This window comes from Pseudomonas palmensis (genome assembly GCF_049942755.1).
GTDB lineage: Bacteria > Pseudomonadota > Gammaproteobacteria > Pseudomonadales > Pseudomonadaceae > Aquipseudomonas > Aquipseudomonas palmensis.
Window position 1 is genome coordinate 400,036 of sequence record NZ_CP187958.1, and the last position, 112,661, is coordinate 512,696.

A 112,661-nucleotide genomic window follows, 5' to 3' on the forward strand; every position below is an offset into this window, starting at 1 on the left:
TGATCACTGGCGTGGCCTGGATCGGCGCGTCGTTCTATTTCGTATGGCTGGAGAACAACCTCAACCGGGCCAACCCGCGCGACGGTCTGTCGGGCGACCTCTGGGCGATTCACGGTGGCGGTATCTACCACCTGGAAAAGTACAAGCTGGCCCCGCCGAAAATGCCGGAGAACCTGCACTGGTTCAAATGGGAAGCCTACTTCACCTGGATGTCGGGTATTGCCCTGCTGTGCCTGGTGTTCTACTGGAACCCCAGCGTCTACCTGCTGGCCCCCGGCAGCACCCTGAGCGGTGGTGAAGGCATCGCCATCGGCGTCGGTTCGCTGATCGCCGGCTGGTTCATCTACGACGTGCTGTGCGACTCGCCCCTGGGCAAGCGCCCCGGCCTGCTCGGCCTGGTGCTGTTCGTGCTGATCATTGCGGCCTGCTACGGCTTCAGCCAGGTGTTCAGCGGCCGTGGTGCGTACCTGCACACCGGCGCGATCATCGGCACCATCATGGTCGGCAACGTGTTCCGCATCATCATGCCGGCCCAGCGTGCACTGGTCGCCGCCATCGAGAAGAACGAAACCCCCGACCCGACCCTGCCGGCCAAGGGCCTGCTGCGTTCGCGCCACAACAACTACTTCACCCTGCCGGTGCTGTTCATCATGATCAGCAACCACTTCCCGAGCACCTACGGCAGCCAGTACAACTGGCTGATCCTGGCCGGGATCGCGATTGCAGCGGTGCTGGTGCGTCACTACTTCAACACCCGCCACGACAGCGCCAAGTACGCCTGGACCCTGCCCGTCGGCGCCCTGGCGATGATCTGCCTGGCCTACGTCACCGGCCCCAAGCCGATGCCGACCGCCCCTGAGCAGGCCGCTGCCAAGGTCCAGTACCAGCCGCTGCCGGAAACCGCACTGGGTGGCAAGACCGCTGCCGAGAAAGCCGCCGAACAGGCTGCCAACCCGGCACCTGCCGCCAACCCGGCCGAAGCACCCGCCACTGCCACCGCTGCGGCGGACAGCGGCAACTTCGACAAGATCCACAGCGTCATCCAGGAACGCTGCACCGTGTGCCATTCGGCCAAGCCGACCAGCCCGCTGTTCAGTGCCGCCCCGGCCGGCGTGATGCTCGATACCCCGCAACAGATCCAGCAACTGGCCCCACGCATCCAGGCACAGGCCGTCGCCAGCCAGATCATGCCCCTGGGCAACATCACCCAGATGACCCAGCAGGAACGTGAACTGATTGGTGCATGGATCGCCAAGGGTGCGCCAACCAACTGATACAAGCTTCAAGCGGCAAGCTACAAGCTGCAAGCCAGGCGCGGCCTCCTGCTTCTTCGCAAGCAGGGCGCCTGAGCCTGCAGCTACCCAGAATAAAAACAAAACCTGAGGTGCTGCATGTCCGAGTCACGCAAGGCGTACATCCCCGTTGCGCCGCCACGACAGCCACTGCCCCTGCTGCAACTGATCCTGGTGGGTTTGCAACATGTTCTGCTGATGTACGGAGGTGCCATTGCGGTGCCGCTGATCATCGGGCAGGCCGCCGGGCTCTCTCGTGAAGAAATCGCATTCCTGATCAATGCCGATCTGCTGGTCGCCGGTGTCGCCACCGTGGTCCAGTCGCTCGGCATTGGCGCACTGGGCATCCGCATGCCGGTGATGATGGGCGCCAGCTTCGCCGCCGTCGGCAGCATGGTGGCCATGGCCGGCATGCCCGGCGTGGGCCTGCAGGGGATTTTCGGCGCGACCATCGCCGCCGGCTTCTTCGGCATGCTGATCGCCCCGTTCATGTCCAAGGTGGTGAGGTTTTTCCCGCCACTGGTCACCGGCACGGTGATTACCTCCATCGGCCTGTCGCTGTTCCCGGTCGCCGTCAACTGGGCCGGCGGCGGCGCGGCGGCCGCGCCGTTCGGCTCGCCGATCTACCTGGCCGTGGCCGGCCTGGTGCTGACCACCATCCTGCTGATCAATCGCTTCATGCGTGGCTTCTGGGTGAACGTGTCGGTACTGATCGGCATGGGCCTGGGCTACATCATTGCCGGCGCCATCGGCATGGTCGACCTCAGCGGCCTGGCCCAGGCCCCCTGGGTACAGGTGGTCACCCCGCTGCACTTCGGCATGCCCACCTTCAGCCTGGCGCCGATCCTGTCGATGTGCCTGGTGGTGGTGATCATCTTTGTCGAGTCCACCGGCATGTTCCTGGCGCTGGGCAAGGTCACCGAGCGTGAAGTGACCCCGGGCATGCTGCGTCGCGGCCTGTTCTGGGACGCCGGCGCCTCGTTCGTGGCAGGCTTTTTCAACACCTTCACCCACTCCTCGTTCGCACAGAACATCGGCCTGGTCCAGATGACCGGCGTGCGCTGCCGCTACGTGACCGTGGTGGCCGGGCTGTTCCTGATCGTGCTCAGCCTGCTGCCCAAGGCGGCATTCCTGATTGCCTCGATCCCGCCAGCGGTACTGGGCGGCGCCTCCATCGCCATGTTCGGCATGGTCGCGGCCACCGGCATCAAGATCCTGCAGGAGGCCGACATCGGCGACCGGCGCAACCAGTTGCTGGTGGCCGTCAGCGTCGGCATGGGCCTGATCCCGGTGGTACGTCCGGAGTTCTTCGCGCAGATGCCGCAGTGGATGGAGCCGATCACCCACAGCGGCATCGCCATGGCCACCGTCAGTGCCCTGGTACTGAACCTGCTGTTCAACGTATTGGGCGGCGCCGAACGCGCCGCGCACAACGACGCCGTGCACCAGCACTGATACACGGGGCGGCGCCTGCCGCCCCGGTCAACCCGAGCACCACGCAGTACCGTCGGCCCCTGGGAGTGGGCCGCTCGGGGCGCGTTTGCGCCGAAAAAACCGCAATCCAACAATAACAATAGCCGGGAATAACCACATGAAACGCATCACCTCTTCCCTCTTGCTGGGCAGCAGCTTGCTGGCCACGCTTCCTGCGGTAGCGGAGGACCTGCTGCTCTGGCACACCAACAGCCTGACGTATCTGTACGGCAAGGACTTTCAGGTCAACCCGCGGATCCAGCAGACGGTGACTTTCGAGCACGCCAACAAATGGAAGTACGGCGACAACTTCCTGTTCGTCGACAAGATCTTCTACAACGGCGGCCAAGACCGTAACAAGGGCAAGAACACCTACTACAGCGAGATCAGCCCGCGCCTGTCGTTCGGCAAGATCTTCGACCAGAAGCTGGAGTTCGGCCCGATCAAGGACGTGCTGCTGGCCATGACCTACGAAACCGGTGAAGGCGACAACGAGGCCTACCTGATCGGCCCGGGCTTCGACCTGGCCATCCCCGGCTTCAACTACTTCACCCTCAACTTCTACCAGCGCAACACCGAAGGCAGCCGCCCGGGTGATCGCGTGTGGCAGATCACCCCGGCGTTCTCCTACACCATCCCCATGGGCCGGTCCGACCTGCTGATCGATGGCTACATGGACTGGGTGGTGGACAACGACGAAAGCCGTCGCGGCACCTACCACGCCAACCTGCACTTCAACCCGCAGGTCAAGTACGACCTGGGCAAGGCGCTGAACATCGGCGCCAAGCAGCTGTACGTGGGTATCGAATACAGCTACTGGAAGGACAAATACGGCATCGAGGACAGCGATCGCCTCAAGACCAACCAGAGCGTGACCAGTGCGCTGATCAAGGTTCACTTCTAAAACCTGATCGAACGCACAGTTTTTGTCGCACACGCTCCATAACGGAGCACTTGAGGGACGGCGCGCAAGCCAGTAATCTGCGCGCCCCCTCGCTCAGGGTAGGACCCCTCCTACCTGCGTTTACTGACCGCTCAGTCAATGAATTCGGGCGGTTGGTAAGCGTATTGCCAGCCTCACGCCCCTTGTTCAACTGTTCAGAAAGACGTCGAGCAGGCCCGTTGCGCCAACCCGCCAAGGTTGGCTCAGCTCTTGCGAACGCGCTGTGGCCGATCGAAAAAAGCTGACCAAAAAGACAACACGTTGAACCAGAACGGCGCCGACACAGAGTGCCGAATCAATCAAGGGAGCACGCAATGCGCATTACCAACAGCCTGATGCTTGCAGGCGGCCTGCTGGCGGCAAGTACCGCCACCGCCGGTGACCTGCTGCAGTGGCAGAACAACAGCCTGACTTACCTCTACGGCAAAGACTTTACGGTCAACCCGCAGATCCAGCAGACCTTCACTTTCGAGCACGCCGATGCCTGGAAGTACGGCGACAACTTCCTGTTCATCGACAAGATCTTCTACAACGGCAAGAAGGACGGCAACGTCGGCCCGAACACCTACTACGGCGAGTTCACCCCGCGCCTGTCGTTCGGCAAGATCTTCGACCAGAAACTGGAGTTCGGCCCGGTCAAGGATGTGCTGCTGGCCATGACCTACGAGTTTGGCGAGGGAGACAACGAGTCGTACCTGATCGGCCCAGGCTTCGACCTGGCCATCCCCGGCTTCGACTACTTCCAGCTCAACTTCTACCAGCGCCACACCGAGGGCAGCCGCGCCGGTGACAACGTTTGGCAGATCACCCCGGTGTGGTCGTACACCATTCCCGTGGGCAAGTCGGACATCCTGATCGACGGCTACATGGACTGGGTGGTGGACAACGACGAAACCCGGCGTCGCGGCACCTATCATTCCAACCTGCACTTCAACCCGCAGATCAAGTATGACCTGGGCAAGGCCCTGAACCTGGGCGAAAAACAGCTGTACGTCGGTTTCGAATACGACTACTGGAAAGACAAGTACGGCATCAAGGACAGCGACGCCTTCGATACCGACCAGAACACCGCGAGCCTGCTGGTGAAAGTGCACTTCTGAGTCAGCGGCGCGGCCATCGCGGGTCAAGCCCGCTCCCACAGGGTACTTCACAGCCCTTGTGGGAGCGGGCTTGACCCGCGATGCTCTTGATCAGCCTTTGATGGCCTTCCAGAGCTTGCCCACCACCGCAACCACCGCCAGCACCGCAGCCCCCGCCACTACGCCCACGCCGGCATTGAGCAAGGCCGTCGTCAGCGCCCCGCCACGCCCTTCGCCGAAGGCCTCGATGGCATGATGCAGCGGCGCGATGCCATGCACCAGAATCCCGCCACCTACCAGGAACATCGCCGCGGTGCCGATCACCGACAGGCTTTTCATCATGTAGGGCGCCGCACTCAAAATGCCGTTGCCGATGGCCTTGGCTGCACGCGAGGCCTTTTGCGTCAGCCACAGGCCCAGGTCATCCAGCTTGACGATCCCCGCCACCAGCCCGTACACGCCAATCGTCATCACGATCGCGATGCCCGACAGCACGATGATCTGCTGGGGCAGTGGCGCATCGGCCACGGTGCCCAGCGTGATGGCGATGATCTCGGCCGAGAGAATGAAGTCGGTACGCACCGCGCCCTTGATCTTGTCTTTCTCGAACGTCACCAGGTCGACCGCCGGGTTGGCCACTGCTTCGGTCAATGCCGCATGCCCGGCCTTGGCCTCCTCGGCGCTGTGCAGAAACCTGTGCGCGAGCTTTTCGAACCCCTCGAAGCACAGGTAGGCGCCGCCGAGCATCAGCAGCGGGGTTACCGCCCACGGGATGAATGCGCTGATCAGCAACGCAGCCGGCACCAGGATCAGCTTGTTCAGGAACGAGCCCTTGGCCACCGCCCACACCACCGGCAGTTCCCGCTCGGCGCGCACACCCGTGACCTGCTGGGCATTGAGTGCCAGATCATCACCCAGTACGCCGGCGGTCTTCTTGGCCGCGACCTTGGTCATGACCGAGACATCGTCGAGTACCGTGGCGATATCGTCGATCAGTACCAGCAAACTGCTTGCAGCCATGATTCATGTTCCATTGAGGTGAGATGGCGCCAAGCTTAGCCTGTCGATGGGCAAAAGGGGCGACCTTGAGCGCTTCGCGAACGCGGTGCTACCATGCGCAACCGCCTGCCCAGGCCTGTTGCCGCACGCGGCCAGATACAAGGAACAGCGCCACCATGAGCACCATTCGCGAGCGCAACAAAGAACTGATCCTGCGGGCCGCCAGCGAGGAGTTCGCCGACAAGGGCTTCGCAGCCACCAAGACCAGCGACATCGCGGCCAAGGCCGGCCTGCCCAAGCCCAACGTCTACTACTACTTCAAATCCAAGGAAAACCTCTACCGCGAGGTGCTCGAAAGCATCATCGAGCCGATCATGCAGGCCTCCACCCCGTTCAATGCCGACGGTGAGCCGCAAGAGGTGCTCAGTGCCTACATCCGCTCCAAGGTGCGCATCTCCCGCGACCTGCCCTTCGCGTCCAAGGTGTTCGCCAGCGAGATCATGCACGGCGCGCCGCACCTGAGCGCCAGCCAGGTCGAGCAGCTCAACGTGCAGGCACGGCACAACATCGAATGCATCCAGGGCTGGATCGAACGCGGCCTGATCGCCCCGGTCGACCCGCACCACCTGATGTTCAGCATCTGGGCTGCAACCCAGACCTATGCCGATTTCGACTGGCAGATCTCGGTGGTCACCGGCAAGGCCAAGCTCGAGGACAGCGACTACGAGGCGGCGGCGCAGACCATCATCCGGCTGGTGCTCAAGGGCTGTGCGCCGGACGCCTGACAGATAGCGGCGACTGCATCGCGGGTCAAGCCCGCTCCCACAAGAACACCAGTGATCTTTGTGGGAGCGGGCTTGACCCGCGATAGGGCCTTAAGCCGCTACCCCCGCATCCGCCGTCAGCCCCGCCTCTTCGATCGCACTGATCGCGCACTGCTCGTCGATATCCGACGTATCACCGCTGATGCCGATCGCGCCCAGCACTGCCCCGCTCTGATCCCGAATCAGCACCCCACCCGGCGCCGGCACCACCGGACTCTGGCCCAACCCGTTGAGCGCGGCGAAGAACGCCGGGCGCTGCTGCGCGTCCAGCGCCAGCAGGCGCGAGCCCTTGCCCAGCGCAATCGCGCCCCACGCCTTGCCCATCGCCACCTGCGGACGCAGCAGGCTGGCGCCGTCCTCGCGCTGCAGGGTCAGCAGGTGCCCACCGGCATCGAGCACCACCACGGTCAGCGGCGCCGCCGAAATCCTGCGGCCGGCCGCCAGCGCGCCATTCACCAGGCTCACCGCTACTTTCAAGCTCAGAACGTTCATCCAAAGGTCCTCTTGTTGTTAGAAGCCCACGTGGGCAAGTGAAAAACCAATACAACAAATAGAACACAATGAAGAATATTTTTGTATACAATAATTCACTCCATCCGACCAAAACCCGTCACAACCCCTTTTTTACGGGGTAACGACGAAAGCACCCGGTGGCGGATGAAAATGGATTGACCAGAGTCGCCTGCCGTGAATACACTCTGTCGAAAAGCAATTTGTATACAATTACAAAATCTAAGAGGCACAAAACCATGAGCAAAATGAGAGCAATCGATGCAGCCGTGCTGGTCATGCGCCGTGAAGGCGTCGACACCGCATTCGGCATCCCGGGCGCCGCGATCAACCCGCTGTATTCGGCCCTGAAGAAAGTCGGCGGCATCGATCACGTCCTTGCTCGTCACGTGGAAGGTGCCTCGCACATGGCCGAGGGCTACACCCGTACCAAGGCCGGCAACATCGGCGTGTGCATCGGCACCTCCGGCCCTGCCGGCACCGACATGGTCACCGGCCTGTACAGCGCCTCGGCCGACTCCATCCCGATTCTGTGCATCACCGGCCAGGCGCCCCGCTCGCGCCTGCACAAGGAAGACTTCCAGGCCGTCGACATCACCAGCATCGTCAAGCCGGTCACCAAGTGGGCCACCACCGTGCTCGAACCTGGCCAGGTGCCGTATGCGTTCCAGAAAGCCTTCTATGAAATGCGCACCGGCCGTCCTGGCCCTGTACTGATCGACCTGCCGTTCGACGTGCAGATGGCCGAGATCGAATTCGACATCGACGCCTACCAGCCGCTGCCGGTGAGCAAGCCGTCGGCCAACCGCGTGCAGGTCGAGAAGGCCCTGGCCATGCTCGACTCCGCCGAGCGTCCGCTGCTGGTGGCCGGTGGCGGCATCATCAACGCCGATGCCAGCGACAAGCTGGTGGAATTCGCCGAACTCACCGGTATCCCGGTCATCCCGACCCTGATGGGCTGGGGCACCATCCCCGACGACCACCCGCTGATGGTGGGCATGGTCGGCCTGCAGACCTCGCACCGCTACGGCAACGCGACCATGCTCAAGTCGGACGTGGTGCTGGGCATCGGCAACCGCTGGGCCAACCGCCATACCGGCTCGGTGGATGTGTACACCGAAGGCCGTCGCTTCATTCACGTCGACATCGAACCGACCCAGATCGGCCGTGTGTTCACCCCGGACCTGGGTATCGTGTCCGACGCCGGCGCCGCACTGGACGTGTTCCTGGAAGTGGCCCGCGAGTGGAAAGCCGCCGGCAAGCTCAAGGACCGTGGCGAGTGGCTCAAGGACTGCCAGCAGCGCAAGGCCAGCCTGCACCGCAAGACCCACTTCGACAACGTGCCGGTCAAGCCGCAGCGCGTGTACCAGGAAATGAACCAGGTGTTCGGCAAGGACACCTGCTACGTCAGCACCATCGGCCTGTCGCAGATCGCCGGTGCGCAGTTCCTGCACGTGTACAAGCCGCGTCACTGGATCAACTGCGGCCAGGCCGGCCCGCTGGGCTGGACCATTCCTGCGGCACTGGGCGTGGTCAAGGCCGACCCGTCGCGCAAGGTCGTGGCACTGTCGGGCGACTATGACTTCCAGTTCATGATCGAAGAGCTGGCGGTGGGCGCGCAGTTCAACCTGCCGTACATCCACGTGGTGGTGAACAACTCCTACCTGGGGCTGATCCGCCAGGCCCAACGCGGCTTCGAGATGGATTACTGTGTACAGCTGGCGTTCGAGAACCTCAACGCCCCGGAACTGAACGGCTACGGCGTGGACCACGTCGCGGTTGTAGAAGGTCTGGGTTGCAAGGCACTGCGCGTGTTCAAGCCGGAAGAAATCCAGCCGGCCCTGCGCAAGGCCCAGCAGATGGCCGAAGAGTTCAAGGTGCCGGTCGTGGTCGAGGTGATCCTCGAGCGCGTGACCAATATTTCCATGGGTACCGAAATCAACGCGGTCAACGAATTCGAAGACCTGGCGCTGGTCGGCAACGACGCGCCAACCGCGATCTCGCTGCTCGACTGACTGTTGTAGCGGCCCTGCTGCCCCGCGCACAGGGCCCACTTTTGCAAGGAGACAACCATGCCTCGTTTCGCCGCCAACCTGTCCATGCTGTTCACCGAGCAGGACTTTCTCGCCCGTTTCAAGGCTGCTGCCGACGCTGGCTTCAGCGGGGTCGAGTACCTCTTCCCGTACGATTTCAGCTCGGCTGAAATCAAGCAGCACCTGGACAGCAACGGCCTGACCCAGGTGCTGTTCAACCTGCCGGCCGGCGACTGGGCCAAGGGTGATCGCGGCATCGCCTGCGACCCGTCCCGTGTCGAGGAATTCCGTGCCGGCGTGGACCTGGCCATTGCCTACGCCCAGGTACTGGGCAACACCCAGGTCAACTGCCTGGCCGGTATCCGCCCACAAGGCCCGGACTGCGCCACGGTGCGCAAGACCTTCGTCGACAACCTGAAGTTCGCCGCCGACAAGCTGCAGGCAGCAGGCATCAAGCTGGTGATGGAGATGATCAACACCCGCGACATCCCGGGCTTCTACCTGAACACCACCAAGCAGGCGCTGGAGATCCAGGCCGAAGTGGGCAGCACCAACCTGTTCCTGCAGTACGACATCTACCACATGCAGATCATGGAAGGTGACCTGGCCCGCACGATGGAAGGCAACCTGGCCAAGATCAACCACATCCAGCTGGCCGACAACCCGGGCCGCAACGAGCCGGGCACCGGCGAGATCAACTACCGCTTCCTGTTCGAGCACCTGGACCGCATCGGCTACCAGGGCTGGGTAGGCTGCGAATACAAGCCGCTGACCACCACCGAAGCGGGCCTTGGCTGGCTCAAGACCCACAACGCGATCTAATCATCTTTCTGCCGGGACGCATTTCCTGTGGGAGCGGGCCTGACCCGCGATGCGATAGCGCGTTCACCGCCGCTATCGCGGGTCAAGCCCGCTCCCACAGGGTCCCCACAACAAATACAAGAGGCAACTCTCATGGCTAAAATCGGATTCATCGGCACCGGCATCATGGGTCTTCCAATGGCTCAGAACCTGCAGAAGGCAGGTCACAGCCTGTTCCTTTCCTCGCACCACGGCGCCGCGCCGAGCGACCTGATCGCCGCCGGCGGCGTGGCCCTGGCCAACCCCAAGGAAGTGGCCCAGGAAGCCGAATTCATCATCGTCATGGTGCCGGACACCCCGCAGGTCGAAGCCGTGCTGTTCGGTGAAAACGGCGTGGCCCAGGGCGTTGGCCCGAACAAGGTGGTGATCGACATGAGCTCGATCTCCCCTACCGCCACCAAAGCCTTCGCCGAGAAGATCAAGGCCACCGGCGCCACCTACCTCGACGCCCCGGTGTCCGGTGGTGAAGTCGGTGCCAAGGCCGCGACCCTGAGCATCATGGTCGGCGGTTGCCCCAAAGCCTTCGAACGTGCCCAGCCGCTGTTCCAGGCCATGGGCAAGAACATCACCCACGTGGGTGGCAGTGGTGACGGCCAGACCGCCAAGGTCGCCAACCAGATCATCGTGGCCCTGAACATCCAGGCCGTTGCCGAGGCCCTGCTGTTCGCCGCCAAGAACGGCGCCGACCCGGCCAAGGTGCGCGAAGCACTGATGGGCGGCTTTGCCTCCTCGAAAATCCTCGAAGTGCACGGCGAGCGCATGATCAAGGGCACCTTCGACCCGGGCTTTCGCATCAGCCTGCACCAGAAGGACCTGAACCTGGCCCTGCAGGGTGCCAAGGAGCTGAACATCAACCTGCCCAACACCGCCAATGCCCAACAGGTGTTCAGCACCTGCGCGGCCATCGGTGGCGCCAACTGGGACCACTCGGCGCTGGTCAAGGGCCTTGAGCACATGGCCAACTTCTCGATCCGCGGCGACAAGTAAGCGTCAAGCGGCAGGTTTCACGCGGCAAGACCGGCAGACCGCGCATCGGTCCGCTGTCTCTTGCAGCTTGTAGCCTGAAGCTTGCCGCGCTAAAGAGCACCACCCGCCCTTGGGCCCGTCTGCACGGAGGCAGGCCCAGGGGCGTTTTCGATTCTGCAAAACAATAAGATTTGGGAGCCTGCCATGTCGGTCGATCCGCAACACTTTCTGCGCGAGCTGTTCGCCACGGCCATCGATGCCGCGCATCCACGCCAGGTGCTCGAAGCCCACCTGCCCAGCGACCGCAGCGGCCGCGTCATCGTCATCGGCGCCGGCAAGGCCGCCGCCGCCATGGCCGAAGTGGTCGAGCGCAGCTGGCAGGGCGAAGTCTCGGGCCTGGTCGTGACCCGCTACGGCCACGGCGCCAGCTGCAGCAAGATCGAAGTGGTCGAAGCCGCCCACCCGGTACCGGACGCCGCCGGCCTGGCCGTGGCCAAGCGTGTGCTGGCGATGGTCAGCAACCTCAGCGCCGACGACAGGGTGATCTTCCTGCTCTCCGGCGGAGGTTCCGCTCTGCTGGCCCTGCCCGCCGAAGGCCTGACCCTGGCCGACAAGCAGCAGGTCAACAAGGCCCTGCTCAAATCCGGCGCTACCATCGGCGAGATGAACTGCGTGCGCAAGCACCTCTCGGCGATCAAGGGCGGCCGCCTGGCCAAGGCCTGCTGGCCGGCCACGGTGTACACCTACGCGATTTCCGACGTACCCGGCGACCTCGCCACCGTGATCGCCTCCGGCCCCACCGTGGCCGACCCGAGCACCTCGGCCGAAGCGCTGGCGATCCTCAAGCGCTACAACATCCAGGCCCCGGCCGCCGTCACCGCGTGGCTGAACAACCCGGCCTCCGAAACCGTCAAGGCCGATGACCCGGCCCTGGCCCGCAGCCACTTCCAGCTGATCGCCCGCCCCCAGCAGTCGCTGGAGGCCGCTGCGGTAAAGGCGCGCCAGGCCGGCTTCAGCCCGCTGATCCTGGGTGACCTGGAAGGTGAGTCGCGTGAAGTGGCCAAGGTGCATGCCGGCATCGCGCGCCAGATCGTGCAGCACGGCCAGCCACTGGCGGCGCCCTGCGTGATCCTGTCGGGCGGCGAAACCACCGTCACCGTGCGCGGCAATGGCCGCGGCGGGCGCAACGCCGAGTTCCTGCTCAGCCTCACCGAAAGCCTCAAGGGGTTGCCCGGCGTGTACGCACTGGCCGGTGACACCGACGGCATCGACGGCTCCGAAGACAACGCCGGGGCCTTCATGACCCCCGACAGCTATGCGCGTGCCCAGGCCCTGGGCCTGTCGGCGGCAGACGAGCTGGACAACAACAATGGCTACGGTTATTTCGCCGCGCTCGACGCCTTGATCGTTACCGAGCCCACGCGCACCAACGTCAACGATTTTCGCGCCATCCTGATTCTCGAGACCGCACAACATGACGCCTGACAAGAAAGTCAAAATCCTCGCCACCCTCGGCCCCGCGACCAAAGGCATCGACGACATCCGTCAGCTGGTCGAAGCCGGGGTGAACATCTTTCGCCTGAACTTCAGCCACGGCGAGCACGCCGACCACGCCATGCGTTTCGAATGGATCCGCGAAGTGGAGCGCCAGCTCAACTACCCGCTGGGCATCCTCATGGACCTGCAGGGCCCCAAGCTGCGCGTCGGGCGTTTTGCCGAAGGCAAGGTGCAGCTGCAACGCGGCCAGGCCCTGCGCCTGGACCTGGATGCCACACCGGGCGATGCACAGCGGGTCAACCTGCCCCACCCGGAGATCATCGCCGCGCTGGAGCCGGGCATGGACCTGCTGCTCGATGACGGCAAACTGCGCCTGCGCGTGACCGCCAAGCACGCCGACGCCATCGACACCGAGGTGCTCAACGGCGGCGAACTGTCCGACCGCAAGGGCGTGAACGTGCCCCAGGCGCTGCTCGAGCTCAGCCCGCTGACCGAAAAGGACCGTCGCGACCTGACCTTCGGCCTGGAGCTGGGCGTGGACTGGGTGGCCCTGTCGTTCGTGCAGCGCCCTGAAGACATCATCGAGGCGCGCCAGCTGATCGGCGACCGGGCCTACCTGATGGCCAAGATCGAGAAGCCCTCGGCGGTCACGCAACTGCGCGAGATTGCCCAGTTGAGCGACGCGATCATGGTCGCCCGTGGCGACCTGGGCGTGGAAGTGCCGGCCGAAAGCGTGCCGCAGATCCAGCAGCGCATCATCACCACCTGCCGCCAGCTGGGCCGCCCGGTGGTGGTGGCCACGCAGATGCTCGAGTCGATGCGCTTCAGCCCGGCCCCGACCCGCGCCGAGGTCACCGACGTGGCCAACGCCGTGGCCGAGGGCGCCGATGCGGTGATGCTGTCGGCCGAGACCGCCTCGGGCGACTACCCGCTCGAAGCGGTGCAGATGATGAGCAAGATCATCCGCCAGGTCGAAAGCGGCCCGGACTACCAGGCCCAGCTGGACGTGGGCCGGCCACAGGCCGAGGCCACGGTGTCGGATGCGATCAGCTGCGCGATCCGTCGCATCAGCGGCATACTGCCGGTGGCGGTGCTGGTGAACTACAGCGAGTCGGGCAACTCGACCCTGCGCGCAGCGCGTGAACGGCCGCGTGCACCGATCCTCAACCTGACCCCCAACCTCAACACCGCACGGCGCCTGAGTGTGGCCTGGGGCGTGCATTCGGTGGTCAACGATCGGTTGCGCCAGGTGGACGAAGTGGTGTCCACGGCACTGGAGATTGCCCAGGCCCAGGGCATGGCCAGCCGTGGCGACATCCTGTTGATCACTGCCGGTGTGCCTTTTGGCAAGCCGGGGTCGACCAATACGCTGCGGATCGAAACCCTGCTCTGATTTGATTGGGGCGGCTGCGCCGCCCATCGCGGGTCAAGCCCGCTCCCACAAGGATCACATCGGCCCTTGTGGGAGCGGGCTTGACCCGCGATGGGCGCATTGACACACCACACCGTGGGACAACAAAGCCCGAAGAGGCGCCCCACTCCACCCACCCTGACCCACTGCCATGTACACCAAGAACTTCGTCAACCCGTGCCCCGACTGGGCCACCGCCTTGCTCAACGGTTTCAGTCAGGTGCTGCTGCAGCGCAACCCGCTGTGCGGCCTGCTGTGCCTGCTGGCCATCCTGATCACCGCCCCCGAACTCATCGGCGGTGCGCTGCTGGGCGCCCTTGCCGGGCTGCTCACCGCGCAGCGCCGCGGCTACAACCGCGCCGACCGCCAGGCCGGCCTGTACAGCTACAACGGCGTGCTGCTGGGCCTGCTGCTCAGCCACGCACTGCCCTGGTCGGCCCTGCTGCCCCCGCTGATCATCGCCGCCGCGGGCCTGAGCAGCATGCTGGTGCACCAGTGGCTCAAGCGCAAAAGCTCTCGCCTGCTGCCCGCCTACACCGCGCCCTTCGTGCTGATCGGCTGGGCGGTACTGGCGCTGGCCGAGCCTTCCAGCGCCGGCTACGGCCCGGTCGCGGCCAACCCGCTGTTCGCCCTGGGCCGCGGCCTGGGCCAGATCTTCCTGCTCGACCAGCCGCTGGCTGGCCTGCTGATTGCCCTGGGCCTGCTGATCGCCAACCGCTACGCCGCCGCCTGGGCGCTACTGGGCGCCGCCCTGGGCGGCAGCGTGGCGCTGCTCGGTGGCGAGGCCGGTGCCGGCTACTACGGCCTGTACGGCTTCAATGCGGCGCTGGCCGCGCTGGCCTTCAGCCAGACCCGCGCACAACCCTGGCGGCCGTTGCTGGCCATCGTTCTGGCCATCGTGCTGCAACCGCTGCTGGGCCTGTTGCCGGTGCCGGGCCTGACCGCGCCGTTCATCCTCGCCTGCTGGCTGCTGCAACTGGGTACCGCTGCCCGACGTCGCCCGCTTGCACAGCTGCGGGCCAGCCCCTAGGCTCTGCTCCATCTTGTAATGGAAAGCGCCCATGAGCACCCCTTCGAGCTGGCGCGAGCGGCTCTACGTCATCGTCTTTCAAGCCGACACCGTGGCCGGCCGGCGCTTCGACAGCATTCTGCTGCTGATCATCCTGGCCAGCCTGATCACCGTCATCCTCGACAGCATCGACGAGGTCCACCAGGGCTACGCCGGGCTGCTGGCCTGGATCGAGTGGGGCTTTACCGCCATCTTCCTGGCCGAATACCTCACCCGCCTGTACTGCTCGCCCAAGCCGCTGCGCTACGCCTTCAGCTTCTACGGGCTGGTGGACCTGCTGGCGATCGTGCCGGGGATCATCGCCATCTACTACAGTGACGCGCAGTACCTGCTGATCATCCGCGTGATCCGCATGCTGCGCATCTTCCGCGTGCTCAAGCTCGGCCCGTACCTCAAGCAGGCCAATTACCTGATGTCGGCGCTGCGCGGCAGCAAGCAGAAGATCATCGTGTTCCTGGTCAGCGTGTCGACCCTGGTCACGGTGTTCGGCACCCTGATGTACGTGGTCGAAGGCCCGGAACACGGCTTCACCAGCATCCCCAAGGGCATCTACTGGGCCATCGTGACCCTGACCACCGTGGGCTTTGGCGACATCGTGCCCAAGACCCCGCTGGGCCAGGTGATTTCCTCGCTGGTGATGATCACCGGCTATTCGATCATCGCCGTGCCCACCGGCATCTTTACTGCCGAGCTGGCCAACGCCATGCGCGGCGAACAGCTGCAGCACGCCTGCCCCACCTGCCACAAGGGCAGCCACGAGCAGAGCGCCGCGTTCTGTTCACGCTGCGGCAATGCGCTGTTCAAGAAAATGGAATAACCACAGCACTTTTTAATCTTTAAGCGACTAAGGCCGAGCCGCTATAGTCGCTGGCATAATGCCTTTCTCCCAACTCGAACAAGGAATGCGCAGTGAAAAAACTCTTTGGTGCCTCGCTTCTGGCCGCAGGCCTGGCCCTGGGCAACCTCGCCCAGGCCGCCCCGACCACCCTGCTCAACGTCTCCTACGACGTGATGCGCGACTTCTACAAGGACTACAACGCCGCGTTCCAGAAGCACTGGGAAGCCGAGCACAAAGAGAAGATCAACGTGCAGATGTCCTTCGGCGGTTCGAGCAAGCAGGCGCGCTCGGTGATCGACGGCCTACCGGCCGACGTCATCACCATGAACATGGCCACCGACATCAATGCCCTGGCCGACAACGGCAAACTGGTGCCGGACAACTGGGTCACCCGCCTGCCCAACAACAGCGCGCCCTTCACCTCCGCCACCGTGTTCATCGTGCGCAAGGGCAACCCCAAGGCCCTGAAGGACTGGCCCGACCTGCTCAAGGACGGCGTACAGGTGATCGTGCCCAACCCCAAGACCTCGGGCAACGGCCGCTACACCTACCTGTCGGCATGGGGCTATGTGCTCAAGAACGGCGGTGACGAGAACAAGGCCAAGGACTTCGTCGGCAAGCTGTTCAAGCAGGCACCGGTGCTCGATACCGGTGGCCGTGCCGCGACCACCACCTTCATGACCAACCAGATCGGCGACGTGCTGGTGACCTTCGAGAACGAAGCCGAGATGATCGCGCGCGAATTCGGTCGCGACCAGTTCGAGGTGATCTACCCGAGCGTGTCGGCCGAAGCCGAGCCGCCGGTGAGCGTGGTCGACAAGGTGGTGGACAAGAAGAAAAGCCGTGCCACCGCCGAGGAGTACCTGAAGTACCTGTGGTCGCCTGAAGCCCAGGAAATTGCCGCCAACAACTACCTGCGCCCACGCGACGCGACCGTGCTGGCCAAGTACACCGACCGCTTCCCCAAAGTCGACTTCCTGTCGGTGGAAAAGACCTTCGGTGACTGGCGCACCGTGCAGAAGACCCACTTCAACGACGGCGGGATCTTCGACCAGATCTACACCGGGCAGTAAGGCCGGGTGACGAATCCGGGGCCTGTGACGGGCCCCGGATTTTTTGTGGCCGGCGTTCGGGCCTGTCGCGGTTCAAGCCCGCTGCCACAAGGTGATGTGCCGATTTCAAGGGCGATGTCGCACCTGTGGGAGCGGGCTTGACCCGCGATGAATTCACCTCGGTTTCGAACTTGCCCGGCAAATACCGATCAGTTCCTTGGACTACCCTTTCCGTCATTCACGGCTCAAGGAGTGCCCAGTGACCCGATTGCTCACCCTGTTGCTCGGTTGCCTGCTCAGCACGCAACTGCTCGCCGCCAGCCTCATCCCCGGCACCGACAGCGCCGAAACCGCCGAAAAAGCCCCGGAACCCGTGGTTCAGGGCGGCCTGCTCGGCGCCCTGGCCAACAGCCTCGACAGCGTCACCCAGGAAATCGACGTCGACGGTCACCTGGTCGACGCCTGGCGCCTGCGCGCCAATCGCGCCAGCAAGGAGGCCAACCAGCTGGTCGACCGCCACGCCGAAGACTCCTTCGACCTGCTGGTGGACTTTGCCCTGCTCAGCCTCACCTGGCTGGTGGTGTTCGGCGTGCTCACCAGCCTGGGCCGCGTGCTGTCCCACCACATCAATCGCAGGCGCCCGCTACGCGAACGTCCGCGGTTGCAGAAACTGCTCGGCTACCTGCTGCCCTACACCCTGCCGGCCCTGGCCAGCCTGCCCGCCACCCTCTACGCCAGCACGCGCCTGCTCGACCCCTCGATCGGCCGCGCGCTGGGCCTGAGCCTGGCCTACGCCACCAGCAGCGGCCTGTTCTCGACGTCGATCATCCTGTGCCTGATCACCGTGTTCGACACCGGCCACAAGCGCACCGCCGTGCGCATCATCCGCAAGATCGCGCCACGCCCGTTGTTCATGATCGGCTTTCTCGCCGCCTGGGCCGACGCCCTGACCAGCCCGCAGATCACCCGCCAGATCGGTGGCAACCTCACCAGCAGCATCGCGGTGATCACCGGCCTGCTGGCCACCTTCGCCTTCGCCGCGCTGGTAATCCGCCTGCGCCGCCCGGTGGCCCACCTGATCCGCAACCGCGACCTGCACGACCGCCTGCAGCACCGCGCCCTGCAGGAAACCCTGCGGATCTTCTCGTGGCTGTGGTACCTGCCGATCCTGATGATGATCCTGGTATCGGCGATCAACCTGATCGGCGCCGGCGAAGAAAGCCAGAAGGCCCTGCAAAAGGCCCTGCTGACCACGGTGCTGCTGGTGGGCACGGTGTTCCTGAGCACGGTGCTGCAGCACCTGTTCAAGTCCCGCGAGGTCGACCCCGGCCAGCGCCTTCGCCCCTACAAGGAACTGGTGCGCAACCTCGCCCACGCGCTGCTGCGCATCGGCATGGCCATCGCCTTCATCGAGCTGTTGGGGCGCATCTGGGGCTTTTCGGTGCTCGAATTCGCCGTGCGCAACAGCCTGGGCCGGGCAATCAGCGATTCGCTGAGCAGCATCGGGTTGATCTTGCTGGTCACCTGGCTGCTGTGGGTGGTGATCGACACCGCCATCCAGGAAGCCCTCAAGCCCAGCGCCGGCCGGCGCGCTTCGCGCCAGCCCAGCACACGGGTGCGCACCATCCTGCCGATGCTGCGCAACGCGGTGAAGATCGTGCTGGTGGTGATCTGCACCATCACCACCATGGCCAACCTGGGCATCAACGTGGCGCCGCTGCTGGCCGGTGCCGGGGTGGTCGGCCTGGCCATCGGTTTCGGTTCGCAGCAGCTGGTACAGGACGTGATCACCGGCCTGTTCATCCTGATCGAGGACACCATCGCCATCGGCGACTGGGTGGTACTCGACTCCGGCCACGCCGGCACCGTCGAGAGCCTGACCATCCGTACCCTGCGCCTGCGCGACGGCAAGGGCTTCGTGCACTCGGTACCGTTCGGCCAGATCAAGGCCGTCACCAACCAGTCGCGCCAGTTCGCCTATGCGTTCTTCTCGGTGCAGTTCAGCTACCAGACCGATGTCGACAGCGCCCTGCACCTGATCCGCGAGGTGGGCCAGTCGATCAGCGAGGACCCGGTGCTGCGCCACAGCCTGCAAGGGCCGCTGCAGGTGTTCGGGGTGGACGCCATGAACCTCAACGGCATCACCCTCACCGCCCAGTTCCGCACCACCTCGGGCGGGCAGTACGCGGTGAATCGGGCGTTCAACGAGCGCCTGAAAAAGCGCGTGGACCAGACCGACGACGTGAGCTTCGCGCAGTATTACCCGCAGCCGGCCCACGTACGCGACGAAACGGTGTAGACACTGCGGCGTTCAACCTTCCCGGCATGGGAAGGTGGTGCTAAAGTCGCCGCCATGAAATTTACCCGTGCCGACCGCTCGCTGATTGCCTGGACGCTGTACTTCAGCGTCCTGTTCAATCTGTTCGCCTGCGGTATCGGCCACGGGCAGATGATGGGCCTGCAGCTCAACGGCATCGGCGGAGCCTTCTGCTCGGCCATGGGCACCCCGGGCCCGACCCTCAAGACCGATTACAGCGACGCCTCCATCGCCGGCTGGGACAGCCTGCAAACCTGCCCGGTGTGTGCCGCGGCCGTGGTGTGCCTGGCCCTGAGCCTGGTGATCGGCTGGCTGCTGGCGTTCACCCGCACGCGCCGCTACCACCGCGAACTGCGCAGCAAGGCGCCACCTCGCTACTGCTGGCCCTCGGCCAACCCGCGCGCCTCCCCCCTGCTGGCCTGATCCAACCCGGCAGCCTTGCCGCTGCCCGTACCGGCACACGCCTGCGCCACTGCGCGGGGGTGCCGTTGGCTCACCTGCAGAGTTCGCTCAATGACCCCTTTCCCACGTTTGCAGGGCTGCACTGCCCTGCTCTGCGCCCTGTCGCTCAACGCCGTTGCCGACGAGGCACTCGTGCTGCCCGATGTACTGGTCAGCGACCGGCCGATCCCGGTGGACGGCGTGTTGCTCGACACCCCCTCGCAAACCGGTTCGCGCCTGGGCCTCACGCCCCGCGAAACCCCGGCCTCGATCAGCATCGTCAACCGCCAGCAGATCGAACAGCGCGGCGCCAGGACCACCCAGGACATGCTCGCCGGCGTACCCGGCCTGAACGCCGCCTCCCCGCCCGGCTCGGCCGGCTCGGTATCGTACCGGGGCTTTTCCGGGGCGCAGATCACCCAGCTGTTCAATGGCATCAGCGTGCAGTACGACTCGATCGCCGCACGCCCGGTCGACAGCTGGATCTATGACCGCGTCGAAGCGGTCGGCGGCCCGTCCAGCTTCCTGTTCGGCGCCGGCGCCGTAGGCGGCTCGATCAACTACATCACCAAGCTGGCCAACCGCGACGAAGACTTCAATGAAGGCCGCGTCAGCTATGGCAGCTACGACAGCAGCGAAACCTCGTTCGGCTTCAACCACGCACTCAACGACACCAACCATGCGCGCCTGGATTTCAGCCATACCCGCAGCAATGGCTACGTCGACCGCGAGGAGCGCGATGCCTGGAGCGTGGCGTTCTCGCTGCTGACCGACATCAACGACCAGCTGTCCCACACCCTGGCACTCGAATACCAGAACGAGAGCGTCGACAGCCCCTACTGGGGCAGCCCGGTGCTCAACCCGCTGGGCGGCCAGATGAAGGTCGACAAGAGCCGGCGCTTCGAGAACTACAACGTCGAGGACGGGCGCTACGAGCAGCGCGTGCGCTGGCTGCGCTCGATCACCGAGTACCGTTTCGACGACGCCACCTCGCTGCGCAATACGCTTTACCACTACAACGCCGGGCGCAACTTCCGCAATCTCGAGACCTACACCTACAACGCCGACAACAGCCGCGTGCAACGCGCCGGCAGCCTGCTGCAACGGCACGACCAGGAGCTCAACGGCAACCGCGTGGAACTGCTGCATGACGGCCAGCTGTTCGGCCTGCGCAGCCAGTGGTCGACGGGCCTGGACTACAGCCACAACGTGCAGATGACCTATCCGCGCTCGGGCACCGCTGCCGGCAGCGTCGACCCCGACCACTTCGACCCGGGACACTTCTACGACCTGCCGGGCATGTTCCCCGGCTACGAGAAGAACCGTCAGAACACGGTCGACACCTGGGCCGGCTTTTTGGAGAACCGCCTGACCCTGACCGATCGCCTGACCCTGCTGACGGGCCTGCGCCACGACAGCATCGACCTGCAGGTACGCAACTACCGCGCCGTCAACGAGGCCAACCCGGCGCAGTTCAAACGCCGCTACCAGCCCACCACCGGGCGTGTGGGCCTGGTGTTCGAGCTGACCCCGTCGGCCAACGTGTATGTGCAGTACAGCACCGCCGCCGACCCGCCCGCCGGCATGCTCACCACCGCCAGCTTCGGCCAGGTGCGCGACTTCGACCTGAGCACCGGCAAGCAGCTGGAGGTGGGCAGCAAGTTCGACTTTCTGGACGGACGCGGTTCGGCCACCGTGGCCGCCTACCGCATCGAGCGCGACAACCTGGCCACCGCCGACCCGGCCAACCCCGGCTTCACCCAGCCGGTGGGCAAGCAGTCGTCACGCGGTATCGAGGTGGCGGCGGCGCTGCGCGTCACCCCGCAACTGCTGGCCGAAGGCAACTTCGCCTATGTCGATGCACAGTACGACGCGTTCAACGAAAACGTCGGCGGCCAGTCGTTCTCGCGCAAGGGCAACACCCCCACCAACACCCCGGACCGGGTGGCCAACCTGTGGCTGACCTACGACCTGGACCCGCAGTGGCAGGTGGGCGGCGACAGCCGCTATGTGTCGTCGGTGTACGCCGATGCGGCCAACACCCGCTACGCGCCGTCGTACACCCTGTTCGGGGCCTTCGTCGGCTACAAGGTGGATGCCGACACGCGCATCACCGCGCGGGTGCGCAACCTGACCGACGAGGTGTACGCACGCTGGACTTCGTCGAGCATGCTCTACCTGGGTGCACCGCGCACCTTCGAACTGGCGGTGCAGACCCGCTTCTGACTGGGCCGGGCCGGGGCGTTCGCGCCCCGGCCCTGATGGAGCGTTGCAATGAAGCGTTATCTGTATCTGTGGCATCGCTGGCTGGGGATCGTGACCTGCGTGTTCATGGCGCTGTGGTTCGTCTCGGGCATGGTGATGCTGTACGTGGGCTACCCCAAGCTGACCCCGCGCGAGCACCTGGCGCACCTGCCGGCGCTGTCGGCGCAGGGCTGTTGCGTCTCGCTGGGCGAGGCGCTGGCGGTGGCCGATCCGCAACCTGCACGCATACGCCTGAGCAGCGTGGCGGGGCAGGCGCTTTACCTGTTCGACTATGCCAGCGGCAAGGCCCTGGCGGTGGACGCAACTAGCGGCCAGCGCATCGCCCCCACCACCCGCGAACGGGCGCTGGCCAGTGCCGGGCAATACGACCCGCATGCGCCGCTGACCTATCGCGACGCGGTGCAGGAAGACCTGTGGAGCCATTCGCGCGCACTGGATGCGCACCGGCCGCTGCATCGCGTGCAGTTGAGCGATACGGACGGCACCTTGCTGTACATCAGCGGCCAGACCGGCGAAGTGGTGCGCGATGCCAGCGCCAGCGAGCGCGGCTGGAACCTGATCGGCGCCTGGCTGCACTGGCTGTATCCATTGCGCGGCATCGGCGTGGACGGGCTGTGGAGCAACCTGGTGATCTACCTGTCGCTGGCGGCCAGCGTGATGGCGCTGCTGGGCGCGGTGGTGGGGGTGATGCGCTGGCGTTTCAGCCGGCCCTACCGCAGCGGTTCGCGTTCGCCGTACAAGGGCTGGGCACGCTGGCACCATGTGGGCGGGTTGCTGTTCGGTGCCCTGGCCATCACCTGGATTTTCAGTGGGCTGATGTCGATGAACCCGTGGCGGCTGTTCAGCAGTGCGCAGCCGCTGGATACCTCGGCGTATCAGGGCGGGCCGCTGAATGCGGCGGCGTTCCCGCTGTCGGTGCCCCAGGCACTGGCGCGCTTTGCCGACCAGGGCTTCACCGCCCGCGAGCTGGAGTGGCGGCTGATCGGGGGCGCGGGGTATGTGGTGGGCCAGGACGGCGCGGGACGCACGCGGGTACTGTCGATGCACGACGGCCAGGTGCTGCAGCGTCTGCCACGGGCGGTGCTGGAGCAGGCGGCGCGGGCGATCGGGCCGGCGATGCAGGTGCAGCAGTTGGAGGCCTACGACTTCTACTACTACGCACGGGCCGAGCAGAGCATGCTCGGGCATCTTGAAAAGCGTCTGCCGGTGCTGCGGGTGCGCTTCGACGACCCGGCGCAGACCTGGCTGCATCTGGACCTGTACACCGGTGAAGTACTGGGGCAGCTGGACCAGCCACGGCGCGTGTCACGCTGGCTGTTCGCGTTGCTGCACAGCTGGGACTGGCTACCGCTGCTGACGCGGCGGCCGTTGTGGGATGGGTGGATGATCGTGCTCAGCCTGGGTGGGCTGGTGCTGAGCGTAAGTGGTGTGGTGATGGGGTGGCGGCGTTTGCGCCGCTAGCCTTCGGATCGCATCGCGGGTCAAGCCCGCTCCCACAGGGTTAGTGCCAATCCTTGTGGGAGCGGGCTTGACCCGCGATAGGCCAGCACTGGCAAAACAGATTCACCCCTGGCGAAACACCAGCGCCTTCAGCCCGCCCGCCGGATCACTGTCCGCAAACTCCGGTGGATTGGCCAGACGCTCCACGAACACCAGCCCCGGCGCCTCGGCTGCCATCCCCTCGATCAGAAAGTCAGGCCCGATGGCCGGGTCGTTCACGCACGCCAGCACCGTGCCGCCTTCACTCAACAGCTCCGGCAGGCGGCGCAGGATCTTGCTGTAGTCCTGGGTCAGCACAAAGCTGCCCTTCTGGAACGTCGGCGGGTCGATGATGATCAGGTCATACGGCCCGCTCTTGCGCACCTTGCCCCATGACTTGAACAGCTCATGCCCCAGAAACCCCACCCGCCCCAGGTCATGCCCGTTGAGCCGATGGTTGTCGCGCCCGCGGCTCAGGGCCGAGCGCGCCATATCGAGGTTGATCACCTGCTCGGCCCCCCCGGCAATCGCTGCCACCGAAAACCCGCAGGTGTAGGCGAACAGGTTGAGCACCCGCTTGCCCGCCGCCTGCTCCCGTACCCAGCGCCGGCCATAGCGCATGTCCAGGAACAGCCCGGTGTTCTGCTTCAGGCCCAGGTCCAGCTGATAGCGCAGGCCATCCTCGTCGATCACGCGGTGCTCGCTCGGCTCGCCCAGCAACCACTGGCCGGGGCTATCGGGCAGGTAGCGGTGCTGAATCAGAATCGCCTGCCCGGGCCAGCCAGGGCTGGCGGCCAGGGTGCGCAGCATCTGCTCCAGCGTGGCCAGCTGCCCTTCGGGCGGTTCGCGAAACAGCGAGACCAGCAGCACGCCCTGCAGCCAGTCCACGGTGATCTGTTCGAGCCCCGGCCAGCAGCGCCCGCGCCCATGGAACAGGCGCCGGGTTTCGGCAGGCGCAGGGTTCAGGGCACCGAGCAGGTGGGCGTGAAGGGTGGCAATCGGCATGGCAGGATTCACTGGGACAAAAAGGGCTATTTTAGCGGCAAGCTTCACGCAGCAAGCGACAAGTTTGCGCCGGGCGCCTGTTTACTTGTCGCTTGTGGCGTGCAACTTGCCGCTCGCCCTCCACCACCAGCCCTGCTGCATGCCGGCAGCCGCCAGCAGAATCGCCGCCACCCCCAGCCATTGCAGCGCGCTCAAGCGATGGCCAAAGGCAAACCAGTCGACGAAGATCGCCGCAATCGGGTAGATGAACGACAGCGCCCCGGTCAACGCGGTCGGCAGTTTCTGGATGGCGCCATACAGCAGCACGTACATCAGGCCGGTGTGCACGATACCCAGCGTCACCAGGCTGGCCAGCGCCCCCGCAGTGCCCGGCAGGCCGCCGGTATTGGCAAAGGGCGCCAGCAACAGGATACCGGTGCTCACCTGGATCAGCGCGATCAGGTGCGGCGGCGTGCCACTCAGGCGCTTGATGATCAGCGCGGCCACCGCGTACAGAAACGCCGCGCCCAGCGCCAGCGCGATGCCCAGCAGGTAATCCTCGCCACTGCCCTGCCCGCTGCCGTGGGCACTCACAATGGCCAGCATCCCGGCAAACGACACCCCCAGCCAGAACAGCTTGGGCACACTGAGCTTTTCACCCAGAAACACCGCCGCCAGCCCCACCAGCATGAACGGCTGCACGTTGTACACCGCCGTACCGATGGCAATCGAGGCCCGTGAATAGGAGCCGAACAGCAGCACCCAGTTGCCCACGATGGCCACCCCGCTGAGTACCGCCAGGGCAAAGCTGGCACGTGTGAGGATGCCCGGCCGCAGAAAGCCCAGCACGGCGCACACCAGCAACAGCGTGCCGGCGCCGAACACGCAGCGCCAGAACACCACGTCCAGCACCGGTTGCCCCGACACCAGCACGAACCAGCCGATGGTGCCGGATATCAGCATCGCGGCGACCATTTCCAACGACCCACGGCGTATTGAATTGTCCATCTCTCACCTCCCAGACGATGGACAGATTATGCGAGCAAGAAGCCAGGGCACTCCATAGCAAAAACAAGGCTAGACTCAAGCCTTGCCTTTTTTATCAAGGCAATTTCATTGATCTGCCTGACGAGGATTGCATGACTGACGATATCGACCAGCTGTTGATCAAGGCGCTGATGGAAGACTCGCGGCGTTCGCTCAAGGCGCTGGCGCACCTGAGCGGGCTGTCGGCGCCCAGCGTCAGCGAGCGCCTGCGTCGCCTGGAAGAACGCGGCGTGCTCAAGGGCTACACGGTCGACATCGACCCGCGCAGCTTCGGGTACCAGTTGCAGGCCATCGTGCGCATTCGTCCGTTGCCGGGGCAGTTGCAGGAGGTGGAGCGCCAGATCATCGCCATCCCCGAGTTCACCGAGTGCGACAAGGTCACGGGTGACGACTGCTTCATCGCGCGCCTGCATGTACGCTCGATGGAGCAGCTCGACACCTTGCTCGACAAGCTCAACAGCCACGCCGAAACCAACACCGCCATCGTCAAGAAAAGCCCGGTGAAGCGACGGCTGCCGCCGATGGCATAAGCGCCATACTGGCGGGCGGCGCGGGATTCGCAGAGCAACGGCACGTTCCACACATATGCTAGCCTTGCGCCCCTCTCCCGCAAGGACGCATCATCACCATGTTCGCTTTCCCAAGGCCCCTCTGCATGCTGGGCCTGGCGCTGGCCTTCACCAGCGCCCACGCCACCGACCCGATCAACCTGTACCAGGGCACCCTCGGCGAGCGCAAGGTCGAGGTCGCCCTGCAATACACCTCGCAGTACGAGTACGTGCAAGGCTACCTGCTGGACACCGAGCACCACACCAGCCAGCCACTGGAAGTGACGCCCTACAGCAAGGACGTGCCACTGCTGATCAACATCATGGACAACCCGCGCATGCCCGCCGCAGCATTGCGGGTGCGCCCCTTCGTGTTCACGCACGATCGCGACTTCAGTGGCGAATGGATCGACCTGCGCACCCGGGAACGTGTGCCCTTCAGCCTCACGCGCCAGACTCGCTTCAGCGACGAGCAGCGCTCCAGCTGGCAAGGCGCGCTGCTGCAACAGCCGCAGAACCGCAGCAAGAGCTTCTATGTGCACGCCAGCAAGGCCGAGGGCGAATACACCGGCAAGGTCGATCGCATCACCATCATCGACCTCGCCAGCGGCAGCACACTGCAGGTGCTGGACAACCTGGCGCTGGCGTTCAACGGCACCCGGACCCTGACCTTCGCCGACTACAACGGTGACGGCATCATCGACTTCAGGGCCTCGCCCATCGGCCAGCGCGCCACCGGCGGCGCCAACCAGGAGCCGGACCAGTTCTACCTGTACCAGCCCACCAGCAATACCTACCAACGCCACACCGAACTCGAAGCGCTGGGCGACAAGGGCGCGCTCAAGTTCCCCGCCCCCGGCTGGGTAGCCCAGCGCCAGGGCAGCAACTACGACACCGGGACCAGCGACTGGCAGTACTACCACTTCGTCGACCCCAAGCAACTGGTGTGGCAGCGCCACAGCGTGGAGCCTTTCTGATGCCGTTTCGTACCCTGTTCGCCTGCCTGCTGCTGTGCCTGAGCGCCAATGCCCTGGCCTACCATTCCGTGTACCAGGGCAAACTCGGCGGGTTGCCGGTGACGCTGGTGATCGAGCGCACCAACGACTACGTGACCGGTATCTACTACTACGAGCGCTACCACACGCCGATCCGGCTCAAGCCCACGCGCAACACCGATACCTACAACTTCGCCATGGACGAACTGGACAGCGGCGGCCTGCCCACCGCGCGCCTGCATTTCCAGAAAGCCGATTTCAGCAGCCGTGCCCAGCCGCTGCAAGGCACCTGGACCGCCTACGCCAGCGGCAAGCAGCTGCCCTTCACGCTCAAGCTGGTGGCCGACATCGGCCTGCAGACACCCTCGCCGGGCGCGGTACTGCCCCAGGCCGCATCCACCGAACGCTTCTACTTCCAGTTGCCGATGGACATGGACTATGCCGCCCTCGAAACCATCCAGGTAATGGACAAGGCCACCGGCAAGCTGCAGCAGACGCTGGAGGTGAAGGTGCCGGGCTGTCGCAGCAAGGGTATCGACACCGTCCAGGTACGCCTGCAGGGTGGCGCCACCCAGGTGCTCATCCCCTCCAGCCCGTATTGCCTGGGCAAGACGTTCGAGTGGCGCGAGGCCAGCGCACGCTTCGAGGTGGTGAACTAGCCCTCAGCTCGGGCAGGCGAGGTCGCCGTTGTCCAGCCCCTGCTTGTAGTTGCGGCTGAGCAGGCTGGCCTTGCCGTCGTGCCAGGTCAGGGTCAGCACATACAGCGAGTCGAAATCCTCGCCGTCCCAGTCGTCGGTGATGGTGCGTTTTTCGCCCAGCGCCTTGCCGGCCACGGTGTTGATCAGCTCGGGCAGGTAGCCGTGTGACCACGCGGTGTAGACCGTGGCGTTGCGGTACTTGTCCTGCAGCAGCTCGTCGGCCAGGTCGCCGGTGTCGTTGGCGCCGAAGTCGATGTTCACCGGCAGGCCGAGCTTGATCGCGCTCGGGCTGATGGTCATCAGCGGACGGATATAGCTGTAGGCATTGTCGTTGCTGCCCTCCTCCACTTCGCGGCTGGGGTTGGCGGCAAACACGTAGTCGGCGGGGCCGAATTTTTCCGGGAGCAGAGTGGCCAGGTCCAGGGCGCGGTTGAGGCCCTGGCAGTTCAGTTGCCCGAGGCCTTCGCCGGGCTTTTCTGCATGGCGCAGGAAGACCAGGGTCTGGGTGCCGTCCACCGGCTGGGCTCGGCTTTCGAGCGCTTCGAAGGTCAGCAGGGTGGCGCCGACGACCAGCGGAACGGAAAACAGCGCAGGGCGATAACGCCGAAAAAAGGAGGGCAACTTCATGGCACGGGCTCTTTGCGACAAATAGGGTTGAGGCTGACCCGCCTGTGCCACCCCGCAGCCGAGGCTGCGGGGTGATCCCTGTCTGTCGTTCCATCCGTGGAAACGGGCGTGCTTGAGAGTGTCGCAAACCCGTTTGGTTCATCCGTGCCGGCTCAGCCTTGAGCCCGCGCCAGTCTGGCGCAGGGATGTTTCGCGATGATGACGCTCAGATCAGCTTGCGCCGGATCGCTTCTTCAACCGAACTGCGGCTCAGGTGCTCGATGATGGCATCGCCCGAATCGTTGAACGGCACCGCGAAGATCAACAGCAATTGCATCCAGGTGGTGATGGTTTCGCTCTTGCTGACCTTGCCGATGAGTTTGCCTTCACGGTCCTTGTACAGCGTCTCCAGGGTCAGGGTGTTGTCGAAGGTGGACGGGATGATGAACAGCGTCGCACCGGTCAGCGTCGCCGCCAGCACGTTGCCTTGCTCGTTGTTCCTGAGTGTGACGTAGGCGTACACGTCGGAGTCGACCTTCTCGCTGGTCACCCGTGTGAAGCGCTCGCTCTGTTCATAGCTCTGCACCAGGGTCTTTTCGAAACGCATCAGGTTGGCGTTGCTGGCGCGCGGCTGGCCGTTGAACTCGTACAGTGTGTTGAAGCGCACATAGGCGGTCTTGTGCGCGGGCGCCGCATCGGCGGCAGGCAGCGGCGGCCAGGCTTCGACCACCGGCAACTGGTGCTGGGAGTAGCTGATGCAGCCGGTCAGGGCCGTGCTGAGGGCCAGCAACAGGGCCATTAGGCAATGACGCATGGTTGAATTCCTTTCAGTGAGTGGCCAATTGCGGGGCAGCCGTCGCGGTGTCGAGCAACCTGGTGATCAGCTGACGCAACTGCACGCCCCCCAGGCTGCCGTTGGCATAGTCGTTGTCGTACAGGCCGACATTGTTGTCGAGCTTGACCTGCTCGGTGACGCGGGTGAGGCGCTTGCCGTCGCGGTCTTCGATCACCAGCTCGCCGGCCAGGTCGTACTTGTCGACATAGATCGGGCCGTTGAACCAGATCCAGAACGTCAGCGTCACCAACGCGCCGGGAACGTAGCCGGGGTGCGTGGTGCGCTTGCCCTTGAGCGAGGTGATGGTGAACTTGAGCACTACATCCTGCTCGCCCAGGGTGGCGGGGAATTCCACCAGTTTGGTGAAGTACTCGCCGCGGTCGACGTAGTGGCTGATCTGTGCGGTGAGCTGGCGGCTGATGTTCAGGCGCACGTCATCCTTGAGGTCGGGCGCGGTGATGGCCACGTCGGCGATCTGGGCGCCCCGCTGTGCAGTGTTGTCGGCCACGGTGACCGGTTCGCCGATCGGGCCCACCGGTGTGAAGGAGTAGCAACCGGTAAGGCCGAGGCAGGCCAGGAAAAGAAAACAGAAAGTACGCAGCACGCAAAATGTCCTTGCTTCGGGTGAGAGACAGGCTGTTATCGGCATCAGGGCCAAAGACTGTAATGAGAATGACTCAGCCCTCAATCGTCGCGGGTGAGGACCTCGAGCAGCTCGATCTCGAAGGTGAGGGTCGAATTCGGTGGGATGCTGCCTACGCTGCGCGCGTCGTAACCCAGGTGCGCCGGCACGATCAGCTTGCGCTTGCCGCCCACCTGCATGCCCATCAGGCCCTGGTCCCAGCCCTTGATCACGCGGCCGGTGCCGATCACGCACTGGAACGGCTTGCCGCGTTGGTGGGAGGAATCGAATACGCTGCCATCGTCCAGCCAGCCGGTGTACTGGGTGGTGATCAGTGCCCCCTTGACGGCCGCCTTGCCGTCGCCCAACTGGAGGTCGATGATTTGAAGTTCGTTGCTCATGGGTGATCTCTGACGGCTATGGGACGTTTTCTGCCGATGCGTTTTCGCAGCAATGGCCGTGTTTTGCAAGGCTGTGGGGAGCGAACGCGGATCATGAAGTGGCGCCGGCTGTCACCGGCTCGTGCTGGCGCATCGACCAGCACACCCCGCCCACCACCAGCACGATCGCCGCGCCCTCCAGCAGGTTCGGCCCGCTCTGGCGCCAGATGAACGCATACAGCAAGGCAAACAGGGTCTCGAACACGATCAACTGCCCGCTCAGGGTCAGCGGCATGCGCTTGGCTGCCGCATTCCACAACACCCCCGCCAGCCACGAGCCAAACAGCGCGCAACCCAGGCTGAACGCCCAGAACAGCTGCCAGCGCTCAGCAGTGGCCTGCACCTGCAACTGCTGCGGCTGCCACACCCACAGCAGCGCCACCAGCACCAGGCTGAACACGCCGGTCACCACTCCGGTGAGCACCGACCACTGATGGCTGTCCAGGTGCCGGCACTGCTTGAGATAGCGGCTGTTGTAGGTCGCGTACCAGGTCCAGCAGGCCAGCGCGGCCAGCGCATAGAGCAGCCCGGCGAGCTTGCCCTGCACCGCCCCCGGCTCCACCGCGAAGGTCTGCAGGTTGATGCACAGCATGCCCGCCAGGATCAGCGCCAGCGGCCCGGCCAGGCGCGACAGGGCCACCGCGCCGCTGTCATTGCGCCCGTACAGGGTGATGGTCAGCGGCAGCACACCAACGATCAGCGATGCCGGCGCCACGCCCAGGCGCTGGATCGCCGCCACCAGGCACATGAAGTACAGCAGGTTGCCGATCAGCGCCAGGCGCGCCAGCATCCACACGTCTGCCCGTTCGAGCTGACGCAGCGCCTTGCGCATTGGCAGCAGCAGCGCGAGCGATACCGCCCCCAGCAGGACGAACCGCGCACAGGCCAGCAGCACCGGGCTGAACTCCGGCAGCAGTTGCGGCACCATCAGCACCATGCCCCACATCGCACCGGCCACGCCGGCATACGCCACACCCCGTTTCACTTGCCTGCTCCTCATTTTTCAGAGCACGCAGGCTAGCCAAATGCAGGCGTCCAGGCAAAAGATCATTCGGCATGCAGGCATTCCCATGGGGAATACCTTTAAAGCGCAAAGCACCGGGTTTACCATCCAGCCATTCCCTGAACCGAAGACACCGCAATGAGCCGCTTCAGCCGTCACCTGCCCCCGCTGGATACCCTGATCGCTTTCGAGGCGGTGGTACGCACCGGCAGTTTCACCCGCGCCGCCGCCGAGCTGTCGCTGACCCAGAGCGCGGTGAGCAAACAGATCAAGCTGCTTGAAGAACACCTGGGTGCGCCGCTGTTCGAACGCCGCGCACGCGGCATCACCCTGACCGCCGCCGGCAGTGGCTTCAATGCCATCGTCGAGCCGATGCTCGACAGCCTGCTGGCCAATGTATTGCGCCTCAAGAGCGGGCACGGCAGCCGCAATGTCAGCGTGATCTGCACCCATGCGGTGGCACAGTACTGGTTGTTCCCGCGGCTGCTGCGCTTCAACGCACAGCACCCCGAGCTGACAGTGAACATCCATGCCAGCAACGAGATGGATGAACGCGTGGTGGGCAACTATGACTTCGGCGTGCTGTACGGCCATGGCCGCTGGAGTTCACTGCAGGCCGACAAGCTGTTCGATGAATGCATCTACCCCATCGTCAGCACCCAGCGGGCCCTGCCGCCAGCCGATTCGCTGGCGGCGCTGCAGGCCCTGCCGCTGATCCAGCTGGATGCCTCGGCCTGGAACTGTCTGGATTGGCCCGACTGGTTCGCGCACCTGGGGGTGCGCTACAAGGCGCCGGCCGATGCGGTGACATTCAATCAGATCACCCTGGTGTTCGACGCGGTGATGCAGGGTATGGGGGTGGGGTTGGGCTGGGAGTTCATGGCCCGCGAGCGTATCGCCAGCGGGCAGGTGCGGCCGGTGTCGGAGTTCGTCGTGCACACCGGCCAGGCCGACTACCTGGTGCACGACAGGCAGCGCGTGTGCTCGCCGGCGGCCCAGGTGTTCAGGGACTGGTTGCTTGCGCTCAACTGAACTGCGCTTGCACCTCCGCGCCGGTGAGGGTCTGGGTCTGGTTGGCGAAGCAGTAGTAGCCCGGCTTCTGATCGATGTAGATCTGCAGTTCCAGCGCCCAGTCACTCTCGCCATCGAGCACGCCCACCGGCACGGCGTCGAAGCCGCCGGCCTTGAGGCGATAGAACAGGTGGGTGCCGCAGGTGCCGCAGAAGCCGCGCTGGGCCCACTCGGAGGAATCGTAGATGCGCGGGGTGTCGCCGCTGAGCCTGAGGGTCTGGGTGCTGTGCACCACCATCAACGGGCCACCGGACCATTTGCGGCACATGCTGCAATGGCAGGCGCTGACACTGGCGTTGTCGAGGCTGACGCTGAGGTGAATGGCGCCGCACAGGCAGCTGCCGTGTTTTTCCTGGGGTTGGGACATGGTGCAGGGTCCTTGCGGTGAGCGGTAGGGCTGAAGTCTAGCAGCAGTCGGCCCCGGCCCTTTCGCCGGCAAGGCCGGCCACTACAGCGGATTACGCCGTCACCGGGGTCAACACCGGTTCCCCGGCAAAGAACGCCTGCAGGTTGCGCAGCACCAGCGCCACCGTATCGCGCGCCGCTTCCGGCGACTGTCCGGCCACATGCGGGGTCAGCACCACGTTGTCCAGCGCCTTGAGTGCCTGCGGCACTTCAGGCTCGGCATCGAACACATCCAGCCCGGCCCCGGCAATACGCCCTTCGCGCAACGCCGCCACCATCGCATCGGTGTCCACCACGCTGGCCCGCGCAATGTTCACCAGAAAACCCTGAGGCCCCAGTGCGTCCAGCACCGCCGCGTCGACCAGGTGGCGCGTACCGGCCCCGCCCGGGGTGGCAACGATCAGAAAGTCCACCTCCCCCGCCAGCGCCAGCGGGCTTTCGCACCAGGTGTAGGGCACGTCGGTGCGTGGCCGGCGGTTGTGGTAGCTGACCTGCATGTCGAAGCCCAGCGCCGCACGCCGGGCAATCGCCAACCCCGTCGCGCCAAGGCCCAGTACCCCGAGGCGCTTGCCGCTCAGCGACGGGCTGATCACACGGTTCCACTGCCCCTGGCGGGTGGTGGCATCGGCACGGGGAATATCGCGCACGATCGCGAACAGCAGCGCCAGGGCATGGTCGGCCACCGCCGTGGCGTTGGCACCGGCGCCATTGGTCACGGTGATGCCACGCGCAGCAGCCGCTGCCAGGTCCACTTCCTCATAGCCGGCGCCGATGACGCAGATGATTTTCAGATGGGGCAAGGCGGCGATTTCGTCGGCTCGCAAGCCCAGCGGCCCGCGGGTCAGTACCGCATCGATTGCGCCGCCGTGGCGGGCGATGGCCTCGGCACGCAGGGCCGGGGTCTGTGCCCGAATCAGCTCGAAGCCGGCCTGTTCGAGCAAGGGCAGGTAGTCATCCACCGTTTCTACCAGCACCAGTACCTTGTGTGTCATGCCCTGCCCCCTGGCCATTCGCAAAAGGGGCATTATGCCGGCTTGGGCTTACTGGGCGAAAGCCCGTCCCAGGCCGCCCGGCACGCCGCTGCTGTCGGTGTCCTGCCAGGGGCCGTCAGGGCTGGTGGCCCAGCTCCAGCCATTGCTGAAGCGGTAGTAGGTGCGTTGGCGGTAGAAGGTGTTGGTCTTGCCTTCGAGCACGTACACCCCGAGTTTAGGGTCCCAGTGGCTGGCGCCACCCGGCGGCGGCGCGAAGCTTGCCGAGGTGCGTGGCATCGGCTTGGGCGTCGGCAGCGTGGCCGGGGTACCTGGCTTGGGCCCCGGCACCGGCTTGATCACCGGCCCGGTCGGCGGCAGGGTTTCGATCGGCGGCACGGTGGGCTCGCTGGGCCGATGCACCGTACACGCACTCAAGCCCACGGCCAGGGCGATCAGGGTGAGGCGTGCGATGCTGTTCATAGTGGTCTCTCTACGGGTCCGGGCTGTCGATGGTCAGGTGCTGCGGCGCCTCGGTGCTGCTGGCCAGCGGGCTGCCACGGCCGATCCACTCGCCCTTGGTCGGCTGGCCGGCACGGGAGACGCGCGCAACCAGTTGGACTTCGGGGAAGCTCGACAGTTTCATGTTCGGCATCATCGCATCGCTGTCGCTGAGCTGAACCTCGATCGGCAGGTCGGCCACGGTCACGCGCTTGGCCGCCAGCGGCATCGGCGGCCCGGAACTGGCGCGGGCAAAGATGAACACGCTGTCATCGGGACGCACCTTGTCCTTGAGCGCCGGCGCCAGCTCGACCCGCACCGTCAGGCGTGCGCTGGTGGCCGGCGCCTGGCCCGCGGCCTTGAGCCGTTCGCCAGCACGCTCGATGCCGCCCTGCAGCGCGGCACGCGAGGCATCGCCCTCGGGCAGCTGGGCAATCAGACGGTTCCAGTAGTCGATGGCCTGCTGGTAGCGCCCGTCCTCGAAAGCGGCGATACCCAGCAGCCCCAGGCTGGTGACTTCCGCCGGATCGGCCTTGAGCGCTTCGTCGGTCAACGCCTGCATCTGCGCTGTCCACTGCTTGCCGTTACCGAAGTACAGCGCCTGCGCCCATTGCCCAAGCAGCTCAGGCTGACGCCCGGCCAGGGCGGCAGCGCGTTCGAAGGCCTTGGCGGCATCGGCGGCGCGTTCCTGGGCCATGTAGGCACGGCCCAGCAGGTACAGGCCTTCGGCCGAGTCTGGCTGGGCCTGCACCGCACGCTCCAGGCGCGAGGTCATCTCCTGCACCGACTGCGGCGCCTGGGCGAACTCGCGGGTCAGCTCGACCTTGTCGCTGGCGCCAAAGTGCAGGTACAGCCCGAGGCCCATCACCGGCACCAGCACCGCGGCCAGCAGCGGCAAGGTCTTGCCCAGGCGCGCACTGCGGTCGGGTTCGGCGTTGTCGGTGTCGGCCAGCAGTTCGCGGGCGGCCTCGTCGCGGCCACGGTCCAGTTGCTCGGTGGTGAGCACGCCGGCCTCGCCCTGGGCCTGCAGTTCGGCCACGCGCTCCTGGTACAGGGCCACGTTCAACGCGGTACGGTCTTCTTCCTGTTGCGCACGACGCACGCGCAACACCGGGATCAGCAGAAAGCTCAGGGCTACCAGTAACAGCAGGCCTGCGGGAAGCCAGAATTCAGTCATGGGTGCGTTCTTTGTCCAGCAGTTTGGCGAGGCGCTCACGCTCCTCGGGGGAAAGGTCGACGGTGCCGCCTGCCGCCTGGGTACGGCGCTTGCGCACGATCAGCGCCAGCATGCCGAAGCCGCCCAGCAGCAGGATGCCCGGGCCGAACCACAGCAGCCAGGTACGCGCCGTCAGGGCCGGCTTGTAGCGCACGAAGTCGCCATAGCGGTCGACCATGAAGTCGATGATCTGCTGGTTGTCCTTGCCTTCGCCGAGCATGCGGAAGATCTCGCGGCGCAGGTCGGCGGCAATCGGTGCGTTGGAGTCGGCGATGTCCTGGTTCTGGCACTTGGGGCAGCGCAGTTCCTTGGTCAGCACGTGGTAACGCTCGCGCTCGGCGTCGTCGGCGAACTGATAGGTGTCGATGGCCGCGTGGGCCACGCCGGCGATGCTCAGGCCCAGCAGCGCGCCTGCCAGCCAGCGCCTCATTGGCCGGCCTCGTCGAGCAGGCCCTGGTACAGCGGCGCCAGTTGCTCGCGCCACACGGTCTGGTCGACCACGCCGACGAACTTGTGCCGGATGATGCCCTTGGCGTCGATGATGAAGGTCTCCGGCGCGCCGTACACACCCAGGTCCAGGCCGAGGGTGCCGTGCTCGTCACGGATGCCGATCTGGTAGGGGTTGTGGAACTCGGTCAGCCACTTGATCGCAGCCGCGTTCTCGTCCTTGTAGTTGACCCCGTAGATCACCACGCCCTGCTCGGCCAGCTTGTTCAGCACCGGGTGCTCGACCTTGCACGAGGGGCACCAGGTGGCCCACACGTTGACCAGCGCCGGCTTGCCCAGCAGGTCGTCGCGGGTCAGGGTCCGGTCGCCTTCCACGGTCGGCAGCGAGAACGCCGGGAAGGGTTTGCCGATCATCGCAGAGGGCAGCTCGGACGGGTCCAGGTACAGGCCCCGGTACAGAAACACCGCCACCAGCAGAAACACCGCCAGCGGCAGCACCATGATCCAACGCTTCATGCAGTTGCTCCCGACATGCCCAGTACTTCACGTACCCGGCTTTTCACCTTGACCCGATACCGCTTGTCCATCGCCGCCATCAGGCCGCCCAGGCCGGTCAGCAGGCCGCCCAGCCAGATCCAGCGCACGAACGGCTTGACGTGCACGCGCACGGCCCAGGCGCCGTTGTCCAGCGACTCGCCCAGCGCCACGTACAGGTCGCGGGTGAAACCGGCATCGATGCCGGCCTCGGTCATCACCGACTGCTGCACGGTGTACAGGCGTTTTTCCGGGTGCAGCACGCTGATTTCACGACCGTCCCGCAGCACGCGCACGGTGCCCTTGTCGGAGGTGAAGTTCGGCCCTTCGAAATGCTTGGCGCCTTCGAACACGAACTGGTAGCCGCCCAGTTCCATCGACTCGCCCGGCGCCAGGCGCAGGTCGCGTTCGGCGCTGTTGTTGCTCGACAGCACCACGCCCAGGGCGCATACCGCGATGCCCAGGTGCGCCACGTGCATGCCCCAGTAACTGCGGCTCAGGCCGCGCATGCCCTTGAGCAGGCCCTTGTGACGGGTCTTGTCGAGCAGGTCGCGCACGCCGGCCAGCAGGATCCACGCCGCCAGGGCGAAGGTGGTCAGTACCTGCCAGTCGAAGTCGTCCACCAGCAGCCCGCCGATGGGTGCCAGCACCACGCTGCCGATCGCCACCGGGGTGAGCATGCTCACCAGCCATTTCGTCGGGGTGTCCTTCCAGCGCACGATCACGCCGACCGCCATCACCACCATCAGCAGGGCCATCAGCGGGATGAACAGCGCATCGAAGTAAGGCGGCCCCACCGACAGCTTGGCCCCGGTCAGTGCATCGAGCACCAGCGGGTACAGGGTGCCCAGCAGGATCATCGAGGCCGCCACCACCAGCACCAGGTTGTTGGCCAGCAGCAGGGTTTCCCGCGACCACAGGGCAAACCCGACCTGGCTCTTGACCACCGGGGCGCGCAAGGCGAACAGAGTCAGCGAACCGCCGACCACGAACAGCAGGAAGATCAGGATGAACACGCCGCGCTCGGGGTCGGCGGCAAAGGCGTGCACCGAGGTCAGCACGCCGGAACGCACCAGGAAGGTGCCCAGCAGGCTCAGCGAAAACGCAGCGATCGCCAGCAGCACGGTCCAGCTCTTGAACACGCCGCGCTTCTCGGTGACGGCCAGCGAGTGGATCAGTGCGGTGCCCACCAGCCACGGCATGAACGAGGCGTTTTCGACCGGGTCCCAGAACCACCAGCCACCCCAGCCGAGCTCGTAGTAGGCCCACCACGAGCCCAGGGTGATGCCGATGCCCAGGAACGCCCAGGCCACGATGGTCCAGGGCCGCGACCAGCGTGCCCAGGCCGCGTCCAGGCGCCCGCCGAGCAAGGCGGCGATGGCGAAGGCGAAGGCCACCGAGAAGCCCACGTAGCCCATGTAGAGCATCGGCGGGTGCACGATCAGGCCGATGTCCTGCAGCAGCGGGTTGAGGTCGCGACCATCGGCAGGCACCTGCGGCAGCAGACGCTGGAACGGGTTGGAGGTAACGATCAGAAACGACAGGAAGCCCACGCTGATCATGCCCATCACCGCCAGCACCCGGGCCAGCATCACCTGCGGCAACTGGCGCGAGAAGATCGACACGGCGAAGGTCCAGCCGCCCAGGATCAGCGCCCACAGCAGCAGCGAGCCTTCGTGGGCGCCCCACACGGCGCTGAACTTGTAGTACCAGGGCAAGGCGCTGTTGGAGTTGCTGGCCACATACGCCACCGAGAAGTTGTCGGTCATGAAGGCATGGGTCAGGCAGGCGAAGGCAAACGCCAGGAAGACGAACTGGCCCCACGCCGCCGGGCGTGCAAGGCTCATCCACAGGCTGTCGCCCCGCCAGGCGCCGAGCAGCGGCACGCTGGCCTGAACGCCGGCAAAACAGATGGCCAGGATCATCGCCAACTGGCCCAGCTCGGGAATCATCAGTGCAGCATTCATGGCTTGGCTCCGCCGTCGGTGGACACCTGGCCGCTTTCCTTCAGGGCCTTGGTGACCTCGGGCGGCATGTATTTTTCGTCGTGCTTGGCCAGCACCTCGTCAGCCACCACCACGCCCTCGGCGTTGAGCTTGCCCAGGGCGACGATGCCCTGCCCTTCACGGAACAGGTCGGGCAGGATGCCGCGGTAGGTGATGGGCACCGACTTGTTGAAGTCGGTGACCACGAAACGCACGTCCAGCGAGTCGCCGGAGCGTTGCAGGGAACCGGCCTCGACCATGCCGCCGGCCCGGATGCGGGTATCGAGCGGGGCTTCGCCGTTGGCGATCTGGGTAGGGGTATAGAACAGGTTGATGTTCTGCTGCAGCGCGCTCAGGGCCAGGCCGACGGCGACGCCGACACCCACCAGCAGGCCGAGGATGATGAACAGACGCTTCTTGCGTTGCGGATTCACTTGGACTTCTCCCGGCGCAGGCGGCGCGCTTCTTCTTGCAGATACCGGCGCTTGCTCAGTACGGGCGCGGCAACATTGATGGCCAGCACCAGCAGGCAGATGCCATAGGCCGACCAGACATAGAGGCCGTGATGGCCCATGGCGAGGAAATCATTGAAGCTGGCAAAACTCATCGTGCGGTCTCCCGCCCCAGGTGGCCCAACACTTCATCCTTGACCCAACTGGCGCGTGCCTCGCGCCGCAGCACTTCAAGGCGCATGCGCAACAGCAGCACCGCGCCGAAGAAGCAATAGAACCCCAGCACGGTCAGCAGCAGCGGCAGCCACATCTCGGCAGGCATCGCCGGCTTTTCGGTGAGGGTGAAGGTGGCGCCCTGGTGCAGGGTGTTCCACCACTCCACCGAGTACTTGATGATCGGAATGTTGATCACGCCGACAATCGCCAGTACCGCGCAGGCCTTGGCCGCGCTCTCACGATTGCTGATCGCCTGGCCCAGGGCAATCAGACCGAAGTACAGAAACAGCAGGATCAGCATCGACGTTAGTCGTGCATCCCAAACCCACCAGCTGCCCCAGGTCGGCTTGCCCCAGATGGCACCGGTGCTCAGGGCCACCACGGTCATCCAGGCGCCGATGGGCGCGGCGCATTGCAGTGCCACGTCGGCGATCTTCATCTTCCAGACCAGGCCGACCACGCCGGCCACCGCCAGCATCACGTAGCACGACTGCGCCAGCATGGCCGCCGGCACGTGGATGTAGATGATTCGGAAACTGTTGCCCTGCTGGTAGTCCTGCGGGGCGAAGGCCAGGCCCCAGACCACGCCCACGGCGATCAGCAGGATGGCGGCGATGCTCAGCCACGGCAGCATGCGGCCGCTGATGGCATAGAACCATTTGGGTGAACCCAGCTTGTGAAACCACGTCCAGCTTATTGCGCTGCTTTTCATCACGGTACATCCAGGGTCTTTGCTGGGCGGGGCCCAGACCTCATTATTCGCCGACGCTGATCTTCAGGCCAGCCGCTATTGCAAAGGGTGCCAGGGTTACTGCAAGGGCGGTCAGGCTGCCAAGCCAGAGCAGGTAACCGGTCGCCGGCATAGCTTGCAGTGCCGCCTGCAAGGCGCCACTGCCCAGGATCAACACCGGGATATATAACGGCAAAATAAGCAGTGCCAGCAGCAGGCCACCGCGCTTCAAACCCACGGTCAAGGCTGCGCCCACTGCACCCAGCAGGCTCAGTACCGGGGTACCGAGCAGCAGCGAGGCCAGCAGTACCGGCAGGCATTGCACCGGCAAACCGAGCATCAGGGCCAGCAGCGGCGACAACAATACCAGTGCCAGGCCGGAAAAGGCCCAGTGTGCCAGCACCTTTGCCAATACCAGAAGCGCCAGGGGGTGCGGCGAAAGGACCCACTGCTCGAGGGATCCGTCCTCGAAATCACTGCGAAACAGCCCGTCCAGCGAGAGCAGAACGGATAAAAGGGCGGCCACCCAGACTAACCCAGGGGACAAGTTTTGCAACAATTGCGTCTCCGGCCCGACCGCCAACGGGAACAACGCGATCACGATCGCGAAGAACACCAATGGGTTGGCAAGCTCGGCCGGACGGCGGCACAGCACCTGCGCTTCTCGGCGCAGCAAATGAACGAACACACTCATGCCGCGTACTGCCCCAGGTTCAGTTCTCGGTAGCCGGACGGCGTCTGCGCCAGCGTGTGGTGGGTGGTCAGCACGACCATGCCGCCGCGCTCGCAATGCGCCGCCAGGTGCGCTTCGAGCTGGGCCACGCCCTGCTTGTCGAGGGCGGTGAAGGGTTCGTCGAGAATCCACAGCGGCGGGCTGTCCAGGTACAGCCGCGCCAGCGCCACGCGGCGCTGCTGGCCGGCCGACAGGGTATGGCAGGCAACATCTTCGAAGCCGCGCAGGCCCACGGCCGCCAGTGCCTGCCAGATCGCCTCGCGGCTGGCAGGCTGATGCAGGGCGCACAGCCAGGCCAGGTTTTCCTCGGCGGTGAGCAGGTCCTTGATGCCGGCCGCATGACCGATCCACAGCAGCATCCTGGCCAGTTCGCTGCCCTGCTCGGCCAAGGGCTTGCCGTCCAGGCGGATTTCACCGCTGGTGGGCCGCATCAACCCGCTGAGCAGGCGCAGCAGGCTGGTCTTGCCGCTGCCATTGGGGCCGCTGATCTGCAGCATGTCACCGGCCGCCAGTTGCAGTTCGAGGTGTTCGAAAAGCATTCGCCAGTCGCGCTCGCAGGCCAGGCCCACAGCTTCGAGTCGAGGGGTCACAGGTTCGCCTTATGGTTCGGTCTCAAGTCGGTCCGGGCCTGGCCGTTATACTGAGCAACAGCTGTACGGCATGGCCGGTCGCATCGGGCACGCCACAGGACGTGCGCACCCGCCAGGAACGGGCGGCATTATACATGGCATGTCCTACTGCAAAGAGGGCTATTTCCACAGGTTGCAACGTGATGACAGGCGAAATCAACAGCCTTGGCCCGCAGGCCCTGGCCAACCCCCAGGCGCGCAGCGCGGCGATGACCGGCGAACTGCTCAAGCTGCTGCAACCCCAGCCTGCCCTGCTCGCCCCGGGCGAGACCGCGCAGGCACAGGTACTGTCGTTGCGCCAGGTCGGTCAGGACTTCCAGCTGCTGCTGCAACTGACCCAGACCAACGGGCGCCAGACCACCGTGCAGACCAGCGCCAGCCAGCCCCTGCCCCAGGGCAGCGAGCTGACGGTCAGCCAGCCCAATGCCGGCAACCTGAGCATCACCGTGCAGCAGGCCATCGCGCGCAACGTGGCCACCCTCACCCAGCTCGACACCCGCCAGTTGCCGCCGGGCACCCTGCTGCAGGGCAAGGTACTGACCACCCAGGCGCTGCCCCAGGCCGCCGGGCAGCCGGCCTTGTTCCGCTCGTTGGTGACCCTGCTCAACACCGCCCAGGCCGGCGCCACCCTGAACATCGACAGCCCTCGGCCACTGGCGCTGGGCAGCCTGCTCAGCGCACGGGTACAGGGTGAACAGTCGATCAGCTTCGTGCCCCTGAGCGGGCGCCAGGAACAACTGGCGATCACCCAGCACCTTAGCGCGCAGCTGAGCCGCCAGGCCTCGCTGCCGGGCCTGCTCGCCAGCCTGCAACAGATGAGCGCCGAGCAGCGCCTGCCGGCCGATGTGCGGGCCAGCGTGAGCACCCTGCTGGCCAGCCTGCCGGACATGGAACAGCTCGGCACGGCCAAGGGCCTGGCCCAGGCCCTGAACAACAGCGGCGCGTTTCTGGAAGCCAAGCTGCTGGCTGGCGCCCCCGCCGCCCTCGCCCCCGACCTCAAGGCCCAGGTGATCCGGCTGGTGGCGCAGTTGCTGCCCGGCCTCCCCGGCAGCACCCAGTTCAACCCGGCCGTGGCCGCCAGCACCCTGGCCCAGGTGCTGCCGGGCATGGTGCGCAACGCCCTGGGCATGCTCGGCCAGGTAAGCCCGCGCCCGGCCCCGGGAAGCTTTCCGCTGCCCTCGCGGTTGCTGCAAAGTGGCGACGAAGAAGGCGACCTGGAACACCTGCTGCGCCTGGCAGCGGCAGCCATTTCACGCCTGCAGAGCCACCAGCTCGCTGGCCTGGAGCAAACCCGCACCACCGCCGACGGCAACCTGCAGACCACCTGGCAACTGGAGATACCGGTGCGCAATGGTCAGGAGTTCATGCCGCTGCAAGTGAAGCTGCAGCGCGAGGAAACCCCCGAACAGCAGGCCGACCCGGAACGCGAACAGCGCGACCCGCTGGAGATGCTCTGGCGCGTGGATCTGGCATTCGACCTCAGCCCGCTGGGGCCCTTGCAGGTGCAGGCGCAGATCAGCCAGGGCAACCTGTCCAGCCAGCTGTGGGCGGAGCTGCCGAGCACCGCGCAACTGATCGACAGCCAGCTCGGCAAGCTGCGCGCGCGGTTGGTGGAGCGCGGGCTCAACGTCGGTGAACTGCTGTGCCATCACGGTACGCCGCCACAGGGGCCGCGTACGCATCTGGAACAACGCTGGGTGGATGAAAACGCATGAGCCAGACCCCGCCACGTCAGGCCATTGCCCTGACCTACGACGGCCAGCAGGCCCCGACCTTGAGCGCCAAGGGCGACGACGAGCTGGCCGAGGCGATCCTGGCCATTGCCCGCGAACACGAAGTGCCGATCTACGAGAATGCCGAGCTGGTACGCCTGCTGGCGCGCATGGAGCTGGGCGATCAGATCCCGGAGGCGCTGTACCTGACCATCGCCGAGATCATCGCCTTCGCCTGGCAGCTCAAGGGCCAGGTGCCGGAGGGGTTCGTGGACAACGCCCCGCAGGAGCGCGACATTACCCCGAACCTGTACAGACTGCCTGCGCCGGACTGACGCCGCGCAGGCCGGGTGCCTTGCATCAGCTGCGGTGCAGCTTGCTCATCAGCTCGGCTTCGGCCTGGGTCAGGCCGCAGGACTGGGTCAGCTCGTCGACGCTGGCGCCCATGCCCACCAGCCGCGCCGCCTGGGCGAACGACAGGCTGTTGGGATCGCGCTGCTCCAGTTGCATCAGCTTGTCCGGCAACGGCGCCACCACGGCGCGCAGCTCGTGCAACGCGTCGCCCATGCGCACCGTACCGTTCTGGTAATCGTCCACACGCTTGGCCAGGTCCTTGATGCGCTGGTCACGCAGCGCATCGCCCTGAGCCTGCTGCGAGGCCAGCTCGCGCTGGCGCTTGCTGTAGCCGTAGAACAGCCACAGGCTGAGGATCCAGACCAGCGCCAGAAATATGACAGCACCCTCGAGAATCAACTCAGATATTCTCCAGCTCGGACCACTCTTCCTCGGTCATCATCTTGTCCAGCTCGACCAGGATCAGCAGTTCGTTGTTCTTGTTGCACACGCCCTGGATGAACTTGGCCGATTCCTCGTTGCCGACATTCGGCGCGGTCTCGATCTCCGACTGACGCAGGTACACGACCTCGGCCACGCTATCGACCAGGATGCCGACCACCTGCTTGTCCGCCTCGATGATCACGATACGGCTGTTGTCGGAGATTTCGGCAGACATCAGGCCGAAGCGCTGGCGCGTGTCGATCACGGTCACCACATTGCCGCGCAGGTTGATGATGCCCAGCACATAGCTCGGCGCGCCCGGCACCGGAGCGATTTCGGTGTAGCGCAGCACTTCCTGGACCTGCATCACGTTGATGCCGTAGGACTCGTTGTCCAGCTTGAACGTTACCCACTGCAGAATCGGATCGTCGGAACCCTGCGCAGTCATGTTTTTCATTCCCCTAACCCTCAAAAGCCGTTCTCGGCGGTGTACTCAGTGCGGTCGCGGCAGTTGCGACCGATTATTTATGCGTACCGTGCATCTGCTTGACGGCGCCGCTGGCGATCAGCTCGGCCAGCTCAGCGACATCCAGCAGCGCGCACATGTGTTCGATGACGGTACCGGCAAGCCACGGGCGCTGCCCACGCTGGCTGCGCCACTTGATCTCGCTCGGGTCCAGGCGCAGCGAGCGGCTGACCTGATGCACCGCCAGCCCCCACTCGTAGCCCTGTACCGAAATAACGTATTGCAGCCCCTGGCGGAAGTCGTCGCGGTAGCGGTCGGGCATGACCCAGCGCGCCGTGTCGAGCACCTTCAGGTTGCCCGCCTGGCTGGGCAGGATGCCCAGGAACCACTCGGGCTGGCCGAACAGCGGCGTGAGCTCCTGGCCGGCCAGCGAGTAGATCGAGCCCAGGCACACCAGCGGCACCGCCAGGGTCAGCCCGGCCACGTCGAACAGCAGGCATTCGAACGGCTCGGCGGCCCAGGCCGGGCGACCGTCGCCCGTCAACGGCGGCACCGGCTGGTCCGGTGCTGCGGGCAGGTGCACCTGCACCAGCGGCTCGACCGGGGTCGGCACGTCGGCGATGACCGGGGCGACCACCGGGGCCGCCTCCACCACCTTGGCCACCACCGGTGGCGCCATCACCGGCATTACCAGCCGCGTCGGTTCGGCGAATACCGGCGCTGCGGTCTTGAGCCGGGCGTCACGGGCCTGTTCTTCGAGCACTGCTGCCTGGAACTCGTCGATCGCTTCAGGCGCCGTGACGACCACCGGGGCCGGGGCCACTGCGACGCGTTCGGCCACCGCCAGGGGCAATGGCTGCAGCTCTTCGGTGGCCTCCTGCAACAGGCCGTCCAGGTACGACTGCAAGGCCAGTTGAGGCTTTATGGTGACCTGCTGCGGGCTGTTCATCAGGCCACCTGCGCAACGGCATTCTGCGCCAGCAGATGCTTGAGCAATGCCCGGTAGGCAATCACGCCACGGCTCCTGCCATCGAACTGCGACGGCGTGAGCCCGGCACGGCTGGCGTCGCGCAGGCGCGTATCGACTGGAATGTAGCCCTGCCAGATGGTCTCGGGATAAGCGTCGCGCAGCACCCGCAGGGTGCCCATCGAGGCCTGGGTACGGCGGTCGAACAGGGTCGGCACGATGTGGTACGGCAAGGCCTGCTTGCGCGAGCGATTGACCATGCTCAGCGTGCTGACCATGCGTTCGAGGCCTTTCACCGCCAGGTATTCGGTCTGCACCGGGATCACCAGTTGCTGGCTGGCTGCCAGCGCATTGACCATCAGAACGCCCAGCAACGGCGGGCTGTCGATGATCGCGTAGTCGAAATCCTGCCACAGCTGCGCCAGACTCTTGGCGATCACCAGGCCCAGGCCACTCTGGCCCGGTGACTGACGCTCGAGCACCGCCAGGGCGGTGCTGGAAGGCAGCAGCGAGATGCGCTCGTCGCTGGTGGGCAGCAACAGCTGACCCGGCAGCCCTTCGGGCACCGTGCCCTTGTGCAGGAACAGGTCGTAGCTGCTGTGCTCGAGGGTGTCCGGGTTGTGACCGAAGTAGCTGGTCATGGACCCGTGCGGGTCGAGGTCGACCACGACCACGCGCTTGCCCGCCTCGGCCAGCAGGCCGGCCAGGGCGATGGATGTGGTGGTCTTGCCGACACCACCTTTTTGATTGGCTACTGCCCAGACTCTCATTGCGCTGCTTCCTCCCGGTCGGGTCGGACCCTGCCGGGATCGATTAAAGGGTCGACGACGGGGAATTGACGGGATTGCGCCCGGCCGTCGGTGCTACGGCTGGCGGTGCAGTTTGTGTGCCAGCACGCTTGAGCGCCGCATCGGGTGTGGCATTGGCGCTGCCGGTACCGGTCAGGCTGCGGCGCACCTCCAGATTGCGCGAGATCACCAGCACCACCCTGCGGTTCTGCGCGCGCCCTTCAGGGCTGGCATTGCTGGCGATGGGCTGGAACTCGCCGTAGCCCACAGAAGCCATGCGTGCCGGGTTGACCCCTTCCATCGCCAGCAGGCGCACGATGCTCGCCGCCCGTGCCGACGACAGCTCCCAGTTGGTCGGGTACTGCGCCGTGCGGATCGGCTGGTCATCGGTGAAGCCTTCGACGTGCACCGGGTTGGCGAACGGCTTGATGATGTGCGCCACCTTGTCGATGATGTCGAACGCCTTGTCGCTGGGCATGGCATCGCCACTGCCGAACAACAGGGAGGAATTGAGCTCGATCTCGATCCACAGTTCGTTGCCGCGCACGGTCATCTGGTCGGACTTGATCAGGTCGCCAAAGGCATCGCGCACATCGTCGGCGATGGTCTGCAGCGGGTCGCTGGAGCTTTGCCCCAGGCCCGCATCGACCTGCTCGCTGTCCTTGATCAGCGGTTCGGCCGGCTTGACGCTGAGGGGGCGCTCGTCGCCTATCGGAATCGGCTTCATGCTGCGCTCGGGGTCGTTGAACACGCCGATCAGCGCCTGCGAGATGACCTTGTACTTGCCCTCGTTGATCGAGGAAATCGAATACATGACCACGAAGAAGGCGAACAGCAAGGTGATGAAGTCGGCATACGACACCAGCCAGCGTTCGTGGTTTTCATGTTCCTCGGGTTGACGACGACGGGCCATGGCTTACTCCATGAAGCCCTGAAGCTTCAGTTCGATTGAACGTGGGTTCTCGCCTTCGGCAATCGACAGCAAGCCTTCCAGGAGCATTTCGCGATAGCGCGACTGGCGCATGGCCAGGGCCTTGAGCTTGTTGGCGATCGGCAACAGGATCAGGTTGGCACTGGCCACGCCGTAGATGGTGGCCACGAACGCCACCGCGATACCGCTGCCCAGCTGGGTCGGGTCGGCCAGGTTGCCCATCACGTGGATCAGGCCCATCACCGCGCCGATGATGCCGATGGTCGGCGCATAGCCGCCCATGCTCTCGAACACCTTGGCGGCCTGGATGTCACGGCTTTCCTGGGTGTAGAAATCCACCTCGAGGATGCTGCGGATGGCTTCGGGCTCGGCGCCGTCGACCAGCAGCTGCAGGCCCTTGCGGGCATACGGGTCGGGCTCGGCATCGGCCACGCCCTCAAGGCCCAGCAGGCCTTCCTTGCGTGCGGTGAGGCTCCAGTTGACCACCCGGTCGATACCGCCGGCCAGGTCGACCCGCGGCGGGAAGAGGATCCAGCGCACGATCTGCAGGGCGCGCTTGAACGCGCTCATGGGGGCCTGCAGCAGCGAGGCCGCCAGCGTCCCGCCGATCACGATCAGCGCCGCCGGGCCATTGATCAGCGCCGACAGATGGCCGCCTTCGAGGTAGTTGCCGCCAACGATGGCGACGAACGCCAGGATGATCCCGATAAGGCTCAACACGTCCATCAGATGCACGCCTCTACCAGGTGCCGGCCGATCTCGTCCAGGCCGTACACCGCATCGGCCAGGTTGGCCTTGGCAATGGCCATGGGCATGCCATAGATCACGCAGCTGGCTTCGTCCTGGGCCCACACCTGGCTGCCGCCCTGCTTGAGCAGGCGCGCGCCTTCGCGGCCATCGGCGCCCATGCCGGTCAGCACCACGGCCAGCACCTTGTCGCCATACGACTTGGCCGCCGAACCGAAGGTGATGTCCACGCAGGGCTTGTAGTTGAGGCGTTCGTCACCTGGCAGTATCTTCACCGTGCCGCGCCCGTCGACCATCATCTGCTTGCCGCCCGGTGCCAGCAGGGCCAGGCCGGGGCGCAGCACGTCGCCGTCCTCGGCTTCCTTGACGCTGATGCGGCACAGCTTGTCCAGGCGCTCGGCAAAGGCCTTGGTGAAGGCCGCCGGCATGTGCTGGATCAGCACGATCGGCGCCGGGAAGTTGGCCGGCAGCTGGGTCAGCACGCGCTGCAGCGCCACCGGGCCACCGGTGGAGGTACCGATGGCCAGCAGCTTGTAGGCCTTGCGCTTGGGCGCTGGCGAGCTGGGTGCAGCGGCCCGCGCAGGGGCTTGCGGGGCAACCGGGGCGGCGCGCATGGACGCTGCCGGGGCGCTGCTGCCGGCGCTGTGCGACGGTGCAGGCGCTGCCGCCGGTGCCGGGCTGGCATAGCTGCTGAAACGGCGGTTGCTGCGCGAAATGGTATGCACCTTTTCGCACAGCATCTGCTTGACCTTCTCGGGGTTGCGCGAGATGTCCTCGAAGTTCTTCGGCAGGTAGTCCACCGCACCGGCGTCCAGTGCGTCGAGGGTGACGCGGGCGCCTTCGTGGGTGAGCGAGGAGAACATCAGTACAGGCGTGGGGCAGCGCTGCATGATATGGCGCACGGCGGTGATGCCATCCATCATGGGCATTTCATAGTCCATGGTGATGACGTCGGGCTTGAGCGACAGCGCCTGATCGATCGCTTCCTTGCCGTTGGTCGCGGTACCGACCACCTGGATAGTCGGGTCCGCTGAAAGAATTTCCGAGACACGGCGGCGGAAAAAACCGGAATCATCCACCACCAGGACCTTGACTACCATAAACACTCCATTACGGTGCGCGGCCACCTGGCCACGCCACCGGGATCAGATACGCCGAGCGGCGTAACGCTTGAGCATGCTCGGCACGTCGAGGATCAGCGCAATGCGCCCGTCACCGGTAATGGTGGCGCCCGACATGCCCGGGGTGCCCTGCAGCATCTTGCCCAACGGCTTGATGACCACCTCTTCCTGGCCCACCAGCTGGTCGACCACGAAGCCGATGCGCTGGGTACCCACCGACAGGATCACCACGTGGCCTTCACGCTGCTCCTCGTGGGCTGCCGAGCTGACCAGCCAGCGCTTGAGGTAGAACAGCGGCAAGGCCTTGTCACGCACGATCACCACTTCCTGGCCGTCGACCACGTTGGTGCGCGACAGGTCCAGGTGGAAAATCTCGTTGACGTTCACCAGCGGGAAGGCGAAGGCCTGGTTGCCGAGCATCACCATCAGGGTCGGCATGATCGCCAGGGTCAGCGGCACCTTGATGACGATCTTCGAGCCCTGGCCCTTGGTCGAGTAGATGTTGATCGAGCCGTTGAGCTGGGAAATCTTGGTCTTGACCACGTCCATGCCCACGCCGCGACCGGACACGTCGGAGATCTCGGTCTTGGTCGAGAAGCCCGGGGCGAAGATCAGGTTGTAGCAGTCGCTTTCGCTGAGGCGATCGGCGGCGTCCTTGTCCATCACCCCGCGCTTGACCGCAATGGCGCGCAGGACATTGGCATCCATGCCCTTGCCGTCATCGGAGATCGACAGCAGGATGTGGTCGCCTTCCTGTTCGGCAGCGAGGATCACCTTGCCATTGCGCGACTTGCCGGCGGCTTCGCGCTCTTCCGGGGTTTCCACGCCATGGTCGACGGCGTTGCGCACCAAGTGCACCAGCGGGTCGGCCAGGGCCTCGACGAGGTTCTTGTCCAGGTCGGTCTCTTCGCCGACCAGCTCCAGGTTGATCTCTTTCTTGAGCTGGCGGGCCAGGTCGCGAACCAGACGCGGGAAGCGCCCGAAGACCTTCTTGATCGGCTGCATGCGGGTCTTCATCACCGCGGTCTGCAGGTCGGCGGTTACCACGTCCAGGTTCGAGACGGCCTTGGACATGGCTTCATCGCCGCTGTTCAGGCCCAGGCGCACCAGGCGGTTACGCACCAGCACCAGTTCGCCGACCATGTTCATGATCTCGTCCAGGCGCGCGGTGTCGACCCGCACGGTGGTCTCGGCCTCGCTGGCCGGATGCTTGTCGGCAGCGGGAGCCGCCTGACGGGCCGGCGCGGGGGCGGGTGCCTTGGCCGGTGCCGGTGCAGCGGCTGCCGCTGCGGGCTTGGCCGCCGGCTTGGCCGCAACCGTCGCCGCAGCAGCAGGCGCGCTGGCAGCGCCAGCGCCGCTGACGGCGTCGGGCGCGAACTTGCCCTTGCCGTGCAACTCGTCGAGCAGGGCCTCGAATTCGTGTTCGGAAATATGGTCACCCGCCGCTGCGGGTGCGGCAGCGGCCGGTGCGGCGGCCGCTACAGCGCCGGGCAGTGCATCGGCGGCAAAGGTGCCCTTGCCGTGCAACTGGTCCAGCAGTGCTTCGAATTCATCGTCGGTGATGTCACCGCTGGGCGCCGCGTCCGCGCCAGGTGCAGCAGCAGATGCCGCCGCCACGCTGTCGGGGGCGAACTGGCCCTTGCCATGCAACTGGTCCAGCAACGACTCGAACTCGGCGTCGGTGATTTCATCGCTGGCAGCGTCCACGGCCACCGGCTCGGGCGCCTCGGCCTGGGCCTTGGCGGCATTGAGCGAGTCGAGCAACTGCTCGAACTCGCTGTCGGTGATATCACCCCCGCTCGCCTCGGCCTCAGGCTCCGGCTCGGCAACCGCCGCCACCGGCGCAGGCGCCGCCGCTTCGGCACCGGCAGGTTCGGCCAGGCGCGCCAGGGCGGCCAGCAGTTCCGGAGTGGCTGCGGTGATGTCGGTGCGCTCGCGCACCTGGCCGAACATGCTGTTGACGGTGTCCAGGGCTTCCAGGACCACGTCCATCAGTTCGGCGTCCACACGTCGTTCGCCCTTGCGCAGGATGTCGAAGACGTTTTCGGCGATGTGGCAGCACTCCACCAGCTCATTGAGCTGGAGGAAGCCGGCGCCCCCTTTTACAGTGTGAAAACCGCGAAAAATTGCATTGAGCAGGTCGGCATCATCCGGGCGGCTTTCCAGCTCGACCAGTTGCTCGGACAGTTGCTCAAGAATTTCGCCGGCTTCTACCAGAAAATCCTGGAGGATTTCTTCATCGGCGCCGAAGCTCATTAAACGTGCTCCCTAAAAACCCAGGCTGGACAGCAGATCGTCGACATCGTCCTGACCGGACACAACGTCTTCACGTTTATCGGCATGAATCTGTGGTCCTTCACCCCGAGTCGGATGTTTTTCTTGATCTTTTTCGGCACGCAGCTGGTCGTGGTCATGCTCGATGCCGGCGAACCGGTCGACCTGACTCGCCATCAACACGAGCTTCAGAAGATTGCTTTCTACTTCGGTGACCAGTGCCGTGACGCGCTTGATCACCTGGCCGGTCAGGTCTTGGTAGTCCTGAGCCAGAAGAATGTCGTTGAGATGGCCGGCGACCTTGCGGTTGCCCTCGGCGCTGTGCGTCAGGAAACTGTCGACGCGCTTGACCAGCTCGCGAAACTCCGGAGCCTCGACTTCGCGGCGCATGAAGCGCTGCCAGTCGCCACTCAGGCTGGCCGCCTCGGCACTGAGGTCGTTGAGTACCGGCGTGCTTGCCTCCACCAGGTCCATGGTGCGGTTGGCAGCGCCCTCGGTCAGCTTGACCACGTACGACAGGCGTTCGGTGGCGTCGGTAATCTGCGAGACTTCCTCGGCCTGCGGCATGTGCGGATCGATCTGGAAACTGACGATCGCACTGTGCAGCTCGCGGGTAAGCTTGCCGACTTCCTGGTACAGGCCAAGGTCACGGGTCTGGTTCAGCTGATGGATCAGTTGCACCGCGTCGCCGAACCTGCCTTTTTCAAGGCTGCTGACCAGCTCCTGGGCATGTTTCTTCAGAGTCGACTCGAAGTCGTCCAAAGATGATCTTTTTTGCTCCATAAGCGCCCCCGTGGCGTACCTCAGCTATTGACGCGCTCGAAGATCTTTTCGATCTTTTCTTTCAGCACCTGGGCGGTGAACGGTTTGACCACATAGCCGTTGACGCCCGCCTGGGCGGCTTCGATGATCTGTTCGCGTTTGGCTTCGGCCGTCACCATCAGCACCGGCAGGTGCTTGAGGCGTTCATCCAGACGTACCTTGCGCAGCAGGTCGATACCGGACATGCCGGGCATGTTCCAGTCGGTCACCAGGAAATCGAAGTGACCGCTTTCGAGCATCGGCAACGCGGTGTTGCCGTCGTCGGCTTCCTGGGTATTGGTGAAGCCCAGGTCACGCAACAGGTTCTTGATGATCCGCCGCATCGTCGAAAAATCGTCGACGATGAGGATTTTCATGTCTTTGTTCAATTAGACCTCCAAGCAGTCTTTAACGCGCTCAGCGCTGAACGCGCATTCAATCAATTCGGGCACTACATTTCACGACTGTATGGAACGGCTGCTCAACGCGCCCGCCATTCCCCCAGGCGACCGCGCAAGCGTGCGGCGCACTGGCTGTGCAACTGGCTGACACGCGACTCGCTGACCCCCAGCACCTCGCCGATTTCCTTGAGGTTCAGCTCTTCGTCGTAGTACAGCGCCAGCACCAGGCGCTCGCGCTCGGGCAGGTTGGCGATTGCATCCGCCAGGGCTGCCTGAAAGCGCTCGTCTTCCAGATCGCGCGATGGCTCGAGCTGGGCACTGGCGCCGTCCTCGTGCAGGCCTTCATGTTCGCCGTCCTGCAACAGGTCGTCGAAACTGAACAGGCGACTGCCCAAGGTATCGTTCAAAATCCCGTAATAATCATCGAGACTCAATTGAAGTTCGGCAGCAACCTCGTGATCTTTAGCATCACGACCGGTTTTTGCTTCAATTGCACGAATCGCGTCACTCACCATGCGGGTATTGCGGTGTACCGAACGCGGCGCCCAATCCCCCTTGCGCACCTCGTCGAGCATGGCCCCACGGATGCGGATACCGGCATAGGTCTCGAAACTGGCACCCTTGCTGGAGTCGTACTTGTTGGAGACCTCGAGCAGCCCGATCATGCCGGCCTGGATCAGGTCTTCCACCTGCACACTGGCTGGCAGACGCGCCAGCAGGTGATAGGCAATGCGCTTGACCAAGGGTGCGTACCGCTCGATCAGCTCGTACTGGGCATCACGCGAAGCCTTGCTGTACATCCGATAGCCGCTTGCACTCATAGCACTGGTCCCGCACTGGTCGGTTGCACCAGCCGTTCGACGAAGAACTCCAGATGACCACGCGGGTTGGCAGGCAACGGCCAGCTATCGACCTTCTGAGCAATGGCCTTGAAGGCCAGCGCGCACTTGGAACGCGGAAAGGCTTCGTAGACTGCTCGCTGCTTCTGCACTGCCTTGCGGACACATTCGTCGTAGGGCACAGCACCGACGTATTGTAAGGCGACATCCAGGAAGCGATCCGTGACCTTGGTCAATTTGGCGAACAGATTGCGACCTTCCTGAGGGCTTTGTGCCATGTTGGCCAGCACCCGGAAACGGTTCATGCCGTAATCGCGGTTCAGCAGCTTGATCAGGGCATAGGCGTCAGTGATGGACGTGGGCTCGTCGCACACCACCAGCAGCACTTCCTGGGCCGCGCGCACGAAGCTGACGACCGAATCGCCGATGCCGGCCGCGGTGTCGATGACCAGCACGTCGAGGTTGTCGCCGATCTCGCTGAACGCCTGGATCAGCCCGGCATGCTGGGCCGGCGCCAGGTGCACCATGCTCTGGGTGCCGGAGGCCGCAGGCACGATGCGTACCCCGCCAGGCCCCGGCAGCAGCACGTCGCGCAGCTCGCAGCGGCCCTCGATGACATCGGCCAGCGTGCGTTTGGGGGTCAGGCCGAGCAAGACGTCGACGTTGGCCAGGCCCAGGTCGGCGTCCAGCAGCATGACCCGACGGCCAAGCTCAGCCAGCGCCAATGACAAGTTCACTGACACGTTGGTCTTGCCGACGCCACCTTTGCCGCCTGTCACGGCGATCACCTGTACGGGATGCATGCTGCCCATGTTTGTTCTTTACCTTGTCTTACTTAGACCGAGGCCACATGACTGGCTGCGCTTTCAACACCTGAAAAATGCCTGGCAGACCATTGATGTAGGTACTTTGCAACGTATACACATTTACCTCAGCCGACACGCTTGCCGTCGCTGTGGTACAGATCGGCGAACATGTCGGCCATGGCCTCTTCGCTGGGATCGTCCTGCATTTGTACACTGACCGCGCGACTGACCAGATGGTGCCGGCGCGGCAAGTGCAGATCGTCCGGAATGCGCGGCCCATCGGTCAGATAGGCCACCGGCAACTCATGCGTGATGGCCAGGCTCAGCACCTCGCCCAGGCACGCCGTTTCGTCGAGCTTGGTCAGGATGCAACCGGCCAGCCCGCAGCGCTTGTAGCTGTGGTAGGCAGCGGTCAGCACCTGCTTCTGGCTGGTGGTGGCCAGCACCAGGTAATTCTTGGCCTGGATGCCGCGCCCGGCCAGGGTTTCGAGCTGCATGCGCAGTGCCGGGTCGCTGGCCTGCAGGCCGGCGGTATCGATCAGCACCACGCGCTTGCGCAGCAGAGGGTCCAGGGCCTGGGCCAGCGACTGGCCGGGGTCGACGTGGGTCACCGACACATTCAGGATGCGCCCCAGGGTCTTGAGTTGTTCCTGGGCGCCGATGCGAAAGCTGTCCATGCTCACCAGCGCGATGTTCTGCGCGCCGTACTTGAGCACATAGCGCGCCGCCAGCTTGGCCAGGGTGGTGGTCTTGCCCATGCCGGCCGGGCCGACCATGGCGATCACGCCGCCCTCTTCGATCGGCTCGATTTCCGGCACCTGGATCATGCGGGCCAGGTGCGCCAGCAGCATGCGCCAGGCCTGGCGGGGCTCTTCGATGTCGGCAGTGATGTCCAGCACCTCGCGGGCCAGCGGCCCGGCGATGCCGATGCGCTGCAGGCGGCGCCAGAGGTTGGCCTGGTGCGGCTTGCTGCCCTGCAGCTGGGTCCAGGCCAGCGAGCCGAGCTGCACTTCGAGCAGCTCGCGCAGGCCCGAGAGCTCCGAACGCATGGAATCGAACAGACGCTGATCGACCGGCGCCGGGGCTGCTGCCTGAGGCCGCACGGGGGCCTCGACCTGCGGCTCTACCAGCGGCTCGGAGGCGGTCAGCGGCAGGCCGGCGAACAACTGGCGGTTGCCCTCCTCGCCTTCGACCCGGCTGCTGAGCTCGGCCTGCGCGGTGACGATGCGCGACTGGGTCTTGCGCAGTTCGTCCTCGAGCTCGACGTTCGGCACCCGCGGCGCAAGCGCGGACAGCTTGTAGTCCAGCGCCGCCGTCAGCTCGACACCGCCAGCAATCCGTCGGTTGCCGATGATGGCGGCCTCTGCCCCCAGCTCATCACGAACCAGCTTCATGGCCTGACGCATATCAGCGGCGAAAAAACGCTTAACTTGCATATCCCACTACCTCAGCCGTTGGGGCCTACTGTGGCAACGATGGTAACTTGCTTGTTGTCAGGTATTTCCTGATACGCCAAAACATGCAAATTCGGTACAGCCAGGCGGCCAAAACGCGACAGCATCTGTCGAACGGGTCCTGCGACCAGCAGGATTGCAGGTTGCCCTTGCATCTCCTGACGCTGGGCGGCCTCGATCAACGAACGCTGAAGCTTTTCGGCCATGCTCGGCTCAAGAAGAACACCATCTTCCTGACCCTGCCCGGCCCTTTGCAAACTATTGAGCAAAATCTGTTCCAACCTTGGCTCAAGCGTGATCACAGGCAGCTCGGACTCAGTTCCTACAATGCTTTGCACGATTGCGCGGCTCAATCCTACGCGCACCGAAGCCACCAGCGCGGCGGTATCTTGACTCTTGGCGGCATTGTTGGCGATGGCTTCGGCAATGGTGCGGATGTCGCGCACCGGCACCTGCTCGGCCAGCAACGCCTGCAGCACCTTGAGCAGACCAGACAGCGGCAGCACCCCCGGCACCAGTTCCTCGGCCAGCTTGGGCGAGCCCTTGGCCAGGACCTGCAGCAGTTGCTGTACCTCTTCGTGACCGATCAGCTCGTGGCAATGCTTGTAGAGGATCTGGTTGAGGTGGGTGGCGACCACGGTGCTCGCGTCCACCACGGTGTAGCCCAGCGATTGCGCCTGGCTGCGCTGGGCCACATCGATCCACACTGCCTCCAGGCCGAAGGCCGGGTCCCTGGCGGCGATGCCGTTGAGGTTGCCGAACACCTGCCCCGGGTTGATCGCCAGTTCGCGGTCGGGGTAGATCTCGGCCTCGGCCAGGATCACCCCCATCAGCGTCAGGCGGTAGGCGCTGGGGGCCAGGTCGAGGTTGTCGCGGATGTGCACGGTGGGCATCAGGAAGCCCAGGTCCTGGGACAGCTTCTTGCGTACCCCCTTGATCCGCGCCAGCAACTGCCCACCCTGGTTGCGGTCCACCAGCGGGATCAGCCGGTAGCCGACTTCCAGGCCGATCATGTCGATCGGGGTAACGTCGTCCCAGCCCAGCTCCTTGGTTTCCTGAGCACGCTGCGGCGACGGCAGCAGGTCCTGCTGGCGCTGCACTTCCTGCTGTGCCTTGACCTTGGCCTGGTTCTGCTTGCGCCACACCAGGTAAGCGCCGCCCGCGGCCATCAGGCCGAGGCTGAGGAATGCCACGTGCGGCATGCCCGGCACCAGCCCCATGACGATCATCAGGCCGCCGGACACGGCCAGCGCCTTGGGCGAATCGAACATCTGCCGGTTGATCTGCTTGCCCATTTCCTCGGAGCCCGAGGCACGGGTAACCATGATCGCGGCGGCGGTGGACAGCAGCAGCGAAGGCAACTGCGCCACCAAACCGTCACCGATGGTGAGCAGCGCATACACGCGACCGGCGTCGCCGAAGGTCATGCCGTGCTGGAAGATACCCACGGCCATGCCGCCGATCAGGTTGATGAACAGGATCAGCAGGCCGGCGATGGCGTCACCGCGCACGAACTTGCTGGCACCGTCCATCGAACCGTAGAACTCGGCCTCCTGGGCCACTTCGGTACGCCGTGCCTTGGCCTGGGCCTGGTCGATCAGGCCGGCGTTGAGGTCGGCGTCGATGGCCATCTGCTTGCCGGGCATGGCGTCGAGGGTGAAGCGCGCGCTCACCTCGGAAATGCGCCCGGCACCCTTGGTCACCACCACGAAGTTGATGATCATGAGGATCGCGAACACCACGATACCGACCACGTAGTTGCCGCCGATCACCACCTCGCCGAAGGCCTGGATCACCTTGCCCGCGGCTTCGTGGCCGTCGTGGCCGTGGAGCATCACCACCCGCGTGGACGCCACGTTCAGCGCCAGGCGCAGCAGCGTGGCCACCAGCAGGATGGTCGGAAACACGGCGAAATCCAGCGGGCGCAAGGCGTACACGCACACCAGCAGCACAACGATGGACAGGGCGATGTTGAAGGTGAAGAACACGTCGAGCAGGAACGGCGGGATCGGCAACATCATCATTGCCAACATCACCAGCAGCAACAGCGGCACCCCCAGGTTGCCCCGGCCGAGCCCGGACAGGTTGCTACGGGCGCTGTTGATTAACTGAGAGCGATCCACCGATATTCCTCTTCAAGCAAACTTTTGACGCCATGCGGGCGCTTGGCGCTGCTATTGCAAGAAGCTTTCCAACTTTGGATTAGTGACGCGACCTTCGCCGACACTGCCGGCTCCTGCAGCGAAGGGGCCGGCACCTCGGCGCCGACGGGAAGAGCTCAAACGGTTCAGGAATCGCGGCGCAGGTCCGGCGGAATCGGCAGATCCTTGAGCGGCTCCGGCGCCTTGCCCTTGCCCGCCCGGTGCTGGCGAATCTGATACACGTAGGCCAGCACCTGGGCCACGGCCAGGTAGAGGCCGGCCGGGATCTCTTCCTCGAGCTCGGTGGAGTAGAAGATCGAACGCGCCAGCTCAGGCGATTCCAGCACCTGGATGTTGTGGGCATTGGCGATTTCGCGAATCTTCAGCGCCAGGAAATCGGTGCCCTTGGCCAGCAGCGTCGGCGCATTGCCCTTCTCGGGGTCGTACTTGAGCGCCACCGCATAGTGGGTCGGGTTGGTGATGATCACGTCGGCATCGGGGATCGCCGCCATCATGCGCCGCTGCGACATCTCGCGCTGCAACTGGCGAATACGCTGCTTGACCTCCGGCTTGCCCTCGCTGTTCTTGTACTCGTCGCGCACCTCCTGCTTGGTCATCAGCAGCTTCTTGTGCGACTGGTACAGCTGCAACGGCACGTCCACCAGGGCAATCAGCAACAGGCCGGCGGCCATCCACAGGGCACTCCAGCCCACCACCTGCACGCTGTGGATGATCGCCTGCTCCAGCGGCTCGTTGGCAATGGCCAGCAGGTCGTCACGGTCCGACGACAACACCACCAGCGCCACGATCAGGATCACGAAGAACTTCGCCAGGGCCTTGAGCAGCTCGGTCAGTGCGTTCAGGGAAAACATGCGCTTGATCCCCGACAGTGGGTTCATGCGGCTGAACTTGGGCGCCAGGGTGCCGCCGGCAAACAGCCAGCCACCCAGCGAGATCGGCCCGATGAAAGCCACGATCAGCGCCACCAGCAATACCGGCTGCAGCGCCATCAGGGCCATCTTGCCCGAGGCCAGCAAGAAGGTGCCCATCGAGCGCTCGTCGATCAGCGTGTCGCGCGACAGGGTGAAGTTGATGCGCATGATGTCCATCAGCACTTCGGCCAGGCCACCACCGAACACCAGCAGGCCACCGGCCCCGGCCAGGGTCACCACCACCGTGTTGAGCTCCTTGGAACGGGCGATCTCGCCCTTCTCGCGGGCGTCCTTCTTCTTTTTCTCCGTGGGGTCTTCTGTCTTGTCCTGACCGCTTTCGCTCTCTGCCATGCTCAGCTCGCCCTCGCCAGCTCACGCAGCCACTGCAGGGCCTCGGAGGCCAGCGCCTGGTAATGGGAAAGGATGTCGGCCAGGACAACCCAGAAAATCCCGAGCCCCAGCACCAGGGTCAACGGGAAACCGATGGAGAAGATGTTCAGCTGCGGCGCTGCACGGGTCATCACGCCGAAGGCGATGTTCACCACCAGCAGCGCGGTGATCGCCGGCAACACCAGCAGCAGCGCCGCGCCCAGCACCCAGCTCAGCCGCCCGACCAGGTCCCAGTAGTGGTTGACCATCAGGCCGGTGCCCACCGGCAAGGTGGTGAAGCTCTCGGTGATCACCTCGAACACCACCAGGTGCCCGTTCATCGACAGGAACAGCAGCGTCACCAGCATGCTCAGGAACTGGCTGACCACCGCCACGTTGACGCCGTTGACCGGGTCGACCATGGAGGCGAAGGCCATGCCCATCTGGATGGCCACCACCTGCCCGGCCACTACGAATATCTGGAAGAACAGTTGCAGCGACAGGCCGAATACCGCACCGATGAGGATCTGCTCGGCAATCAGCAGCAGCCCGCTGAGCGACAGCGGATTGACTTCGGGCATCGGCGGCAGGCCCGGCACCACCACCACGGTGATCGCCAGGGCCAGGTACAGGCGGATACGCCCCGGCACCATCTTGGTCCCGATGATGGGCATGGTCATCAGCACGGCGGCAATGCGAAACAGCGGCAGGATGAAGCTCGCCACCCAGGTGGCGATCTGCGCATCGGTCAACTGGAGCATCGCGCGCTCAGCCGATCAACTGGGGAATGCTGCCGTACAACGACAGGATGTATTCCATGAACTTCTGCACCAGCCAGGGCCCGGCCACGATCAGCGTGATCAGCATCACCAGCAGGCGCGGCAGAAAGCTCAGGGTCTGTTCGTTGATCTGGGTGGCGGCCTGGAACATGGCCACCATCAGGCCCACCAGCAGGCTCGGTACCACCAGCACAGCCACGATCATGGTGGTCAGCCACAGCGCATCGCGGAACAGGTCGACAGCAACTTCTGGGGTCATGTTGTTCTCCTCGGCGCGCTAGACGCCACCGAAACTGCCGGCCAGGGTGCCCATGATCAACGCCCAGCCATCCACCAGCACGAACAGCATGATCTTGAACGGCAGGGAGATGATCAGCGGCGACAGCATCATCATACCCATGGCCATCAGCACACTGGCCACCACCAGGTCGATGATCAGGAACGGGATGAAGATCATGAAGCCGATCTGGAACGCGGTCTTGAGTTCGGAGGTGACGAAGGCCGGTACCAGGATGGTCAACGGCGCCTCGTCCGGCGTGGCGATATCGGTACGCTTGGACAGGCGCATGAACAGGTCGAGATCGCTCTCGCGGGTCTGCGCCAGCATGAAGTCCTTGAGGGGCACCTGGGCCTTGGCCACCGCGTCCTGGGCCGACAGGGTCTCGGCCAGGTACGGCTGCAGGGCATCCTTGTTCACCCGGTCGAATACCGGCGCCATGATGAACAGGGTCAGGAACAGCGCCATGCCGGTGAGGATCTGGTTCGACGGCGTCTGCTGCAGGCCCAGGGCCTGGCGCAGGATCGAGAACACGATGATGATCCGGGTGAAGCTGGTCATCAGGATCACGAACGCCGGAATGAAGCTCAGCGCCGTCATGATCAGCAGGATCTGCAGGCTGACCGAGTACTCCTGCTGCCCATCCGCCCCGTTGGACAGGGTGATCGCCGGAATCGACAGCGGGTCGGCGGCCAGGGCCAGCGGCGCTGCGAACATCAGCAGCAGGGTCAACAGCATGCGCAATGCGCCCATCACGACTTGTCCTTTTGATCCTTGCCCAGCAGCTCCATCAGGCGCTGGGCGAATTCGGGCGTAGCCTGGCGGGCGCTGGCCGGTACCTGCACCGGCTCGGCCAGCACATGCAACGCGGTAAGGCTGCCCGGCGTATGACCGATCAGTATCTGTTCGTTGCCCACCTGCACCAGCAGCAGCCGATCACGCGGGCCGACCACGCGCGTGCCGACGATCTCGATGACCTGCTGGCCACGCGGCGTCACGTTCTGCACCCGGCGCAGCAGCCAGGCGAGAAAGAAGATCAGGCCCAGCACCAGCAACAACCCCAGCACCAGACGGCCCAGCTGCCCGCTGGCACTGCCGGCTGCTGCCGTGGTCGCCGCGGCTGTCGTGGCCGCGGGCTGTGCCGCCAGTGCCAGGTCGAGCCAGAGCAGGCCGACCCCAGTCAGCCCCGCTTGCAGAAGACGCTTCACTCAGCGCAGCTTCTTGATGCGTTCGCTCGGGCTGATCACGTCGGTCAGGCGGATGCCGAACTTCTCGTTCACCACCACCACCTCGCCGTGCGCGATCAGGGTGCCGTTGACCAGCACGTCCAGCGGCTCGCCGGCCAGGCGGTCCAGCTCGATCACCGAACCCTGGTTCAGTTGCAGCAGGTTGCGGATGTTGATTTCGGTGCTGCCCACTTCCATCGAGATGCTCACCGGAATATCCAGGATCACGTCCAGGTTCGGGCCGTCCAGGGTCACTGCATCGCTGCCCTTGGGCGAGCTGCCGAATTCTTCCATCGGCAGGCGGTTGGGCGAGCCGGCACTGCTGCCGCCGTCAGCCGCCAACAGCGCGTCGATGTCGGACTGGCCGGCGTCGCCGGTCTCGCTCAGGGCTGCTGCCCACTCATCGGCCAGAGCCTGGTCTTCCATGGAGGTGATATCGTTTTCGTCAGCCATCTTGTCCTCGACGGGGCAATCAATTCGGAGTTAAAGCCAGGGTACCGATCAGCGGCGCTCGATCGGCTCGGTTACTTGCAATGCCAGCGTGCCCTTGTGCGAGCCCAACTTGGCCTTGAACGACGGTACGCCATTGGCGCGCAGTACCAGCTCGTCCGGCAGTTCGACCGGGATCACATCACCCGGCTGCATGTGCAGGATGTCGCGCAGGCGCAGCTCGCGGCGTGCCACGGTGGCGCTGATCGGCACGCTGACGTCCAGCACGTCTTCGCGCAGGGCCTTGATCCAGCGTTCGTCCTGGTCGTCCAGGTCGGACTGGAAGCCCGCGTCGAGCATTTCGCGCACCGGCTCGATCATCGAGTAGGGCATGGTCACGTGCAGGTCGCCGCCACCGCCATCGAGTTCGATGTGGAAGGTGGACACCACCACCGCCTCGCTCGGGCCGACGATGTTGGCCATGGCCGGGTTGACCTCCGAGTTGATGTACTCGAAGTTGACCGGCATGATCGCCTGCCAGGCTTCCTTGAGGTCGACGAAGCACTGGTCCAGCACCATGCGCACCACGCGCAATTCGGTGGGCGTGAACTCGCGGCCCTCGATCTTGGCGTGACGACCGTCACCGCCGAAGAAATTGTCCACCAGCTTGAACACCAGCTTGGCATCGAGGATGAACAGCGAGGTGCCGCGCAACGGCTTGATCTTCACCAGGTTGAGGCTGGTGGGCACGTACAGCGAGTGCACGTACTCACCGAACTTCATCACCTGCACGCCCCCCACTGCCACATCCGCCGAGCGGCGCAGCAGGTTGAACATGCTCACGCGGGTATAGCGGGCGAAGCGTTCGTTGATCATTTCCAGGGTCGGCATGCGCCCGCGCACGATCCGGTCCTGGCTGGTCAGGTCGTAGCTCTTGATGCTGCCGGGGTCGGCGCCGCTATCGGTTTGCACCAGCCCGTCGTCGACGCCGTGCAGCAAGGCATCGATCTCATCCTGGGACAGCAGGTCCTGCATGGCCATCTTGGGCTCCTACTGCAATACGAAATTGGTGAACAGCAACTGGTCGATCACCAGCTTGCCGACTTCTTTCTGGGCCACTTCCTGCACGCTGGCGGTGGCCTTCTGGCGCAGCATCTCCTGGCCGACCGGGGTCGCCAGGGAGTCGAACGGCTGGCCGGAAAAGAGCATCACCAGGTTGTTGCGGATCACCGGCATGTGCACTTTCAGCGCATCCAGCGCAGCCTGGTCGCGCCCCTGCATGGTGATGCTCACCTGCATGTAGCGCTGACGACCGTTCTGGTTGAAGTTGACGACGAAGGCTGGCGCCAGCGGCTCGTAGATGGCCGCAGGCCTGACGTTGCTGACGGTTGCCGGGTCGACCTGAGGTTTGCTGTCGCCCCTTTGCAGGAAGAACCAGGTGGCGCCCACCGACAAGCCGATGGCCAGCAGCAATGCCAGCACCAGCAGCAGGATCAGCTTGAGTTTGCCTTTTACGGCGGGGTCTTTCACTGCTTCGCTCTTCGCCATGCCAATAATCCGTCACTCACAAGAGGTTTGTCCCACATGGCGAGGGTTGAGCAAGTGTTATGCCAGATTTGCGGGCCACACCGGCCCGATTGAGGAAGGCGACGAACGCAGGGGCAGATTCATCCGTGAAGGGCTGGGCAGCCGCCCCGCAACCGCCCAGCCCTACCCGTGCAATCAGGCGTAGAAATCGACCGCGCTGGACCCCAGCACCACCGGTCGCTCCACCGGCTGGGCCGCCGCGTCGGCGTCGGCCTCTTCGCCGCCCGCGCCTTCATTGCGACGCGCGGCCACGCCGCTGAGCTTCGAGGTGCCGTCCTGCGAGCCCTGCTGCTGCTCGCGGGACTGGTCGGCCACGTTAACGTCAGGTTGCGCCAGGCCCTGTTCGGCGAACATTTCCTTGAGCCGGCTGGCCTGGTTTTCCAGCGCTTCGCGCACCACCACGTTGCCACTGGTGAAGGTGATCTGCGCCTGCTGCTCGGGTGTCATGTGCACGCGAATGTCCAAGCGCCCCAGCTCGGCTGGCTCCAGCTTGATTTCAGCCGACTTCAGGTTCTGGCTGGACAGGTACATCACGCGATTGACCAGGCCCTCGGTCCAGCCACCCTGGTGCATCGCCAGCGGCTGGTTCAGCGGCATCGCCACCGGCACCGCATTGGCGGTCTTGGGCGTCGCGGCCTGGGTCAGCGCGCTGAGGCGCTCGGCAAAGTCATCGACACGGGTATCGCTGGAGGCGCCCTTGAGGTCCTTCAGGCCGTCATCGAGCAGGTTGCTGAAGCCCTTCTCGCCCGGCTCGCTGTCGCCCGGATCGGCCTGACGCGGGTCGAGCATGGCCGCCAGGGTATTGACGGCAGGCTGGCCCTGGGTGGCTTCGGGTTGCGCCGTGGTCGGCTTGCTGGCATGGGCAGAGGTGGTGCCCTGGGCCTGGGCGTTCTGCTCCAGGGCCAGGCGCAATGCCGGCAGGTCCTCGAGCACGTCGCCGGCCGGGTCGAAAGCGGGTTCTTCCGGGGCCGGTGGCTGCGGCGCGACGGCCGGGGCCTGCACCTGGGCCTGCAACTGTGCGGCAGCCGCCTGCACCACTGGGGCCACCGCTTCGGCCTGAGCCTGGATCAGCTGTGCGCCGGCCTGGGCGTCAGTAACCTGACCCGCCACCAGGCTCGAATCGAGCAGTTGAAGGTCATCGGCAACTGGCGTCGACTCGTCCGATGCCGGCTTCTGTTCAGGCAATGAATTGCCGCTGTCGGCAACAGTGCGCTCCTGATCGGTCGCCGTCTTGCCGGCATTTGCCGCCCCGGCTGCAACGCCCGCCTTGTCGGCATTGGGCACATCCGCCTTGGCCGGCAGCTTGTCGCGGGACTGATCGGCATACACCTTGGAGAAGCCCGCAGCCTTGTCATTGGCGACCTGGGGCACCTTTTCGGGCGCTGGCGCAGCCGTGCGCGAGGCCTTGGCCACGGCGGACGGTTGCAGCAGCGGGTTTGAAGCGACAGGCATGGGAAGGGTCTCCACTACAGAAGCGCGAACTTGAATAGCGAAGAGACTGCAAGAGTCGCGCCAGGTTTGCGCTACACAGGATGCCTGGCCGCCTGCGGCGACACGCGCTCCAACTCGGCGACATAGAAGGGACGCACTTCGAGGTACTCGCACCTGATCTGGCTGATCAGGTCCTCGATGCCGTGTGCCGGCTGCTCCATCACGCGCACTTCCAGCTGCCGACACAACTCGGCCAGGTCGGTGGCGCCCATGTTGCTGCAGCTACCCTTGAAACTGTGGGCAGCCTCACTCAGCTGCCGGGGGGAGCGGGCGTCGCGCAGTTGCACCATGCGCTTTTCGCAATCGGCCAGGAAGGTCTCCAGCAACTCGGCATACTGGCTACCCATGACCTCCCGCAACTCGCCCACTACCTTGTTATCGATACGCTGATCGGACACTTGCTCACTCCTTGATCAAGTTCAATTATGCCAGAGCCACCCAGGCGAACTCCACGCGGGCCCTGCGCCCTCCGTCGGCCCATTCGGCGTGACGGCTCAAACGCCGGATCAGGCTCAGGCCACGCCCGCACAACCGCTGCTCCAACACCGGTCGGGCCAGCACTGTACCCACATCGAAGCCACTGCCGCTATCTTCGATCTCAATCACCAGACGCCCGCCACCCGCTACGGGTTCAACCTGAAGGTGCAAGCGTATGTAACCTTCCTGCAATGCCTGCAGGCGTCGGCTGCGCTCCTGATAATAGGCGGCAAACCCCTGGGCGTCGCGCTTGAGGGCCGAGTCGAGGGCCAGCACACCGTGCTCCAGTGCATTGGTGTAGAGCTCGTTGAGCACGCTGTGCAGCGCACCGCTCTGGGGGCGCAGGCCGTGTATTTCCTGCAGTACCTGCAACAGATAGGGCAAGGGGTTGAAGCGTTTGAGGGTCTGCGCGCGAAACTCGAACGACAGCGACCAGTCCAGCGGGCTGGACTGGCCGCTGTCCGAATAGACAAGCGGCGGCGGGGCCAGTGTCTGGGGCTCGACCACACTGATCTCGAGCATGCTGACATCGTCGCGGGACTGGCCGCGAAAGTCTTCGAGCGCCTGCAGTACATCCTCGAACAGGTGCTGCGGCGCACGGTTGCGCGCAAACACCTGGCGCAGGCGTTCCACCCCGAACAGCTGCTCATCCTGGTCGCAGGTATCCACCACCCCATCGGACAGCAGGAACAGACGATCCCCCAACGCCAGCGATACCACCTCGGGGTGCTCGTCGAAACGCTCCGGCGCCAGCACCCCCAAGGGCAAGTGCCGCGACACCAGCGCCTGGGGCTCGCCACCGGCCGCGGGCAGCAGGTAGCCGTCCGGCATGCCGCCGTTCCATACCTCGGCCAGGCGTCGTTCGAAACTCAGGCTGAGCATCATTGCGCAGCAGAACATGTCGACCGGCAGGATGCGCTTGAGCTTGGCGTTCATCTCGCGCAAGGTTTCGGCCAGGCCGTAGCCCTTGGCGGTCATGCCGTAGAACACCTCGGCCAACGGCATGGCGCCCACTGCAGCCGGCAGGCCATGGCCAGTGAAGTCGCCCAGCAGCACATGCATTTCACCGGTCGGCGTGAACGCCGCCAGCAGCAGGTCGCCGTTGAACAGCGCATAGGGAGATTGCAGGTAGCGGATGTTCGGCGCATTCAGGCACCCCGAGTGCGTGACCTGATCGAACACCGCCTTGGCCACCCGCTGCTCGTTGAGCAGGTGACCGTGGTGGCGCGCCAGCTCGTCGCGCTGCTCCAGCACGGTCGCCTGCAGGCGACGCAGGCGATCCATCGCCTTGATCTTGGCGGCCAGGATCACCGGGCGATAAGGCTTGGGCAGAAAGTCGTCGCCACCGGCCTCCAGGCAACGCACCAGGGCCTGCTCCTCACTCAGCGAGGTAAGAAAGATGATCGGCACCAGCGCCTGGCCAGCCATCAGCTTGATCTGGCGAGCCGCCTCGAAGCCGTCCATCACCGGCATCAGCGCGTCGAGCAGCACCAGTTGCGGACGCAGCTCGGCAAACAGCGCCACTGCCTGCGCACCGTTCTCGGCCGTGATCACCGAATGCCCCTGCTCGCGCACGATGCGCGCCAGCAACAGGCGGTCGGTGGCGCCATCTTCGGCAATCAGCACGGTCAGCGACGACTGCTCGTTCACGAGGTCGCTCAAGTGATCTCGAACAGCTTGTCGAAATTGGAGATGGCGAGGATCTTGCGAACGTCGGAGCTGGCGTTGATCACCCGTATATACGCATCGTCGCCGCCGGCGTGGTCACGCAGCAGCAGGAGCATGCCCAGGGCGGAGCTGTCGAGATAGGTGGCGTCCTTCAAGTCGACGACCACGCCCTTGGAAGGTACTGGCTCGCGCTCGTAGCATTCACGAAACGCCTGGTGCTTGCCGAAATCGAACCGTCCCTTGACCCTGATCGTCAGGCTGTTCCCATCCGGCGATAGATCGTGCTCCACGGCCATATGCTCGACTCCTTCGATCATGGCGATTGCAGACACCACAGGTTTAGCAGCCCGCCCGCCCATGGGCAACCTGCGCCGACCAATGCCGTGCTAGAAGCGATCGTGGCGCGGCAATCGCTGGGACAATTCGTCGAGCAGCTTCTGCTCGCGCTTGTCCTCGAGCATGCGGGCTTCATCGCGGTAGCGCTGTACCAGCTTGCGCAGGCCCTCGACCCGGGCGTAGGCCTGCTGCCAGGTGGCCCGTGCGTTGTTGAGGTTGGTCTGGTGCCACACCAGGCTCTGGTGTTGCTGGGCCACGGCGGTGTCCAGCTGGCTGAGAAAGCGCTGATAGCCCAGCAGCCAGCTGCCTGAAACGCCCTGGCCGCCCTTTTCCATCCACTGGTTCTGGTACTCGCTGCGAAACTGGTCCAGTTCCCGGAGCTTGGTTTCGGCCATGCTCACCTGCTGCTGGAAATGCCCGAGGCGCTGCACAGCCTTGCGCTCGGCCTCCTCGGCCATCTCCACCACCGGCACCAGGCGCGCGGCACGACTTGGCAGGGCCATCGGTTATCAGCCCGAAGCCGCTGGGGCGAACACCGCCGCCAGTTCATCGCGGCTCTGCTCATGGCTGACGTTTTCATTGAGCCCCTGGCGCAGGTACTGCACCAGCTTGGGTTGCAGGGAAATCGCCAGGTCCGTCTCGCGGTCGCCGCCAGCCACATAGGCACCCACGCTGATCAGGTCGCGGCTTTGCGACAGGCGCGACCAGAGCTGCTTGAACTGCTGGGCCTGGGTCATCTGCTCGGGGCTGACCACCTGCGGCATGACCCGGCTGATCGAAGCCTCGATATCGATGGCCGGGTAGTGCCCCTCTTCGGCCAGGCGCCGGGACAGCACGATATGGCCGTCGAGTACACCCCGCGCGGAGTCGGCAATCGGGTCCTGCTGGTCGTCGCCTTCGGACAACACGGTGTAGAAGGCGGTGATCGAGCCACCACCGGCCTCGCCGTTGCCGGCGCGCTCCACCAGCTTGGGCAGCTTGGCGAACACGGAAGGCGGATAGCCCTTGGTGGCTGGCGGCTCGCCGATGGCCAGGGCGATTTCCCGCTGGGCCTGGGCGAAACGGGTCAGCGAATCCATCAGCAACAGCACGTTCTTGCCCTTGTCGCGAAAGTACTCGGCGATCCGCGTGCAGTACATGGCGGCGCGCAGGCGCATCAGCGGCGCATCATCGGCAGGGGATGCCACCACCACCGAACGCTTGATGCCCTCCTCGCCCAGGATGTGCTCGATGAACTCCTTGACCTCACGCCCCCGCTCACCGATCAGCCCCACCACGATGATGTCGGCCTCGGTGAAACGGGTCATCATGCCCAGCAGCACACTCTTGCCCACGCCGGTACCGGCGAACAGGCCAAGGCGCTGGCCACGGCCCACCGTCAGCAGGCCATTGATGCTGCGAATGCCCACGTCCAGCGGCTGGCTGATGGGGTCGCGGTTGAGTGGGTTGATGGTGGGGCCGTCCATCGGCACCCAGTCCTCGGCCTTCATCCCGCCCTTGCCATCCAGCGCCCGGCCGGCACCATCCAGCACGCGACCGAGCATGCTCATGCCCATCGGCAGGCGGCCGCTTTCGGCCAGCGGCACCACCCGCGCACCGGGCGCGATGCCGGCAACGCTGCCCACCGGCATGAGAAATACCCGGTCACCGGCAAAGCCCATGACCTCGGCCTCGACCTGCACCGGATGGTAGCTGTCGTCGTTGATCACCAGGCAGCGGCTGCCGACGGCAGCGCGCAGGCCTTCGGCCTCCAGGGTCAGGCCGACCATGCGCAACAACCGCCCCTCCACCACCGGCTGCGCCGGCAGGCTTACGGCCTCGGCATAGGTGCCCAGGCGCTTGCCGAAGCTGGTGCGGTCAAGGCGCATCGGGCGTGGCCTCGCGGGTGCCCGCGTCGCCAGCAAGGTCGACGTGCAAGTCTGGCGCGGCAGGGTGCAGGCCCTGGTCATGCAACTGGTCGAACAACTGGGTCATGGCCTTTTCGATGCGGGTCTCGACGGTGGCGTCGATACGGCTGTGCAACGTCTCGATGCGGCAACCACCGGGCAACAGTGCGTCGTCTTCGAGCAGGCGCCAGTTTTCCTCATGACGCTCGCGCAGGGCCTTGGCCAGCTCGAAGTCCTGCGGATTGACATGAATGCGGATGTTTTCGGCGCCCATCGGCAGCAGCTTGAGGGCCTCGCGCAGCACGTGGGTGATCTGGCTGGAGTCGGTGGCCAGCTCACGCCCGATCACCTCGCGGGTGATGCGGCTGACCATGTGCACCAGGGCCTTCTCGATCTGGTTGTCCTGCTCGGCGATCGGGTCGAGCAGGTGCCCCATCAGCTGCTCCAGGCTCGCCAGCTTGGCGCTCAGGGCCACTTCGGCCTCCTGGCGGACCTTGAGCTGGGTGCTGTGAAACCCTTCGCGCTCGCCGGTGGCAAAGCCTTCGTTGTAGGCTTCCTGGCGAATGCTTTCGAGCTCTTCGAGGGTCAGCGGCTGGACTTCTTCCAGCGGCACTTCTTCGACTTCCTCGACGATTTCCGGCTCGGGTTCGGGCTCGGGTTCCGGCTCCGGGTCGAAGCTGGGCAGCGCCCAGCGGTCGAAGCCCTCGACGTCGCGGGCGGGGATCAGTTCACTCAGGTGCTCGTTGGTCGACATGATTCCACGCGTTCAATTGGGTAGGCGCCGGGGTGGTCGGCGATGCGGCCGCCAGGCACCGGCGGGTACCGCGTTGAGGCATCCGCCGGCAAGGCCGGCTCCTGTGGAGGAGCCGGAACCGGCGAACGGCTTTAGATCATTTCTTCGGCGCCCTTGCCGCCGAGCACGATCTCGCCGGCTTCGGCCATGCGCCGGGCAATGGTGAGGATCTCTTTCTGCGCCGTTTCCACGTCGCTGACCCGCACCGGGCCCTTGGCCTCGAGGTCGTCACGCAGCAGCTCGGAAGCCCGCTTGGACATGTTCTTGAAGATCTTGTCCTTGACCTTCTCGTCGGCGCCCTTGAGCGACACCACCAGCACGTCCGAGGACACTTCGCGCAACAGCGCCTGGATACCGCGGTCGTCGACATCGGCCAGGTTGTTGAAGACGAACATGAGGTCTTCGATCTGCTCGGACAGCTCGCCGTCGACGTCGCGAATCGCGTCCATCAGCTGGCCTTCGACCGAACTGTCGAGGAAGTTCATGATGTCGGCCGCGCGCTTGATACCGCCCAGGGTGGTACGTGCCGCGTTGGAGTTGCCCGAGAACTGCTTCTCCAGAATCTGGTTGAGCTCCTTGAGCGCCGCCGGCTGCACGGTGTTGAGCGAGGAGACGCGCAGGATGATGTCCAGGCGCACCTTGTGATCGAAGTTGCCCAGCACCTCACCGGCCTGGTCGGGGTCCAGGTAGGCCACCACGATGGCCTGGATCTGCGGGTGCTCGTAGCGGATCACGTCGGCCACGGCACGCGGCTCCATCCACTTCAGGCTGTCCAGGCCGCTGGTGTTGCCACCCAGCAGGATGCGGTCGATCAGGCCGTTGGCCTTGTCCTCGCCCAGGGCCTGGGTGAGCATCTTGCGGATGTAGCCGTCGGAGCCGACACCCAGGCTGGTCTGGTCGCCGACGATCTCGACGAACTCGCTCATCACCTGCTCGACCTGTTCGCGATGGACGTTGCCCATCTGCGCCATGGCCACGCCGACCCGCTGCACTTCCTTGGGGCCCATGTGGCGCAACACCTGCGCCGCATCGGTTTCACCCAGCGACAGCAGCAGGATGGCCGCCTTGTCGACACGGGTCAGTTTGGCGGTAAGGGCTCGATTATCACTCATCGGCGTTGATCCACTCTTTCACGACCTGGGCCACACGACCCGGGTCTTCGGCCACCAGGCTCTTGATTGCGTTCAGCTGAGCGTCGTAACCCTCGCTCGGGCTAGGCAACAGAATGCTTTGCGGACCACCCAGGCTGACGCGGTCGTTGGCCAGATCGCCATCCAGACCGAGCATGCCGCCCAGTTCCATGTCGCCATCGGCACCGGCGCCCTGCTTGCCGTTGCCGGTGATGTTGTTGAGCACCGGGCGCAGCACGCCGAACACCAGCACCAGGATGAACAGCACGCCCATGACCTGCTTGATGATGTCCCAGAACCACGGTTGCTGGTAGAACGGAATCTCGGTGAACACTTCGCCACGGTCGGCGGCGAATGGCACGTTGATCACACTGACGCTGTCACCGCGGCTGGCATCGAAGCCGACGGCGTCCTGCACCAGGCGCGTGAAGCGCGCCAGGTCTTCGGCCCCCCATGGAGCGCGGGTCGACTCGCCAGTGGCCGGGTCGAGCTTGACCTGGTCGTCGACCACCACCGCGACCGACAGGCGGCTCAGGCGCCCCTGCTGCTGGCGGGTGTGGCTGATGGAACGGTCCAGTTCGAAGTTCTTGGTCGACTGCTGACGCTTGTCGGCCGGGTACGGTGCGAGCATCGGCTGGCCGGTGGCCGGGTCCATGATCTGCTGGCCGTTGGCGTCCAGCAGCGGCTGGCCTGGTTGCACCATGCCCGCGGCAGCCTGTGCCTGACCGGTCTGCTGTGGCGCAGTGGCCGGGCCGGGTGGCTGGTTGCTCAGGGCACCAGGCACGCCCTGCGGGCCCATGCTGCTGGAGCGTTGTTCGTTCACCGACTGCTCGCTGCGCAAGGCAGGCTGGTCGGGGTTGAACTGTTCGGAGGTGGACTCGACCGCACTGAAGTCGACGTCGGCGGAGACTTCGGCCTTGTAGCGGTCGTTGCCCAGCACCGGCAACAGAATGTTGTGCACGCGCTGGGTGAGCATGCCTTCCATGCGGCGGCTGTAGTCGAACTGCTTGCCGGCCATGGTCAGCTCGGAGTTCTCGCCCTGGTCGGACAGCAGGTTGCCCTTCTGGTCGACCACGGTCACCTGGGACTTGTTCAGTTCCGGAACGCTGGACGCCACCAGGTTGACGATGGCCGCCACCTGGCCGGGCTCGAGGCCACGCCCCGAATACAGCTCGACCAGTACCGAGGCACTGGGCTTGCGCTCGTCGCGCACGAACACCGAGCTTTTCGGAATGGCCAGGTGCACGCGGGCACCCTTGACGTTGTTCAGGCTGGAGATGGTACGCGCCAGCTCACCTTCCAGGCCGCGACGATAACGGGTGGCCTCCATGAACTGGCTGGTGCCCAGCCCCTGCTCCTTGTCGAGCAGTTCGAAGCCGACGTTGCCGTCGCCTGGCGCCACGCCGGCCGCGGCAAGTTTCAGGCGCGCACGGGAGAGGTCTTCGGACTTGACCAGCAGCGCCCCGGAGCTGGGCTCGACGTTGTAGGCGATGTCGGCGGCGGACAGGGTGTCCATGACCTGCTTGGTGTCCATGCCGGCAAGGCTTGGGTACAGCGGGCGGTAGTCGGGCTGCTGCGACCACAGCACCACGGCAAAGCCGATCGCCACGCTCGCCGCCAACCCGACCAGCAGGCCGACCTGACGCAGCATGGGCATCTCTGCGATGTTTTCCAGAAAGGACATGCCGAACAGCGGCGGCTTGGGCGCCGGGCTGCCTTTGGCGGGCACGTTATCAACGACTGCTTCGGCCATGACTCAATCTCGCCCTTATACCGGCATCTGCATGATGTCTTGATACGCCTGCACCAGCTTGTTGCGCACCTGGGTCAAGGCCTGGAACGACACGCTGGCCTTCTGCGAGGCGATCATCACGTCGGTAAGGTCGACGCCGCTCTTGCCGATCTCGAAGGCGTTGGCCAACTGGGTGGACGCCTGCTGGGTATCGCTGACCTTGTTGATGGCCTGGCCAAGCATGTCGGCAAAACCGCTCGAGCCAAGCTCTGGCGCAGGGGCAGCCTTCGACATCGACATGGCGTCCGCCTGCATGGCCCGCATGTCCAACATCAATCGATTAAATTCAACACCTTGGCTCATTGACTCTTCTCTCCGACGACCCGCATTTTTTTGACACTACGCAGCGGACAGGCAGAACTTAGCAACAAGAGTGCCAGCTCTACCCACAGGACCAACAAAAACGACCGGTTACGGCGTCACACGCCGCTGGCGTAGAGACTCGCCTCCACATCCAGGCCGGCATCACGCATCTGTGCCAGCTTGTAGCGCAAGGTGCGCGGGCTGATGCCCAGACGCTCGGCAGCCTCCTTGCGGCGCCCGCGCTCGGCGCGCAGGGTATCGATGATCATCTGGAACTCGTGGCGGCGCAGATCATCCCCCAGCCCGGCTGGCTCGGACGGCTCGGCCAGCACCGGCACCGGCTCTACGGGCGATGCCGCCAGCAGCGGCAGCACCCCGGCCAGGCAGAAGTCCGCCGCCTCGATCACCCCGCCCTGCTGCAGGATCAGCGCCCGCTGGATGGCGTTGTCCAGCTCGCGCACGTTACCCGGCCACGGATAGCCTTGCAGGCAGGCCTGGGCCTGGGCCGACAGGCGCACGGGGGCATGCTTCATTTTATTGACGTGTCGCGCCAGCAGACGCTCGGCCAGCGGCAGAATGTCGGCGCTGCGCTCGCGCAGCGGTCGCCAGGCCAGCGGGAACACCGACAGGCGATAGAACAGGTCTTCGCGAAACCGCCCCGCCGCCACTTCGCCGGCAAGGTCGCGGTTGGTGGTGGCGACCACGCGGATGTCCAGCGCGATCGGCTTGCGCCCGCCTACCCGCTCGACCTCGCGCTCCTGCAGCACCCGCAGCAGCTTGGCCTGCAGCCCCAGCGGCATTTCGGAAATCTCGTCGAGCAGCAGCGTGCCACCGTCGGCCTGCTCGAACTTGCCTGGCTGGGCGGCTATCGCCCCGGTGAACGAGCCCTTTTCATGACCGAACAACGTGGCTTCGAGCATGTTGTCGGGGATGGCGGCGCAGTTGATGGCCACGAATGGCTGGTCGGCACGCAGGGACTGCTGGTGAATGTAGCGCGCCAGCACCTCCTTGCCGGTGCCCGATTCGCCGGAAATCAGCACGGTGGAATCACTGCGCGCCACCCGCGCGGCCAGTTCGAGCAACTGCGCACTGGCAGGCTCGCGCGCCACCGGACCGTCGGCGTCCGCGCCGCTGGCAACGCCCAGGGCATGACGGGCCACCAGGTCGAGCAAAGCGCGTGGTTCGAAGGGCTTGACCAGATAGTCCGCAGCGCCCTGGCGCATCGCATCCACTGCACGCTCAACGGCAGCGTGCGCGGTCATCAGCAGCACCGGCAACTGCGGCTGGCGGGCCCGCAACGCGGCCAGCAACTGGTGGCCGTCCATTCCCGGCATGTTGACGTCGCTGACCACCAGGCTGAAGGGCTGACTGGCCGCCACTTCCAGCGCTTCTTCGGCCGAGCCCACTGCATGATAGGCAAAACCGCCCAGCTCCAGGGTATCGGCCAGGGCCTGGCGCAGTACGCGGTCATCCTCGACCAGCAGAACCTTGATCGCCCTCATGCCGTTGCCTCCAGCGGTGCGCCGATCAGCGGCAGGGTCACCAGCGCACAGGTACCGCGCCCGGGGCGCGAGCGCAGCTGCACGGTGCCCTGGTGTGCTCGGGCAACCGCCATCACCACCGCCAGGCCAAGCCCGGTGCCAGTGGCCTTGGTGGTCAGGAACGGCTCGCCCAGGCGCGCCAGCAATGCACTGTCGATGCCCGGCCCGGCATCGCTGATGCACAGGCGCAGGCTCTGCCCGCGACGATACAGGTGTACCTTGAGCCGAGCAGCGCCGGGCGCGGCCTGCAGGGCGTTTTCAATGAGATTGAGCAGCGCCCCCACCAGGGTGTCGCGGTTGCACAGTAATTCGCCCAGGTGGCTGTCGCACTGCCAGCGTACAGCATGCCCCTGTACATGTACCTGCGCGGCCTGCTGCAGCGCCTGGAACAACGCCTTGGGGGTCACGCGGTCGGTCAGCGGCAGTTCGCCGCGGGCGAACACCAGCATGTCGCGTACCTGGTGCTCGAGTTCGTGCAGACGCTCCTTGAGGCTGCCGGCAAAACGCTGACGGGTGTCCAGCGGCAGGTCCTGCTCGGCCAGGTGACTGGCATACAGCAAGGCGGCCGACAGTGGCGTGCGGATCTGATGCGCCAGCGAGGCCACCATTCGCCCCAGGGTCGACAGGCGCTCGTGCCGCGCCAGCTGGCTTTGCAGGTGGCGGGTTTCGGTGAGATCGGTCAACAGCACCAGCTGGCCCGGCTCGGCATCCAGCGAGCGGGTAGCGATCGACAGGCGGCGACCATCGCGCAGCGACACTTCGTGGCCGTCGTCCTCGCGCGGCGCAAAGCTGCGGGCGATCACCTGACGCCACAGCTCGCCCACCAGCGGCTGACCCAGCAGTTCGACGGCGGCCGGGTTGGCCTCGCGCACGCGGCCCTGGCCGTCGATCACGATCACCCCGCCGGGCAACAGCGACAGCAGGTTCTGCAGGCGGTTGGCCAGTCGCTCCTTCTCCGCCAGCTCCGCCATGCGCTGCGCACTGACCACGGCCAACTCCCCCTTGAGCTCGGTGACACGGGCCTCGAGCAGGTTGTAGGACTGGCTCAGCTGGGTCGACACCTGGTCGAACAGGGCAAACGCCTGCTCGAGCCCCTGACGACTCTGCTGTTCGGCGGCGTCAGAACGCCTGGGCTCGGCGGCGGGGATGTGGGCGGCGTGGGGCATGGGTTGCTCTCTCGCATGGCTCACCGTCATAAAACGGTATGTTGCCAGCGGTATAGCAATAGACGTGCCGGATACTTTGACGGGGGGTTGCCAGCAGCAGCGGCGCGCCGCCCAAAGCCAGCAAGGGCAGGCTTTACAGCCCTGTGGAAAATAGGGGTATTGCGTTCGGCAGGCCCCGGTCGGGACCTGCCGGCAGGAAGCAGGCGTCAATCCTCCGCCTGTTCGTCTCCATCGCGACGGCTCATGCCGTACTTGCGCATTTTTTCCACCAGCGTGGTGCGGCGGATGCGCAGGCGCTCCGCGGCACGCGCCACGATACCGTTGGCATCGTCCAGCGCCTGCTGGATCAGGCCCTGCTCGAGGCTGCCCAGGTAGTCCTTTAGGTCGAGACCTTCGGGCGGCAACATCGCATGGTTGCTGAAATTGGGCGTATGGCCGTTGATTGCCACGCGCTCTTCCAGGTCCGAGCGCAGGCTGTCGACCAGTTGCTCGTCTTCATCATCGACGTAGCGGAACTTCTTCGGCAGCTCGGACACGCCGATCACGCCATACGGGTGCATGATCGCCATGCGCTCCACCAGGTTCGCCAGCTCGCGCACGTTGCCCGGCCAGCCATGGCGGCACAGCGACATGATCGCGGCGGAATTGAAGCGGATCGACCCCCGCTTCTCGTGCTCCATGCGCGAGATCAACTCGTTCATCAGCAGCGGAATGTCTTCGACCCGCTCACGCAGCGGGGCCATCTCGATCGGGAACACATTGAGGCGGTAGTACAGGTCTTCGCGAAAGCTGCCCACCTCGATCATGCTCTCAAGGTTCTTGTGAGTGGCGGCGATGATGCGCACATCGATGCTCTGGGTCTTGTTGCTACCCACACGCTCGAAGGTGCGCTCCTGCAGCACGCGCAGCAGCTTGACCTGCATCGGCAGCGGCATGTCGCCGATTTCGTCGAGGAACAGGGTGCCGCCATTGGCCAGCTCGAAACGCCCGGCACGGCTGGTGATGGCGCCGGTGAACGCCCCCTTCTCGTGACCGAACAGTTCGCTTTCGAGCAGCTCGGCCGGGATCGCGCCGCAGTTGACCGGCACAAACGGCGCTTCACGGCGCTTGGAATGGTAGTGCAGGTTGCGCGCGACCACTTCCTTGCCCGTACCCGACTCGCCGAGGATCAGCACGCTGGCGTCGGTGTCGGCCACCTGCTGCATCATCTGGCGCACATGCTGGATGGCGCGGCTGGTACCGACCAGGCTACGGAACAGGTTGGGCTCGCGCTGACGACCGCGCTCGCGGGCCTGGTCGTACATCTCGCGATAGACCTGGGCACGGTGCAGCGAATCGAGCAGCTTGCTGTAGCTGGGCGGCATCTCCAGGTTGGAAAGCACCCGGCGGCGCAGGTCCTCGGGCAACTCGGCAGAAGATATTTCACCCAACAGCAATACCGGAAGGAACTCATCCCAGGCAGCCACGGTCTTAAGCAAGCCCAAAAGGCTTGCCGGAGCGTTCACGGTGCCGACCAGGACACAGAGTACTTCACGGCTGGATGACAACGACTGAACGACCTGCTGCCAATCGTGGCTGGAGCAGGAAAGATTTTCTTCGCCAAGAAAATTCAGCACCACCGCCAGGTCGCGGCGGCGAGCGTCATCGTCATCGATCAGGAGAATTTTGGTTTCACGCCACATGCAATCGAAACTTCCCTAGTCAACTCGACACCCAATGTGGGCATGCTCGACATCCATTCCGACTGGAGCGGTCAGTGATCGGACGTCTGAAATTAGAAAACAGCCACTAGTTAAGTCAAAAAATCGTACACAGTCAAATTTATGGCGCACTGCATTTTCGAACCGTCCAGCGTCAGCTGAACAGATGGTATACCTTTGCGGCGTTTTTCGCTTGGCGGATCTGCGTCATCTCGTCGACTATTGTTTGACGTTCACCACTTGCAACATCAATTAGTTGGCGGTAGACGTCGAGCAATTCCTCAAGACTGGTGCGCAGGACCTGTTCGTTGGTCGATGCCTCGGCCAGTACGTCCTCGACGCAAACACGGCAGCTCAGGTCCAGTTCGGTGATCGTTTCCCAGTCGCGGCTGGCCAATGCCCCGAGCAGGGCTTCGCGGGTTTGTTCGATACGTTCGAGCACGGCACTCATGGCGTTCTCCTAGACGTCGGCGACCTGATCGCCGATCGCGTCCCAACCTTCCTTGACGGTAATCAGCAGGCGTGCGACTTCATTGAGGATCTCCGGGTCGTTCTGCACGTTGGCCTCGACCAGGCGCCTGCTCATGTAGGCGTACAGCCCATCGATGTCGGCCAGTGCCTCGGCCTGGTTTTCGAGGTCGAGCCCTTCGCGCAGACCGCCGATGATCCCGATGGCCTTGCCGATCAGGATGCCCTTCTGGGCCAGGTCATTGCGCGCGATTGCACCTTTGGCCTGCGCGATGCGATCCAGCCCGCCCTGCATGAGCATCTGCACGAGACGGTGCGGGCTGGCCTCGGAGGTCTGCGCCACGCCGTTGACTTTCTGGTACTGCCGAAGGGCCAACATAGGGTTCATGTTCTACCTCGTAACAAACGAAAAGGTTCATATACCGCCTGTATCGCCTGCGGGTCAAAAAACTTTAACCCCGAAAACGAAAAGCCCGGAGCACCCGAAGGGGTGCTGCCGGGCTTTTTTGCGGCCCCTGCTATCAGGAGTTCTTCTGCTGCGCTTCGATCGAGGCGAACATCGAGGCAATGTTCTTGCGCTGCGCCTCGAGCTTGCCGACCAGGGTATCCATGGCCACGTAGCGTTTGGTCAGCGACTCGGTCAGCGACGCAATGCGCCGATCCAGCGCCTCCTGCTGGTTCTCGAGGTCTTTCTGCAGCCTGTCCAGGCCGTTCTTGCGCGAGTCGAGAATGCCACCGGTTTGCAGGTACGGTTCGATCGCCTTGTTCATGTGCGCGAACACACCATTCTTGCCGGTGAAGAGCTCCTGCACGTCGGCACCGAGCTTCTTGTCCTTCATCGCTGCGTCGTACTTGACGGAGTTGAACTCGAGGGTACCGTCCTTCTGGGTGTTGATGCCCAGCTGGCTGAGGGTGGTCAGGCGGGTACCGTCCGACTCGGTCGCCAATTGGCTGCGCAGGTCGCTCAGCAGCGAACGGGTGGTCGGGTCGTTGGTCAACGGGCCCAGCACGGTGTTGCCATCGGCATCCTTGCTCACGGAGGTCAGGTTGGTGACCGCCTTGATCAGGGTGTTATAAGCATCGACATAGGCCTGCACCGATTTTTTCAGGCCATCGGTATTCTCGCCCACCGTAACCTGTACAGCCTTGCTGGCGTCGGAGCCGGTTGCCTGAAGCAGGTCCAGGCTGATGCCACTGATGGCCCCGGTGACGGTGTTGCTCTTGCTCGTGACCGGCAGGCCGTCGACGTACAGATTTGCATCCTGGGCCGGCTTACCGATGTAGCCGGCACCGTCACCATTCATCTCCACGCCCGGCGCGATCTTGAGCGCGTCGATGGTGCCGTCGACGGAAATGTCCGTACCCTCACCGGTCTTGGTCGAACTGAACACCAGGCGCGAACCGTCTGCACCATTGACCAGGTTGGCAGTGATGCCTTTCTCGGACAGCGAGGAGTTGATGGTGTCGCGCACAGACTGCAAGGTTGCACCAGGGCCGACCTTGACGGTGTGGGTGACACCGTCCTGGGTAATCAGCAGGTCACCTTCGGGAATCGGCGTGGTGGCACCGGTGTCGAAGTTCTGGCTGGCCACCTTGGACGAGGTGGCCAGGTTGTCGACACGGATCGTGTAGGTACCAGGCACCGCGGTATTGTTGGAGGTTGCCTTGATCGCGGCGTCGTTGCTGGACGTTGCCGCATAGGCATTGAACGACGGCGCGAGGGGATCATTGAGTTTCTTCATCGCCGCCTGATAGACAGACAGCGCGCTCTTGAGCGATGCGACACCAGAAAGCATGGCCGAGTTGTTGGCAGTCTGGCGTTTGATCTGGTTGGCTTTCGGATCGGTTTCAGACGCCACCAGCGTGCTGACGATCTTGTTGATATCGACGCCAGAACCCAGACCGGTGCCCGGTAAAATTGAACTCGCCATTGCTATTCCCTCTTGGTTGCGCGCCGCCCCTAGCCGATCAAGGCTAGCGAACGTGCTGCTCGGACGCCAGCATCAGACCTTGGCGTTGAACAGCAGGCTGTTAACATCGCTCAGACTGTGGGCAATTCTCAACGCCTCTTCCGAAGGAAGTTGGCGGATCAGCTCACCGGTTTCACTGGCGATGACTTTAACTACAATTCGGCCGGATTCTTCATCCGTGGAAAATTCGAGATTGCGACGCGACGAGGCGAGAAACTTCTCGATGTCCTTGAGCGCGTTCTTGACCTTCTCAGCTTCGGTCAGGCCGCTGTCGGCGCTTTCCTTCGCTGGCTTGATGGATTCGACAGCCTCCACGGGCTTGACCGCAGGGCGCTCGGTGGGCTGCTCCACAGGCTTCGCAGCCTGGTAGGACAGGTTCAGCTTGACGCTCATATCCATGCCAACCACCTCTCAATGCAAAAGGCGGGGGAGCGCCACAGGTGCACTCCCCCGCCGATAACCATCAGGCGATTACTGAAGCAGTTTCAGTACGGCGGATGGCAGTTGGTTGGCCTGGGCCAGAACCGAAGTCGAAGCTTGTTGCAGAGTCTGCTGCTTGGTCAGCTGAGCGGTCTCGGCAGCGAAGTCGGTATCTTGTACACGACCACGGGCAGCGTCGGCGTTTTCGTTGATGTTCTGCAGGTTGTTGATGGTGCTGGTCAGACGGTTCTGAACGGCACCCAGTGCAGCACGGCCTTCACCGATGGTCTTGACCGCGGCATCGATCGCGTCCATTGCAGCCGAGAAGTTGGTCTCGGCAGTGGCGCTGTCGCTACCGGCGATGGTGATGGCGTTGGTGATACCCAGGTCGCTGGCCAGGTACTTGCCGGTCAGGTCGATGCTGATCTGGTTGATGCCACCGGTTTCCGAACCGACCTGGAAGGTCATGGTGCTGGCGGAACCGTCCAGCAGGTTCTTGCCGTTCAGCTGGGTGGACTGAGCGATACGAGTCAGCTCGTCACGCATCTGGGCGAATTCGGAGTTCAGCGAGTCACGGTTGTCCGAATCGTTCGAGTCGTTTCGCGATTGCAGAGCCAGTTCACGCATACGCTGCAGGATGTTGACCTGCTCTTGCATCGCGCCTTCAGCGGTCTGGGCGATCGAGATACCGTCGTTGGCGTTTTTGATTGCCATGGTCTGACCGCGGATCTGCGAGGTCATACGGGTAGCGATCTGCAGGCCAGCGGCGTCGTCTTTGGCGCTGTTGATTTTCAGGCCGGAAGACAGGCGAGTCATCGAGGTGCTCAGGGCGTCGGAAGCGCGGTTCAGGTTTTTCTGAACGTTCAGCGACGTGACGTTGGTGTTTACGGTTAATGCCATGACGAATTCCTCGTTTGTGGGTATTGCGGCTTCCGGCCCTGGCAAGCGCCGGGTGTGGCCTAGAGAACCTTCGTAATAGTTATCGTCGTCTGTGCAGGTTGCTTTAGGGGTTTTTTGAAAATTTTTACTGGCACCCTGCCACCCCAATGAAATCAAGGGTTTGACGCCGGGTTTCTGGCCACTGTGCCAGGGCCCAAACAGTGGCCACCGGTCAAGACAAAAAAAACGCCACCCTTAAGGCAGCGCTTCTGCGTACAGCAAGCCAGCTCAGTCCCGACGCTCGATGATTGCCGAGCCCCACGACAGGCCCACGCCAAAACCGCTCAGTGCGACCCGCTTGTGCTGCGAACCCAGCACATGCTTTTCAAGCAGTAGCGGAATGCTCGATGAAACGGTATTGCCCGTCTCAGCCATGTCCTTGACGAAGCGCTCAGGCTCCCCGCCCTCGAACCGCTGGGAAACGGCATCCACAATGGCGGCACTGCCCTGGTGCAGGCAGTACAGGTCGATATCGTTGGCCTGCAGATGGCTGACGTCCAGCAACTGCTGCAAGTGAGCAGGCACCTTGATCAGAGCGAAGTTGTAGACCTGACGACCGTTCATGAAGAACTTGCCAGCAGTAGTCCGCAAAAACTCGGCGCCTGCGCCATCTGTGCCGAAAAGAGACTTGCCCAACTGCCAGTCTGCCTCCTCCCCCATCCATGTCACCGTTGCAGCATCACCAAACAGCATGGTGGTATTGCGATCCTCGGGGTCGACAATCTTCGAATACGGGTCGGCAGTGATCAACAGCCCATTCTTCAAGCCGGCAGCCTCCATGAAGCCTTTCATGGCATACAAGCCGTAGACATAACCGGAACATCCCAGAGAGATGTCGAAAGCGGCGATATTTGTCGGCAGACCCAGCTTGTGCTGGACGATGGCAGCTGTGTGCGGCAGGCCCTCAGCATCGCCATTCTGGGTGACAACGATCACGGCGTCGACAGAGGCCGGGGTCAGTGCGGCGTTGTTGGCGAACAGGGCCTTGACGGCCTCGACACACAAGTCGGAAGTTTCCTGGCCAGCACCCTTGCGCGGCAGGAAAGTCGAGCCGATCTTGCCAAAGATGAAATCCTGATCCTTGCCGAATTTCGCGCCTTGAGCGTAATTGTCCAGCCCTTCAGCCGGCACGTAACTGGCGATACTTTTAATGCCAATCATATGGCTTCCCAATTCAGAAAAAGCAAATTTCCACTGTGTTCCACGAAGACCAGCCAGCTATTCCAAGCTTCTGGCAGTGCCACCCGCAGGCTCAGTTGCTCCCGGTTACGGGAATGATAACAGTGAAGATGCCCGTCGTGACTCACAAGTCACGCGCTTTTATCGAATCGGTTGCCGATACGATCAGATACCGCACGCGGCTCATCCGAAGCCGGGTATGTGCAGGCGCCGGGTACGCCGGGAGAAACAGTGCTGTTGAAGCCAGCCTGATCTCCCAGCGGGAAGGGTGCACATCTATGACAAATACACGACTCGGGCGCATAGGAGCGCCCTTGGCACCCGCAATCGATCGATTCGTTGCGGCCACTACAGATTGCCCGGCCTCAACGAAGTGACGACACTCAACCGTGCACCTGTGGTGCAGCGGGTAACGTGAAGCATCGGCTACTAGCTCGCCTGCCCCTTGGTGAAGGTCAACAACTTCTCCAGCACATCATTCACCACAGCTTCACGCCCTTCCATAGCTGCCAACCGCTGCACGGCATCATTCAATCGCCGGATGTCCTCCGGAAACTGGGTGAAGCTGTAAATCTGATCACTGCCTGACACCTTGCCGTTCTCGAACTTTTCAACAGCCTTGATCATTCTGTTGGGGTACTGATGCAGGAAACGTTCATCTTTCACGAAAACCGCCAGGAAGTCGTTCCATACATCTTGGTGTTGAGGGGTAATGAACGACTCCAGCAAAACGGGGTTCATGCCCTGACGCTTGGCCCAGGTGACCAGCGCACTCCCCGCATCAGGGTAGAAGCGCCAGCAGTCAACCGGGTAACGGTGGAATGCGCCGTTGGAAGGCACGTTGATGAACAACAGACCATCCGGCTTAAGGATCCTCAAGCACTCGGTAAACGACAGCCAGAACATCTCCGAATGCTCCAGGCACGAGGAACTGACAACGACGTCGACAGACTCGCTTTCAAACGGAAGGCAATACGGGTCGGTCAGTACAACATCGACACCTTTGCCGACGACAAAGTCCACGCCAATGTAGCGTGCGCCCGGTGGCGCGACCTCTCGAAGAGACCCATTGACGTTTTGCGCGCCGATTTCCACAACCACACAGTTCGAGTTTTTACCCAGGTAAGTATCGAAAAACAGTTGTCCATTTTGCATGGCGGTAGGGTGCATTTATTTCAAGCTTCCAATCCGAGTTAGATGATTTAGTTAGCCGACTTCAACCGACCACAGCCCTGAACACGTACTGCAATGGCAGCGCATCCTGAACAGCCATCTCAGGATCCCTTCCCGCCGCGCTCGCCATGGCATGAATTATCGGGAGAAATTTTTCACGCTGGGGCTCGTCAAAAACACGCGGCACCCCCGCGTCGACGGTCAAACCTGCCTGAGCGAACATTTCAAGCATGGTGACCAGTGTGAACCAGCGAATATGCGTCCTGTCAAACAGCCCGGAATCCTCGTAGCGGAAGTCACCGACACTGAGTCGAGCCTGCACGCTCCAGTGTTGCGCATTCGGAATACATGCCACCACACAGCTACCCGGCGCACTGGCTTCACGAATTTTTTGCAGCAGGTGCCATGGGTCGTACAGATGTTCAAGCACATCCCCAAAAACCCAGCAGTCAGCCGCCAGATCGCCGGCGAGCAATTCGGTACAGGCGTTTTCGATATTCATGTCGAGAACACGATCACAGTGTTCACGGGCTAACTCGGCGTAACTCGGATCGATCTCGATTCCCGTGTAATGTACGTGCGGGTTGAGTTTTTTATATTCGCGTGCGAGCGCACCCGAACTGCATCCGATCTCCACAACTCGCCTGGCATTGACAGGCATCAGCTTGAGCAGGTCCGGGTTATGAAACTGATGAACCGGGGTTTGTTTTTGCACAGTGGCCTCCTGGGGCTTGCGAGTGCCTGCTACGGCATACTTATCTTGGTAGCGCTGAAAGCTCTCGCGCCACGCGGGGGAGCCAAACGCCCCTCCGCTTTCATGAACGACGCTCAACGGCCACGTGCCCATGCTCAACCCGCTCAGCTCCGCCGAGCGACAGAAATCCATGTCGTAGAAGTGAAATTCAAATTGCTCGTCAAAGCGTACATTGCGCTGCTGAGACGCTCGCTGTCCACGGCAAGCAACAGCCCATCGAGCAATTTGCAGGGCTGGGGCACGGGCCCGAAATTGGAGACCGCACAAGGGAAACCCTTGCCGTGCCCGACGATCCCGCTCAGGAAACACTTCTGATCCCAGGTAAACTGGTCATCAATGAAAGCCCACGCGGGCTGCCCCTCGACACGCCGGGTATTACCAGCCAGCCCGATAATATCGAAGGCTGCAACCGCTTCGCGGATTCGCTCGCTCCACAGAAAGTCGCACAGGTGCACGTCGTCATGAACGAATACCAAAATGGCGGGATCGCCCCTGGCCTCATCAATGACGCGGTTGTAAATCGTCGAAAGCCCCTGGGTATTCTCTGCAAACAGCCGGATATCCACAGGATTGGCCGCCTGGTGGATCTGCAAGGATCGGCCAAGAGCGGTCTTTGTGGAGAACTCCTGCTCGGAAACGCGCGTTCCACATACAACTCGAATAGGTTTCATGCAGGCACTTAGTTATTTAATTATGACAAGGCTGCCCGGTAAGCGACGCACCAGCATCCGCAGAACCGGGTACCGAGTGAAGCACGATCCGAGCCCCTCCAAGCACAGAGGGACCCAGGGCAAATCACACCAACACGCTTACAGCTTCGCCACCCAGGCCAACTCTCCCCCAGGGCTCAACTCTTCGTCGAATGCACGACCGGTGAAAGCCTGCGGCCACCGCTCAGCCAACCCCAGGGCAACGCTGGTATCCGGTACCGACTGCTCTACGACGCGCACCTGGGCCTGTGGTGTCCACACCACCGCCAATCCTGCGCTCTGCACTTGCAGGCACAACTCGATATCCGCCCCCGGCATTGCCTGCAATCCACCACACTGTTCCAGCAGAACCTTGCTCACCATCAGGCAGGCACCGGAAACAGCCGCGCAACCACGCACGGCCGATTGCCACTGATCCGCGGTGCCCAGCCAAGGCGCGCCAACCCGCGGGCCGCTCAGTAGACCATAACCGGCATGGACCAGGATCGAATCGTCACTGTACAGCGCGCCGCCCACAACGCCGACTTCCGGGCGCTGGGCTTCGTTGAGCAACCCTTCTAGCCAGGCTGGGCTGATGACATCTGCACCCGCCGACAACAGCACCAGATATTCGCCCTTGGCCTGGCTCGCTGCCAGGTTGAGCAAGTCGCTGCGCGAGGCGCCGGGGGATGCGTTCACCACCCGTACCCGGTTGCCCAACCCGGGGAACTCGGCCGCTTCTTGAGCAATCTGATCGCCAGAGCACGCTACGATCACTTCGTAGCGCGGGTAGCGCGTACGTTGCAGCACACTGGCCACACTTGCCTGCAAGGACGCACTGCCCTCCTCGCCCGCCACCAGGATGCTGACCAATGGCGTGCCGGCATGACGAAAATCGACCTGCAGGCCGGATACGCTGCCTTCACTAACGTGCCCACGATAGCCCAACTGCCCCAGATGCCGTTCGAGCACCACCTTGGCCTGGGCAGTCAATGCCGGCGAAGATTGTTCGCCAAGCACCAGATAATCATCCAGATGAGCCAGGCAAGCCAGACCATGGGTCTCGACCAGACGCAATAGCAGGTCAAGCTCGACGGCATCACGCTGGGCGTCGCTGTAGCCTCCCAGCTCGAGCACCGCCTGGCGTCGCATCAGCCAGTGGCGCGACATCAGTGCAGGTTGCCCACGTAGCAGGTCCAGGTCGGCACCTGGACGTACCACACTGTTCAGGCGTCCTTGCTCATCGCGCTGAACCTCGTTGGCACAAATAGCCTGACAAGCCGAAGCGCCGGCCAACTCCAGTGACAGATGCAGCAAGCCCCCAGCGAGCAGTTGCTCGCCAGCCTGCAGCAGCAACAGCCACTCACTCGGCAACTGGCGCACCGCATGATTGAGGTGGGCGACCCAGTTGTCCTGCGTAACCTGAATGAAATGCAAAGTGTCACGCGCGGTAGTGATAACCGGCGGCTTGCCAGCCTTGAGGACCAGCAGTTTGAAATGGCGCAGGCCGCTGGCAAGTAGGCTGTCGAAGGTAGCTTGCAGAGCGGCATCATTATCAGCCAGGTCCAACACCACAAAGGCAATCTGCGTAGCCGGCGAAGGCTTCAGACGCGCCATGATACGCGCACGCGCGGCATCATCCGGCGTTGCGGCAGCCAGCTTCGCAAGCACCTTGCCGGAGGACGTGGCGGCCAACCCCTTCTGCGGATCAAGCGCAGGGATTAGGGCCAGACGCTCCAGCCAATCGCTCATTTCGGCAGCATTGGCCTGATCGTCCTCACTGGTCAGAGAAGCGGCCAAGCGCTGACAGACCTCACGATTGAACAGGCCCAGTTCCAGCGCCTCCCAATAGCGATGCTGAAGGGTTTCGAGCGTATCGTTGGGGTGAGTGAGCAGCAATTCACGCTGGCGTACCCAACTGCCTTCCAGCGCGTGGTGCTGGCGCTCACCAGCAGGCCAGGCATGGCAGAGAAACTCCAGCGTGGTCAGGAACGCGAACAATGCACCGTTGTAATACGGCAGTTCGACATACTGACGCGGCTCAAACAGACGCTCAGGCGCCTCTGTCACACGCGTCCAGGATGAGGTGAAGAGCAGCGGTTGCTCCAGCGAAGCGTACGTGTTGCGGACAAAACGATCGAGCAGCGCAAAGCCTGGCTCATCGACGCACAGCCCGAAGGTGGCGATATCCCACTGCCGCAATGCGCGAGCAGTTTGAGTGAAGCGCTCTTCCAAAGCAGCAGGCGGCAGTGCGCTAGGCGCGTATTCCGAGACCACATCGGTCTGGTCAAGGGATTGGATCGCCCCTTGCGCCAGCAATGCGTAGGATAACGCCACCCTCCAGCCGGAAAAGTCCAGGTGCTCGGGTAACTGCGCCAGTGCCACCTGCAAGGCGCTGACCTGTAGTACCGCTCGCCAGGCAGACTGTGCGGCTTGAGCGTACTGGCCCAGGCGCGCGGTGGCACTCTCGGCAGACACGGGTTCCAAAGCAGCACCCAGCTTGTGATAGGCCACTTGCCCATTAGCTACCGCATACGCCAGTGCGTAACCCTGAGCACCAATTGATTGCGATGTAGCGCTCAAACACACTGCAGCGTTATCCAGGGCTGCGGGCAAAATGAAATCGGAATCCAGCGACAGCACCACCCATGGGGTAGTCACCTGCTGCAGTGCCTGAGCCAACCTCTGGCTGCAGGTCTGACTGCTGCTGACCAGCAATGACTCCAATGGCAAGCAAGGCACACCGGCCTGCTGGTAGAAGTGCTGTGCCCGTGCACGGTGATCGACCTGCTCATGTCCAAGCAGAACGACCGTTACATCACTGCGCGACCCGGTTCCAATTGTGTTCATAACGTACCTGTTTCAAATGATGGAGTCGGCGCCCGGCGTGACCGAGTGCCAGGATTCAGTCCGCCAGCCAGGCATTTGCCCAATGCTGGAGGTGCCGCTGTGTAAGCAGATAGTCTCGCAGTACCGCTTCACGCAGGGCATCACCCTGCTGGTAGCTGGCTTGTGGGTCAGACAGATGCATGCGAATTGCCTCCAGCCACTGTTCGGTCGAATTCTCGCGTACCCGCGTACAGGGCAGGTAACCACCGTAGGCCTTGGTCTCGGTGCAGATCACCGGGAAACCGCAAGCACCGTATTCCAGCAGGCGCAGGTTGCTCTTGCAGTCGTTGAACAGATTCTGCTCGAGCGGCGCCAGCGCCAGATCGAGGTTCAGGCCCGCCAGCTTCTGTGGGTACAGGTGCAGCGGCACGCCGGCATGAAACTCCTTGATGTAGGGACGCAGCAGCTGCGGGCACATGCCGAAGAACACCCAGTCGACCTCATTGGCCAAGGTCTTGACCACCTCGGCCAGCAGTTCGAGGTCGCCGCGGTGACTGGTGCCGCCCGCCCAGCCGACACGCGGACGCGCCGACGTCTGGCGGCGCCCCTTCAGGCCGCCCCACAACGAGCGCGAGAGCATGTTGGGGACCACGCGAATATCCCGGTGCATGCTCGACAGCGCGTCGGCCAGTGGCTCGGTGGAGACCACCACCCGATCACACAGGGCGATACCGCGGCTGACCATTTCGCGCATGTTGCCGGGCATGTTGCGCCGGTGTTCATTCTTCTCGGGCACATCGATGATGTAGTCATCGATCTCGTAGATGCGCCGAGCCGAAGAAAGTCGCTGGATGCGCGCCATCTCCTCAAGCGAGCCGGTGGTATAGCGGCACTGCAGGATGATCACATCCGGCTTGCAACGCTCAAGCTCCACCATGCTCGGCAGCACATAGTTCAACTGTCCCTGTATCCAGCCGGCCCGTTCCAGCTCCTTGAACGGCTGGCTGACGCGATAGTGTCCGACCGCAGTGGTGTTGATTGGCAAGGCCATGACAAAAGGCAGCACCGGCTGGATGAACGGCACCCATCCCTCGCGCAGGCCCGGCTCCAGGTTGAAACTGGCCATGCGCAAGCTGAGGTTGTGGTTGTACGCCGGGTCATTGGCCACGCGCGGCAGCCAGCGCTCGTAGAAGCTGTCCTTGTGCTGCTCGTCCAGGGCCACCGTCTGCGAGGTGGCCTTGGCAACCACCGCAAAGGGAGTCCAGACGATCAGATAGCCATGGTCGCGCATACGCAGGCAAAGGTCGGCATCACTCAAGCCGGTCGAGAAGGTTTCGCCGTCCAGACCGCCAAGCTGGTCGAACAGCTCGCGACGTACCATCAGGCAGACGCCACTCACGGCGCTGTAGTTCTGCACGCAGGCCAACCGATTCATGTAGCCATTGGCGTCTGCGGGCTGGCCGAAAAACGGACTGCTGGCAACGCCGTGCAGCCCCAGCACCAGGCCTGCTCCGGTCACGTTGCCAGTCTGGTTGCACAATTTTGGCCCGACGATGCCGACCTCTGGGCGCTGGGCCTGACCTACCAGTTCATCAAGCCATTGCGCATCGAAAAACACGCAGTCCGAATCGAGCAACAGCAGGTAGCTGCCACGTGCCTGCAGGCTGGCCTGGTTGTAAAGCGCCGGGCCATTCGCCGAGGTTACCGGCACAATGCGCAACTGCTCGCTGCCAAGCCCCTGCATTGCAGCCAGCCAGCCTTGTACCGGCATCGACTCACGACCACTGACAGCAATCAGGATCTCGTAGTTGCGGTAGGCGGTGTGCTCGAAAATTGATTCGACGCAGCGCGTCAGTGCCTTTACGTCATCGCCTGCGGCAACGATGATCGACACCGCCGGCGTATCGGCATGTCGATACTGCACATGGGCAAACATCGAGCCTTCGGCGCTGACCACCTCGGCCTCGACGCCCAGGCGTGCCAGATGCGCACGCAGCACCCTGGGTGCCTGTACGGCACAGGCCGCTTCCCGCTGCCAGGCCTCATAGCCGTAGCGACATTGCACCAGCAGCTCGGCGACATGCCCCACCGCGCCCAACCCTTGACTCTCGACCAGTTTCCAGAGCATGTCGTGGGGAGCCAGCGACTCGAACTGCGGGTCGAAACCGCCCTGCTCACGCACCCGGGCGGTATCGAAGGCCAGCAGCCTGCCTACGTAGGGAACACTGCGCATCAGGTCCAGGTTGAAGTCCGGCTTGAAGATCGGCTGGCTGGGCTGCAGGTTGTCGTGGGTGCCTTCATCGGTGTACAGGCACGCGCAGTCGGGTTGCAGTGCCATGCGCTCGGCCATGATGACCAACGCATGCGGGTGCAGGCAGTCGCCTGCGCGCAGCAGAAATACCCAGTCGCCCGCCCCATCGCGGGTCACGCAGTCATTGAGCTGCTCGATGGCGTGGCCCTGGGCGTGCACCTGCACGAACTTGGGGTTCAACGGTTGCAGCGCTGCCGGGCCCAGCACGCAAATGGCCGCAGCGGCATAGGACTGTTGCTCCAGGCTGTCCAGCGTGGCCTTGAGTGCCACGCCATCGTCTTGAGCAGCGAGCACCAGCACGTCGATGCGCGGGCGACGCGGCCATTGCGCAATGCGCTTGGGCAGCAGGTCAAGCTGCGCCGCCGACAATACCCGACACCCCAGCCACTCGCCATACAGCTCGGTGAAGCTCAGGCTGCTGGTGCCGACCTGTTGCTGAAAGCTGGCGACCTGGCGCGCATACAGGCGCGTCAGCTCGAACTCTTCCCAGGCCTTGTCTGCGCCGACGGTGTAGAGCTCCAGTGGAATGTGCCGCACCCAACCGCTGGCCGGCGCCGGTTCACTGGTGCGCGAGGCGAGCATCTGGCGCAACCACTCGCTTTCGGTAGCGAAAGCCAGGGTCATGCTGGGGTGATGGCTCAAGCGCCCGGGGTGAACGCGCTCCAGGCTGAGCATGGTGTTCAGGTAGGCCAGGTGGCCACGGCGCAGCAGGCAGATGAACAGCGCTTCGACCAGACGCGCACGAAACCCTTCGCCCTCCTGCACCAGCTGCGGCAAAAAGTCCTGAACCTGGGCACGGCGCAACAGCGCATGGCTGATACCCCCAAACAGGTTCGGCAGGTTGCTTTCGAGCGCCTCCAGCAGGTCGCCGCCGTTGATCAACGCGCTGGTGGGGGAAATGATGCAGTTGGCCTGGCGCATGGGCAGTACCGTTTCGTCCGCCGCGCATATCAGCCGATGGTGAACCAGCACATTCACATCCGGGCAGTCGAGCATCACCTGCACCGACTGAGCGATGCAGTCACTCACCAGCCAGTCGTCATCGCAGAGAAACTTGATGAATTCACCCTGCGCCTGCTCCAGGCACATCAGCACATTGCGCGAAAAGCCCAGCGTCGACGGGTTGCGCACATACCGCAGCGCGCACGTGGCCTGGCCTGCCCACAGGTCGAAAATCGCCTTGATCTCGTCACCCTGGCTGTCGTCGCACACGACCACTTCCACGTTGGCATAACGCTGGGTAATGGCACTGTGCAGGGCGCGACTGAAGAATTCGGGGTTGAACGCGGGGATGGCGATGCTGACGAGCGGCAGTTCGTTCATTGAGATAGACCTGGAGAAAACCCCGGGGGCGACTGAGCGCCCCCGGGTGGGTACTGCAGAAAAGGGTCAATCAGAGCCGGTTGAACAGCCCGAGCGCGGCCAGCTTGCTGAAGGCCAGTTGCGAGGCTTGCAGCATGTTCTGCTGAAGCGTGAGACGGATCATCGTCTCGGCAGGGTCGGCGTTGCGGATCGAGTTCTGCGTGATGGTGTTGGCCGACTGCAAGGCTTCGTTGGTTTCTGCCTGCACATCCAGTGCCGCACCGCGTCCACCGATGGAGCTGATGGATTCGGCGATCTTGTCCGCTGCGCTGGCCAGGTTGGAGATAGCCGAGTCCATCGACGCGAGGAAGTTGCGGCGGGCTGTCGGATCGTTGTCGACAGGTGTCAGCAGCGCGGTACGCAACTGATGGATGGTGTCGAGCACGTTCTGGTTCTGGTGGTTGTTGACCTGCACCGAGTACTGGTCGCCATCTTTCGGAGTACCAGTGAAGGTGAAGTCGACGCCGGCCACACGGGTCGGGCTGACGGTGGTATCACCGCTGCCCACAGGACGGCTGTCGGCGGTCATCGGCTGGGCATAGACATCGAACGTGGTGTCGCTGGTGAACTTGACGATCGCACCGCCACCGGGGAACGCAGCGTCGTATTTTGCCTTGTCCGCGATCGACAGGCCGCTGAGCTGGCCGTCGGGCGACACGTTGCCGGGGCTGCGGGTGCCGGTGATTTCGTCGGGCTTGGAAGCGAGGGTGAACTCGTGCCCGCGCACCGCGTCGTCAGCGGCGGTGGGGTCGGTCAATTCGTCGCCCTGCAGGCCGACTTCCATGCGGATGTCGACGCCGCGGAAATTGATGGTGGTGTTGCCGCCCTTCGGGTTGAAGACCCCGCCATTGGTGGCTTCCAGGGTACGGTCGACGTTGTTGACGTCGGTGATCTTGAATTCGGTGGCGCTGACGAACTCGATCTTGTACGGCTCGCCGCTGCGGAACAGGTCGTTGTAGGTCGAGCTGCCGGAGACCTGGCCATTGGACAGGTTGACACGCACGTCGGCCGGGTTGGCAGGCGCGGTCATGGTGGTCTGGCTGCGGCTGGTGTTTAGCGCCTTCTGGAACACGTCGTAGCCGGTCTCGTTGGTGGCCACGCTGAGCATGTCACCGACCTGCAGGTTGGTGGTGCTCTGGTCGCCCTTGTACGAGTAGGTGCCATCGGCATTGCGTTCGAACGGCTGGGTGTCACCACGCGAACCCGAGAAGATGTACTTGCCGTTCTCGTCGCGGCTGTTCATCAGACTGAACAGTTGCTCTTCGAGCTGCGACAACTCCTGCTCGTTGGCCTTGCGATCGTTGTCGGTCATGTTGCCGCTGCCGGCGCCGATCGCCAGCTCCTTCACCCGCGACAGCACATTGGTGATGCTGTTGAGGGTGGCCTCGGAGGTGCCCAGGCTGGAGCGTGCACTGGAGATGTTGCCACTGTACTGGGTGATCAGGTTGTTCTGCTGTTCCAGTTGCAGCAGGCGCGCGGCACCGACCGGGTCGTCCGCGGCGGTACGTACGCGCAACTGGTCACTGGCCTGCTGCTGGGACTCCACGGCCTTGGCGAAGTTAGCCTGATAGTTGGAGGTGCTGGTCTGGTAGAACTGGGCGGTGGAAATGCGCACGATCTACGACTCCTTAAAGGCTGTTGATCAGCGTGGAGAAAATTTCCTGCGCGATCTTGATGATCTGCGAGGAGGCCGTGTAGTACTGCTGGAACTTGATCAGGTTGCCGGTTTCTTCGTCCAGGTCGACGCCGGACACCGAAGCGCTGGCGGCTACCGCAGACTTCTGCAGGGCCCCGGTGGCCTCGGTATCGAGCTTGGCCTGGGCCGCCTTGCCGCCGACGTTCTCCACCAGCTTGCCGTAGGCATCGGTCAGGCTGATGCCCTTGCCGTTGGGGCCGACGTCGACGGTGGCCTTGGTCTGCAGATCGATCACCGCCTGGCCGTTGCGGTTGTCGGCCGAGCCGGCACCGGTCATGCCCACCGTGTAGTTGTCGCCCTGCTTGGGCGAACCGGCCACGGTCATTTCAAAGGTGATGTTCTTTTGTGGCGTACCCACCGGGTTGCCGCTGGCATCGACCATCGGCACGTTGATCTGCAGCTTGTTTTCCTGGCCCGGAATGATAGTACCGCTGCCGATTTCATCGCCCTGGGCGTTGTGGATCTTGTAGGTCTGCGGGTTGGTGCTTTCATCACCGAACACCAGCTTGACCGGCGTCGAGTACTTCAGGCCGTTCTGCAGCTCGATGCGCTGGGCCGAGTCGTAGATATCGATCATCGAAGTCAGGTTGGGCTGACCGATGATGCCGGTACCCTGGTTGCCTGCACCGCTGGTGCCGGTCAGCGGCGCCGCCAGCGCGATGCGCTTGGGGTCGGTGAGCACGGTGTCGAGGCTGCCCGCGGCGCCGCGGGTCGGGGTGATCTTGAACGAGTCGCCCTTGCTGGGCAGGCCACCGTTCATTTCCAGGGTGAAGCCGTCGATCACCGGCGGTGGGGTCTCGTCCAGCTTGTAGGAGCCCACTGCAGTGCCACCCGGGAGCCGGGTGACGGTGTAGTTGTTGTCGTCGGTAAAGGTCACCTGGTAGTCGCTGGTGGTCAGCTTGCCGGTGTCCTTGATGTTGACGTTAAGGCTGCCGGTGGCGGCGTTGTTGCCCGCCTTGGCGATGCTGCGCTGAGCCATCATGGTGGCGTTGTTGATATCGTTGAACAGGGTCGCGCCGAAGTCACCGTTCTTGTCGATACCTTGCGCCAGCTGGCTGTTGATCCGGTCGGCCACCACCAGGGCCACACGGCCGAGTTCGTTGAGCGCCGGTTCCAGCACGTCATTGCGGTAGGTGATCAGGCCGCCGATCTCGCCACCGCTGACGCTGTTGGTGATATCGATCTTGGTGGTGCCGCGGTTGAGCACCAGGTTGGAACGGGTCGGGTCGGTCGGGCTGTTCACCGTCTCGAGGGTGTTGGTGGTCTTGCCGAGCACCAGCGACTGGCCGTTCTTGAGGTACACGTCGAGGTTGCCCTCGCGCTCGACCACATCCACGCCCACCAGGTTGCTGAGCTGGCGCACCGCTTCGTTGCGCTTGTCGAGCAGGTCGTTGGGGCTGCCCTGCAATGACGACACGCGGGAGATCTGGTCGTTGTAGTTGGCAATGGTGGCCGTCAGGTTGTTGACCTGGGTGGCCATCGACGACAGGTTGCCGTTGATGTTGGTGTTCTGCTGGTTGAGCTGCGCGGCGATGGTGTTGAAGCGCTTGCTCAGTGCCTGGGCGCTGGTCAGCAGCAACTGGCGCGAGGCGTCTTCGGTCGGCTTGGCGCCAGCGCTCTGCAGGGCGGTGAAGAAGCTCTGCAGGGCGCCGGTGATACCGGTGTCCTTGTCCGACAGCAGCTTGTCGGTGGGGCTGACCTGGTCGAGAAAGGCGTTGGCCTCGCTGCTCAGCGAGTTGGTGGTACGCAGCTGGTTTTCCAGGAAGTTGTTGTACACGCGGCGCACATCGGCCAGCGTGGTGCCGGTGCCGATGAACACCTGGCCTTCGCGGATCGAACTCTTGGAGTTTTGAATGTTCTGCTGGCGCGAGTAACCAGCGGTATCGACGTTAGCGATGTTGTTACCCGTGGTGTGCATGCCCGATTGGGCAGCGCTGGCACCGGATAAGCCGATATTGATCAAACTCGCCATAATTCAAACCTTATAGTTTCGTTGTAGTAGCGACAGCTGCGTAGCTCTCGTACGACTTCATCTGTTTTGCGATCTGCGAGATCTTGCTGGCGTAGTCCGGATCGGTTGCATACCCGGCCTTCTGCAGCTCTCGCACAAACTGTTCAGGCTTATCGGCCGCATTTACCGCATCTTTATAGCGAGCATTGTTTTGCAACAGGCTCACCAGGTCGTGGAAGCTGTCCTGGTAGGAGTCATAGGAACGGAACGCAGCGGTTTCCTTGACGAACTGCCCGTCACGGAACTCGCTGGTGATCGCACGTGCCTGATCGCCTTTCCAGTTGCCGGTGGCCTTGATGCCGAACAGGTTGTGGCTGCTGCTGCCATCGGCCTGGCGCATCACCGATTTGCCCCAGCCGGTTTCCAGGGCGGCCTGTGCCACCAGGTACCGCGGGTCGATGCCGATACGCTTGGCGGCCTGCTCGGCCATCGGCAGCATGGTGGTGACGAACTCGTCGCTGGAATCGAACGCGCGCTTGGCCGGGGCCAGTGGCGGCTGCGCCACGGCACGTCCGTAGATACGCATCGAGCCCGGCGCGGCAAAAGTCTGGGCCGGGGCCCAGTCGCCCTTGACCAGCGCATCGGTCATGGCCGTGGTGCGCTGCGGCAACGCGGCGGTATTGGTGGTGGCTGGCGTTCCATCTGCCGACGGCACGATACCGGCCAGCAGGCGATCGGTGAGCTTGCCGGGCAATGCCAGGCGCCGCGAATTGAGCGCCGCCATGTCGTTGCGGTGGCTGGTGCTGGCGGCATCACGCAGTGGCTCGGCCACCTTGGTCGCCCACAGGCTGCGCTGCTGCAGATCGACCCGCGGGAACGGGCTGCTGGCCGCCGCTGCAGCGTTGGTGGCCTTCTGCTTGGACAGCTGGCGCATCAGCACATCCTGCAGGCCGATGCCGCCGCCCTCGCGGGACATGCTCACCGCCAGCTGCTGGTCGTACATCTGCTGGTACTGCTTGGTGGTTTCGGTATTGAGCGGGTTGTCCTTGGCCAGCACATCGCTGGCCGAGCGCATCGACTTGAGCATCTCGTTGAGGAACAGCGACTCGAATTCCTGGGCGACCTTGCGCAGGTTGGCGTCGCTGTCGCGATCACCCACCTTGAGCGAGTTGAGGCGGTTGAGGTCGGTGTAGGCACCACTGTCGGCGGCACTGATGCCGCTTTTAGGCATATCCATGACCAGCCCCTCAGATCACGATCAGGTCGGCTTGCAGCGCGCCGGCCTGTTTGAGGGCTTCGAGAATCGCCATCAGGTCACCGGGGGCCGCGCCCACCTGGTTGACCGCACGCACGATCTCGTCGAGCGTAGTGCCCGGCCCGAACTTGAACATCGGCTTGGCTTCCTGCTCGGCGTTGACCCGCGAGCGCGGCACCACTGCCGTCTCGCCATTGGAGAACGGGCCGGGCTGGCTGACGATCGGGTCTTCGGTGATGGTCACGGTCAGGCTGCCGTGGGTGACCGCCGCTGGCGATACCTTGACGTTCTGGCCGATCACGATGGTACCGGTACGCGAGTTGATGATGACCTTGGCCACTGCCTGGCCGGGGTCGATCTCGAGATTCTCCAGGATCGACAGGTAGTCGACGCGCTGGCTCGGGTCCAGGGGTGCGGTGACGCGCACCGAGCCACCATCCAGCGCCTGGGCCACACCCGGGCCGAGCAGTTCGTTGACCTTGTCGACGATACGCTTGGCGGTGGTGAAGTCGGGGCGATTGAGGTTCAGGGTCAGGCTGTTGCCCTGGTTGAAGCCGCTCGGCACCGAGCGCTCTACCGATGCACCGCCCGGAATACGCCCGGCCGATGGCACGTTGACGGTGATCTTGGAACCATCACGGCCCTCGGCATCAAAGCCGCCCACCACCAGGTTACCCTGGGCAATGGCGTAGACGTTGCCGTCGATACCCTTGAGCGGGGTCATCAGCAGGCTGCCGCCGCGCAGGCTCTTGGAGTTGCCGATGGACGACACCGTGATGTCCACCACCTGGCCCGGCTTGGCGAACGCCGGCAGGTCGGCGTGCACCGACACTGCCGCGACGTTTTTCAGTTGCACGTTGCCCGAGCCCGGCGGCACCTTGATACCGAACTGCGAGAGCATGTTGTTGAAGGTCTGCAGGGTGAACGGGGTCTGGGTAGTCTGGTCACCCGTGCCGTTGAGCCCCACCACCAGGCCGTAGCCGATCAACTGGTTGGTACGCACGCCGGAAATGCTGGCGATGTCCTTGAGGCGCTCGGCATGTACGCCGAACGCGGTGGACAACAGGACAGTCGCGGCAATCAGCTGCTTGATGTTGAACATGATCATCCGAACCTAGAAAGGCCAAAGCGGGCTGATGAAGAAGCGGTCCAGCCAACCGGGCTGGCTGGCATCGGCAAACGAGCCGGTGCCCGAATAGGTGATGCGCGCATCGGCGACCCGGGTCGACGGCACGGTGTTGTCGGTGGCGATGTCGTCGGCGCGTACCATGCCGGCAATACGCACCAGCTCGTCGCCGGTGTTGAGGGTCATCCACTTCTCGCCGCGTACCGCGATGATGCCGTTGGGCAGCACGTCGGCCACGGTGACGGTGATCGAACCGGTCAGGGTATTGCCCTGGGCCGCCTTGCTGTCGCCCTTGGTGGCGCGGTCGCCGCTGTAGCCGGCGCTGAGGCTCAGGTCACCGTCGCCAAACGGATTGTTGGTGTTGACCCCGGCACCGAACAGCGAGGTCAGGCCAAGCTCAGCCTTGCTGTTCTTGGCGATCTGCGAGTTGGCGTTCTTGCTCGCCTGGGTACGCTCGTTGAGCGTGATGGTGATGATGTCGCCCACCCGGAACGCCTTGCGGTCGCTGTACAGGTTCTGCTCGAAACCGGCCTGGTAGATGGAGCCGTTGTTGGCCGCTGCAGGCAGGGGTGTACGCGGCAACACAGGCGCGTAGTACGGGTCGTTGGGCTTTGGCGTCGGCGCGACGCAACCGGCCAGCAACACCACCCCACCCAGGGCGAATACGGACAACAAACGGCTCATGACTCTGACCTCACGGTGTAACAGGCGCCGCATCAGCGCCCCTGGGGCTTCACTTACAGGTTCTGGGTAACGAACGAGAGCATCTGGTCGGCGGTGGAAATCACCTTGGAGTTCATCTCGTAGGCACGTTGGGTGGTGATCATGTTGACCAGCTCTTCCACGGTGCTGACGTTGGAGTTTTCCAGGGTCTGCTGCAGGGTGGTACCGAAGCCGTTCAGGCCCGGCGTGCCGATCTGTGGCGCACCGCTGGCGGCGGTTTCCAGGAACAGGTTGTTGCCCATGGCCTGCAGGCCGGCCGGGTTGATGAAGTCGGCGGTCTGGATGTTGCCGATGATCTGCGCGGCCGGGTTGCCGGCGGTGGTGATCGATACGGTGCCGTCCTGGCCCACGGTGAAGGTCTGCGCGTCTGGCGGCACGACCACGGCAGGCTCCAGGGCGAAACCGTTGGCGGTGACCACCTGGCCATCGGAGTTCAGGTGGAAGGTACCGTCACGGCTGTACGAAACGGTGCCGTCTGGCTGCAGTACCTGGAAGAAGCCGCGACCGTTGATGGCCATGTCCAGCGGGTTCTCGGTGGTTTGCAGGCTGCCGGTGCTGAAGTTTTTCTGGGTGCCGACGATGCGCACACCAGTACCCACCTGCAGACCCGATGGCAGCTCGCTGTCCTGGGTCGACTGGGCACCTGGCTGGCGCTTGATCTGGTAGAGCAGGTCCTGGAACTCGGCACGATCACGCTTGAAGCCGGTGGTCGAGACGTTGGCCAGGTTGTTGGAAATGGTGGTCAGGTTGGTGTCCTGGGCGGACAAACCGGTTTTACTGACCCAAAGAGCCGGAAGCATGCTGTTCTCCTCGTGCGCCTGTTTTACGGCGCTACGTCTGTGTAATTAGCCGATTTGCAAAACCCGAGCCATGGCTTCGTCGCCTTCCTTGGCCGTGGTCATCATCTTGACGTGCAGTTCGAATTGACGGGACAGCGCCAGCACCGAGGTCATTTCCTCGACAGCGTTGACGTTGCTGGCTTCCAGGAAACCGGACACCACCTGCACGTTGGCATCGGCATCGGCAGGCTGGCCGCTCTTGGTGTGGATCATGCCGTCCAGGCCCTTGTTGAGGGTCTTGACGTCGGGGTTGACCAGCTTGATGCGATCGACCTCGGCCATCACCCGCGGGCCTTCACCCATGGCGCGAATGCTGATGGTGCCGTCCTGGCCGATCTCGACCTTCTGCTCAGGCGGCACGGCAATCGGGCCACCATTGCCCATCACCGGCATGCCGTTGCCCGCGCGCAGCACGCCCAGGGCATCGATGTTGAGGCTGGCGGTACGCACGTAGGCTTCGCTGCCATCCGGGGCCTGCACGGCGATGAAGCCGTCGCCACCAATGGCGATGTCCAGGTCGCGGCCGGTCTCCTGCATGGCACCGGGGCTGAAATCGGTGGCAGGACGTTCGGTCATGGCATAGGCACGCGCCGGAAAGCTGTCACCAAACACCGGCATCGAGCGCGCCTGCTCCAGGTCGCGCTGAAAGCCGCTGGTGGAAATGTTCGCCAGGTTGTTGGCATGCGCCCGTTGCGCCAGTGCGTTCTGGCTGGCACCGGTCATGGCCACGTAAAGCATCTTGTCCACAGATCATCCTCCGCTGCGCTGGCGAACACTTGCCGTTCACCGCTGCTTTGCCGGTCACTCAAGCAAGTTTCAAACCAACTCTGCAAAACAGGGGTAAAGCCCCGTCAATGCGGGGGCTGGAGCACAGGCCAGCGCCTGCGCGTGCGATGCACCGTCGAAAATACGGCGCCAGCTTGCCGCTAGCGGCAAACCTCAGTTGTCACGGCAAGCGCCATTGTTGAAAGGCCCGGCAAACCGACGCCAGCCCTCGCCCGGCGAAACCTGCGAACAGACGAGCCGGCCATCGGCCTGGCTTTCCCAGCGATACCAGGCGGCCATGTCGGCGCCGACCTGCACAGCCACCACCAGCAAGGCGAAGCCCACGATTGCGAGTGCGCACTTCATTTCTACTGCCTCCGAAACAACGAACCCCTTCCGAGAAAGGGGTTCGTCCATGCTCATTCCATCAGGCGATCATCAGGTCATCTGGATGATGGTCTGCATGATGGTGCTTTCGGTAGAGATGGTCTTGGAGTTCGCCTGGAAGTTGCTCTGCGCCTTGATCAGCTCGACCAGCTCCATGGTCAGGTTGACGTTGGACGCTTCCAGTGCGTTGGACTCGATCGAACCCAGGGTACCGGTCTTCGGCGTGTCGATGCCCGGGATGCCCGAGGCGTAGGTCTCTTTCCAGCGGGTACCACCCAGCTGCTCCAGGCCCTGCTCGTTGGCGAAGCTGGCAATCGCGACCTGGCCGATGGCGCGGGACTGCTGGTTGCTGAAGCTGGCGAACATCACACCGGTGGAGTCGATGCTCAGGCTGGACAGGATGCCGGTGGCATAGCCGTCCTGCGCCTGGGACATGCGGGCAGTGTCGGTGTTGTACGACGTGGTGCTGGTCATGTTCATACGGATGCCGTCGGCATTGCCGGCCGAACCGTTGGATGCCCACTTGTCGGTGGCCTTGTCGTAGGACGCCGGCACCCAGCCTTTCATGGTGAAGTTGTTGTTGACCACGGTGAATTCGGAGCCCGCCGGGTGACCGGTATTGTCGGCAGTCATGGCCTTGACACTGCCATCAGGATTGAAGCTGATGGTGCCGGACAGTGGCTTGGTGCTGGCAGGGTCGAACGGGTTGCGACCATCGACCAGCGTGTAGGTGGTCCACTGGTTGTCGCCGGTCTTGCGATAGAACTGCTCCATCGTGTGCTCGTTGCCCTGACTGTCGTAGATCTTGGTCGGGAACGATTTGGTGTAGGTGCTCTCGTCCGAAGGGTCGAACGTCTTGTTGTCCACCAGCACCGGCGGCGTGCTGTCATCCAGTACCTGCAGCGGGATCGACGGCGCCGAGGAGTTCAGGTTGATGCCCTGATCGATCAGCGTGGTGGTCTTTGGCGCCAGCGCGGAGGTGTCGATCTTCAGGTCGGTCAGCACGCCCTTGATGATCTTGCCGTTGACGTCGGCCGCGTAACCTTGCAGACGGATACCGTCCGAGGTCACCACGTAGTTGTCCTTGTTGGTCTGGAACGCACCGGAACGGGTGTAGCTCAGCGAGCCGTTGTCGCTCAGGACGAAGTAGCCCTGGCCCTGGATACCCATGTCCAGTACGTTGCCGGTGTTGTTGATGTCACCCTGACCGAACTGCTGGGAGACTGCAGCCAGACGCACCCCGTTGCCGACGGTCTTGCTGCCCACGCCCAGTTTGCTGGCCGAGTACACATCGGCGAACTCGGCGCGCGAGGCCTTGAAGCCGGTGGTCGAAACGTTGGCGATGTTGTTGCCGGTGACAGCCAGTTGCTTGTTGGCTGCATAGAGACCGCTAAGGCCGATATTGAAAGACATCTTTCCACTCCTTGTGCCGCGTTAGCCGGCTCTATATACCGATAGTTTGGACTTTGGACAGCGCAACGCTGCCCAGGCCAGCGAGGTTGAGCATCAGCTCGCCGCCGGTCTGACTGATGGTGACGCTGCTGACGGTGGCCGGCAGCAGGGTGTACATCTCGGCCGACTTGCCATCGACGGTGGTCTTGGCCGTGAAGGTGTAGGTACCCGGGTCGACCTTTTCGCCCTTCTCGTTGGTACCGTCCCAGATGAAGTCGGCATTGCCGGCCTTCTGCTCGCCCAGGTCGATGGTCTTGATGGTCTTGCCATCCTTGTCGGTGACAGTGACGGTGCCCGAAGTGATCGACTGCGGGACCACCACCTGGCCAGTGAAGCTCTTGGTGGTATCGACCACGGCCTTGTCGGCCTGGGTGATCACCGAGCGACCGACCAGCCCGGAGGCCTGCAGCGCCTGCGAGGAACCCATGGCCCCCGTGATGGCGTTGACCGAATCGTTCAGCGAGGTGATGCCTTCGAGGCTGGAGAACTGCGCCAGCTGGGCCACGAACTCGCTGTTGTCCTGCGGGTCGAGCGGGTTCTGGTGCTGCATCTGGGTAACCAGCAGCTGCAGGAACGCGTCCTTGCCCAGGGTCTGGCCGTTGGCGGTCTTGCCGCCCAGGCCGCTTGCCGCGTTCGTATTGCTGGAGTTCTTGACGCCGGAATTGGAAATGACGTCGTTCAGGTTTACATCAGCCATAAAAAACGCCCCTTATCACTGACCCAGGGTCAGGACCTTCTGCATCATGGTTTTGGCCGTGTTCATCAGTTCGGCGTTGGTCTGGAACGAGCGGCTGGCGGAGATCATGTCAGCCATTTCCTCGACCACGTTGACGTTCGGGTAGTAGACGTAGCCGTCCTTGTTCGCCGCCGGATGGTTGGGCTGATAGCGCGCCTCGAGGTTGCTCTGGTCTTCGACCACACCCAGTACCTGAACGCCCTGCCCGGCTTCGCCCTGGTCCTGGAACAGCGACTGGCTGACGCCATTCTGGGCCTGCTGGAACGTGGTGGCGAACACCGGGTGGCGGGCACGGTAGGTCTGGTCGATGCTCGAGGAAACGGTCTCGGCGTTGGCGATGTTGGAGGCAACGGTGTTCAGGCGCGTGGTCTGCGCGCTCATGCCGCTACCGGCAATGTTGAAAACGCTGGCAAGGGACATGACTTACTCTCCGCGCAGGGCTGACACCAGCCCTTTGAATTTACTGTTGAGCAACGTGAAGCTGGCCTGGAAACCCACGGCGTTCTCGGCATAGCTGGATTGCTCGAGCTGCGCGTCAACGGTGTTCTGGTCGATCGAGGGCTGCATGGGCGTGCGGTACTGCAGGGTTTCGTCACCCATCGCCAGGCCTTGGGCCTCGATGTGCCGGGTGTTGGTGCGCTCGAGGGAGAAATGGCCGTTCTTGACCTTGTCGGTCTCGGCCGCCAGCACGGACGAGAAGTCCATGTCGCGCGCCTTGTAGTTGGGCGTGTCGGCGTTGGCGATGTTGTTGGCCAGCACTTCGGCACGCTGGGCGCGAAAGCCCAGTGCCTTTTCGTGAATGCCAAGCGCTTTGTCGAAACTGATGCTCATGTCGGGGAAACCTTTGAAGGTTGACCGTAGGGTTCGTTGCCGGTGACAGAGCAAGTCCCGTGCCAAAATACAAAACCCAGCAAAGCCGGGGCTTTGCCGCGTTTGCCAGCCATGGCAATGCCAGAAAAGCGGCAACGGATTTCCGCCAGACACCGGCAAAGCGGCAATTGCCTGGCAGCGGCAACCCCACCCTACGCCCTTTTGGCGTCAAAAATTAATGTCAATTCGCCATCTCTCATCTAAGATCCGTCCCGCTCCGCTGCGTGGCATCTGGCTATCACCGCACAGCCGTCATGCCACGCAGGCAAGCGCCGAATTCAATACGCTGTGTTTAAGGAATAAACCGTGACTCCTGTGATGTTTCGCAAGACCCTGCTCGCCCTGGCAATCACTGCCACCGCCCTGCCTGTCGGCGCCCAAACCATCAAGTTGACCGATGCCGGCTTCATCAGCGAGCACAAGACCTACGAAGGCAACCTCGAATTCACTGGCGCCTACACCGGCAGTGCCGCCGAAGACGCGATCGAATTCAACGGCAACCACGTCAAGGGCGACCTGATTCTCAACACCACGATCAACAGCAGCGGCAACTTTGCCGGCGGCATCGACCTGGACGCCTGGGAAGACGGCAGCAGCTGGGCCAGCAACCAGATCGACGGCAACCTGATCAACAAGGGCAGCATCAGCGCCGTGGGCGGCGGCTCCAATGCCCTGATGATCGACCCGGCCACCATCAATGGCAGCGTCATCAACCAGGGCCTGCTCAGCGCCACCGGCGAACCGCTGCTCGACGGCAGCGAAATGGACGTGGCCCGTGCACTGGACTTCACCGGCACGATCAAGGGCGACCTGCTCAATGACACCACTGGCCGCATCATCGCCAAGGGCACCAGCGCCAAGGGCATCAACCTGGAAGGCGGCCGTATCGGCGGCAAGCTGATCAACAACGGCCTGATCCAGGTTACCGGCGACGGCGCTACCGCCATCGACGCCACTACCAGCTTCAACGGGCAGAATGTGGACATGGTCGACCTGGCCGGCATCGTCAACAACGGCACCATCATCGCCACCGGCGATGACGCCGAAGGCATCCGTGTGGACGGCGCCAGCTTCACCACCGCCGAGCGCCAGATCGTCAACACCGGCACCATCAAGGCGACCGATGCGGCCATCGTGATCGGCAACTTCGACATCGATGCCTACGATGACAACCGGCTGTACAACAGCTATGCAGGGCTGGAAATCGTCAACAGCGGCACGCTGATCTCCGAAGACGAAGCGGTCGATGCCTCCGAAACCGAGCGCAGCGTGTACCTGACCTTGCTGGACGGCAGCAAGATCACCGGCAACCTGATCGACCTGACCACCGTCGAGGTGTACGGCAAGGTGGACTTCAGCGGCACCGACAGCAGCAGCGACGGTGCCAACATCCGTCTGCGCCAGGGCGGCTGGATGGACGTGGGCAGCGTCAGCCGCAATGCGCCAGCGCACCTGAACTTCGTGCAGCCGCACACCACCATCGACGGCAACCTGTACGTGGCCGGCAACTCGTCGCTGGACTTGAACCTGAGCAGCGCCACCCGTGCCGATACCGCCGTGGTGGCCGTCAGCGGTACTGCCGAGTTCGGCAAGGGCGCACAGATTCGCCTGGCCGCACAGGGCAGCGACTTCAGCGCCCAGGGCAGCACGTACAACCTGTTCCAGGCCGGGCGCATCGATCTGCTGGACGCTTCCGACAATGTCGACGCCAACGGCAAGCTGAACCTGGTGAGCAGCTCGGCCCTGCTCAAGATCGACAGCTACAGCCTGCAGGACAACAAGCTGGTGGCTACCGTCACCGGCAAGGGCGCCGAAGAAGTCACCGACATCCTGGTCGGCCAGGGTGCCTCGGCCAACAGCCAACTGGCCCTGGGCAGCCTGAACCGCGACAGCATCCTGAGCAAACTGAGCGCCAACGACCCGCTGCTGCAAGCCTTCGCCAATGCCGACGAGGCCCAGCTGGCCAAGCTGGCCGAGCAACTGACACCTGAAGTCAACGGCGGCGCCACCCAGGCAGCCACCACCAGCCAGAACCTGGTGAGCAATGTCACCGGCAGCCGTACCAGCAGCCTGCGCGGCGCCTCCTCGGGCGAAGCGTTCAAGGACACCGGCGTGTGGGTGCAGACCCTCTACAGCGATGCCAGCCAGGACCTGCGCGACGGCGTGGCCGGCTACAACGCCTACAGCCGCGGCATCGCGGTGGGTGCCGACGGCAAGCTCAACGACAACCTGACCCTGGGCCTGGCGTACAGCTTCATCAACACCGACGTCAACGGCAAAAGCGGCAACCAGACCAAGGTGGACAGCCACGCCTTCACGCTGTACGGCGGCTTCGAGCAGGGCAACTACTTCGTCGATGCCAGCCTGAGCTATGGCTTGAACGACAACGACAGCAAACGCAAGATTGCCGGCACCTCGGCCAAGGCCGATTACGACAGCGACCTGCTGGGCCTGAACGTGGTGGGTGGCTACACCTATCACATCAACCCGCAGATGCTGGTCGAGCCGCGCATTGCCGCACGCTACAGCCTGGTGAACATCGACGGTTACCGCGAGAAGGGTTCGTCGGCTGCACTGAAGGTCGAAGACCAGCGCTACGAGGCCATCGAGCTGGGCGCAGGCCTGCGCGTTGCCGGCGAGTATCCGCTGGGCGCCGGCACCCTGCAGCCACAGGCTCGCCTGATGGCATACCATGACTTCGCGGCGGACGAAGCCAAGAGCACCTCGACCTTCCTGCTGGGTAGCACCCCGTTCGTCACCAGCGGCGCCAAGGCCGTGCGCAACAGCTACGAAGCCGGCGTAGGCGCCGACTACAAGCTGGGCGCGGTGACCCTGGGCGTGAACTACGACTACATCGGCAAATCGGGCTTTGACGCCGATGTGTTCTCGGCCAAGGTGCGTTACGACTTCTGATCGATGACAGCAGCTGCATGAAAAAGGCCGGTGTCTCGCGACACCGGCCTTTTTCGTTTCACTTGGCCTGGTAGATGATCCCCGGGCTGCACTGCACCATCTGGTAATGGTCGGGCAGCCCGTTGAGCGCCTCGGACGCCCCCAGGAACAGGTAACCGCCGGGCTTGAGCGTGCCGTGAATGCGCAGCAGGATGTCCTTCTTCACCTGGGCGGAGAAGTAGATCAGCACGTTGCGGCAGAACACGATGTCGAACTTGCCCAGGCTCGCGTAGCTGTCGAGCAGGTTGAACGAACGAAACTCGACGCGGCTGCGGATCGGGGCCTTGACTGCCCAGCGCCCCGGCCCCTTGGGGTCGAAATAGCGTTGCAGGCGCTCCTGGGACAAGCCACGGGCAATGGCCAGGCTGTCGTACTCACCGGTCTTGCAGTTGGCCAGCATCGAGCCGGACAGGTCGGTGGCGACGATCTGCGCCCCCATCTTCAATTGCCCGATGTTGCTGCGCTCGAACTCGTCGATGGCCATGGAGATCGAGTACGGCTCCTGCCCCGACGAACAGGCCGCCGACCAGATGCGCAGGCGCTGGCCAGGGTTGGCCTTGATCTGCTCGGGCAAGACCTTGTTCTTGAGCACCTCGAACGGATAGTTGTCGCGAAACCACAGGGTTTCGTTGGTGGTCATCGCATCGACCACCTGCTCGCGCAAGCCGCTGCGCGGCTGGGTCTGGATCCGCTGCACCAGCTCGCTCAACGATTTGATGCCCTGCTGTTCCATCAGCTTGTTGAGACGGCTGGAGACCAGATACTGCTTGTTTTCGCCCAGCAGGATGCCACAGGCTTTTTCCAGGAAGACCCGGAATTGTTCGAAATCCAAATTACCCGTAGACAATGATGCCGCCTCTTAAATCATGTGTAACGCCAGGGACGAGCCCTGGCCGTTAGTGGGTGGCCTTGATCCGGTCGACCACGCGTTGCGCCAGGTCATCCGGCCGGAACTTGGCGAGAAAATCATCCGCGCCCACCTTCTTGACCATGGCCTGGTTGAAGACGCCGGAAAGCGAAGTATGCAGGATGATGTGCAACTTTTGCATGCGCGGGTCGTTGCGGATTTCTGCAGTCAGGGTATAGCCGTCCATTTCCGGCATCTCGATGTCGGAAATCATCATCAGGAATTCCTCTTCCGGATGCTTGCCCTCATCGACCATCTTGCGCAGGTAATCCAGCGCCTGCCGGCCGTCGTTGAGCGCAACCACCTCGACCCCCACCGTCTGCAGGCAACGGCTGACCTGCTTGCGTGCCACCGAGGAGTCATCCACGGTGAGCACGCGCAGCGACACGGCCTTGACCTGCACTTCTTCGTCGACCACACCCAGGGAGATCGCCTCGGAGGTCGGCGAGACCTCGGCGAGGATCTTCTCCACGTCGATGATCTCGACCATCTTGCCGTCCACCCGGGTCACGGCCGTCAGGTAATGGTCACGACCGGTGCCCTTGGGTGGCGGATGGATCTCCTCCCAGTTCATGTTGACGATGCGTTCGACCGAGTGCACCAGAAACCCCTGGGTCTTGGTGTTGTACTCGGTGATGATCACGAAGCTCTTGCTGACATCTTCACTCAGACCGGGCATGCCGGTCGCCATCGCCAGATCCAGGATCGGGATGGTTGCCCCACGAATATTCGCCACACCGCGCACCACCGGGTTGGACTTGGGCATCACGGTCAGGTTCGGGCATTGCAGCACCTCCCGCACCTTGAACACGTTGATCCCGTACAGCTGCTCGCCATTGAGGCGGAACAACAGCAGTTCGAGACGGTTCTGCCCTACCAGTTGTGTGCGCTGGTTAACCGAATCCATTACACCAGCCATGCCAGACTCCTCGACCAAATGCTCGAGCGTCGTACCGCAGTCGGCACGCGCCTTGCTTTTTTAACTGTATGAACACGAAAACGACATTTTTCCGACGCCTGACCCGCCCCTTGCCCGGCATCCTTGCTGCGCTGTGCCTGCTGGCCCCCGGCGTTCGAACTCTGGCTGACGCTTTCACCTTGCCTGAACAGCTTATCGGTGTCACTCAGGGGTTTCTTGAATTCACGGTCGAGGATTACCTGGCGACCAGCCAGACCGAAGGGCGCTTCGAGATCCAGGTCAACAGCCTCGACCCGCGCCTGCGCATGCCACTGTGCGACCAGCAACTGGGCGCCACCCTGGAAAGCCCGGCGCAACCGCTGGGCAGGGTGACCGTGCGCGTACGCTGCGATGGCAGCTCCCCGTGGACGGTGTTCGTGCCGGCCCAGGTGCGGCTGTTTCGCAATGTGGTAACCGTGGCGCGTCCGCTCAAGCGCGACAGCGTGGTCGGCGAACAGGACGTGAGCCTGCGCGAGCGGGACGTGGGCATGCTCAACCAGGGCTACCTGACCAGCCTGGAGCAGGCCGTGGGCCTGAAGGTCATCCGACCGACGGTCATCGATCAGGTGCTCACGCCGCTGCATCTGGAGCAGGCCGAAGTGGTCCGCAAGGGCGATCATGTGGTCATCATCGCCCGCAGCGGCACGCTGAGCGTGCGCATGCCGGGAGAAGCCTTGAGCAAGGGCGGCATCAGTGAACAGATACGGGTACGCAATCTGAACTCCAAACGGGTGGTGAAGGCACGGGTCACTGGACCAGGGCAGGTGGAAGTCGCGATGTGAAGCGGGTCACGACGCCAGAACAAACAAGGCTGGCGATCAGGAACCGCTTTTCCTAAACTGTGTCGAACCGGGTTGATGGGCTGGCCGCGCAAGCTGCACTGCATTTGCGTCTAAAGTTTCTTTCGGGTTGGCCGAAAACAAGGCAAGCGTCCAAACACCCAGAGGTTTTCTGATCATGGTCATCGACTTCAGTCGTTTGAATAATTCCCCGTCCGTGACGGGCGCCGTGCGCACTGGCAACAGCCAGGAAAGCACGGCCACTGCTCGCACCGCCACCAGCGCTACCGAGGCTGGCCAGAGCGGAGAAGCCGTACACCTGAGCCACGAGGCCCAGCAGTTGCAACAGGTCAGCGACAAGCTGCGCGATCAACCGGTTGTCAACAGCGCCCGCGTGGCCGAGTTGAAACAGGCCATCGCCGACGGCAGCTACCAGGTGGACGCCCAGCGCGTCGCCAGCAAACTGCTTAATTTCGAAGCCCAGCGCTAGCCCTCTGGCGCGCTGACTTCAGGACGCTAGAACCAAGAGCCAGCCAATGCACGACACTACTCTGCTGCAACTGATCGAAGATGATATTGCTCCAGCGCAACAACTGCTCGAGTTGTTGCAGGCTGAAGCCGTGGCCCTGCATGGCCGCGACATGCCCTTGCTGGAAAATATTCTGGCCCGCAAGCAATCGCTGGTGGTGCTGCTCGATCAAGGCGGACAACGACGTAGTGCGCTGCTTGCGAACCTGGGCCTGCCGCAAAGCCGCGAAGGTGTAGTGGCCATGGCCGAGCAATCGGACCTGGGCTCCCTGCTCATCGAGCAGCTCGATGTGCTGGCTGCGCTGATGAATGATTGCCAGGCGGTCAACGCACGCAACGGCCAGGCGATCCAGCTTCAGCAGTACACCACCGAAAACCAGATCAAGATCCTCATGGGTGGCGAATCACCGTCGCTCTACGATGCCCGTGGCACTACATCGCCGCTTTCAAAGCCTCGTGCACTCAGCCAGGCGTGACCCCCTCTATCAAGGCACGATTCATGCTGGCAGAATGCCAGCAATTGCCTGTGTCGTTTTTGCCTGGAGATTCATCAACCGTGTTCAATGACGAAGAAGCTCCTCAGCCTCCGAAGGTGCTGACTACGCCTTTGGAAATTGCCGCTCATTTGCGGATGTTGCTAGAGAGCCATGACCCACTGATCATCACGTTCCCCGAACGCAGCCAGCGCTTCCAGAGTTATGTGGTGGAGGTAGACCGGGACAGCAACAGCATGGCCCTGGACGAAATGATCCCGCGCGATGGCGAACGCTTCCTCGAAAATGGCGAACCATTCCGTATCGAAGGCTTCCATGACGGCGTGCGCATTGCCTGGGACTGCACTACCCCGCTGAGCATCAGCACCTCTGACGGCTCACGCTGCTACCGCGGCAGCCTGCCCACAGAAGTTACCTATCACCAGCGTCGCAATGCGTTTCGCGCAGCACTGAAGCTGTCGCAACTGGTCGACGTGATTTTCGACGGCGAGAAACTGCGGGGCGAGCACCCGCTCAAGGGCAAGCTGCTGGATATTTCGGCTACTGGCTGCAAGCTTCGCTTCGAGGGCGATATCGAGGAGCGGTTGCAGTTGGGCCAGGTCTATGAGAAGTTTGCTACCGGCCTGCCGCTGGGGCTTTCTCAGGTAATGGTCGAGCTGCGCCACCTGCACTATGAAGAGCGCCTGAACGCCACCTTCGCCGGCATTCGCTTTCATAACGTGACAGGACAGATGGCGCGCAAGATCGAAAGCTTTGTGTACCAGCTGCAACGTGAAGCGCGACGCTTCGACAAAGACGATTACTGATAGACATCACGCTTCACATTTCCAAGGGTCGCTACCCATTCAGCGGCAACGGATTCATCCGCAAAGGGGCGCCTGGCGCCCCGCCTGCCAGCGGAACTCAGACGCAGCCCTTCGCCACTATCTGCCCCCACGCCACTCACACTTCTGGCGCAGGCTTGACAGGTTCAACGCCCTCAGCCTCCCCGGGCGTGCCCTCCTCCTCGGTATCTTCGGCACCTACCGGTGCCTGCATCTGATCCTGCACCACCTGCTCATCAACCCGCGGGTCGAGCGCCGCAGACAGCGGTGAACCTGCCGCCGGCATCGCTACGTGAAGCAATGGCGCATCCTCGACCTGATGCAGGTTGGTAACCGCTTTGGGACGGATGCGCCACACCAGCACCAGCGCGAAGAAACAGAAGAACGCGTAAAGCATCTGGTCGCCCAGGGTCTTCATCAGCACACCGGCCACCAGCGGCCCGATGCTCGCCCCCACGCCATAGGTCACCAGCAGCATCGCGGTGAGCGAGACCCGTCGCTCGCTTTCAACGTGGTCGTTGGAAAACGCCACCGCCAGCGGGTAGAGGCAGAACTGCAGCAGCGAGACCGCAAAACCGGTGATGAACAGCACCTCGAGCGGCACGCTCGGCAGCAGCGCCAATGGCAGGGAGGTGACGGCCAGCCCCACCGCCACACTGCGAATCAGCACGGCCCGGTCGTAACGGTCCGACAACCAGCCCAATGGCCACTGCACCAGCAGGCCGGCAAAGATGCAGCAGCCCATGAACACACCGACCTGTTCTGTACTGAGCCCCTGCTTGGAGGCGTACAGAGGCGCCAGACCATAGAACGATCCCACGATCAGCCCCGCCCCGAGTACCGTACTCAGCGACTGCGGGACGCGCTTGATGAAGAACCGCGGCTCCATGGGGGCCGGACGCAGCGGTGCGGGGTGGATGCGCCGGGTCAGGGCCACCGGAACCAGGCACAGCGCAAAGCACATGGCCACCAGCATCAGCAGCTCCAGGCCCAGCTGCGGGTGAACCACCAGAATCAGCTGGCCCAGTACCAGGCCCAGATAGGAGGCGATCATGTAACCGCTGAACACCGCCCCACGCTGCTTGGCGTCGGCCTGTTCGTTGAGCCAGCTCTCGATCACCATGTACTGGCACATCATGCCCAGGCCGACGATCACCCGCAGCAGCAGCCAGGCCGGCAACCAGCTGACCAGACCATGACCAAGCACCGCTGCGCCGACGATGCCGGCACACGTAGCGTAGGCGCGGATATGCCCCACCCTGGCGATCAGCCGGTGACCGATCTTGCCCCCCAGCGCCAGGCCGAAATAGTTGGCCGCCATCAGCGCACCGACCCACAGGCTGTCGACCTGATCGGCCGCCAGTCGCAGGGCCAGGTAGGTGCTCAACAGGCCGGAACCGATCAACATCATCAATGCGGCGAAATACAGCGCGCGAAAAGACTTCCAGATACTTCGCATCGACGTCCCTGAGGGCCCCTTGAGCAGGTGAAAAAACTGCTTGAAAGCATAAGTGAAAAAAACGCCGACGCGGCGGGCCGGGCATAAAAAAACAGGTGACAAACCATGATCTCGATCATGGCTGCCACCTGCCTCCGCTTACCCTGGCGCCAGGCGGCATTGCCGCCCCGCAGTTACGCCTGTGCCGCCAGCACGCGCCGCTCCCACGGGGTGATCTCGTCGAAGAAGCTGGTCAGTTCCAGGGTCTTGGACGCGATGTAACCTTCGATGAACTCAGTCCCGAACAGTTCCCTCGCCAACTGGCTGCGCTTGAGACGCTCCAGTGCCGCGTGCAGCGTGCAGGGCAGTGAAAGGTTGTCGGGCACCTCGAATTCGCCCTGGATCGCCGGCGCCGGCTCCAGCTGCTGTTCGATACCGTACAAGCCGGCCGCCAGGCTGGCGGCGATGGCCAGGTAGGGGTTGGTATCGGCCCCGGGCAGGCGGTTTTCGACCCTGCGCGCTACCGGTGCGCTGGCAGGGATACGCAGGCCCGCAGCGCGGTTGTCCTGCGACCAGCAGGCATTGTTGGGCGATGCATAAGGGTGGCACAGGCGCTGGTAGGAGTTGACGTTGGGTGCGAACAACGCGGTGAAGTCGGCCATGCATGCCTGCTGGCCACCAATGAAGTGATAGAAGGCAGGAGTTGGCTGCCCCTGCGCATCGCTGAACACGTTACGGCCGTTGTCGATCTCGACCACGCTCTGGT

Annotated in this window: 113 protein-coding genes (2 of these 113 only partly in view); 30 read left to right on the forward strand and 83 right to left on the reverse strand. The window is 63.8% G+C overall.

Features of this window, described 5'->3' with window-relative positions:
• From ACPRTJ_RS01730 to ACPRTJ_RS01745, 4 genes are all read left to right on the forward strand, one after another.
• Positions 1-1,274: the 3' portion of a urate hydroxylase PuuD gene (locus ACPRTJ_RS01730; protein ID WP_426427900.1), read on the forward strand. Its footprint begins 52 nt before the window's first position; only the last 1,274 of its 1,326 coding nucleotides appear in the window; the start codon falls outside the window, past its left edge; its stop codon occupies positions 1,272-1,274.
• A gap of 117 nt (positions 1,275-1,391) precedes the next feature.
• Positions 1,392-2,747 carry a nucleobase:cation symporter-2 family protein gene (locus tag ACPRTJ_RS01735; protein ID WP_043862346.1) on the forward strand — a complete coding sequence of 452 codons (1,356 nt, stop codon included), beginning with the start codon at positions 1,392-1,394 and terminating at the stop codon, positions 2,745-2,747.
• A gap of 136 nt (positions 2,748-2,883) precedes the next feature.
• Entirely contained in the window at positions 2,884-3,669 is a 786-nt protein-coding gene (locus tag ACPRTJ_RS01740) for an outer membrane protein OmpK (RefSeq protein WP_043862345.1), read from the forward strand.
• A gap of 353 nt (positions 3,670-4,022) precedes the next feature.
• Positions 4,023-4,808 (forward strand): outer membrane protein OmpK, encoded by a 786-nt coding sequence (locus tag ACPRTJ_RS01745; RefSeq protein ID WP_043862344.1) that lies wholly within the window; start codon positions 4,023-4,025, stop codon positions 4,806-4,808.
• A 90-nt stretch (positions 4,809-4,898) separates the two neighbouring features.
• Here ACPRTJ_RS01745 and ACPRTJ_RS01750 read toward each other — a convergent pair whose 3' ends face one another.
• Positions 4,899-5,807, reverse strand: coding sequence for a DUF808 domain-containing protein (locus tag ACPRTJ_RS01750; RefSeq protein WP_327781584.1), 909 nt, complete (start codon positions 5,805-5,807; stop codon positions 4,899-4,901).
• Positions 5,808-5,962: 155 nt separating this feature from the next.
• On the opposite strand from ACPRTJ_RS01750, the gene ACPRTJ_RS01755 reads away from it, so the two are divergent.
• Positions 5,963-6,571 (forward strand): TetR/AcrR family transcriptional regulator, encoded by a 609-nt coding sequence (locus tag ACPRTJ_RS01755; protein ID WP_043862341.1) that lies wholly within the window; start codon positions 5,963-5,965, stop codon positions 6,569-6,571.
• A gap of 90 nt (positions 6,572-6,661) precedes the next feature.
• Here ACPRTJ_RS01755 and ACPRTJ_RS01760 read toward each other — a convergent pair whose 3' ends face one another.
• Positions 6,662-7,102: a GlcG/HbpS family heme-binding protein gene (locus tag ACPRTJ_RS01760; RefSeq protein WP_054915601.1), complete on the reverse strand. Its 441-nt coding sequence runs from the start codon at positions 7,100-7,102 to the stop codon at positions 6,662-6,664.
• A 257-nt stretch (positions 7,103-7,359) separates the two neighbouring features.
• Between ACPRTJ_RS01760 and gcl the strand changes: the two genes are divergently transcribed.
• The 12 genes from gcl (at position 7,360) to ACPRTJ_RS01820 (ending at position 23,331) form a co-directional block, all read left to right on the forward strand.
• Positions 7,360-9,135: a glyoxylate carboligase gene (gene gcl / locus ACPRTJ_RS01765; RefSeq protein ID WP_043859896.1), complete on the forward strand. Its 1,776-nt coding sequence runs from the start codon at positions 7,360-7,362 to the stop codon at positions 9,133-9,135.
• 57 nt (positions 9,136-9,192) lie between these two features.
• Entirely contained in the window at positions 9,193-9,975 is a 783-nt protein-coding gene (hyi, locus tag ACPRTJ_RS01770; RefSeq protein WP_054915603.1) for a hydroxypyruvate isomerase, read from the forward strand.
• Between the two features lie 132 nt (positions 9,976-10,107).
• Positions 10,108-11,001 carry a 2-hydroxy-3-oxopropionate reductase gene (locus ACPRTJ_RS01775; protein WP_043859894.1) on the forward strand — a complete coding sequence of 298 codons (894 nt, stop codon included), beginning with the start codon at positions 10,108-10,110 and terminating at the stop codon, positions 10,999-11,001.
• A gap of 183 nt (positions 11,002-11,184) precedes the next feature.
• Complete coding sequence (locus ACPRTJ_RS01780) at positions 11,185-12,465, forward strand: glycerate kinase type-2 family protein (RefSeq protein ID WP_058542040.1); 1,281 nt, start codon at positions 11,185-11,187, stop codon at positions 12,463-12,465.
• Positions 12,455-13,870, forward strand: a complete 1,416-nt coding sequence (gene pyk / locus ACPRTJ_RS01785) for a pyruvate kinase (RefSeq protein WP_043859892.1) — start codon at positions 12,455-12,457, stop codon at positions 13,868-13,870. The genes ACPRTJ_RS01780 and pyk overlap by 11 nt, the downstream gene beginning before the upstream one ends.
• Before the next feature lie 169 nt (positions 13,871-14,039).
• Positions 14,040-14,918, forward strand: a complete 879-nt coding sequence (locus tag ACPRTJ_RS01790) for an urea transporter (protein WP_426427906.1) — start codon at positions 14,040-14,042, stop codon at positions 14,916-14,918.
• A 31-nt stretch (positions 14,919-14,949) separates the two neighbouring features.
• On the forward strand, positions 14,950-15,774 hold the full coding sequence (locus tag ACPRTJ_RS01795; RefSeq protein WP_043859890.1) for an ion transporter: 825 nt from the start codon (positions 14,950-14,952) through the stop codon (positions 15,772-15,774).
• Positions 15,775-15,866: 92 nt separating this feature from the next.
• Positions 15,867-16,868: a sulfate ABC transporter substrate-binding protein gene (locus ACPRTJ_RS01800; protein ID WP_043859889.1), complete on the forward strand. Its 1,002-nt coding sequence runs from the start codon at positions 15,867-15,869 to the stop codon at positions 16,866-16,868.
• 238 nt (positions 16,869-17,106) lie between these two features.
• Positions 17,107-19,146, forward strand: coding sequence for a mechanosensitive ion channel family protein (locus tag ACPRTJ_RS01805; protein WP_043859888.1), 2,040 nt, complete (start codon positions 17,107-17,109; stop codon positions 19,144-19,146).
• A gap of 54 nt (positions 19,147-19,200) precedes the next feature.
• The gene (locus ACPRTJ_RS01810; protein ID WP_043859887.1) at positions 19,201-19,587 is read left to right on the forward strand and encodes a DUF2946 domain-containing protein; all 387 of its coding nucleotides are present in this window, start codon (positions 19,201-19,203) and stop codon (positions 19,585-19,587) included.
• A gap of 90 nt (positions 19,588-19,677) precedes the next feature.
• Positions 19,678-21,831 (forward strand): TonB-dependent receptor, encoded by a 2,154-nt coding sequence (locus ACPRTJ_RS01815; RefSeq protein WP_426427909.1) that lies wholly within the window; start codon positions 19,678-19,680, stop codon positions 21,829-21,831.
• Positions 21,832-21,879: 48 nt separating this feature from the next.
• The gene (locus ACPRTJ_RS01820) at positions 21,880-23,331 is read left to right on the forward strand and encodes a PepSY domain-containing protein (protein ID WP_426427911.1); all 1,452 of its coding nucleotides are present in this window, start codon (positions 21,880-21,882) and stop codon (positions 23,329-23,331) included.
• Between the two features lie 102 nt (positions 23,332-23,433).
• On the opposite strand, the gene ACPRTJ_RS01825 is transcribed toward ACPRTJ_RS01820, so the two are convergent.
• Positions 23,434-24,354 carry a class I SAM-dependent methyltransferase gene (locus tag ACPRTJ_RS01825; protein WP_426427913.1) on the reverse strand — a complete coding sequence of 307 codons (921 nt, stop codon included), beginning with the start codon at positions 24,352-24,354 and terminating at the stop codon, positions 23,434-23,436.
• Between the two features lie 81 nt (positions 24,355-24,435).
• Positions 24,436-25,341, reverse strand: coding sequence for a DMT family transporter (locus ACPRTJ_RS01830; RefSeq protein ID WP_054915609.1), 906 nt, complete (start codon positions 25,339-25,341; stop codon positions 24,436-24,438).
• Between the two features lie 131 nt (positions 25,342-25,472).
• Between ACPRTJ_RS01830 and ACPRTJ_RS01835 the strand changes: the two genes are divergently transcribed.
• From ACPRTJ_RS01835 to ACPRTJ_RS01845, 3 genes are all read left to right on the forward strand, one after another.
• Positions 25,473-25,910, forward strand: a complete 438-nt coding sequence (locus tag ACPRTJ_RS01835) for an Lrp/AsnC family transcriptional regulator (RefSeq protein WP_043861856.1) — start codon at positions 25,473-25,475, stop codon at positions 25,908-25,910.
• A gap of 98 nt (positions 25,911-26,008) precedes the next feature.
• On the forward strand, positions 26,009-26,905 hold the full coding sequence (locus ACPRTJ_RS01840) for a hypothetical protein (protein ID WP_426427915.1): 897 nt from the start codon (positions 26,009-26,011) through the stop codon (positions 26,903-26,905).
• On the forward strand, positions 26,905-27,582 hold the full coding sequence (locus tag ACPRTJ_RS01845) for a hypothetical protein (protein WP_043861855.1): 678 nt from the start codon (positions 26,905-26,907) through the stop codon (positions 27,580-27,582). Before ACPRTJ_RS01840 ends, ACPRTJ_RS01845 begins: the two co-directional genes overlap by 1 nt.
• Before the next feature lie 3 nt (positions 27,583-27,585).
• On the opposite strand, the gene ACPRTJ_RS01850 is transcribed toward ACPRTJ_RS01845, so the two are convergent.
• The 5 genes from ACPRTJ_RS01850 to ACPRTJ_RS01870 form a co-directional block, all read right to left on the reverse strand.
• Positions 27,586-28,248 (reverse strand): hypothetical protein, encoded by a 663-nt coding sequence (locus tag ACPRTJ_RS01850; RefSeq protein ID WP_058542044.1) that lies wholly within the window; start codon positions 28,246-28,248, stop codon positions 27,586-27,588.
• 205 nt (positions 28,249-28,453) lie between these two features.
• Positions 28,454-29,041 (reverse strand): hypothetical protein, encoded by a 588-nt coding sequence (locus ACPRTJ_RS01855; protein ID WP_043861853.1) that lies wholly within the window; start codon positions 29,039-29,041, stop codon positions 28,454-28,456.
• 13 nt (positions 29,042-29,054) lie between these two features.
• Positions 29,055-29,666 (reverse strand): hypothetical protein, encoded by a 612-nt coding sequence (locus tag ACPRTJ_RS01860; protein ID WP_043861852.1) that lies wholly within the window; start codon positions 29,664-29,666, stop codon positions 29,055-29,057.
• 80 nt (positions 29,667-29,746) lie between these two features.
• On the reverse strand, positions 29,747-30,085 hold the full coding sequence (locus ACPRTJ_RS01865) for an FKBP-type peptidyl-prolyl cis-trans isomerase (protein ID WP_043861851.1): 339 nt from the start codon (positions 30,083-30,085) through the stop codon (positions 29,747-29,749).
• A gap of 91 nt (positions 30,086-30,176) precedes the next feature.
• Positions 30,177-31,109 (reverse strand): DMT family transporter, encoded by a 933-nt coding sequence (locus ACPRTJ_RS01870; RefSeq protein ID WP_350488920.1) that lies wholly within the window; start codon positions 31,107-31,109, stop codon positions 30,177-30,179.
• 156 nt (positions 31,110-31,265) lie between these two features.
• Between ACPRTJ_RS01870 and ACPRTJ_RS01875 the strand changes: the two genes are divergently transcribed.
• Positions 31,266-32,159 (forward strand): LysR substrate-binding domain-containing protein, encoded by an 894-nt coding sequence (locus tag ACPRTJ_RS01875; protein WP_054915613.1) that lies wholly within the window; start codon positions 31,266-31,268, stop codon positions 32,157-32,159.
• Here ACPRTJ_RS01875 and ACPRTJ_RS01880 read toward each other — a convergent pair.
• From ACPRTJ_RS01880 to ccmA, 12 genes are all read right to left on the reverse strand, one after another.
• Positions 32,152-32,565 (reverse strand): GFA family protein, encoded by a 414-nt coding sequence (locus tag ACPRTJ_RS01880; RefSeq protein WP_054915614.1) that lies wholly within the window; start codon positions 32,563-32,565, stop codon positions 32,152-32,154. The genes ACPRTJ_RS01875 and ACPRTJ_RS01880 overlap by 8 nt on opposite strands.
• 91 nt (positions 32,566-32,656) lie before the next feature.
• On the reverse strand, positions 32,657-33,595 hold the full coding sequence (locus tag ACPRTJ_RS01885; RefSeq protein WP_078480268.1) for a 2-hydroxyacid dehydrogenase: 939 nt from the start codon (positions 33,593-33,595) through the stop codon (positions 32,657-32,659).
• A 48-nt stretch (positions 33,596-33,643) separates the two neighbouring features.
• Positions 33,644-34,054 carry a hypothetical protein gene (locus tag ACPRTJ_RS01890; RefSeq protein ID WP_043861846.1) on the reverse strand — a complete coding sequence of 137 codons (411 nt, stop codon included), beginning with the start codon at positions 34,052-34,054 and terminating at the stop codon, positions 33,644-33,646.
• A gap of 10 nt (positions 34,055-34,064) precedes the next feature.
• Complete coding sequence (ccmI, locus tag ACPRTJ_RS01895; RefSeq protein ID WP_043861845.1) at positions 34,065-35,249, reverse strand: c-type cytochrome biogenesis protein CcmI; 1,185 nt, start codon at positions 35,247-35,249, stop codon at positions 34,065-34,067.
• Positions 35,242-35,718 carry a cytochrome c-type biogenesis protein gene (locus ACPRTJ_RS01900; RefSeq protein WP_043861844.1) on the reverse strand — a complete coding sequence of 159 codons (477 nt, stop codon included), beginning with the start codon at positions 35,716-35,718 and terminating at the stop codon, positions 35,242-35,244. The genes ccmI and ACPRTJ_RS01900 overlap by 8 nt, the downstream gene beginning before the upstream one ends.
• Entirely contained in the window at positions 35,715-36,251 is a 537-nt protein-coding gene (locus tag ACPRTJ_RS01905; RefSeq protein WP_043861843.1) for a DsbE family thiol:disulfide interchange protein, read from the reverse strand. The genes ACPRTJ_RS01900 and ACPRTJ_RS01905 overlap by 4 nt, the downstream gene beginning before the upstream one ends.
• Positions 36,248-38,221 (reverse strand): heme lyase CcmF/NrfE family subunit, encoded by a 1,974-nt coding sequence (locus tag ACPRTJ_RS01910; RefSeq protein WP_426429053.1) that lies wholly within the window; start codon positions 38,219-38,221, stop codon positions 36,248-36,250. Before ACPRTJ_RS01910 ends, ACPRTJ_RS01905 begins: the two co-directional genes overlap by 4 nt.
• Before the next feature lie 11 nt (positions 38,222-38,232).
• Entirely contained in the window at positions 38,233-38,688 is a 456-nt protein-coding gene (ccmE, locus tag ACPRTJ_RS01915) for a cytochrome c maturation protein CcmE (protein ID WP_058542048.1), read from the reverse strand.
• Positions 38,685-38,861 (reverse strand): heme exporter protein CcmD, encoded by a 177-nt coding sequence (gene ccmD, locus ACPRTJ_RS01920; protein ID WP_043861840.1) that lies wholly within the window; start codon positions 38,859-38,861, stop codon positions 38,685-38,687. Before ccmD ends, ccmE begins: the two co-directional genes overlap by 4 nt.
• The gene (locus tag ACPRTJ_RS01925; RefSeq protein ID WP_043861839.1) at positions 38,858-39,634 is read right to left on the reverse strand and encodes a heme ABC transporter permease; all 777 of its coding nucleotides are present in this window, start codon (positions 39,632-39,634) and stop codon (positions 38,858-38,860) included. The genes ccmD and ACPRTJ_RS01925 overlap by 4 nt, the downstream gene beginning before the upstream one ends.
• 43 nt (positions 39,635-39,677) lie before the next feature.
• Positions 39,678-40,346 (reverse strand): heme exporter protein CcmB, encoded by a 669-nt coding sequence (gene ccmB / locus ACPRTJ_RS01930; RefSeq protein WP_043861838.1) that lies wholly within the window; start codon positions 40,344-40,346, stop codon positions 39,678-39,680.
• Positions 40,343-40,924: a cytochrome c biogenesis heme-transporting ATPase CcmA gene (gene ccmA / locus ACPRTJ_RS01935; RefSeq protein WP_229590455.1), complete on the reverse strand. Its 582-nt coding sequence runs from the start codon at positions 40,922-40,924 to the stop codon at positions 40,343-40,345. Before ccmA ends, ccmB begins: the two co-directional genes overlap by 4 nt.
• A 233-nt stretch (positions 40,925-41,157) precedes the next feature.
• On the opposite strand from ccmA, the gene ACPRTJ_RS01940 reads away from it, so the two are divergent.
• Both ACPRTJ_RS01940 and ACPRTJ_RS01945 read left to right on the forward strand, forming a co-directional pair.
• A complete protein-coding gene (locus ACPRTJ_RS01940) occupies positions 41,158-42,729 on the forward strand; it encodes a flagellar hook-length control protein FliK (protein WP_426427922.1) in 1,572 nt (523 codons plus the stop codon).
• Positions 42,726-43,061, forward strand: coding sequence for an EscU/YscU/HrcU family type III secretion system export apparatus switch protein (locus tag ACPRTJ_RS01945; RefSeq protein ID WP_426427924.1), 336 nt, complete (start codon positions 42,726-42,728; stop codon positions 43,059-43,061). The genes ACPRTJ_RS01940 and ACPRTJ_RS01945 overlap by 4 nt, the downstream gene beginning before the upstream one ends.
• Before the next feature lie 25 nt (positions 43,062-43,086).
• On the opposite strand, the gene ACPRTJ_RS01950 is transcribed toward ACPRTJ_RS01945, so the two are convergent.
• From ACPRTJ_RS01950 to fleQ, 35 genes are all read right to left on the reverse strand, one after another.
• A complete protein-coding gene (locus ACPRTJ_RS01950) occupies positions 43,087-43,479 on the reverse strand; it encodes a DUF2802 domain-containing protein (protein WP_043861834.1) in 393 nt (130 codons plus the stop codon).
• A 1-nt stretch (position 43,480) separates the two neighbouring features.
• Positions 43,481-43,960 (reverse strand): chemotaxis protein CheW, encoded by a 480-nt coding sequence (locus ACPRTJ_RS01955; protein ID WP_043861833.1) that lies wholly within the window; start codon positions 43,958-43,960, stop codon positions 43,481-43,483.
• Positions 43,961-44,024: 64 nt separating this feature from the next.
• The gene (locus ACPRTJ_RS01960; RefSeq protein ID WP_088515606.1) at positions 44,025-44,918 is read right to left on the reverse strand and encodes a CheW domain-containing protein; all 894 of its coding nucleotides are present in this window, start codon (positions 44,916-44,918) and stop codon (positions 44,025-44,027) included.
• On the reverse strand, positions 44,918-45,706 hold the full coding sequence (locus tag ACPRTJ_RS01965) for a ParA family protein (RefSeq protein ID WP_043861831.1): 789 nt from the start codon (positions 45,704-45,706) through the stop codon (positions 44,918-44,920). Before ACPRTJ_RS01965 ends, ACPRTJ_RS01960 begins: the two co-directional genes overlap by 1 nt.
• A gap of 43 nt (positions 45,707-45,749) precedes the next feature.
• Positions 45,750-46,637: a flagellar motor protein MotD gene (motD, locus tag ACPRTJ_RS01970; protein ID WP_043861830.1), complete on the reverse strand. Its 888-nt coding sequence runs from the start codon at positions 46,635-46,637 to the stop codon at positions 45,750-45,752.
• Between the two features lie 3 nt (positions 46,638-46,640).
• Complete coding sequence (locus ACPRTJ_RS01975; protein WP_043861829.1) at positions 46,641-47,381, reverse strand: flagellar motor protein; 741 nt, start codon at positions 47,379-47,381, stop codon at positions 46,641-46,643.
• Complete coding sequence (locus ACPRTJ_RS01980; RefSeq protein WP_058542051.1) at positions 47,381-48,502, reverse strand: protein-glutamate methylesterase/protein-glutamine glutaminase; 1,122 nt, start codon at positions 48,500-48,502, stop codon at positions 47,381-47,383. The genes ACPRTJ_RS01975 and ACPRTJ_RS01980 overlap by 1 nt, the downstream gene beginning before the upstream one ends.
• A 45-nt stretch (positions 48,503-48,547) precedes the next feature.
• The gene (locus ACPRTJ_RS01985; protein WP_088515605.1) at positions 48,548-50,779 is read right to left on the reverse strand and encodes a chemotaxis protein CheA; all 2,232 of its coding nucleotides are present in this window, start codon (positions 50,777-50,779) and stop codon (positions 48,548-48,550) included.
• A 12-nt stretch (positions 50,780-50,791) separates the two neighbouring features.
• Complete coding sequence (locus ACPRTJ_RS01990) at positions 50,792-51,580, reverse strand: protein phosphatase CheZ (RefSeq protein ID WP_043861826.1); 789 nt, start codon at positions 51,578-51,580, stop codon at positions 50,792-50,794.
• Positions 51,581-51,600: 20 nt separating this feature from the next.
• Positions 51,601-51,975 (reverse strand): chemotaxis response regulator CheY, encoded by a 375-nt coding sequence (locus ACPRTJ_RS01995; RefSeq protein ID WP_043861825.1) that lies wholly within the window; start codon positions 51,973-51,975, stop codon positions 51,601-51,603.
• 104 nt (positions 51,976-52,079) lie between these two features.
• Complete coding sequence (gene fliA, locus ACPRTJ_RS02000) at positions 52,080-52,820, reverse strand: RNA polymerase sigma factor FliA (protein WP_043861824.1); 741 nt, start codon at positions 52,818-52,820, stop codon at positions 52,080-52,082.
• Positions 52,817-53,650 carry a flagellar synthesis regulator FleN gene (gene fleN / locus ACPRTJ_RS02005; RefSeq protein ID WP_054915624.1) on the reverse strand — a complete coding sequence of 278 codons (834 nt, stop codon included), beginning with the start codon at positions 53,648-53,650 and terminating at the stop codon, positions 52,817-52,819. Before fleN ends, fliA begins: the two co-directional genes overlap by 4 nt.
• A gap of 119 nt (positions 53,651-53,769) precedes the next feature.
• Entirely contained in the window at positions 53,770-55,080 is a 1,311-nt protein-coding gene (gene flhF, locus ACPRTJ_RS02010) for a flagellar biosynthesis protein FlhF (protein WP_043861822.1), read from the reverse strand.
• 11 nt (positions 55,081-55,091) lie between these two features.
• Complete coding sequence (flhA, locus tag ACPRTJ_RS02015; RefSeq protein ID WP_043861821.1) at positions 55,092-57,221, reverse strand: flagellar biosynthesis protein FlhA; 2,130 nt, start codon at positions 57,219-57,221, stop codon at positions 55,092-55,094.
• Between the two features lie 164 nt (positions 57,222-57,385).
• The gene (gene flhB / locus ACPRTJ_RS02020; RefSeq protein ID WP_054915626.1) at positions 57,386-58,522 is read right to left on the reverse strand and encodes a flagellar biosynthesis protein FlhB; all 1,137 of its coding nucleotides are present in this window, start codon (positions 58,520-58,522) and stop codon (positions 57,386-57,388) included.
• Between the two features lie 2 nt (positions 58,523-58,524).
• Entirely contained in the window at positions 58,525-59,301 is a 777-nt protein-coding gene (fliR, locus tag ACPRTJ_RS02025) for a flagellar biosynthetic protein FliR (RefSeq protein WP_054915627.1), read from the reverse strand.
• A gap of 7 nt (positions 59,302-59,308) precedes the next feature.
• Complete coding sequence (fliQ, locus tag ACPRTJ_RS02030; protein WP_043861818.1) at positions 59,309-59,578, reverse strand: flagellar biosynthesis protein FliQ; 270 nt, start codon at positions 59,576-59,578, stop codon at positions 59,309-59,311.
• 18 nt (positions 59,579-59,596) lie between these two features.
• Positions 59,597-60,349 carry a flagellar type III secretion system pore protein FliP gene (gene fliP / locus ACPRTJ_RS02035; RefSeq protein ID WP_054915628.1) on the reverse strand — a complete coding sequence of 251 codons (753 nt, stop codon included), beginning with the start codon at positions 60,347-60,349 and terminating at the stop codon, positions 59,597-59,599.
• The gene (gene fliO / locus ACPRTJ_RS02040; RefSeq protein ID WP_370409109.1) at positions 60,349-60,780 is read right to left on the reverse strand and encodes a flagellar biosynthetic protein FliO; all 432 of its coding nucleotides are present in this window, start codon (positions 60,778-60,780) and stop codon (positions 60,349-60,351) included. The genes fliP and fliO overlap by 1 nt, the downstream gene beginning before the upstream one ends.
• Positions 60,781-60,804: 24 nt before the next feature.
• Positions 60,805-61,275 (reverse strand): flagellar motor switch protein FliN, encoded by a 471-nt coding sequence (gene fliN, locus ACPRTJ_RS02045; protein WP_088515603.1) that lies wholly within the window; start codon positions 61,273-61,275, stop codon positions 60,805-60,807.
• A 48-nt stretch (positions 61,276-61,323) separates the two neighbouring features.
• On the reverse strand, positions 61,324-62,292 hold the full coding sequence (fliM, locus tag ACPRTJ_RS02050; protein ID WP_043861814.1) for a flagellar motor switch protein FliM: 969 nt from the start codon (positions 62,290-62,292) through the stop codon (positions 61,324-61,326).
• A gap of 9 nt (positions 62,293-62,301) precedes the next feature.
• Complete coding sequence (fliL, locus tag ACPRTJ_RS02055) at positions 62,302-62,799, reverse strand: flagellar basal body-associated protein FliL (RefSeq protein ID WP_054915630.1); 498 nt, start codon at positions 62,797-62,799, stop codon at positions 62,302-62,304.
• Between the two features lie 174 nt (positions 62,800-62,973).
• Positions 62,974-64,290, reverse strand: coding sequence for a flagellar hook-length control protein FliK (locus tag ACPRTJ_RS02060; RefSeq protein WP_088515602.1), 1,317 nt, complete (start codon positions 64,288-64,290; stop codon positions 62,974-62,976).
• A gap of 71 nt (positions 64,291-64,361) precedes the next feature.
• The gene (locus tag ACPRTJ_RS02065) at positions 64,362-64,727 is read right to left on the reverse strand and encodes an Hpt domain-containing protein (protein ID WP_043861811.1); all 366 of its coding nucleotides are present in this window, start codon (positions 64,725-64,727) and stop codon (positions 64,362-64,364) included.
• A gap of 25 nt (positions 64,728-64,752) precedes the next feature.
• Complete coding sequence (locus tag ACPRTJ_RS02070; RefSeq protein ID WP_043861810.1) at positions 64,753-66,468, reverse strand: fused response regulator/phosphatase; 1,716 nt, start codon at positions 66,466-66,468, stop codon at positions 64,753-64,755.
• The gene (locus ACPRTJ_RS02075; protein ID WP_043861809.1) at positions 66,465-66,770 is read right to left on the reverse strand and encodes an STAS domain-containing protein; all 306 of its coding nucleotides are present in this window, start codon (positions 66,768-66,770) and stop codon (positions 66,465-66,467) included. Before ACPRTJ_RS02075 ends, ACPRTJ_RS02070 begins: the two co-directional genes overlap by 4 nt.
• A gap of 90 nt (positions 66,771-66,860) precedes the next feature.
• Positions 66,861-67,313 carry a flagellar export protein FliJ gene (fliJ, locus tag ACPRTJ_RS02080; RefSeq protein WP_043861808.1) on the reverse strand — a complete coding sequence of 151 codons (453 nt, stop codon included), beginning with the start codon at positions 67,311-67,313 and terminating at the stop codon, positions 66,861-66,863.
• Positions 67,314-67,319: 6 nt separating this feature from the next.
• The gene (gene fliI, locus ACPRTJ_RS02085) at positions 67,320-68,678 is read right to left on the reverse strand and encodes a flagellar protein export ATPase FliI (RefSeq protein ID WP_043861807.1); all 1,359 of its coding nucleotides are present in this window, start codon (positions 68,676-68,678) and stop codon (positions 67,320-67,322) included.
• Entirely contained in the window at positions 68,668-69,450 is a 783-nt protein-coding gene (gene fliH / locus ACPRTJ_RS02090) for a flagellar assembly protein FliH (RefSeq protein WP_054915633.1), read from the reverse strand. The genes fliI and fliH overlap by 11 nt, the downstream gene beginning before the upstream one ends.
• Before the next feature lie 131 nt (positions 69,451-69,581).
• Positions 69,582-70,601 (reverse strand): flagellar motor switch protein FliG, encoded by a 1,020-nt coding sequence (gene fliG / locus ACPRTJ_RS02095; protein ID WP_043861805.1) that lies wholly within the window; start codon positions 70,599-70,601, stop codon positions 69,582-69,584.
• A complete protein-coding gene (fliF, locus tag ACPRTJ_RS02100; protein ID WP_043861804.1) occupies positions 70,594-72,372 on the reverse strand; it encodes a flagellar basal-body MS-ring/collar protein FliF in 1,779 nt (592 codons plus the stop codon). Before fliF ends, fliG begins: the two co-directional genes overlap by 8 nt.
• Before the next feature lie 15 nt (positions 72,373-72,387).
• Complete coding sequence (gene fliE, locus ACPRTJ_RS02105; protein ID WP_043861803.1) at positions 72,388-72,714, reverse strand: flagellar hook-basal body complex protein FliE; 327 nt, start codon at positions 72,712-72,714, stop codon at positions 72,388-72,390.
• 116 nt (positions 72,715-72,830) lie between these two features.
• The gene (locus ACPRTJ_RS02110; protein ID WP_054915634.1) at positions 72,831-74,216 is read right to left on the reverse strand and encodes a sigma-54-dependent transcriptional regulator; all 1,386 of its coding nucleotides are present in this window, start codon (positions 74,214-74,216) and stop codon (positions 72,831-72,833) included.
• Complete coding sequence (locus ACPRTJ_RS02115) at positions 74,213-75,421, reverse strand: sensor histidine kinase (RefSeq protein ID WP_054915635.1); 1,209 nt, start codon at positions 75,419-75,421, stop codon at positions 74,213-74,215. Before ACPRTJ_RS02115 ends, ACPRTJ_RS02110 begins: the two co-directional genes overlap by 4 nt.
• 206 nt (positions 75,422-75,627) lie before the next feature.
• The gene (fleQ, locus tag ACPRTJ_RS02120) at positions 75,628-77,079 is read right to left on the reverse strand and encodes a transcriptional regulator FleQ (protein WP_229590457.1); all 1,452 of its coding nucleotides are present in this window, start codon (positions 77,077-77,079) and stop codon (positions 75,628-75,630) included.
• On the opposite strand from fleQ, the gene ACPRTJ_RS02125 reads away from it, so the two are divergent.
• On the forward strand, positions 76,993-77,181 hold the full coding sequence (locus ACPRTJ_RS02125; protein WP_229590459.1) for a hypothetical protein: 189 nt from the start codon (positions 76,993-76,995) through the stop codon (positions 77,179-77,181). The genes fleQ and ACPRTJ_RS02125 overlap by 87 nt on opposite strands.
• A gap of 94 nt (positions 77,182-77,275) precedes the next feature.
• On the opposite strand, the gene ACPRTJ_RS02130 is transcribed toward ACPRTJ_RS02125, so the two are convergent.
• The 23 genes from ACPRTJ_RS02130 to flgB all read right to left on the reverse strand — a co-directional run bounded on the left by ACPRTJ_RS02130 (position 77,276) and on the right by flgB (position 102,976).
• Positions 77,276-77,572: a flagellar assembly protein FliT gene (locus ACPRTJ_RS02130; RefSeq protein WP_043861799.1), complete on the reverse strand. Its 297-nt coding sequence runs from the start codon at positions 77,570-77,572 to the stop codon at positions 77,276-77,278.
• A gap of 9 nt (positions 77,573-77,581) precedes the next feature.
• Complete coding sequence (fliS, locus tag ACPRTJ_RS02135) at positions 77,582-77,977, reverse strand: flagellar export chaperone FliS (protein ID WP_043861798.1); 396 nt, start codon at positions 77,975-77,977, stop codon at positions 77,582-77,584.
• 133 nt (positions 77,978-78,110) lie between these two features.
• Positions 78,111-79,520 (reverse strand): flagellar filament capping protein FliD, encoded by a 1,410-nt coding sequence (gene fliD, locus ACPRTJ_RS02140; protein ID WP_058542056.1) that lies wholly within the window; start codon positions 79,518-79,520, stop codon positions 78,111-78,113.
• Between the two features lie 72 nt (positions 79,521-79,592).
• Positions 79,593-79,958 (reverse strand): flagellar protein FlaG, encoded by a 366-nt coding sequence (locus ACPRTJ_RS02145; protein WP_043861796.1) that lies wholly within the window; start codon positions 79,956-79,958, stop codon positions 79,593-79,595.
• Between the two features lie 72 nt (positions 79,959-80,030).
• Positions 80,031-80,879, reverse strand: coding sequence for a flagellin domain-containing protein (locus ACPRTJ_RS02150; protein WP_054915638.1), 849 nt, complete (start codon positions 80,877-80,879; stop codon positions 80,031-80,033).
• A 267-nt stretch (positions 80,880-81,146) separates the two neighbouring features.
• On the reverse strand, positions 81,147-82,079 hold the full coding sequence (locus ACPRTJ_RS02155) for a ketoacyl-ACP synthase III (protein WP_426427937.1): 933 nt from the start codon (positions 82,077-82,079) through the stop codon (positions 81,147-81,149).
• 447 nt (positions 82,080-82,526) lie between these two features.
• Positions 82,527-83,267 (reverse strand): methyltransferase domain-containing protein, encoded by a 741-nt coding sequence (locus ACPRTJ_RS02160; protein WP_116053227.1) that lies wholly within the window; start codon positions 83,265-83,267, stop codon positions 82,527-82,529.
• A 46-nt stretch (positions 83,268-83,313) separates the two neighbouring features.
• Positions 83,314-83,985 carry a class I SAM-dependent methyltransferase gene (locus tag ACPRTJ_RS02165; protein ID WP_426427940.1) on the reverse strand — a complete coding sequence of 224 codons (672 nt, stop codon included), beginning with the start codon at positions 83,983-83,985 and terminating at the stop codon, positions 83,314-83,316.
• Positions 83,986-84,128: 143 nt separating this feature from the next.
• Positions 84,129-84,695, reverse strand: a complete 567-nt coding sequence (locus ACPRTJ_RS02170; RefSeq protein WP_426427942.1) for a hypothetical protein — start codon at positions 84,693-84,695, stop codon at positions 84,129-84,131.
• A gap of 138 nt (positions 84,696-84,833) precedes the next feature.
• On the reverse strand, positions 84,834-87,563 hold the full coding sequence (locus ACPRTJ_RS02175; RefSeq protein ID WP_116053222.1) for a glycosyltransferase: 2,730 nt from the start codon (positions 87,561-87,563) through the stop codon (positions 84,834-84,836).
• 55 nt (positions 87,564-87,618) lie between these two features.
• The gene (locus ACPRTJ_RS02180; RefSeq protein WP_426427944.1) at positions 87,619-91,176 is read right to left on the reverse strand and encodes a glycosyltransferase; all 3,558 of its coding nucleotides are present in this window, start codon (positions 91,174-91,176) and stop codon (positions 87,619-87,621) included.
• A 70-nt stretch (positions 91,177-91,246) separates the two neighbouring features.
• A complete protein-coding gene (locus ACPRTJ_RS02185) occupies positions 91,247-92,830 on the reverse strand; it encodes a flagellar hook-associated protein 3 (protein WP_043861791.1) in 1,584 nt (527 codons plus the stop codon).
• A 13-nt stretch (positions 92,831-92,843) separates the two neighbouring features.
• Positions 92,844-94,883: a flagellar hook-associated protein FlgK gene (gene flgK, locus ACPRTJ_RS02190; protein ID WP_054915644.1), complete on the reverse strand. Its 2,040-nt coding sequence runs from the start codon at positions 94,881-94,883 to the stop codon at positions 92,844-92,846.
• Positions 94,884-94,893: 10 nt separating this feature from the next.
• Positions 94,894-96,099: a flagellar assembly peptidoglycan hydrolase FlgJ gene (gene flgJ / locus ACPRTJ_RS02195; protein ID WP_043861789.1), complete on the reverse strand. Its 1,206-nt coding sequence runs from the start codon at positions 96,097-96,099 to the stop codon at positions 94,894-94,896.
• A gap of 10 nt (positions 96,100-96,109) precedes the next feature.
• Positions 96,110-97,219: a flagellar basal body P-ring protein FlgI gene (locus tag ACPRTJ_RS02200; protein ID WP_054915656.1), complete on the reverse strand. Its 1,110-nt coding sequence runs from the start codon at positions 97,217-97,219 to the stop codon at positions 96,110-96,112.
• 12 nt (positions 97,220-97,231) lie between these two features.
• On the reverse strand, positions 97,232-97,927 hold the full coding sequence (gene flgH / locus ACPRTJ_RS02205; RefSeq protein ID WP_043861788.1) for a flagellar basal body L-ring protein FlgH: 696 nt from the start codon (positions 97,925-97,927) through the stop codon (positions 97,232-97,234).
• 53 nt (positions 97,928-97,980) lie between these two features.
• Positions 97,981-98,766, reverse strand: coding sequence for a flagellar basal-body rod protein FlgG (gene flgG, locus ACPRTJ_RS02210; protein WP_043861787.1), 786 nt, complete (start codon positions 98,764-98,766; stop codon positions 97,981-97,983).
• A gap of 45 nt (positions 98,767-98,811) precedes the next feature.
• Entirely contained in the window at positions 98,812-99,552 is a 741-nt protein-coding gene (locus tag ACPRTJ_RS02215; protein ID WP_043861786.1) for a flagellar basal body rod protein FlgF, read from the reverse strand.
• Positions 99,553-99,744: 192 nt separating this feature from the next.
• Complete coding sequence (locus ACPRTJ_RS02220; RefSeq protein ID WP_043861785.1) at positions 99,745-99,936, reverse strand: hypothetical protein; 192 nt, start codon at positions 99,934-99,936, stop codon at positions 99,745-99,747.
• Positions 99,937-100,008: 72 nt separating this feature from the next.
• Positions 100,009-101,370: a flagellar hook protein FlgE gene (flgE, locus tag ACPRTJ_RS02225; protein ID WP_043861784.1), complete on the reverse strand. Its 1,362-nt coding sequence runs from the start codon at positions 101,368-101,370 to the stop codon at positions 100,009-100,011.
• Positions 101,371-101,401: 31 nt separating this feature from the next.
• Complete coding sequence (gene flgD, locus ACPRTJ_RS02230; protein WP_104572203.1) at positions 101,402-102,106, reverse strand: flagellar hook assembly protein FlgD; 705 nt, start codon at positions 102,104-102,106, stop codon at positions 101,402-101,404.
• Between the two features lie 15 nt (positions 102,107-102,121).
• A complete protein-coding gene (flgC, locus tag ACPRTJ_RS02235; RefSeq protein ID WP_043861782.1) occupies positions 102,122-102,565 on the reverse strand; it encodes a flagellar basal body rod protein FlgC in 444 nt (147 codons plus the stop codon).
• Positions 102,566-102,568: 3 nt separating this feature from the next.
• Entirely contained in the window at positions 102,569-102,976 is a 408-nt protein-coding gene (gene flgB, locus ACPRTJ_RS02240; RefSeq protein ID WP_054915646.1) for a flagellar basal body rod protein FlgB, read from the reverse strand.
• Between the two features lie 59 nt (positions 102,977-103,035).
• Between flgB and ACPRTJ_RS02245 the strand changes: the two genes are divergently transcribed.
• Complete coding sequence (locus ACPRTJ_RS02245; RefSeq protein ID WP_426427948.1) at positions 103,036-103,194, forward strand: hypothetical protein; 159 nt, start codon at positions 103,036-103,038, stop codon at positions 103,192-103,194.
• Positions 103,195-103,333: 139 nt separating this feature from the next.
• The gene (locus ACPRTJ_RS02250; RefSeq protein ID WP_426429057.1) at positions 103,334-105,928 is read left to right on the forward strand and encodes an autotransporter domain-containing protein; all 2,595 of its coding nucleotides are present in this window, start codon (positions 103,334-103,336) and stop codon (positions 105,926-105,928) included.
• Positions 105,929-105,986: 58 nt separating this feature from the next.
• On the opposite strand, the gene cheR is transcribed toward ACPRTJ_RS02250, so the two are convergent.
• Together cheR and ACPRTJ_RS02260 are read right to left on the reverse strand one after the other, a co-directional pair.
• Positions 105,987-106,814 carry a protein-glutamate O-methyltransferase CheR gene (cheR, locus tag ACPRTJ_RS02255; protein WP_043861780.1) on the reverse strand — a complete coding sequence of 276 codons (828 nt, stop codon included), beginning with the start codon at positions 106,812-106,814 and terminating at the stop codon, positions 105,987-105,989.
• A gap of 49 nt (positions 106,815-106,863) precedes the next feature.
• Positions 106,864-107,793 carry a chemotaxis protein CheV gene (locus ACPRTJ_RS02260; protein WP_043861779.1) on the reverse strand — a complete coding sequence of 310 codons (930 nt, stop codon included), beginning with the start codon at positions 107,791-107,793 and terminating at the stop codon, positions 106,864-106,866.
• A 68-nt stretch (positions 107,794-107,861) separates the two neighbouring features.
• Here ACPRTJ_RS02260 and flgA point away from each other — a divergent pair, with 68 nt between their 5' ends.
• The 4 genes from flgA (at position 107,862) to ACPRTJ_RS02280 (ending at position 110,439) form a co-directional block, all read left to right on the forward strand.
• Positions 107,862-108,614, forward strand: coding sequence for a flagellar basal body P-ring formation chaperone FlgA (gene flgA, locus ACPRTJ_RS02265; protein WP_043861778.1), 753 nt, complete (start codon positions 107,862-107,864; stop codon positions 108,612-108,614).
• A gap of 175 nt (positions 108,615-108,789) precedes the next feature.
• A complete protein-coding gene (gene flgM / locus ACPRTJ_RS02270; RefSeq protein WP_043861777.1) occupies positions 108,790-109,101 on the forward strand; it encodes a flagellar biosynthesis anti-sigma factor FlgM in 312 nt (103 codons plus the stop codon).
• 46 nt (positions 109,102-109,147) lie between these two features.
• The gene (locus ACPRTJ_RS02275; protein WP_043861776.1) at positions 109,148-109,615 is read left to right on the forward strand and encodes a flagella synthesis protein FlgN; all 468 of its coding nucleotides are present in this window, start codon (positions 109,148-109,150) and stop codon (positions 109,613-109,615) included.
• A gap of 80 nt (positions 109,616-109,695) precedes the next feature.
• Positions 109,696-110,439, forward strand: a complete 744-nt coding sequence (locus ACPRTJ_RS02280) for a flagellar brake protein (RefSeq protein WP_043861775.1) — start codon at positions 109,696-109,698, stop codon at positions 110,437-110,439.
• 136 nt (positions 110,440-110,575) lie between these two features.
• Here the strand turns inward: ACPRTJ_RS02280 and ACPRTJ_RS02285 are convergent, their stop codons facing one another.
• Together ACPRTJ_RS02285 and ACPRTJ_RS02290 are read right to left on the reverse strand one after the other, a co-directional pair.
• On the reverse strand, positions 110,576-111,916 hold the full coding sequence (locus tag ACPRTJ_RS02285; protein ID WP_043861774.1) for an MFS transporter: 1,341 nt from the start codon (positions 111,914-111,916) through the stop codon (positions 110,576-110,578).
• 173 nt (positions 111,917-112,089) lie between these two features.
• Positions 112,090-112,661: the end of a glutamine synthetase family protein gene (locus ACPRTJ_RS02290; RefSeq protein WP_173925107.1), read on the reverse strand. The gene runs 670 nt beyond the window's last position; only the last 572 of its 1,242 coding nucleotides appear in the window; its start codon lies off the right edge, out of view; the stop codon is at positions 112,090-112,092.

Excerpts from the sequence above, each read along its gene's own strand:
- fliM (WP_043861814.1), bottom strand. The coding sequence starts at position 62,292 with ATGGCCATGCAGGACCTGCTGTCCCAGGATGAGATCGATGCCTTGCTG.
- ACPRTJ_RS02200 (WP_054915656.1), bottom strand. The coding sequence starts at position 97,219 with ATGTTCAACATCAAGCAGCTGATTGCCGCGACTGTCCTGTTGTCCACC.
- ACPRTJ_RS02275 (WP_043861776.1), top strand. The coding sequence starts at position 109,148 with ATGCACGACACTACTCTGCTGCAACTGATCGAAGATGATATTGCTCCA.
- ACPRTJ_RS01795 (WP_043859890.1), top strand. The coding sequence starts at position 14,950 with ATGAGCACCCCTTCGAGCTGGCGCGAGCGGCTCTACGTCATCGTCTTT.
- ACPRTJ_RS01745 (WP_043862344.1), top strand. The coding sequence starts at position 4,023 with ATGCGCATTACCAACAGCCTGATGCTTGCAGGCGGCCTGCTGGCGGCA.
- fliR (WP_054915627.1), bottom strand. The coding sequence starts at position 59,301 with ATGCTCCAGTTGACCGATGCGCAGATCGCCACCTGGGTGGCGAGCTTC.
- ACPRTJ_RS01900 (WP_043861844.1), bottom strand. The coding sequence starts at position 35,718 with ATGAGGCGCTGGCTGGCAGGCGCGCTGCTGGGCCTGAGCATCGCCGGC.
- flgK (WP_054915644.1), bottom strand. The coding sequence starts at position 94,883 with ATGGCGAGTTTGATCAATATCGGCTTATCCGGTGCCAGCGCTGCCCAA.
- ACPRTJ_RS01760 (WP_054915601.1), bottom strand. The coding sequence starts at position 7,102 with ATGAACGTTCTGAGCTTGAAAGTAGCGGTGAGCCTGGTGAATGGCGCG.
- ACPRTJ_RS01960 (WP_088515606.1), bottom strand. The coding sequence starts at position 44,918 with ATGAACAGCCCGCAGCAGGTCACCATAAAGCCTCAACTGGCCTTGCAG.
- ACPRTJ_RS02150 (WP_054915638.1), bottom strand. The coding sequence starts at position 80,879 with ATGGCATTAACCGTAAACACCAACGTCACGTCGCTGAACGTTCAGAAA.
- ACPRTJ_RS01865 (WP_043861851.1), bottom strand. The coding sequence starts at position 30,085 with ATGAGCAACGAACTTCAAATCATCGACCTCCAGTTGGGCGACGGCAAG.
- ACPRTJ_RS01755 (WP_043862341.1), top strand. The coding sequence starts at position 5,963 with ATGAGCACCATTCGCGAGCGCAACAAAGAACTGATCCTGCGGGCCGCC.
- pyk (WP_043859892.1), top strand. The coding sequence starts at position 12,455 with ATGACGCCTGACAAGAAAGTCAAAATCCTCGCCACCCTCGGCCCCGCG.
- fliN (WP_088515603.1), bottom strand. The coding sequence starts at position 61,275 with ATGGCTGACGAAAACGATATCACCTCCATGGAAGACCAGGCTCTGGCC.
- flhB (WP_054915626.1), bottom strand. The coding sequence starts at position 58,522 with ATGGCAGAGAGCGAAAGCGGTCAGGACAAGACAGAAGACCCCACGGAG.
- fliI (WP_043861807.1), bottom strand. The coding sequence starts at position 68,678 with ATGCGCCTTGACCGCACCAGCTTCGGCAAGCGCCTGGGCACCTATGCC.
- ACPRTJ_RS01995 (WP_043861825.1), bottom strand. The coding sequence starts at position 51,975 with ATGAAAATCCTCATCGTCGACGATTTTTCGACGATGCGGCGGATCATC.
- ACPRTJ_RS01965 (WP_043861831.1), bottom strand. The coding sequence starts at position 45,706 with ATGAGAGTCTGGGCAGTAGCCAATCAAAAAGGTGGTGTCGGCAAGACC.
- ACPRTJ_RS02145 (WP_043861796.1), bottom strand. The coding sequence starts at position 79,958 with ATGGATATGAGCGTCAAGCTGAACCTGTCCTACCAGGCTGCGAAGCCT.
- flgH (WP_043861788.1), bottom strand. The coding sequence starts at position 97,927 with ATGAGCCGTTTGTTGTCCGTATTCGCCCTGGGTGGGGTGGTGTTGCTG.
- ACPRTJ_RS02250 (WP_426429057.1), top strand. The coding sequence starts at position 103,334 with ATGTTTCGCAAGACCCTGCTCGCCCTGGCAATCACTGCCACCGCCCTG.
- ACPRTJ_RS01815 (WP_426427909.1), top strand. The coding sequence starts at position 19,678 with ATGACCCCTTTCCCACGTTTGCAGGGCTGCACTGCCCTGCTCTGCGCC.
- flgC (WP_043861782.1), bottom strand. The coding sequence starts at position 102,565 with ATGTCCCTTGCCAGCGTTTTCAACATTGCCGGTAGCGGCATGAGCGCG.
- ACPRTJ_RS01840 (WP_426427915.1), top strand. The coding sequence starts at position 26,009 with ATGTTCGCTTTCCCAAGGCCCCTCTGCATGCTGGGCCTGGCGCTGGCC.
- ACPRTJ_RS01905 (WP_043861843.1), bottom strand. The coding sequence starts at position 36,251 with ATGAAGCGTTGGATCATGGTGCTGCCGCTGGCGGTGTTTCTGCTGGTG.
- fliE (WP_043861803.1), bottom strand. The coding sequence starts at position 72,714 with ATGAGCCAAGGTGTTGAATTTAATCGATTGATGTTGGACATGCGGGCC.
- ACPRTJ_RS01980 (WP_058542051.1), bottom strand. The coding sequence starts at position 48,502 with ATGGTAGTCAAGGTCCTGGTGGTGGATGATTCCGGTTTTTTCCGCCGC.
- ACPRTJ_RS02285 (WP_043861774.1), bottom strand. The coding sequence starts at position 111,916 with ATGCGAAGTATCTGGAAGTCTTTTCGCGCGCTGTATTTCGCCGCATTG.
- flhF (WP_043861822.1), bottom strand. The coding sequence starts at position 55,080 with ATGCAAGTTAAGCGTTTTTTCGCCGCTGATATGCGTCAGGCCATGAAG.
- ACPRTJ_RS01750 (WP_327781584.1), bottom strand. The coding sequence starts at position 5,807 with ATGGCTGCAAGCAGTTTGCTGGTACTGATCGACGATATCGCCACGGTA.
- ACPRTJ_RS01955 (WP_043861833.1), bottom strand. The coding sequence starts at position 43,960 with ATGAAAAACATGACTGCGCAGGGTTCCGACGATCCGATTCTGCAGTGG.
- ACPRTJ_RS02175 (WP_116053222.1), bottom strand. The coding sequence starts at position 87,563 with ATGAACACAATTGGAACCGGGTCGCGCAGTGATGTAACGGTCGTTCTG.
- ACPRTJ_RS01945 (WP_426427924.1), top strand. The coding sequence starts at position 42,726 with ATGAGCCAGACCCCGCCACGTCAGGCCATTGCCCTGACCTACGACGGC.
- ccmI (WP_043861845.1), bottom strand. The coding sequence starts at position 35,249 with ATGACTGAATTCTGGCTTCCCGCAGGCCTGCTGTTACTGGTAGCCCTG.
- ACPRTJ_RS01835 (WP_043861856.1), top strand. The coding sequence starts at position 25,473 with ATGACTGACGATATCGACCAGCTGTTGATCAAGGCGCTGATGGAAGAC.
- ACPRTJ_RS02170 (WP_426427942.1), bottom strand. The coding sequence starts at position 84,695 with ATGAAACCTATTCGAGTTGTATGTGGAACGCGCGTTTCCGAGCAGGAG.
- ACPRTJ_RS01910 (WP_426429053.1), bottom strand. The coding sequence starts at position 38,221 with ATGATTCCCGAGCTGGGCCAGTTGGCGATGATCCTGGCCATCTGTTTT.
- ACPRTJ_RS01810 (WP_043859887.1), top strand. The coding sequence starts at position 19,201 with ATGAAATTTACCCGTGCCGACCGCTCGCTGATTGCCTGGACGCTGTAC.
- flgJ (WP_043861789.1), bottom strand. The coding sequence starts at position 96,099 with ATGGATATGCCTAAAAGCGGCATCAGTGCCGCCGACAGTGGTGCCTAC.
- ACPRTJ_RS01985 (WP_088515605.1), bottom strand. The coding sequence starts at position 50,779 with ATGAGCTTCGGCGCCGATGAAGAAATCCTCCAGGATTTTCTGGTAGAA.
- fliS (WP_043861798.1), bottom strand. The coding sequence starts at position 77,977 with ATGAACCCTATGTTGGCCCTTCGGCAGTACCAGAAAGTCAACGGCGTG.
- ACPRTJ_RS01825 (WP_426427913.1), bottom strand. The coding sequence starts at position 24,354 with ATGCCGATTGCCACCCTTCACGCCCACCTGCTCGGTGCCCTGAACCCT.
- ACPRTJ_RS01975 (WP_043861829.1), bottom strand. The coding sequence starts at position 47,381 with ATGGACGTGTTGAGCCTTATCGGGATCATCCTGGCGTTCGTCGCCATC.
- flgB (WP_054915646.1), bottom strand. The coding sequence starts at position 102,976 with ATGAGCATCAGTTTCGACAAAGCGCTTGGCATTCACGAAAAGGCACTG.
- ACPRTJ_RS01925 (WP_043861839.1), bottom strand. The coding sequence starts at position 39,634 with ATGAAAAGCAGCGCAATAAGCTGGACGTGGTTTCACAAGCTGGGTTCA.
- fliA (WP_043861824.1), bottom strand. The coding sequence starts at position 52,820 with ATGAGTGCAAGCGGCTATCGGATGTACAGCAAGGCTTCGCGTGATGCC.
- ACPRTJ_RS01830 (WP_054915609.1), bottom strand. The coding sequence starts at position 25,341 with ATGGACAATTCAATACGCCGTGGGTCGTTGGAAATGGTCGCCGCGATG.
- ACPRTJ_RS01855 (WP_043861853.1), bottom strand. The coding sequence starts at position 29,041 with ATGCGTCATTGCCTAATGGCCCTGTTGCTGGCCCTCAGCACGGCCCTG.
- ACPRTJ_RS01990 (WP_043861826.1), bottom strand. The coding sequence starts at position 51,580 with ATGGAGCAAAAAAGATCATCTTTGGACGACTTCGAGTCGACTCTGAAG.
- gcl (WP_043859896.1), top strand. The coding sequence starts at position 7,360 with ATGAGCAAAATGAGAGCAATCGATGCAGCCGTGCTGGTCATGCGCCGT.
- ccmB (WP_043861838.1), bottom strand. The coding sequence starts at position 40,346 with ATGAGTGTGTTCGTTCATTTGCTGCGCCGAGAAGCGCAGGTGCTGTGC.
- ACPRTJ_RS02115 (WP_054915635.1), bottom strand. The coding sequence starts at position 75,421 with ATGCCCCACGCCGCCCACATCCCCGCCGCCGAGCCCAGGCGTTCTGAC.
- ACPRTJ_RS01845 (WP_043861855.1), top strand. The coding sequence starts at position 26,905 with ATGCCGTTTCGTACCCTGTTCGCCTGCCTGCTGCTGTGCCTGAGCGCC.
- fliG (WP_043861805.1), bottom strand. The coding sequence starts at position 70,601 with ATGAGTGATAATCGAGCCCTTACCGCCAAACTGACCCGTGTCGACAAG.
- flgG (WP_043861787.1), bottom strand. The coding sequence starts at position 98,766 with ATGCTTCCGGCTCTTTGGGTCAGTAAAACCGGTTTGTCCGCCCAGGAC.
- fleN (WP_054915624.1), bottom strand. The coding sequence starts at position 53,650 with ATGGGCAGCATGCATCCCGTACAGGTGATCGCCGTGACAGGCGGCAAA.
- ACPRTJ_RS01790 (WP_426427906.1), top strand. The coding sequence starts at position 14,040 with ATGTACACCAAGAACTTCGTCAACCCGTGCCCCGACTGGGCCACCGCC.
- ccmA (WP_229590455.1), bottom strand. The coding sequence starts at position 40,924 with ATGCTTTTCGAACACCTCGAACTGCAACTGGCGGCCGGTGACATGCTG.
- ACPRTJ_RS02155 (WP_426427937.1), bottom strand. The coding sequence starts at position 82,079 with ATGATTGGCATTAAAAGTATCGCCAGTTACGTGCCGGCTGAAGGGCTG.
- ACPRTJ_RS01735 (WP_043862346.1), top strand. The coding sequence starts at position 1,392 with ATGTCCGAGTCACGCAAGGCGTACATCCCCGTTGCGCCGCCACGACAG.
- fliH (WP_054915633.1), bottom strand. The coding sequence starts at position 69,450 with ATGTCGACCAACGAGCACCTGAGTGAACTGATCCCCGCCCGCGACGTC.
- ACPRTJ_RS02110 (WP_054915634.1), bottom strand. The coding sequence starts at position 74,216 with ATGAGGGCGATCAAGGTTCTGCTGGTCGAGGATGACCGCGTACTGCGC.
- ACPRTJ_RS02060 (WP_088515602.1), bottom strand. The coding sequence starts at position 64,290 with ATGCCTGTCGCTTCAAACCCGCTGCTGCAACCGTCCGCCGTGGCCAAG.
- ACPRTJ_RS01875 (WP_054915613.1), top strand. The coding sequence starts at position 31,266 with ATGAGCCGCTTCAGCCGTCACCTGCCCCCGCTGGATACCCTGATCGCT.
- hyi (WP_054915603.1), top strand. The coding sequence starts at position 9,193 with ATGCCTCGTTTCGCCGCCAACCTGTCCATGCTGTTCACCGAGCAGGAC.
- ACPRTJ_RS02220 (WP_043861785.1), bottom strand. The coding sequence starts at position 99,936 with ATGAAGTGCGCACTCGCAATCGTGGGCTTCGCCTTGCTGGTGGTGGCT.
- ACPRTJ_RS02160 (WP_116053227.1), bottom strand. The coding sequence starts at position 83,267 with ATGCACCCTACCGCCATGCAAAATGGACAACTGTTTTTCGATACTTAC.
- flgM (WP_043861777.1), top strand. The coding sequence starts at position 108,790 with ATGGTCATCGACTTCAGTCGTTTGAATAATTCCCCGTCCGTGACGGGC.
- ACPRTJ_RS01940 (WP_426427922.1), top strand. The coding sequence starts at position 41,158 with ATGACAGGCGAAATCAACAGCCTTGGCCCGCAGGCCCTGGCCAACCCC.
- ACPRTJ_RS02180 (WP_426427944.1), bottom strand. The coding sequence starts at position 91,176 with ATGAACGAACTGCCGCTCGTCAGCATCGCCATCCCCGCGTTCAACCCC.
- flgD (WP_104572203.1), bottom strand. The coding sequence starts at position 102,106 with ATGGCTGATGTAAACCTGAACGACGTCATTTCCAATTCCGGCGTCAAG.
- ACPRTJ_RS01820 (WP_426427911.1), top strand. The coding sequence starts at position 21,880 with ATGAAGCGTTATCTGTATCTGTGGCATCGCTGGCTGGGGATCGTGACC.
- ACPRTJ_RS01890 (WP_043861846.1), bottom strand. The coding sequence starts at position 34,054 with ATGAACAGCATCGCACGCCTCACCCTGATCGCCCTGGCCGTGGGCTTG.
- flgA (WP_043861778.1), top strand. The coding sequence starts at position 107,862 with ATGAACACGAAAACGACATTTTTCCGACGCCTGACCCGCCCCTTGCCC.
- fliP (WP_054915628.1), bottom strand. The coding sequence starts at position 60,349 with ATGGGCGCATTGCGCATGCTGTTGACCCTGCTGCTGATGTTCGCAGCG.
- fliL (WP_054915630.1), bottom strand. The coding sequence starts at position 62,799 with ATGGCGAAGAGCGAAGCAGTGAAAGACCCCGCCGTAAAAGGCAAACTC.
- motD (WP_043861830.1), bottom strand. The coding sequence starts at position 46,637 with ATGGCCCGTCGTCGTCAACCCGAGGAACATGAAAACCACGAACGCTGG.
- ACPRTJ_RS02075 (WP_043861809.1), bottom strand. The coding sequence starts at position 66,770 with ATGGCCGTGGAGCACGATCTATCGCCGGATGGGAACAGCCTGACGATC.
- ACPRTJ_RS02260 (WP_043861779.1), bottom strand. The coding sequence starts at position 107,793 with ATGGCTGGTGTAATGGATTCGGTTAACCAGCGCACACAACTGGTAGGG.
- ACPRTJ_RS02130 (WP_043861799.1), bottom strand. The coding sequence starts at position 77,572 with ATGAGTGCCGTGCTCGAACGTATCGAACAAACCCGCGAAGCCCTGCTC.
- ACPRTJ_RS01775 (WP_043859894.1), top strand. The coding sequence starts at position 10,108 with ATGGCTAAAATCGGATTCATCGGCACCGGCATCATGGGTCTTCCAATG.
- ACPRTJ_RS01880 (WP_054915614.1), bottom strand. The coding sequence starts at position 32,565 with ATGTCCCAACCCCAGGAAAAACACGGCAGCTGCCTGTGCGGCGCCATT.
- fliJ (WP_043861808.1), bottom strand. The coding sequence starts at position 67,313 with ATGGCCCTGCCAAGTCGTGCCGCGCGCCTGGTGCCGGTGGTGGAGATG.
- fliF (WP_043861804.1), bottom strand. The coding sequence starts at position 72,372 with ATGGCCGAAGCAGTCGTTGATAACGTGCCCGCCAAAGGCAGCCCGGCG.
- ACPRTJ_RS01740 (WP_043862345.1), top strand. The coding sequence starts at position 2,884 with ATGAAACGCATCACCTCTTCCCTCTTGCTGGGCAGCAGCTTGCTGGCC.
- flgE (WP_043861784.1), bottom strand. The coding sequence starts at position 101,370 with ATGTCTTTCAATATCGGCCTTAGCGGTCTCTATGCAGCCAACAAGCAA.
- fliD (WP_058542056.1), bottom strand. The coding sequence starts at position 79,520 with ATGGCGAGTTCAATTTTACCGGGCACCGGTCTGGGTTCTGGCGTCGAT.
- ACPRTJ_RS01780 (WP_058542040.1), top strand. The coding sequence starts at position 11,185 with ATGTCGGTCGATCCGCAACACTTTCTGCGCGAGCTGTTCGCCACGGCC.
- ACPRTJ_RS01850 (WP_058542044.1), bottom strand. The coding sequence starts at position 28,248 with ATGAAGTTGCCCTCCTTTTTTCGGCGTTATCGCCCTGCGCTGTTTTCC.
- fliQ (WP_043861818.1), bottom strand. The coding sequence starts at position 59,578 with ATGACCCCAGAAGTTGCTGTCGACCTGTTCCGCGATGCGCTGTGGCTG.
- ccmD (WP_043861840.1), bottom strand. The coding sequence starts at position 38,861 with ATGAGTTTTGCCAGCTTCAATGATTTCCTCGCCATGGGCCATCACGGC.
- ACPRTJ_RS01885 (WP_078480268.1), bottom strand. The coding sequence starts at position 33,595 with ATGACACACAAGGTACTGGTGCTGGTAGAAACGGTGGATGACTACCTG.